Origin of the sequence: Desulfofundulus australicus DSM 11792 (assembly GCF_900129285.1) — a bacterium.
In the GTDB taxonomy this organism is placed as follows: Bacteria; Bacillota; Desulfotomaculia; order Desulfotomaculales; family Desulfovirgulaceae; genus Desulfofundulus; species Desulfofundulus australicus.
In genome coordinates, this window is record NZ_FQUW01000005.1 from 1 (window position 1) to 115,343 (window position 115,343).

The 115,343-nt window shown below is 54.5% G+C and carries 109 protein-coding genes, 2 pseudogenes and 4 riboswitches; of the genes and pseudogenes, 36 read left to right on the forward strand and 75 right to left on the reverse strand.

The annotated features are described in order from the left end of the window. Positions 1 to 465: 465 nt before the first annotated feature. From BUB44_RS00915 to BUB44_RS00965, 12 genes are all read left to right on the forward strand, one after another. Entirely contained in the window at positions 466 to 810 is a 345-nt protein-coding gene (locus BUB44_RS00915; RefSeq protein WP_073162505.1) for a hypothetical protein, read from the forward strand. A 128-nt stretch (positions 811 to 938) separates the two neighbouring features. Then, entirely contained in the window at positions 939 to 1,064 is a 126-nt protein-coding gene (locus BUB44_RS15935; protein WP_278247924.1) for a hypothetical protein, read from the forward strand. Between the two features lie 347 nt (positions 1,065 to 1,411). Continuing rightward, positions 1,412 to 2,077, forward strand: coding sequence for a hypothetical protein (locus BUB44_RS14940; RefSeq protein WP_083543019.1), 666 nt, complete (start codon positions 1,412 to 1,414; stop codon positions 2,075 to 2,077). Between the two features lie 409 nt (positions 2,078 to 2,486). Further along, positions 2,487 to 2,750 (forward strand): metal-sensitive transcriptional regulator, encoded by a 264-nt coding sequence (locus BUB44_RS00925; protein ID WP_114362040.1) that lies wholly within the window; start codon positions 2,487 to 2,489, stop codon positions 2,748 to 2,750. 330 nt (positions 2,751 to 3,080) lie between these two features. Beyond that, positions 3,081 to 5,639: a heavy metal translocating P-type ATPase gene (locus BUB44_RS00930; RefSeq protein WP_073162680.1), complete on the forward strand. Its 2,559-nt coding sequence runs from the start codon at positions 3,081 to 3,083 to the stop codon at positions 5,637 to 5,639. Positions 5,640 to 5,694: 55 nt separating this feature from the next. After that, the gene (locus BUB44_RS00935) at positions 5,695 to 5,898 is read left to right on the forward strand and encodes a hypothetical protein (protein WP_073162507.1); all 204 of its coding nucleotides are present in this window, start codon (positions 5,695 to 5,697) and stop codon (positions 5,896 to 5,898) included. Positions 5,899 to 5,916: 18 nt separating this feature from the next. Continuing rightward, positions 5,917 to 6,669 carry a heparan-alpha-glucosaminide N-acetyltransferase gene (locus tag BUB44_RS00940; RefSeq protein WP_073162509.1) on the forward strand — a complete coding sequence of 251 codons (753 nt, stop codon included), beginning with the start codon at positions 5,917 to 5,919 and terminating at the stop codon, positions 6,667 to 6,669. A 79-nt stretch (positions 6,670 to 6,748) separates the two neighbouring features. Beyond that, positions 6,749 to 6,812, forward strand: a riboswitch (Fluoride riboswitch). A gap of 60 nt (positions 6,813 to 6,872) precedes the next feature. After that, positions 6,873 to 8,045, forward strand: a complete 1,173-nt coding sequence (locus BUB44_RS00945; protein WP_073162511.1) for a cation:proton antiporter — start codon at positions 6,873 to 6,875, stop codon at positions 8,043 to 8,045. Positions 8,046 to 8,172: 127 nt separating this feature from the next. Then, positions 8,173 to 8,604: a universal stress protein gene (locus tag BUB44_RS00950; RefSeq protein ID WP_073162513.1), complete on the forward strand. Its 432-nt coding sequence runs from the start codon at positions 8,173 to 8,175 to the stop codon at positions 8,602 to 8,604. A 9-nt stretch (positions 8,605 to 8,613) separates the two neighbouring features. Continuing rightward, positions 8,614 to 8,675, forward strand: a riboswitch (Fluoride riboswitch). 82 nt (positions 8,676 to 8,757) lie between these two features. Then, complete coding sequence (locus BUB44_RS00955; RefSeq protein WP_073162515.1) at positions 8,758 to 10,530, forward strand: dynamin family protein; 1,773 nt, start codon at positions 8,758 to 8,760, stop codon at positions 10,528 to 10,530. Between the two features lie 298 nt (positions 10,531 to 10,828). Continuing rightward, complete coding sequence (locus BUB44_RS00960; RefSeq protein WP_242655781.1) at positions 10,829 to 12,013, forward strand: MFS transporter; 1,185 nt, start codon at positions 10,829 to 10,831, stop codon at positions 12,011 to 12,013. 158 nt (positions 12,014 to 12,171) lie between these two features. Continuing rightward, positions 12,172 to 13,308 (forward strand): AAA family ATPase, encoded by a 1,137-nt coding sequence (locus BUB44_RS00965; RefSeq protein WP_242655783.1) that lies wholly within the window; start codon positions 12,172 to 12,174, stop codon positions 13,306 to 13,308. A 24-nt stretch (positions 13,309 to 13,332) separates the two neighbouring features. Here BUB44_RS00965 and BUB44_RS16075 read toward each other — a convergent pair. The 17 genes and pseudogenes from BUB44_RS16075 to BUB44_RS01045 form a co-directional block, all read right to left on the reverse strand. Further along, positions 13,333 to 13,539, reverse strand: a pseudogene (locus BUB44_RS16075) ((2Fe-2S)-binding protein); the annotation flags it as partial. Positions 13,540 to 13,583: 44 nt separating this feature from the next. Next, positions 13,584 to 14,324, reverse strand: coding sequence for a hypothetical protein (locus BUB44_RS00970; RefSeq protein WP_073162518.1), 741 nt, complete (start codon positions 14,322 to 14,324; stop codon positions 13,584 to 13,586). 3 nt (positions 14,325 to 14,327) lie between these two features. Further along, positions 14,328 to 15,344, reverse strand: coding sequence for a flotillin-like protein FloA (floA, locus tag BUB44_RS00975; RefSeq protein WP_073162519.1), 1,017 nt, complete (start codon positions 15,342 to 15,344; stop codon positions 14,328 to 14,330). A gap of 84 nt (positions 15,345 to 15,428) precedes the next feature. After that, positions 15,429 to 15,929 carry an NfeD family protein gene (locus BUB44_RS00980; RefSeq protein WP_027355559.1) on the reverse strand — a complete coding sequence of 167 codons (501 nt, stop codon included), beginning with the start codon at positions 15,927 to 15,929 and terminating at the stop codon, positions 15,429 to 15,431. Between the two features lie 169 nt (positions 15,930 to 16,098). Then, complete coding sequence (gene rpsU, locus BUB44_RS00985) at positions 16,099 to 16,275, reverse strand: 30S ribosomal protein S21 (protein ID WP_013823688.1); 177 nt, start codon at positions 16,273 to 16,275, stop codon at positions 16,099 to 16,101. A gap of 221 nt (positions 16,276 to 16,496) precedes the next feature. Then, on the reverse strand, positions 16,497 to 16,841 hold the full coding sequence (locus tag BUB44_RS00990; RefSeq protein WP_027355560.1) for a histidine triad nucleotide-binding protein: 345 nt from the start codon (positions 16,839 to 16,841) through the stop codon (positions 16,497 to 16,499). A gap of 76 nt (positions 16,842 to 16,917) precedes the next feature. After that, a complete protein-coding gene (gene mtaB, locus BUB44_RS00995; protein ID WP_027355561.1) occupies positions 16,918 to 18,228 on the reverse strand; it encodes a tRNA (N(6)-L-threonylcarbamoyladenosine(37)-C(2))-methylthiotransferase MtaB in 1,311 nt (436 codons plus the stop codon). Positions 18,229 to 18,248: 20 nt separating this feature from the next. Beyond that, positions 18,249 to 19,004 carry a 16S rRNA (uracil(1498)-N(3))-methyltransferase gene (locus BUB44_RS01000; RefSeq protein WP_027355562.1) on the reverse strand — a complete coding sequence of 252 codons (756 nt, stop codon included), beginning with the start codon at positions 19,002 to 19,004 and terminating at the stop codon, positions 18,249 to 18,251. Further along, the gene (prmA, locus tag BUB44_RS01005; protein ID WP_027355563.1) at positions 18,992 to 19,918 is read right to left on the reverse strand and encodes a 50S ribosomal protein L11 methyltransferase; all 927 of its coding nucleotides are present in this window, start codon (positions 19,916 to 19,918) and stop codon (positions 18,992 to 18,994) included. Before prmA ends, BUB44_RS01000 begins: the two co-directional genes overlap by 13 nt. A gap of 16 nt (positions 19,919 to 19,934) precedes the next feature. Further along, on the reverse strand, positions 19,935 to 21,071 hold the full coding sequence (gene dnaJ / locus BUB44_RS01010) for a molecular chaperone DnaJ (protein ID WP_073162521.1): 1,137 nt from the start codon (positions 21,069 to 21,071) through the stop codon (positions 19,935 to 19,937). Positions 21,072 to 21,246: 175 nt separating this feature from the next. After that, positions 21,247 to 23,076, reverse strand: a complete 1,830-nt coding sequence (dnaK, locus tag BUB44_RS01015; RefSeq protein WP_073162523.1) for a molecular chaperone DnaK — start codon at positions 23,074 to 23,076, stop codon at positions 21,247 to 21,249. Positions 23,077 to 23,127: 51 nt separating this feature from the next. Beyond that, complete coding sequence (gene grpE / locus BUB44_RS01020; protein WP_073162524.1) at positions 23,128 to 23,793, reverse strand: nucleotide exchange factor GrpE; 666 nt, start codon at positions 23,791 to 23,793, stop codon at positions 23,128 to 23,130. A 20-nt stretch (positions 23,794 to 23,813) separates the two neighbouring features. Then, a complete protein-coding gene (locus BUB44_RS01025; protein WP_073162526.1) occupies positions 23,814 to 25,382 on the reverse strand; it encodes a TCP-1/cpn60 chaperonin family protein in 1,569 nt (522 codons plus the stop codon). A 14-nt stretch (positions 25,383 to 25,396) separates the two neighbouring features. Further along, positions 25,397 to 26,443, reverse strand: a complete 1,047-nt coding sequence (gene hrcA, locus BUB44_RS01030) for a heat-inducible transcriptional repressor HrcA (protein ID WP_027355567.1) — start codon at positions 26,441 to 26,443, stop codon at positions 25,397 to 25,399. An 83-nt stretch (positions 26,444 to 26,526) separates the two neighbouring features. Further along, positions 26,527 to 27,669: a radical SAM family heme chaperone HemW gene (hemW, locus tag BUB44_RS01035; RefSeq protein WP_073162527.1), complete on the reverse strand. Its 1,143-nt coding sequence runs from the start codon at positions 27,667 to 27,669 to the stop codon at positions 26,527 to 26,529. Between the two features lie 21 nt (positions 27,670 to 27,690). Further along, on the reverse strand, positions 27,691 to 29,493 hold the full coding sequence (gene lepA, locus BUB44_RS01040) for a translation elongation factor 4 (RefSeq protein ID WP_073162692.1): 1,803 nt from the start codon (positions 29,491 to 29,493) through the stop codon (positions 27,691 to 27,693). A gap of 82 nt (positions 29,494 to 29,575) precedes the next feature. After that, positions 29,576 to 29,779: a hypothetical protein gene (locus tag BUB44_RS01045; RefSeq protein WP_073162529.1), complete on the reverse strand. Its 204-nt coding sequence runs from the start codon at positions 29,777 to 29,779 to the stop codon at positions 29,576 to 29,578. Positions 29,780 to 30,019: 240 nt separating this feature from the next. Here BUB44_RS01045 and BUB44_RS01050 point away from each other — a divergent pair, with 240 nt between their 5' ends. Next, entirely contained in the window at positions 30,020 to 30,799 is a 780-nt protein-coding gene (locus BUB44_RS01050; RefSeq protein ID WP_073162530.1) for a tRNA (adenine-N1)-methyltransferase, read from the forward strand. 9 nt (positions 30,800 to 30,808) lie between these two features. Here the strand turns inward: BUB44_RS01050 and spoIIP are convergent, their stop codons facing one another. Then, positions 30,809 to 31,855 (reverse strand): stage II sporulation protein P, encoded by a 1,047-nt coding sequence (gene spoIIP / locus BUB44_RS01055; RefSeq protein ID WP_073162532.1) that lies wholly within the window; start codon positions 31,853 to 31,855, stop codon positions 30,809 to 30,811. 93 nt (positions 31,856 to 31,948) lie between these two features. Further along, positions 31,949 to 32,290 (reverse strand): phage holin family protein, encoded by a 342-nt coding sequence (locus BUB44_RS01060; protein ID WP_027355571.1) that lies wholly within the window; start codon positions 32,288 to 32,290, stop codon positions 31,949 to 31,951. A 121-nt stretch (positions 32,291 to 32,411) separates the two neighbouring features. On the opposite strand from BUB44_RS01060, the gene rpsT reads away from it, so the two are divergent. Then, positions 32,412 to 32,681, forward strand: coding sequence for a 30S ribosomal protein S20 (gene rpsT, locus BUB44_RS01065; RefSeq protein WP_073162694.1), 270 nt, complete (start codon positions 32,412 to 32,414; stop codon positions 32,679 to 32,681). 72 nt (positions 32,682 to 32,753) lie between these two features. Here the strand turns inward: rpsT and holA are convergent, their stop codons facing one another. From holA to moaA, 6 genes are read right to left on the reverse strand one after another with little or no spacing between them, the layout of a single operon-like run. Next, complete coding sequence (gene holA, locus BUB44_RS01070) at positions 32,754 to 33,794, reverse strand: DNA polymerase III subunit delta (RefSeq protein ID WP_073162534.1); 1,041 nt, start codon at positions 33,792 to 33,794, stop codon at positions 32,754 to 32,756. A 25-nt stretch (positions 33,795 to 33,819) separates the two neighbouring features. Beyond that, complete coding sequence (locus BUB44_RS01075) at positions 33,820 to 34,122, reverse strand: MTH1187 family thiamine-binding protein (protein WP_073162535.1); 303 nt, start codon at positions 34,120 to 34,122, stop codon at positions 33,820 to 33,822. Between the two features lie 20 nt (positions 34,123 to 34,142). Then, positions 34,143 to 34,637 (reverse strand): molybdopterin-guanine dinucleotide biosynthesis protein B, encoded by a 495-nt coding sequence (gene mobB / locus BUB44_RS01080; RefSeq protein ID WP_073162537.1) that lies wholly within the window; start codon positions 34,635 to 34,637, stop codon positions 34,143 to 34,145. Positions 34,638 to 34,642: 5 nt separating this feature from the next. Beyond that, entirely contained in the window at positions 34,643 to 35,098 is a 456-nt protein-coding gene (locus BUB44_RS01085) for an MOSC domain-containing protein (protein WP_073162539.1), read from the reverse strand. Further along, positions 35,089 to 35,586 carry a cyclic pyranopterin monophosphate synthase MoaC gene (gene moaC / locus BUB44_RS01090; protein ID WP_073162541.1) on the reverse strand — a complete coding sequence of 166 codons (498 nt, stop codon included), beginning with the start codon at positions 35,584 to 35,586 and terminating at the stop codon, positions 35,089 to 35,091. The genes BUB44_RS01085 and moaC overlap by 10 nt, the downstream gene beginning before the upstream one ends. 16 nt (positions 35,587 to 35,602) lie before the next feature. Beyond that, on the reverse strand, positions 35,603 to 36,583 hold the full coding sequence (moaA, locus tag BUB44_RS01095) for a GTP 3',8-cyclase MoaA (RefSeq protein WP_073162543.1): 981 nt from the start codon (positions 36,581 to 36,583) through the stop codon (positions 35,603 to 35,605). A 355-nt stretch (positions 36,584 to 36,938) separates the two neighbouring features. On the opposite strand from moaA, the gene BUB44_RS01100 reads away from it, so the two are divergent. The 7 genes from BUB44_RS01100 (at position 36,939) to BUB44_RS01130 (ending at position 43,794) form a co-directional block, all read left to right on the forward strand. Continuing rightward, positions 36,939 to 37,256, forward strand: a complete 318-nt coding sequence (locus BUB44_RS01100) for a (2Fe-2S)-binding protein (protein WP_027355579.1) — start codon at positions 36,939 to 36,941, stop codon at positions 37,254 to 37,256. Further along, the gene (locus BUB44_RS01105) at positions 37,240 to 38,331 is read left to right on the forward strand and encodes an NAD(P)/FAD-dependent oxidoreductase (RefSeq protein ID WP_073162544.1); all 1,092 of its coding nucleotides are present in this window, start codon (positions 37,240 to 37,242) and stop codon (positions 38,329 to 38,331) included. The genes BUB44_RS01100 and BUB44_RS01105 overlap by 17 nt, the downstream gene beginning before the upstream one ends. A gap of 18 nt (positions 38,332 to 38,349) precedes the next feature. Beyond that, positions 38,350 to 38,835, forward strand: a complete 486-nt coding sequence (locus BUB44_RS01110; protein ID WP_027355581.1) for a 4Fe-4S binding protein — start codon at positions 38,350 to 38,352, stop codon at positions 38,833 to 38,835. A 71-nt stretch (positions 38,836 to 38,906) separates the two neighbouring features. Continuing rightward, entirely contained in the window at positions 38,907 to 39,191 is a 285-nt protein-coding gene (locus tag BUB44_RS01115) for a (2Fe-2S)-binding protein (protein ID WP_027355582.1), read from the forward strand. Further along, complete coding sequence (locus tag BUB44_RS01120; RefSeq protein ID WP_027355583.1) at positions 39,178 to 40,320, forward strand: NAD(P)/FAD-dependent oxidoreductase; 1,143 nt, start codon at positions 39,178 to 39,180, stop codon at positions 40,318 to 40,320. The genes BUB44_RS01115 and BUB44_RS01120 overlap by 14 nt, the downstream gene beginning before the upstream one ends. A gap of 67 nt (positions 40,321 to 40,387) precedes the next feature. Next, positions 40,388 to 41,935 (forward strand): L-glutamate gamma-semialdehyde dehydrogenase, encoded by a 1,548-nt coding sequence (gene pruA, locus BUB44_RS01125; RefSeq protein WP_073162546.1) that lies wholly within the window; start codon positions 40,388 to 40,390, stop codon positions 41,933 to 41,935. A 38-nt stretch (positions 41,936 to 41,973) separates the two neighbouring features. Then, complete coding sequence (locus BUB44_RS01130) at positions 41,974 to 43,794, forward strand: sigma 54-interacting transcriptional regulator (RefSeq protein WP_073162548.1); 1,821 nt, start codon at positions 41,974 to 41,976, stop codon at positions 43,792 to 43,794. On the opposite strand, the gene BUB44_RS01135 is transcribed toward BUB44_RS01130, so the two are convergent. The 21 genes and pseudogenes from BUB44_RS01135 to BUB44_RS01240 form a co-directional block, all read right to left on the reverse strand. Continuing rightward, positions 43,791 to 45,407, reverse strand: a complete 1,617-nt coding sequence (locus BUB44_RS01135) for a sigma-54 interaction domain-containing protein (RefSeq protein WP_073162550.1) — start codon at positions 45,405 to 45,407, stop codon at positions 43,791 to 43,793. The two genes, BUB44_RS01130 and BUB44_RS01135, sit on opposite strands and share 4 nt — an antisense overlap. Positions 45,408 to 45,421: 14 nt before the next feature. Beyond that, positions 45,422 to 46,126: an ABC transporter ATP-binding protein gene (locus BUB44_RS01140; protein WP_027355587.1), complete on the reverse strand. Its 705-nt coding sequence runs from the start codon at positions 46,124 to 46,126 to the stop codon at positions 45,422 to 45,424. 2 nt (positions 46,127 to 46,128) lie between these two features. Then, a complete protein-coding gene (locus tag BUB44_RS01145) occupies positions 46,129 to 46,893 on the reverse strand; it encodes an ABC transporter ATP-binding protein (protein WP_073162552.1) in 765 nt (254 codons plus the stop codon). A 46-nt stretch (positions 46,894 to 46,939) separates the two neighbouring features. Further along, positions 46,940 to 47,824 carry a branched-chain amino acid ABC transporter permease gene (locus tag BUB44_RS01150; protein ID WP_027355589.1) on the reverse strand — a complete coding sequence of 295 codons (885 nt, stop codon included), beginning with the start codon at positions 47,822 to 47,824 and terminating at the stop codon, positions 46,940 to 46,942. A 3-nt stretch (positions 47,825 to 47,827) separates the two neighbouring features. Further along, the gene (locus BUB44_RS01155; protein WP_027355590.1) at positions 47,828 to 48,700 is read right to left on the reverse strand and encodes a branched-chain amino acid ABC transporter permease; all 873 of its coding nucleotides are present in this window, start codon (positions 48,698 to 48,700) and stop codon (positions 47,828 to 47,830) included. Between the two features lie 74 nt (positions 48,701 to 48,774). Then, positions 48,775 to 49,977 (reverse strand): ABC transporter substrate-binding protein, encoded by a 1,203-nt coding sequence (locus tag BUB44_RS01160; protein WP_073162553.1) that lies wholly within the window; start codon positions 49,975 to 49,977, stop codon positions 48,775 to 48,777. Between the two features lie 432 nt (positions 49,978 to 50,409). Continuing rightward, complete coding sequence (locus BUB44_RS01165; protein WP_073162555.1) at positions 50,410 to 51,324, reverse strand: NAD(P)/FAD-dependent oxidoreductase; 915 nt, start codon at positions 51,322 to 51,324, stop codon at positions 50,410 to 50,412. 52 nt (positions 51,325 to 51,376) lie between these two features. After that, entirely contained in the window at positions 51,377 to 52,852 is a 1,476-nt protein-coding gene (locus BUB44_RS01170) for a methyl-accepting chemotaxis protein (protein WP_165610984.1), read from the reverse strand. A gap of 203 nt (positions 52,853 to 53,055) precedes the next feature. Beyond that, entirely contained in the window at positions 53,056 to 53,919 is an 864-nt protein-coding gene (locus BUB44_RS01175) for a carbon-nitrogen hydrolase family protein (RefSeq protein ID WP_073162560.1), read from the reverse strand. Between the two features lie 95 nt (positions 53,920 to 54,014). Beyond that, positions 54,015 to 54,992 (reverse strand): GTPase, encoded by a 978-nt coding sequence (locus BUB44_RS01180; protein ID WP_073162561.1) that lies wholly within the window; start codon positions 54,990 to 54,992, stop codon positions 54,015 to 54,017. A gap of 125 nt (positions 54,993 to 55,117) precedes the next feature. Further along, entirely contained in the window at positions 55,118 to 55,765 is a 648-nt protein-coding gene (locus BUB44_RS01185) for a lactate utilization protein (protein WP_073162563.1), read from the reverse strand. A 97-nt stretch (positions 55,766 to 55,862) separates the two neighbouring features. Further along, a complete protein-coding gene (locus BUB44_RS01190; RefSeq protein WP_073162566.1) occupies positions 55,863 to 56,258 on the reverse strand; it encodes a DUF1284 domain-containing protein in 396 nt (131 codons plus the stop codon). A 180-nt stretch (positions 56,259 to 56,438) separates the two neighbouring features. Further along, positions 56,439 to 56,762 carry a hypothetical protein gene (locus BUB44_RS01195; protein WP_242655785.1) on the reverse strand — a complete coding sequence of 108 codons (324 nt, stop codon included), beginning with the start codon at positions 56,760 to 56,762 and terminating at the stop codon, positions 56,439 to 56,441. A gap of 126 nt (positions 56,763 to 56,888) precedes the next feature. After that, positions 56,889 to 56,987: riboswitch (cyclic di-GMP riboswitch) on the reverse strand. Positions 56,988 to 57,161: 174 nt separating this feature from the next. Further along, complete coding sequence (locus BUB44_RS01200) at positions 57,162 to 58,130, reverse strand: NAD(P)H-dependent flavin oxidoreductase (RefSeq protein WP_027355598.1); 969 nt, start codon at positions 58,128 to 58,130, stop codon at positions 57,162 to 57,164. Positions 58,131 to 58,135: 5 nt separating this feature from the next. Further along, positions 58,136 to 58,870, reverse strand: a complete 735-nt coding sequence (locus BUB44_RS01205; RefSeq protein ID WP_073162568.1) for an enoyl-CoA hydratase/isomerase family protein — start codon at positions 58,868 to 58,870, stop codon at positions 58,136 to 58,138. Between the two features lie 250 nt (positions 58,871 to 59,120). After that, entirely contained in the window at positions 59,121 to 60,563 is a 1,443-nt protein-coding gene (locus BUB44_RS01210) for an amino acid permease (protein ID WP_073162570.1), read from the reverse strand. Between the two features lie 190 nt (positions 60,564 to 60,753). After that, positions 60,754 to 62,325 (reverse strand): methyl-accepting chemotaxis protein, encoded by a 1,572-nt coding sequence (locus tag BUB44_RS01215; RefSeq protein WP_073162572.1) that lies wholly within the window; start codon positions 62,323 to 62,325, stop codon positions 60,754 to 60,756. Further along, positions 62,313 to 63,443 (reverse strand): annotated as a pseudogene (locus BUB44_RS15675) (diguanylate cyclase). Before BUB44_RS15675 ends, BUB44_RS01215 begins: the two are co-directional and overlap by 13 nt. A 14-nt stretch (positions 63,444 to 63,457) precedes the next feature. Further along, entirely contained in the window at positions 63,458 to 64,396 is a 939-nt protein-coding gene (locus BUB44_RS01230; protein ID WP_034634198.1) for a PAS domain-containing protein, read from the reverse strand. A 294-nt stretch (positions 64,397 to 64,690) separates the two neighbouring features. Beyond that, entirely contained in the window at positions 64,691 to 64,855 is a 165-nt protein-coding gene (locus tag BUB44_RS01235; protein ID WP_242655786.1) for an MBL fold metallo-hydrolase, read from the reverse strand. A 70-nt stretch (positions 64,856 to 64,925) separates the two neighbouring features. Further along, positions 64,926 to 67,367, reverse strand: coding sequence for a DNA internalization-related competence protein ComEC/Rec2 (locus tag BUB44_RS01240; RefSeq protein ID WP_073162576.1), 2,442 nt, complete (start codon positions 67,365 to 67,367; stop codon positions 64,926 to 64,928). A 213-nt stretch (positions 67,368 to 67,580) separates the two neighbouring features. Between BUB44_RS01240 and BUB44_RS01245 the strand changes: the two genes are divergently transcribed. After that, positions 67,581 to 67,823, forward strand: coding sequence for an alpha/beta-type small acid-soluble spore protein (locus tag BUB44_RS01245; RefSeq protein WP_027355600.1), 243 nt, complete (start codon positions 67,581 to 67,583; stop codon positions 67,821 to 67,823). Positions 67,824 to 67,987: 164 nt separating this feature from the next. Here BUB44_RS01245 and BUB44_RS15940 read toward each other — a convergent pair whose 3' ends face one another. Then, positions 67,988 to 68,701: a lytic transglycosylase domain-containing protein gene (locus BUB44_RS15940; protein ID WP_278247925.1), complete on the reverse strand. Its 714-nt coding sequence runs from the start codon at positions 68,699 to 68,701 to the stop codon at positions 67,988 to 67,990. Between the two features lie 84 nt (positions 68,702 to 68,785). Beyond that, positions 68,786 to 69,448, reverse strand: a complete 663-nt coding sequence (locus tag BUB44_RS01255; RefSeq protein ID WP_073162578.1) for a ComEA family DNA-binding protein — start codon at positions 69,446 to 69,448, stop codon at positions 68,786 to 68,788. Between the two features lie 259 nt (positions 69,449 to 69,707). Here BUB44_RS01255 and BUB44_RS01260 point away from each other — a divergent pair, with 259 nt between their 5' ends. Genes BUB44_RS01260 through BUB44_RS01270 form a run of 3 tightly spaced genes read left to right on the forward strand, consistent with a single transcriptional unit; the run spans position 69,708 to position 72,525 of the window. Then, positions 69,708 to 70,760 carry an ABC transporter substrate-binding protein gene (locus BUB44_RS01260; RefSeq protein ID WP_073162580.1) on the forward strand — a complete coding sequence of 351 codons (1,053 nt, stop codon included), beginning with the start codon at positions 69,708 to 69,710 and terminating at the stop codon, positions 70,758 to 70,760. 1 nt (position 70,761) lies between these two features. Continuing rightward, complete coding sequence (locus tag BUB44_RS01265; protein WP_073162582.1) at positions 70,762 to 71,655, forward strand: quaternary amine ABC transporter ATP-binding protein; 894 nt, start codon at positions 70,762 to 70,764, stop codon at positions 71,653 to 71,655. 15 nt (positions 71,656 to 71,670) lie between these two features. Continuing rightward, the gene (locus tag BUB44_RS01270; RefSeq protein WP_073162583.1) at positions 71,671 to 72,525 is read left to right on the forward strand and encodes an ABC transporter permease; all 855 of its coding nucleotides are present in this window, start codon (positions 71,671 to 71,673) and stop codon (positions 72,523 to 72,525) included. A 30-nt stretch (positions 72,526 to 72,555) separates the two neighbouring features. Here the strand turns inward: BUB44_RS01270 and BUB44_RS01275 are convergent, their stop codons facing one another. Then, positions 72,556 to 73,221, reverse strand: coding sequence for a DUF421 domain-containing protein (locus BUB44_RS01275; protein ID WP_027355604.1), 666 nt, complete (start codon positions 73,219 to 73,221; stop codon positions 72,556 to 72,558). A 63-nt stretch (positions 73,222 to 73,284) separates the two neighbouring features. Continuing rightward, the gene (locus BUB44_RS01280) at positions 73,285 to 73,785 is read right to left on the reverse strand and encodes a hypothetical protein (protein WP_157832940.1); all 501 of its coding nucleotides are present in this window, start codon (positions 73,783 to 73,785) and stop codon (positions 73,285 to 73,287) included. A 359-nt stretch (positions 73,786 to 74,144) separates the two neighbouring features. Here BUB44_RS01280 and BUB44_RS01285 point away from each other — a divergent pair, with 359 nt between their 5' ends. Both BUB44_RS01285 and BUB44_RS15290 read left to right on the forward strand, forming a co-directional pair. Continuing rightward, the gene (locus BUB44_RS01285) at positions 74,145 to 75,017 is read left to right on the forward strand and encodes an HpcH/HpaI aldolase/citrate lyase family protein (RefSeq protein ID WP_027355606.1); all 873 of its coding nucleotides are present in this window, start codon (positions 74,145 to 74,147) and stop codon (positions 75,015 to 75,017) included. A 47-nt stretch (positions 75,018 to 75,064) separates the two neighbouring features. Beyond that, the gene (locus tag BUB44_RS15290) at positions 75,065 to 75,229 is read left to right on the forward strand and encodes a hypothetical protein (protein ID WP_157832941.1); all 165 of its coding nucleotides are present in this window, start codon (positions 75,065 to 75,067) and stop codon (positions 75,227 to 75,229) included. On the opposite strand, the gene BUB44_RS01290 is transcribed toward BUB44_RS15290, so the two are convergent. From BUB44_RS01290 to BUB44_RS01315, 6 genes are all read right to left on the reverse strand, one after another. Next, positions 75,226 to 77,106, reverse strand: coding sequence for a methyl-accepting chemotaxis protein (locus BUB44_RS01290; protein WP_073162585.1), 1,881 nt, complete (start codon positions 77,104 to 77,106; stop codon positions 75,226 to 75,228). The two genes, BUB44_RS15290 and BUB44_RS01290, sit on opposite strands and share 4 nt — an antisense overlap. An 82-nt stretch (positions 77,107 to 77,188) precedes the next feature. Further along, positions 77,189 to 79,987, reverse strand: a complete 2,799-nt coding sequence (locus BUB44_RS01295) for an NAD(P)-binding protein (protein ID WP_027355608.1) — start codon at positions 79,985 to 79,987, stop codon at positions 77,189 to 77,191. Between the two features lie 23 nt (positions 79,988 to 80,010). Beyond that, on the reverse strand, positions 80,011 to 80,514 hold the full coding sequence (locus BUB44_RS01300; RefSeq protein ID WP_073162587.1) for a 4Fe-4S dicluster domain-containing protein: 504 nt from the start codon (positions 80,512 to 80,514) through the stop codon (positions 80,011 to 80,013). A gap of 36 nt (positions 80,515 to 80,550) precedes the next feature. Beyond that, a complete protein-coding gene (locus BUB44_RS01305; RefSeq protein WP_073162589.1) occupies positions 80,551 to 82,635 on the reverse strand; it encodes a molybdopterin-dependent oxidoreductase in 2,085 nt (694 codons plus the stop codon). Between the two features lie 70 nt (positions 82,636 to 82,705). After that, positions 82,706 to 83,251 carry a hypothetical protein gene (locus tag BUB44_RS01310; RefSeq protein WP_073162590.1) on the reverse strand — a complete coding sequence of 182 codons (546 nt, stop codon included), beginning with the start codon at positions 83,249 to 83,251 and terminating at the stop codon, positions 82,706 to 82,708. 87 nt (positions 83,252 to 83,338) lie between these two features. Continuing rightward, positions 83,339 to 84,538, reverse strand: coding sequence for a sulfite exporter TauE/SafE family protein (locus BUB44_RS01315; protein ID WP_073162592.1), 1,200 nt, complete (start codon positions 84,536 to 84,538; stop codon positions 83,339 to 83,341). Between the two features lie 527 nt (positions 84,539 to 85,065). Between BUB44_RS01315 and BUB44_RS01320 the strand changes: the two genes are divergently transcribed. Both BUB44_RS01320 and BUB44_RS01325 read left to right on the forward strand, forming a co-directional pair. Continuing rightward, positions 85,066 to 85,734 (forward strand): Crp/Fnr family transcriptional regulator, encoded by a 669-nt coding sequence (locus tag BUB44_RS01320; protein WP_027355613.1) that lies wholly within the window; start codon positions 85,066 to 85,068, stop codon positions 85,732 to 85,734. 239 nt (positions 85,735 to 85,973) lie between these two features. Continuing rightward, on the forward strand, positions 85,974 to 86,495 hold the full coding sequence (locus BUB44_RS01325) for a 4Fe-4S dicluster domain-containing protein (RefSeq protein ID WP_073162594.1): 522 nt from the start codon (positions 85,974 to 85,976) through the stop codon (positions 86,493 to 86,495). Positions 86,496 to 86,503: 8 nt separating this feature from the next. Here BUB44_RS01325 and BUB44_RS01330 read toward each other — a convergent pair whose 3' ends face one another. Both BUB44_RS01330 and BUB44_RS01335 read right to left on the reverse strand, forming a co-directional pair. Continuing rightward, positions 86,504 to 87,025, reverse strand: coding sequence for a nitroreductase family protein (locus tag BUB44_RS01330; protein ID WP_027355615.1), 522 nt, complete (start codon positions 87,023 to 87,025; stop codon positions 86,504 to 86,506). 99 nt (positions 87,026 to 87,124) lie between these two features. Next, positions 87,125 to 87,559, reverse strand: a complete 435-nt coding sequence (locus BUB44_RS01335) for a universal stress protein (RefSeq protein ID WP_027355616.1) — start codon at positions 87,557 to 87,559, stop codon at positions 87,125 to 87,127. A 173-nt stretch (positions 87,560 to 87,732) separates the two neighbouring features. After that, a riboswitch (cyclic di-GMP riboswitch) is annotated at positions 87,733 to 87,822 on the forward strand. Positions 87,823 to 87,974: 152 nt separating this feature from the next. Here BUB44_RS01335 and BUB44_RS01340 point away from each other — a divergent pair. From BUB44_RS01340 to BUB44_RS01360, 5 genes are all read left to right on the forward strand, one after another. Then, positions 87,975 to 89,372, forward strand: coding sequence for an ArsB/NhaD family transporter (locus BUB44_RS01340; RefSeq protein ID WP_114362038.1), 1,398 nt, complete (start codon positions 87,975 to 87,977; stop codon positions 89,370 to 89,372). A gap of 143 nt (positions 89,373 to 89,515) precedes the next feature. Beyond that, positions 89,516 to 90,190, forward strand: a complete 675-nt coding sequence (gene deoC / locus BUB44_RS01345) for a deoxyribose-phosphate aldolase (RefSeq protein ID WP_073162596.1) — start codon at positions 89,516 to 89,518, stop codon at positions 90,188 to 90,190. A gap of 110 nt (positions 90,191 to 90,300) precedes the next feature. Next, positions 90,301 to 91,509, forward strand: a complete 1,209-nt coding sequence (locus BUB44_RS01350) for a glycosyltransferase (protein ID WP_073162598.1) — start codon at positions 90,301 to 90,303, stop codon at positions 91,507 to 91,509. A gap of 117 nt (positions 91,510 to 91,626) precedes the next feature. After that, positions 91,627 to 91,920 carry an ACT domain-containing protein gene (locus tag BUB44_RS01355; protein ID WP_027355620.1) on the forward strand — a complete coding sequence of 98 codons (294 nt, stop codon included), beginning with the start codon at positions 91,627 to 91,629 and terminating at the stop codon, positions 91,918 to 91,920. 29 nt (positions 91,921 to 91,949) lie between these two features. Then, complete coding sequence (locus BUB44_RS01360) at positions 91,950 to 93,308, forward strand: PFL family protein (RefSeq protein ID WP_073162600.1); 1,359 nt, start codon at positions 91,950 to 91,952, stop codon at positions 93,306 to 93,308. 64 nt (positions 93,309 to 93,372) lie between these two features. Here BUB44_RS01360 and BUB44_RS01365 read toward each other — a convergent pair whose 3' ends face one another. The 12 genes from BUB44_RS01365 to BUB44_RS01420 all read right to left on the reverse strand — a co-directional run bounded on the left by BUB44_RS01365 (position 93,373) and on the right by BUB44_RS01420 (position 108,516). After that, the gene (locus BUB44_RS01365; protein ID WP_083543025.1) at positions 93,373 to 94,782 is read right to left on the reverse strand and encodes an ammonia-forming cytochrome c nitrite reductase subunit c552; all 1,410 of its coding nucleotides are present in this window, start codon (positions 94,780 to 94,782) and stop codon (positions 93,373 to 93,375) included. A 99-nt stretch (positions 94,783 to 94,881) separates the two neighbouring features. Next, the gene (nrfH, locus tag BUB44_RS01370; RefSeq protein WP_073162702.1) at positions 94,882 to 95,523 is read right to left on the reverse strand and encodes a cytochrome c nitrite reductase small subunit; all 642 of its coding nucleotides are present in this window, start codon (positions 95,521 to 95,523) and stop codon (positions 94,882 to 94,884) included. A 97-nt stretch (positions 95,524 to 95,620) separates the two neighbouring features. Next, the gene (gene ccsB, locus BUB44_RS01375) at positions 95,621 to 96,436 is read right to left on the reverse strand and encodes a c-type cytochrome biogenesis protein CcsB (RefSeq protein WP_073162604.1); all 816 of its coding nucleotides are present in this window, start codon (positions 96,434 to 96,436) and stop codon (positions 95,621 to 95,623) included. A gap of 14 nt (positions 96,437 to 96,450) precedes the next feature. Continuing rightward, positions 96,451 to 97,746: a cytochrome c biogenesis ResB family protein gene (locus BUB44_RS01380; protein ID WP_073162605.1), complete on the reverse strand. Its 1,296-nt coding sequence runs from the start codon at positions 97,744 to 97,746 to the stop codon at positions 96,451 to 96,453. A gap of 206 nt (positions 97,747 to 97,952) precedes the next feature. Continuing rightward, positions 97,953 to 98,627, reverse strand: coding sequence for a response regulator transcription factor (locus BUB44_RS01385; protein WP_073162607.1), 675 nt, complete (start codon positions 98,625 to 98,627; stop codon positions 97,953 to 97,955). 109 nt (positions 98,628 to 98,736) lie between these two features. After that, positions 98,737 to 100,389 (reverse strand): ATP-binding protein, encoded by a 1,653-nt coding sequence (locus tag BUB44_RS01390; RefSeq protein WP_073162609.1) that lies wholly within the window; start codon positions 100,387 to 100,389, stop codon positions 98,737 to 98,739. Between the two features lie 15 nt (positions 100,390 to 100,404). After that, positions 100,405 to 100,971, reverse strand: coding sequence for a CBS domain-containing protein (locus tag BUB44_RS01395; RefSeq protein ID WP_073162611.1), 567 nt, complete (start codon positions 100,969 to 100,971; stop codon positions 100,405 to 100,407). A gap of 36 nt (positions 100,972 to 101,007) precedes the next feature. After that, positions 101,008 to 101,586: an HPP family protein gene (locus BUB44_RS01400; RefSeq protein WP_423219776.1), complete on the reverse strand. Its 579-nt coding sequence runs from the start codon at positions 101,584 to 101,586 to the stop codon at positions 101,008 to 101,010. Between the two features lie 394 nt (positions 101,587 to 101,980). Beyond that, the gene (locus BUB44_RS01405; protein ID WP_073162613.1) at positions 101,981 to 105,115 is read right to left on the reverse strand and encodes an efflux RND transporter permease subunit; all 3,135 of its coding nucleotides are present in this window, start codon (positions 105,113 to 105,115) and stop codon (positions 101,981 to 101,983) included. Beyond that, positions 105,112 to 106,335 (reverse strand): efflux RND transporter periplasmic adaptor subunit, encoded by a 1,224-nt coding sequence (locus BUB44_RS01410; RefSeq protein ID WP_073162614.1) that lies wholly within the window; start codon positions 106,333 to 106,335, stop codon positions 105,112 to 105,114. Before BUB44_RS01410 ends, BUB44_RS01405 begins: the two co-directional genes overlap by 4 nt. Positions 106,336 to 106,456: 121 nt before the next feature. Then, positions 106,457 to 107,050: a TetR/AcrR family transcriptional regulator gene (locus tag BUB44_RS01415; protein WP_073162616.1), complete on the reverse strand. Its 594-nt coding sequence runs from the start codon at positions 107,048 to 107,050 to the stop codon at positions 106,457 to 106,459. Between the two features lie 236 nt (positions 107,051 to 107,286). After that, a complete protein-coding gene (locus BUB44_RS01420; RefSeq protein ID WP_207545607.1) occupies positions 107,287 to 108,516 on the reverse strand; it encodes a 4Fe-4S binding protein in 1,230 nt (409 codons plus the stop codon). 127 nt (positions 108,517 to 108,643) lie between these two features. On the opposite strand from BUB44_RS01420, the gene BUB44_RS01425 reads away from it, so the two are divergent. Both BUB44_RS01425 and BUB44_RS01430 read left to right on the forward strand, forming a co-directional pair. After that, positions 108,644 to 109,735, forward strand: a complete 1,092-nt coding sequence (locus tag BUB44_RS01425; protein ID WP_073162617.1) for a DUF2225 domain-containing protein — start codon at positions 108,644 to 108,646, stop codon at positions 109,733 to 109,735. A gap of 138 nt (positions 109,736 to 109,873) precedes the next feature. After that, positions 109,874 to 112,045 carry a cell division FtsA domain-containing protein gene (locus BUB44_RS01430; RefSeq protein ID WP_073162619.1) on the forward strand — a complete coding sequence of 724 codons (2,172 nt, stop codon included), beginning with the start codon at positions 109,874 to 109,876 and terminating at the stop codon, positions 112,043 to 112,045. Here BUB44_RS01430 and BUB44_RS01435 read toward each other — a convergent pair. Genes BUB44_RS01435 through BUB44_RS01455 form a run of 5 tightly spaced genes read right to left on the reverse strand, consistent with a single transcriptional unit; the run spans position 112,013 to position 115,196 of the window. Then, on the reverse strand, positions 112,013 to 112,879 hold the full coding sequence (locus BUB44_RS01435; RefSeq protein WP_165610985.1) for a methyl-accepting chemotaxis protein: 867 nt from the start codon (positions 112,877 to 112,879) through the stop codon (positions 112,013 to 112,015). The two genes, BUB44_RS01430 and BUB44_RS01435, sit on opposite strands and share 33 nt — an antisense overlap. A 14-nt stretch (positions 112,880 to 112,893) precedes the next feature. Beyond that, a complete protein-coding gene (locus tag BUB44_RS01440) occupies positions 112,894 to 113,223 on the reverse strand; it encodes a hypothetical protein (RefSeq protein WP_073162623.1) in 330 nt (109 codons plus the stop codon). Positions 113,224 to 113,234: 11 nt separating this feature from the next. Continuing rightward, entirely contained in the window at positions 113,235 to 114,017 is a 783-nt protein-coding gene (locus BUB44_RS15945; RefSeq protein ID WP_278247926.1) for a globin-coupled sensor protein, read from the reverse strand. Next, complete coding sequence (locus BUB44_RS01450) at positions 114,018 to 114,470, reverse strand: hypothetical protein (protein WP_073162625.1); 453 nt, start codon at positions 114,468 to 114,470, stop codon at positions 114,018 to 114,020. A gap of 3 nt (positions 114,471 to 114,473) precedes the next feature. After that, entirely contained in the window at positions 114,474 to 115,196 is a 723-nt protein-coding gene (locus tag BUB44_RS01455; RefSeq protein ID WP_027355630.1) for an NAD(P)/FAD-dependent oxidoreductase, read from the reverse strand. Between the last annotated feature and the right edge of the window lie 147 nt (positions 115,197 to 115,343).

A 115,343-nucleotide genomic window follows, 5' to 3' on the forward strand; every position in this document is an offset into this window, starting at 1 on the left:
CCTGATAATTCCAATGTAGCAGAAAATCAGGCTGTTGTAATCACTTCTTTCTATTTTCATGATTGGTTGTGCCTTCAAGGCATGGCCGGTTAGCATGAGACCTCACACTCCTTTTTGGGGTGTTTTGGCGCGCGAGGTCTCATTTCTTTTTCAAGGGGCTGATCCCCTTCTGGTGCCTACTGAAATTTTACACGGCCCAAAGGTATCCACAAAAAATTTTACCTTTACTAAACCTGTGGCAACCTTCTTGTAGCTTAGTAGTAAGTTTTTCATAAGTTAAAATTTTTATTATCTTAGAATTTAATGAATATTTACAAATTATATTTATTGACAGATATTTCATTTTTATGTACTATTTCCATAGTATGATGAAGAGGGTAAAGTTTACATGCAGCCACATTGCTCACCAATATCGGACCTTACCGTTGGCCGCCATTCTGCTCCGGCCAATGCTCGGATGTGGAATTGGCCCCCAGGCTGATGAGCGAAGCATGTAAGGAACATGAAAGGCTTTATGGTTTCCGCCCGAAGTATTACTTAATGGACGCTGGCTATGACTCCGGGGACATGTATAATGCCCTGGACCTGAAAGGCCAGATAATCATAAAACTGAATAAGCGAAATCAAAAGGAACCGCCCCAGGGATTCAATGAAAAATTTTTACCCCTGTGCCCGGCAAGTCAGCCCATGGTTTACTGGGGTTCAGACAAAAAGCACATGGCCATAAAGTTCCGCTGTCCCAAAGCTGCCGGTCGACAGGTGGAGTGTGAGGGCCAGTGCTGGTGCCTAACCCTTATGGGCTGGCGGTAAGGTTTTGCGTAACCGATAACCCCCGCTTGCTTTCCTGCCCTCACCGGGGCAGCGAAAACTGGCAGAGGCTTTACAGCCAGCGAACCTCTATCGAGCGCTGATTTGCGCTGTTAAAAGAACACCTGTATATGGACAAAATGAACCGGCGGGGAATCGATAATGCTTTTACAGATGTGATGCTCTGCTTGATCACCTTCCTTGCCGGTACACTGGCACAACTGAAAATCGAGCAGCAAACCTGCAAGGCTGCTTAATTCCTGTTAGTTAAGAGAGCGCCAGAAAATGAAACCAGATTTTGAAAGGGGTGATCTGTCCTTTTTTAGCTGCCTTTTATTGTCAGATTAAGTTGTTGACCATTTGAAACCCATAGTTCAGGGGTGATTTCCCATTTTTGCTCCTCAGAAGTTATTTCTTACCAGCTCGGAATTTGAATTTTATAGGTTACACTAGTAATTGATATTAATTAAACAATGCAATCAATTCGATATTTGGGGAGGTGATCAAAAGCTAACTCCATAAAGAGATAGACTATATCATCTTCGACATCAAGAATTACACCAACATAAAATTTGGTTAACTTTTTTATTAGGAGGAGATTCTTATGTTTAGAAAAATCTCGCTTATTTTAGCGATTATAACTTCTGTGTTTATGTTTTGCGGTTACGCTTTTGCGTCAGAAAGTGCACCATTTAAATCGATTACTTTATCTCCCGGCGAATATGAATCAAAAATCATTGAGGATAAAGGTATTCAAGAGATTACTATAAAAAACGGAAAGAAATTTTTGGAAAAAACCGGCTATGATATTCCCCATAATTGCAAAGATGTTGAAGTAATTATCCAGAAACCACTTAATGACAAAAAGACTAATAATACAATTATATCAGATACAACTGCTCAAGCTACCGGTTATACAATTATACCGTATGGTTATACCGAACAAGTTGATTATGGTAACCTACTTGGTAAAACAGCAGGAAGCACTGGTACATTAACATTATCAATATCAAAAACTATAAGTGCAAAATATTCATGCACCGTTTCAGTCTCGGCACAAGTAATAAGTTCAGCGGTGGGTTTTGACGTTACGAGTTCATATACTGTAACGAATAGTTGTAGTGCTGATACTAATGGACGATATACTGAAATTAGAGGCTATCCAATATATGGCATAACTGATTATGAGGTATATTATAACGGAGTTTACAAAGGCTACGGCTGGGCGGCTAAGCCAATAGGCGTCTTGTTTGTTGTGGTACGTTACTAACTATATAAATAACCGGCACCTTATGCCAGGGGTGCCGGTTTTATGTTTACCTGGGTAATGGGCGCCAATTTGGTTATTAAAGTCCACCGTAGTCGCCAGCAGCACTAGTTTGTTAGTCAAAGACAAGGGTGCCCACCACGAGGTGGGGCCCTAAGGAAGTCAGAGGCAAAGCCACGGGTCGATAAACAAGAACCCCATATGTGCTCTATACTCTCGAAAGTGTAGTTTTTTCCGGTTTACGGCGTCTTGCTACTAACACGGAAGCACCATTATCACCACCAACCTGGAGTTTACCAAGCGCAAACCGAGCGCACTAAAAAATCCTTCTTGACACCAACCCTCCCTTCCTGATATATTTTTTATAGGATACCCCAGTAGGGTAGATAGTGAGTGATCTGGTTTGTCCTATGTGGAAAGAAACAAGGAAGACCTCTTAAGCCGCCTCAAAAAAATTGAGGGGCAGATTCGCGGCATTCAAAAGATGATTGAGGAAGACCGCTACTGTGTGGATATCCTCCTGCAAATCAGTGCCACCCGGGCGGCACTGCAAAAGGTGGCCCTCTCCCTTCTGCGGAGTCACACCCGGGGTTGCGTGGCCCGGGCCATCCGCCAGAACCGGGGTGACGAGGTCATCGATGAGCTCATGCAGGTACTGGATCAGTTCACCAGATAACCGGCGTCCAGCGCCGGGCAGGAAAGGAGGGTCAACCCGCGTGCTGAGAAAACGTTACATGCTGCGTCCCGTAGCTCATTGTAAAGGCGGCTGCTGAATACAGTCCCGGGCAAGACGGTAAACTGCCCGCGTAAAAGCCCGCAGGGAAAAAACTGCGGGTTTCTTAATTTAAAAGTGAGGGCGCGGGACATTCTAAAGAAAAATAAATATTGACTTTAAATAATATTGACTTTTTCCAAAGGACAGGGTTAAGATTAAGTAAATACCCTACAGGGGTACAGTAGAAGAAAACGGGAGAGGCTGCCGGTGCCGGTTAAGGAGGAAAAAATTATGAAACAAATCAGCATTCCCGTGGAAGGGATGACCTGCGCCGCCTGCGTGGCTAGGGTGGAACGGGCCTTGAAAAACACCCCCGGGGTAGCTGACACAGCGGTTAACCTGGTCACCGGGAAGGTCAGTATAACATATGACCCGCAAAAGGTATCCGTGGAACAGCTGGTCAAGACCATCCGGGAACTGGGCTACCAGGTACCTACCGGGGAAATACACCTGACCGTAAGGGGCATGAGCTGCGCGGCCTGTGTGGCCCGGGTGGAACGGGCAGTTTCCGGGCTGCCCGGGGTATTAAATGTAGCCGTTAGCCTTCCCGCGGAATACGCCCGGGTAACCTTTTACCCGGGAACGGTAACACCCGCCCAGATTAGGGAAGCAATCGCCGGTCTGGGCTACGAGGTGGCCGAGAAAGCCACGGGACAGGAAGCCCTGGATCGGGAAAGGCAGGCCCGCCGGCAGGAAATCCATCGCCAGGCCCGGAACATGTGGGTTGCCTGGCCCCTATCCCTCCTGGTAATGCTGGGCATGTTCCGGGACGTGTGGATTCTCCCCCGTTTTGTACCCGAGTTTATGGGCAATACCCTCTTCTTGTGGGCGCTGACCACCCCGGTGGTTTTCATCGCCGGCTGGCAGTTCTTCGTGCACAGCTTCAACGGCCTAAAGAAGGGCGCCACCGATATGAACCTTCTCTATGCCACGGGAATAGGAGCTGCTTATATCATCGCCACCATTAACACTTTCTGGCCCGGGGCCGGCTTTGGGGGCAAAGGGGCCACCTTTTTTGAATCGGCCGCCCTGTTAACCGCCTTTATCGTCCTGGGCCGCTACCTGGAAGCCCTCACCCGGGGGCGTGTCTCCGAAGCCATTCGGAAGCTGCTGAACCTGCAGCCCAAAACCGCCCGGGTGATCCGGGAAGGCCGGGAGATGGAAATTGCCGCCCTTGATGTGGTACCCGGCGATGTGGTTGTGGTACGCCCCGGGGAAAGTATCCCGGTGGACGGAAGGGTAATTGAAGGGCATTCGGCGGTGGACGAGTCCATGATCACCGGGGAAAGCATCCCGGTGGAGAAAAAGCCGGGTGACGAAGTAATTGGAGCCACCATCAACAAAACCGGTACCTTTAAATTTGAGGCCACCAGGGTTGGGCGGGATACAGCCCTGGCCCGGATCATCCGCCTGGTGGAAGATGCCCAGGCCACCAGGGCCCCCGTGCAAAGGCTGGCCGATCTGGTGGCCGGGCACTTCATTGCCGGAGTCCATGTGCTGGCGCTGGTCGTTTTCCTCTTCTGGTTTTTCTACGGTTACCATGCCTTTTTCCGGCCGGACAGCCACTTTATCCTGTCACCATACAGCCTGGCTCAAGTGGGGGTTTTCGGCTTTGCCCTGCTTCTGAGCGTAACCACCCTGGTCATCTCCTGCCCCTGCGCCCTGGGACTGGCCACCCCCAGTGCCATGATGGCCGGAACGGGAAAGGGGGCGGAAAACGGCATCCTCTTTAAAGGAGCCGATGCCGTGGAAGCTACAGCCGCCCTGCAGGCGGTGCTGTTTGATAAAACGGGCACCATTACCCGGGGCGAACCCTCCCTCACCAACGTCGTCCCTGCTCCGGGTTTTTCCCAAGAGGAGCTGCTGCGCCTGGCTGCTGCGGCGGAAAAAAATTCCGAGCACCCCCTGGGTGAAGCCATTGTCCGGGGAGCGGAAAAGGCCGGCGTAGCCGTTGAAGAAGCGGAGGAATTCGAAGCCATCCCCGGCCATGGCATCAAGGCCCGCTACCAGGGCCGCACGATATTGCTGGGCAACCGCCGGCTGATGGAAAGGGAAGGAGTGTCCATTGAAACCCTCCTGCCCTCTGTGAAATCCCTGGAGCAGGATGGTAAAACCGCCATGTTCCTGGCGGTGGACGGGCAGGCGGCCGGGGTAATTGCAGTGGCCGATACGATAAAAGAGCATGTGCCCCAGGCCATTGCCCGGCTGAAAAAAATGGGCATGCAGGTGATCATGATCACGGGGGACAACCGCCGCACCGCCGAAGCCATCGCTCGCCAGGCCGGCATTGAAAGCGTGCTGGCGGAAGTGCTGCCCCAGGACAAAGCGGAAGAAGTGCGCAGGCTGCAGGCCCGCGGCCTGCGGGTAGCCATGGTGGGAGACGGCATCAACGACGCCCCGGCCCTGGCGGCCGCCGATGTGGGCATGGCCATTGGTACCGGTACGGACATCGCCAAGGAGACGGGTGAGGTAATCCTGATCAAGGCAGATCTGCGGGACGTGGTTTCGGCCATTGAAATAGCCCGGGCGACAATGCGCAAGGTGCGGCAAAACCTGGCCTGGGCCTTTGTCTACAACAGCCTGGGCATTCCCATAGCCGCCGGCCTTCTCTACCCATCTACCGGGCTGATTGTAAGCCCGGAGCTGGCCGCCTTCTTCATGGCCATGAGTTCGGTTTCGGTAACCCTGAACACCCTGCTCCTAAAACGTTTTGTCCCCTCCATGAAGAGGGGACAAAGGAAAACACGGGGGGAGGCGGCACAACCATTACCCGGCCCGGCGCTACGGTAACGGCAAAACATGGGGGTTTAACACTTGAACCGGAACCGGAAAGGAGATGAAGATAATGAATAACCCCGCCCGCACGAGCGTCTTGATCTACACGGGCATTTCCCTGGCCGCCGCCCTTCTCTTTCTTCTGGCCACCTATGCCACGGGGATTTCCTACCCGGCCGTAGCCCGTATCGGGGGCGCCGTATGGGTTTTTATCCTGAGCATGATTATCACCATGCCCGTGGTTATTTCAAATGTGAATAAAAGGCACACTTAAACGGGAGGTATTATTAACATGCCCGCCACCGGCGCCGGTCCCGTTACTCTTAAGATTATTAAAGAAAAAACCACTACGAATCGCATCTGGGAAATCGACCTTTTCCGGGGAGTAGCCATCCTGCTAATGGTAACCTTCCATTTTCTTTACGACCTGGCGGAATTTTTTCACCTCCCTCTGGACTACCAGCAGGGGCTGATCTACTACACCGGAAAAGGAGCGGTCATCCTCTTCATCCTCGTTGCCGGAATAAGCTCTTTGTTCACTGCCAGCAACCTGCGGCGGGGGGTAAAAATCTTCCTCTGGGGCTTCGTCATTTACCTCGTGGTCGAAACAGTTATCCCCGGGAGCAACATCATTTTCGGCATCCTGCAATTCCTGGGGACAAGCATGATCCTGGCCCCCCTTTTCATGGGGCTGCCTTCACCGGTTTTAACGGTCCTGGGCGCCCTCATCCTGCTGGCCGGACGCTATACCGGCACCCTTACCTGGCCCCATAACTGGCTGGCCTGGCTGGGGCTGGTGAGGGGGGACTTCTTTTCCGTGGACTACTACCCCCTTTGCCCCTGGCTGGGAGTGTTCCTGTGGGGCATGTCCCTGGGAAAGACGTTTTACTCCTCCAGGCAAAGCCTTTTTCCCCACTCTCTCCTGCCCTTCCACCCGCTGGGCCGGTCCTTACAATTCCTGGGCCGGCATTCGCTGACCATCTACCTGGTACACCAGCCGGTGATTTTATTACTCCTGTACCTGTTTTTCCTGGCTGTAAAATAGTAGAGTGATCCTGTATCCGTATCAAGTAGTTTCTTATTGACACCTTCTGGCTGAACATGCTAATATAATTGTCAGACACAACACACCGGGCGATGGAGCTCGCCTTTAAGCGCCTCTTTCGGGCTAATAGCTCCTACCAGAGTCCAGTGGGATTCCGGTAGGAGCTTTTTTAATGCACTTTTCGAGAAAAGGAGGTATTTTCTTTGAACACGTGGCTTGAGGCGGCCACCTGGATTGGGCTGGCTCTGGCCGCCGGGTTGATTTCTGTACGCACCGGCATATCGGTGGCCATGGTGGAAATCATGGTGGGGGTAATTGGCGGCAATTACCTGGGACTGGAGGTAAATACCTGGGTTAACTTCCTGGCGGGATTGGGTGCCATCGTCCTCACCTTTCTGGCCGGAGCCGAAGTGGATCCGGCGGTGCTGAAAAGCAAGTTCAAGGAAAGCGTTTCCCTGGGTGTGGTAGGCTTTCTTTTTCCCTTCCTGGGGGCTTTTGCCTATGCCTACTACGTGGCCGGGTGGGACCTGCAGGCGGCGCAGATTGCCGGCATCGCCCTTTCCACCACTTCCGTGGCCATAGTGTACGCGGTCATGGTGGAAACGCGCCTGAACGAAACGGAACTGGGGCAAATCATCCTGGCCGCCTGTTTCATTAACGACCTGGGCACGGTGCTGGCCCTGGGTATACTCTTTGCCAACTATGACTACTGGATGCTCATCTTTATTGCGGCCACCGCGATTGTGCTGTTCTTAATGCCCAAAATCACACCCGCCTTTCAGGAGAGGTTCGGCCGCCAGGTAAGCCAGATTGAGGTAAAATACGTGCTTTTTGCCCTGCTGTTGCTGGGCGGGCTGGCCGGCAAGGCCAACAGCGAAGCCGTCTTGCCGGCCTACCTGCTGGGCCTGGCCCTGGCGGGTTTCTTTCAGAGGGAAAAAGAACTTTTGCAGCGCATGCGGGCCGCTGCCTTTGCCTTCCTCACCCCATTCTACTTCCTGAAAGCAGGTCTGTATGTTTCCCTGCCCGCCGTCGTAGGTTCCTTTGGGTTAATCTTGATCCTGCTGATGGTAAAAATGGTAAGCAAATTTGTTGGAATATGGCCCCTGACCAGGCTGTTCCGTTATAAGCACCGGGAAGGCATGTACACCACATTGCTCATGTGTACCGGCCTGACCTTTGGCACCATCTCGGCACTTTTCGGGTTAAGCCATCACTACATCGACCAGCAGCAGTACACCATACTGGTAACGGTAGTGATAGCCAGCGGGGTGATTCCCACCATTATCGCCCAGGCTTTCTTCCGGCCCCGGGTGGAGGCGGCCGAAGCCGGCGATGTAGTTTCCATCTCCGAACGTCGCCCGGTACCGGAGGAGTGAGGACTGTTTTTAGAATCCCCCGAGACACGTTTTCTGGAAGTCCCTGCCGAAAAAGAGGAGTTACTAGCGACTAAGATTATGAAAGCAATTTACCCGAAGGACGGGAGACTAACGAAAGGGTGAGATTATGTACCGCAAGATCATGGTGGCCTATGATGGTTCTCCCCACTCCAACAAGGCCCTGTCTGTAGGAATGGAGCTGGCCCGTTGCTGCGGGTGCGAGCTGCACGCGGTTGCCGTGGTAAACCTGCCGGACTATGCGGGCACCGTAGCAGAAGTAGACGACATGGTGACCAGGGCACGGGAATTTTACGAAAAGAAGCTGGGAGATGCAGTTTCCCGAGCGGCCGGTAAAAACGTAAAGCTGACCACGCACCTGATCTTCGGCCACGTGGGGGAAACCATCGTCCGTTTTGCCAGGGAGAACAACTTTGATCTGATCGTAGTGGGGACCCACGGCTGGAGCGCCATCAAAGAACTGGTCATGGGCAGCGTTTCTTCCTACGTAATCCATCACGCAGCGTGTGATGTGCTGGTGGCAAAAGGCAGGGAAGATTAATCCAAGAAACTGCTCCATGGCGATGGAGCTCGCCTGGAATGCCCGGAAAGGCTGATGGCTCCTACCAAAATCCAGTAAGGTGATGGTAGGAGTTTTTGTTCATTTTCCGGCATACTGCTCCCTTAAACACGGAAGCAAAGAGGTGATTGGTTGATGCTGGAACATTTTCGTGAGCAAAAAACACTGCTCACCAATGCAGTCGAACAATTGATCACTCTGGCTGAGGCCGGGGGAAACCGCTTTGCGGTGGACCTGCTCACCGAAAGCTTGGCCCGGGTTGCCTCAGAGACATTCACCCTGGTGGTGATGGGTGAGTTTAAGCGGGGCAAGTCGACCCTGATCAATGCCCTTGTGGGAACGCGCATCCTGCCTACCGCCATCGTACCTCTTACAGCGATCCCCACCTTTATACGCCATGGCCCGGAACCGCAGGCAACGGTCGTGTTCCTGGACGGACGAAGCGTAAAAGTACCCGTTGGAGCTATCGTGCAGTACGTAACGGAAAAAGAAAACCCCCGTAACATTAAAAAAGTGCGCGAAGTGGAGGTTATCTATCCCGCCCCTTTCCTGGCTGAAGGAATTATCCTGGTGGATACTCCCGGGGTGGGTTCGGCCTACACCCATAATACCGAAGCAGCTTACGGCTACCTGCCCCGGGCCGACGCGGCACTCTTTGTTATTTCGGTAGATGCACCGCTGGGCAAGGGAGAACTGGATTACCTGCGCGACGTCCGGCACCACGTGCATAAGCTCATATTTGTGCTCAACAAAATTGACATTGTCAGTCCGCATGACCTGGCGGAAGCTTTGGACTTCACCCGCAGGATGCTGCAGGAACAACTTCAGACTCAGGATATATTACTGGTCCCGCTTTCAGCCCGCCTGGCCCTGGAAGGAAAGGAGCAGAATGATGCAGAACGGCTGAAAACAAGCCGGATGACGGAACTGGAGAACCTGATAAACGATCTGATCAGGCGCCAGAAGGGAGCGCTCATTATTTCAGCCACGGCCTCGCGGGCGCTGCGCATCCTGAACGAACTGGAGCTGGGCCTGGAGCTCTGGCGCCGCGGTATGGAAGATTCCCTGGAAGAGCTGGAGAGGAAGATTGCCGCCTTTGAAGCGGAACTGGCCCATCTGGAGCAGGAACGGGAAGACAGCATCTACTTGCTTTACCGGGAGGTGGATAAGCTGGCCGCCAGGGTGGCGGAAGATATGGAAGCTTTTGAACACCGCGTGTTTCCTCAACTGGCCGGACAACTGGAGGATTTTATTGAGGATAATTACCCCAGGCATTCGGTGAAAGAAACTGCCGGCCTGGCCCAGGATTACATCAAGAAGATCATCCTGGGCGTGCTGGAAGAACAAAGGGAACGCGAAAAAGAAATAATGCAGCAGGAATTCGCCCGGGTGGCCCGGCGTTTCTTCAAGCGCATCGAAGATATAGTAGACCGCTTAATGGCTGCCTCGGCAGAAATTTTCCAGGTAGAAGTACATAAAACGGCTTATAAAGACTATATTCTGGGCGATCGCTATTTCTACTTCCACTTTTACGAACACCCCACCTTTATTCCCGCTTTTGAAGAATTGACCGTAGCATCTCTTTTACCAAAGGCATTGCTTAAAAAACACATCCTCACCAAAACCCGTGCCAGTTTGGCGGAGCTTTTGAACCGCAACTGCGGTAGAGTGCGGGCCGACCTGGTGGAGAGTTTAAAGGAAAAAGTACGCCAGGTGGCAGGTGAGCTGAGGTTACGCTCGGACGCCGTTGCCTTCAGCCTTAAAAACGCTTTGCAAAAAGCCCTTGAGGAAAAGAAAGCCAGTGTCGCCGAACAAGAAAAATCCCGTGCCAAATGCGAAGAGGAAAAACAAAAGCTCTCTATTTTAAGACAAAATCTAGAAGGCCTTTTGAAACTGGAAAATGATTGAAGAAGGCCCGGTTAGGAACGCGGGAGATCACCGGCTGTTTCCGGCCCGATTGCCGGGCAATGGCTTCGGGGCCTTACTTCTTGCTGGCGTGTTGATTCTGGAAACCCTTTCTCACGCTAAGCGCCGCGGCGCACGGAACAGGGCAGAGTTAGCTATTAGCGGTAACCTGGTATCGATAAGCTTCACCTTTCCACCTGAATGTATAAAGTGGTTGATTTAATTTTTCCCCGCCTGGATACCATTCAAGTTACAGATGGCTGTACCTACTGGAAGAGCAAACAGGAAAGGAGGACCTCTGATGGAACCTCATGGAGAAAAGAAAATGAATCACACCACCCGGAGAGCATTTAAATTTATCATCCTGCTGGGAATCGTTAGCCTCTTTTCAGACATGACCTATGAAGGTGCCCGCAGCATTACCGGTCCTTTCCTGGCAGTGCTGGGAGCTACCGGGACAATCGTTGGTTTCGTTGCCGGATTGGGAGAACTGCTGGGTTACGGTGTGCGGCTGTTTTCCGGTTATATAAGCGATCGTACGGGGAAATACTGGCCGATTACAATTCTGGGGTATTTTTTAAACCTCCTGGCGGTTCCTTTTCTGGCCCTGGCAGGCAACTGGCCAGTGGCAGCAGGTTTAATGATTACAGAAAGAGTGGGGAAGGCCATCCGCACTCCCGCCCGTGATGCCATGCTTTCTTACGCCACTTCGGAAGTTGGGAGAGGACGGGGATTTGGCCTTCACGAAGCTCTGGATCAAATTGGCGCCATTACCGGTCCTTTAATTGTAGCCCTGGTGTTATACTTTTTAAAAGGCAATTATAAAGCAGGATTTGCCGTTTTACTGGTGCCGGCTTCCGTAGCGCTAATAATCCTCATCGCTGCCAGGATTTTATATCCGGTCCCCCGAGAGCTGGAAGCAGCTCCAATCATGGTGGAAGGGAAAGGTTTGCCGTCAAAATTCTGGCTCTACCTGGCAGCCGTCGCCCTCATAGCGGCCGGCTATGTTGATTATCCTTTAATTGCCTTCCACCTGGGTAAGACTTCTCTGATTTCGCCCGCATGGCTTCCAGTACTTTATGCCATAGCAATGGCAGCCGATGCCCTGGCAGCTTTAATTTTTGGATACTTGTTTGACCGTACCGGAATCAATATTCTGGTCATAGCTGTACTGGTTTCATCCTCATTTGCACCCTTAGTGTTTTTGGGGGACTTTATAACAGTTGTAACAGGGATGGTAATCTGGGGCATTGGTATGGGAGCACAGGAATCGGTTTTAAGGGCAGCCATTGCCGGTATGATCCCCCCCGATAAGCGCGGGACTGCCTACGGGGTGTTCAATACCGGGTACGGCCTGTTCTGGTTCCTGGGCAGCGCCCTGATGGGGATTTTGTATGACCTGTCGGTAGGGTATGTGGTGGCATTTTCGGTGATAGTTCAGCTGCTGGCAGTATCAATGATGCTTTGGGTGGCGAAACGCAACTGATATTACCCTGATTTGAGGGTAACAGTTAATTTACGTATCGACATTCACGCCTCTTCGTTAAGTTTTTGCCGGGTTGACGGCCCGGCAGGCCGGCAATTTGACATATTACCTTACATGTAATATAATATTACATAGAAAGTAATATCTGTAATAGAGGTGTGCAACTTTTGCCCGGCAAATTATTTCCCGTCGGTGGTCCTGTTTCAGAAAAAGACATCGTGGACAGAGAGGATTTTATCACTTCCCTTCAAATCAGGCTGGGTGACGGACAGAGTGTGATGCTGGCCGGCCCCCGCAGAATAGGAAAAACTTCCATTGCTTACGAAGTTTTGAGACGATTGAAAGAGCAGGGTTTTTACACAGCTTCTGTAGACTTTTTCCGCCTTTCAAACAAACGAGAATTCGCTGTTTCTCTGATCAACGCCTGCCTGGAAAACAGAACGGGAATCCGCAAAACGCTGGATGTCCTGAAAGATCGTGCCAAAGCTATCGCCGGTATGGCGAAGTTGACAATTAAGCTTGAAGACCTGGAATTCGGTTTTGGTTTCCTCCACGGCGAGCCAGATGAAAACGCACTGCTGGATTACGCGCTGGATTTGCCGGAAATTCTTGCAACCCGCGATGGAAGAAATATGGTGGTCCTGTTTGACGAGTTCCAGGACGCTTCCCGCGTGGTCAGCCAGGAAGAAATCTATAAAAAAATGCGGTCACATTTCCAAAATCATAAGAACGTATCTTATCTTTTTCTTGGTTCCAAAGAAGGTATAATGAAAGCCCTGTTCAGCAACCGGAAAGAAGCCTTCTACCGCTTCGCCGTGATCCTTCCTATCCCTCCTATTCCCGAAGATTCATGGGTGACATATATCACCCGAAAATTTGCCGAACAAAATATTGAAGTGGATAGTGAAATTACCAGGGGAATTTTGCAAAAAACCGGCGGCCACCCCCAGGACACCATGCTCGTTTGTTCGGAAATTTACTACGCCCTCCTTGAAGCAGGAAAAAATACCGTAACTCCAAAGTTTGTTCAGCTGGGATACGACCGGGCTTTATTGATCCTGGCCCAAATTTACGACGAAATACTGGATGAGCTCAGCCAAAAATCTCATGTCCGCGAGGTGTTGAAGCGTATTGCCGCGGGAAACAGGGTGTATAGCCGGAAAGCCAATCCCAACGAAATCAAAAGAGCCCTGGATTACCTGATGGCCAAAGCAATCATCGAAAAAGACGGGCGCGGATCATATAGATTTGTTGAACCGATGTTTCAGGAATACATCCTGGGCGAACACCGGTAGAAAACCAGACCCCGTGCAATCACCGATTGCACCGCTGCCGTCGAAATAAGCTACGGGGCATTCCGGCGAGGTGCATAAATGGTAGGAATCTCCTGTTATCCGGGACAGTTTTTCATCGGCCACCAGACTGGATACAGTGATTACGCTTACAGGCAAGCCGGTGGTTCCGCAACGGGGGCAGGGTTTTCCCGGGCGGGCGGATAAACCGACCCCACAGATGTGGTTTTGCATAAGACGCACCCCCCCAATTGTAGCTTGATTTCGCCATAATGTTCCTACGACAGCCCTCTCCTTCTCCGGGCCCGCCGGCCACCCCGGGAATTCAGCACTTCGGAGAGGATTACCGCAGCGGCCAGGTTGCGTCTCGAAAGCAGGGGACATTGCACCGGCCGGGAGCAGGTTTCCCGGGTTTCCGGAAAAACCTGGTCCGCACCTTCAATTCCGGGAACGTCCCGTACGGGACGTTCCCGGCGGGCCTCACGCTTCGTTTCAGCCGTCCGTTCCCGTTCCGGTTTATGTTCTAAAGCGGGGTCAGGGCAGCACTCCTGTTGCTCCCGCCGGGACACACCGGCAGGTGCTTTGCGCACCCTTTCCCCGCCGGGCACCTGATCTTGCAGATCCCTTTCCCGTCTGTGCCAGGGGCGGGGAAACGGTCCTTCCTCCTGCCGGTTCCACGGGCCGGGGAGGGGAACATCCTCCGGAGCGGTTTCCCGGCGGTCCCACGGACCTGGCAGGGGTAAATCAGTCTCTTCCGGCCCGCGGCCCCAGGGCCCGGGCAAAGGCAGATCCTCCCCTTCCCTTCGACGGCTCCAGGGTCCCGGTAAAGGCAAATCTTCCTCCTCCCCGTAATTCCCCGGTTCCTTCATGGAATCATCCTGCTGTTTTTCACGTGCCTTTTGTTCTGGAAAAGGGGGTATAGAGCCCCCGGGATAACGCCGGCCGGACCTGCCGCGATCCCTGGCAAAGAGTGTCCAGAAAACAAACAGAAGAAAGGCCCAGAAAATAAGCGCTTCCATGGATTAGCGTTCCTTTCCTTTCCTGGAGGATTCACCGGGCTCACCGGGCTCGCCGCCCATCCTGGCCAGACCCTCGCGCATACGGGTATCGGCCAGCAGATTCTGCATGTTATAATAATCCATCACACCCAGTTTGCCCTGACGCAACGCCTCGGCCATAGCCCGGGGCACTTCCGCTTCCGCTTCCACCACCCGGGCGCGCATTTCCTCCACCATGGCCCGCATCTCCTGCTCTTTGGCCACGGCCATGGCCCGCCGCTCTTCCGCTTTGGCCTGGGCAATGCGCTTGTCTGCTTCTGCCTGGTCGATTTGCAACTGGGCGCCGATGTTCCGCCCCACGTCCACGTCGGCAATGTCAATGGAAAGGATTTCGAAAGCCGTCCCGGCATCCAGGCCCTTTTCCAGCACGGTGCGGGAAATGGAATCGGGATTTTCCAGCACGTGCTTGTGGCTTTCCGCACTGCCCACTGTGGTCACCACGCCCTCGCCGACCCGGGCCAGGATGGTTTCCTCACCGGCACCACCCACCAGGCGGTCGATATTGGCCCGCACCGTAACCCGGGCGATAACCTTGACCTCAATACCGTCCTTGGCCACGGCGGATACCATGGGAGTTTGTATCACCTTGGGATTGACGCTCATCTGCACCGCTTCCAGGACATTGCGCCCGGCCAGGTCGATGGCCGCAGCCCGCTCAAAAGTGAGGGGAATGTCGGCCCGCTCGGCGGCAATGAGGGCATCCACCACCCGGTCCACATTACCCCCGGCCAGGTAATGGGCCTCCAGCTGGTTGACGGTCACATTGAGGCCAGCCTTGTCGGCCTTGATCAACGGGCCGACAATTTTTGCCGGCGGTACCCGCCGCAGGCGCATACCCACCAGGGTAATAATGCCGATTTTCACCCCTGCGGCCAGAGCGGAAATCCACAGCCCCACGGGGATGAAACTGAAAACCACCGTTATGCCTATTAAGAGAAGTAATAAAAAGATAATTGTGGAAAGTCCCAGCAAACTAAACATCAGGCACCTCCAAAATATAAAGTAGTTAAAAATATTTGCCCTTAGCAGAGTGGTTCTACTGGAAACCTGCCATATTCAGCACGGTTAACAGTAGTCTACCCGGCGTACCACCACCCGGTTTCCTTCCACCTGCACCACCTGCACTTTCGTTCCGGCCGGGATGTATTCCCCGCTGGTAACGACATCCAGCCGCCGACCGGCAATCTCCGCCGTCCCCGCAGGCCTCAAGGGAGTTAAGGCCACCCCCGCCTGGTGTACCAGTTGAACCAGCTCTTCCTGCCCGGCCGTATAACCCTTATCCTTCTCCTGCCTGGTGTTTAAAGTTAAACGTTGCCAGAAATTTAACCGGGACAGGAATTTGAGCCCCAGGAAAAATACCACTATGGTGAGGGCCAGGGCCACCACCAGTGCAGCCGTGGCCTGGGTAAAGTCCACGGCCAGCAGCAATACCCCCCAGGCCAGGAGAATTATCCCGGCCACTCCCGCCACACCGAAACCCGGAAACACGAAAATTTCCAGCACCAGGGCAATTATCCCCAGTAAAAATGCCAGCACCGACAACCAGGTAAAAAATTGACCGGACATTATTTATGGATCACCCCATCCGTCAGGGCGCCGGGGTAGATCCACGGCGCGGGTACCAAACTGTTAAAGGTGTAAAATTACCCGGCGCTCTTTACTACAGCACCGGGCTTCTCCTGCCGATGTTATACGTGCGTGTAAATTTTCCTAGTTACCGGCCCGGCCAGATAAATTAACGGTACTTGCGCCTTCTGGCCGCTTCGGATTTTTTCTTCCGCCGCACACTGGGTTTTTCGTAATGCTCATGTCGCCTGGCTTCCGCTAGGACGCCAGCTTTCTGACAGGAACGCTTGAAACGACGGAGGGCACTATCCAGAGTTTCATTTTTACCGACACGAACTTCCGGCACTGCTCTTTTCCCTCCCTCCGCCAGGCTGTTAGGCTGTTCATAAGACTGAAAAAACCCCCAACCTGAAATTGCAAAATACCATGTCATTATAGACTGATTCCCACCATTAAGTCAACCGGGTTAGAACCCCGTGTTGTCCCCACTTTCCGGTTATCCCGTACCCTTGCTCCTGCTCGCTCCGGCAAGCTTTGCAGGTCAAAATCGCCCCGGGCCCTGAACGCTTAACCCGGCGGCCACTGCAGGGTCCTGCCCCCCAGCAGGTGATAATGAATATGGAAAACCAGCTGCCCGGCATCTTCCTTGCAGTTGCTGACCAGGCGAAAACCTTTTTCTTCCAGGTTTAACTGCCGGGCAACCCGGCCTGCTACCAGCTGCACATGCCCGATCAGGGAAACGTCATCTTCTGTCAGATCAAAGAAGGTAGGTATGTGTTTTTTGGGAATGAGCAAGAGGTGGACAGGAGCCGCCGGCTGGATATCTTTAAAAACCATTACCTGCTCATCTTCATAAACAATCTCGGCCGGGACTTCCTTGCGCACAATCCTGCAGAAAATGCAATCCTGCACCGTACCACCTCCCTCCCGTAAAAAGTGGCGCAATAACCTATTCAACATCTAAAGTTATTAATCCTGCAGGTAAGGCTTAAATTATCCATCCTTTCAGGTCCGGGCCCCGGGCTTCCGCCACCTTAACCGTTACCAGCTGACCCACAACGTCTTCCCGGGAAGGGAAGCTAACCCGCAGGTAGTTATCGGTCAACCCGGTGTAAAAGCCCTGCATCCCCGGCAGCTCTTCTTCCACCAGTACCTTAACCTCACGGCCGATATGGCTGGCGGCAAAAGAACAGGCCAGCTCTTCCCCCAGGGCAATCAGGCGCCGGCTTCGCGCCTCTTTTACCGGAGCACTTACCTGGTCGGGAAATGATGCTGCAGCCGTACCCCGGCGGGGTGAATACTTGAAGACATGCAACCGGGCGAAAGCCATTTCCCGCACAAAATTAAAGGTATTTTCAAACTGGCTATCGGTTTCCCCGGGAAAGCCAACGATGATATCCGTGGTAATCGCTACTCCCGGTAGTCTCTCCCTCACCTTCTGCACCAGTTCCCGAAACCAGCCTGTGGTGTAGTGACGGCGCATACGGGCCAGGACTGTATCATCACCGCTCTGCAAAGGAATATGGAGGTGGCGGCAAATATTGGGACTGGTAGCCATAACATCCACCAGTTTATCCGTTATATCCATCGGTTCCACGGAACTGAGGCGCAGGCGTAACAGCCCCGGTATCAATGCCAGCTGTTCCATTAAACCGGCCAGGTCAAGGCTGCCGGGTTTATCCTGACCGTAAGCGCCGGTATGAATACCGGTGAGCACCAGCTCCTTAAAACCCCCGGCCACCAGTTCCCTGGCTTCGGCCAGCACCTTTTCCGGATCCCGGCTGCGCAACGGCCCCCGGGCATAGGGAATGATGCAGTAAGCACAATAGTTATTGCATCCTTCCTGAATCTTCAAGAAAGCCCTGACCCGGGACGGCAGGGCCGGCACGGGCGGGTCCTCAAAATCTACATCCTGAAAGACATCTCGCACCACGGCCCCGGGCTGCCGCTCACCTTCGAGCAGTTCCTCTACCAGATCCACAATGCGGAACTTATCCCGGGTTCCAACCACCAGGTCCACGCCGGGAATGGACAGCACCTCTTCTGGCGAAATCTGGGCATAACAGCCGGTTACCACCAGGCGGGCCCGGGGGTTTCTGCGCGCAGCCCTCCGGATAAGCTGCCTTGACTTGCGATCTCCCAGATGGGTAACCGTACAGGTGTTGATAATATAAATATCCGCCGGTTCATTAAAATCCACCACTTTATAACCCCGTTCCCGGAAAAGGGTGGCCAGGGCTGAGGATTCGTATTGATTGACCTTGCATCCCAGCGTGGTTACAGCTACCGTCCTGGTCATGGCCGTTCACCTCCGGATTGTTACCCGTCTCCACCCAGATCTCCCAGTTCATAGAGGATCATGGTCAGCGCGGCCAGCCCCGCTGTCTCCGTGCGCAGGATTCGTGGACCCAGGGATACGGAGTAAACACCTTTTTCCCTGGCCATGGCAACTTCCTCCATAGCAAACCCGCCTTCTGGCCCGATAAAAATAAACACCTCTTCGCAGGTTCGCCCCCTGAGGACGGCCTTTAAAGATCGTTCCCTTTCTTCCTCCCAGGGCATCAACGCCAGTGCACCCGGTGGGATGAGGTTGAGCGCTTCCGGCAAATCCATTATTCCGGCAACCCGGGGTACGGTGGCCCGGCGGGACTGTTTGGCAGCTTCCAGGGCTATTCGCTGCCAGCGCCGCTGGCGGTCACGGGCTTTGTCCGGCGCAAGCCGGACCACGGAGCGGGTGCAGGCCAGGGGAATTATACAGGACACACCCAGTTCGGTGCTCTTCTGTATAATTATGTCCATTTTATCGCCCTTGGAAAGCCCCTGTATCAGCGTTACCCTTAAAGGAGCTTCTCCCCCGGGAATAAAATGCTCCAGGATTTCTCCTTCGACCACACCACGATCAGAACCGGTCAATCTTACCCGGTAACCGTTGCCCTGCCCATCCATAACTGTAATCACATCTCCCGGCACAAGGCGCAGTACCCGGGAAATATGCACCACATCGGAACCGGTGATGATCACCCGCCTGCCGGTAATCTGCTCCGGAGAAACAAAGAAATAACCTATGGCCGGCACCCCCCGCGGGCGACCAGTGCGTACCATTCACCGCGGCAACGACGGTCTACGATTTTAAATCCATGGTTTTCCAGTGCCCCGACCACATCCCGTTCCCGCCCCCTGATAATGCCCGAAGCAATAAATAGCCCCTCCGGCTTCAAAATCCCGACTGCCTGCGGGATCAGGCGAATAATTACGTCAGCCACGATGTTGGCCACCACCACATCGGCGGTAATGGCCACCCCGTCCAGCAGGTTGTTGCATAAAACTTCAACTTTATCCTGTACCCGGTTCAATTTCACATTATCCCGGGCGGCCGATACAGCCACCGGATCATTATCTATAGCCACCACCCTGCGCGCTCCCAGCAGGGCAGCTGCTATGGTCAGAACACCCGATCCGGTACCCACATCCACCACCACTTCTCCACCGGATAAAATATCTTCCATCAGGGTAAGACAGAGCTGTGTAGTGGGATGGGTACCACTACCAAAGGCCATCCCCGGATCCATTTCAATTACCACCTGTCCCGGGAGTGCCGGATATTCTTCCCAGGCCGGTTTTATCACCAGTCTTCTTCCCACAGGCACAGGTTTATAGTAATCCCTCCAGGCCCGGGCCCAATCTTCTTCCATGACTCTCCTGGTCCTGATGTTAAAGACATCCTCACCGGCCAGGGCAAATAGCCGCCTCTTCAGGGTAGCAACACGCACATCAAGATTTTCATCAACCGGCAGGTAAGCCTTCACCACGGGTTCCCGGGGAAGAGAGGAAGGATCCAGGGCCACCTCGTCTTCTGCCCCCTGCAGGTATAAAGAAAAGAGGGCGGGGTCCTCGATGGCCACCCCGCCGGTACCCAGCTCGATGAATATATTGCTTACTGCCTCAACCCACTCGCCGGGAGTGGTAACGGCAATTTCCAGCCACTCCAAACACACCGGCCCCCCATCATCCCATAAAAGCATCTCTAACTTTATCAAAGAAACCTTTTTCCACCCCGGCCGGATTTTCACCGCTCAACCGGGCAAACTGGCGCAAAAGCTTTTTCTGTTCCTCACTCAACCTGGTGGGGACCATCACCTTAACCCGCACCAGCTGGTCACCACGCCCATAACCGCCCAAATCCGGGATGCCCTTGCCCCTCAGGCGGAAAACAGTGCCGTGTTGCGTACCTTCGGGAATACGTATGGTTGCCTTGCCTTCAAGGGTGGGCACTTCCACCACATCACCCAAAGCAGCCTGGGCAAAGGAAATGGGCAACTCCATAAGCACGTCATTGCCTTCACGCTTAAAGATCTTGTGGGGCCGGACGTGAATGTAGACATAGAGATCACCCGGCGGCCCACCCCTCAGACCGGCCTCTCCTTCACCGGCCACCCGCAACCTTGTCCCATCATCCACACCGGCAGGAATCTTGATGTGAATGGTGCGGGTGCGGTGAACCTGCCCGCTCCCATGACAGTTGGCGCAGGGTTTTTCAATTATGCGACCTGCACCCCGGCAGCGATCACAGGTGCGGGACTGGAAAATGCGCCCGAAGGGAGTGCTCTGGGCAAACTGCACCTGGCCGGTCCCTCCACACACCGGGCAGGTTACCGGGCGCGTTCCAGGAGCAGCCCCGGTACCGTTGCAGGTGCTGCATGGCTCCATACGGGGTACCCGGATATCTTTCTCCAGCCCAAAAGCAGCTTCTTTGAAGGAGAGTTCCAGATCCACCCGGATATCTGCTCCTTTTTCGGGGCCGCGCCTGTGCCGGGTAGACCCGCCAAAGAACATATCGAATATATCTCCCAGGCCCCCGAAATCGGTACCAAACCCTCCAAAACCACCAAATCCCTCGAACCCGCCAAACCCCTGGTTACCGGTGGCGGCATGGCCAAAGCGGTCATACTGAGCCCGTTTTTCCGGATCACTCAGGACTTCATAGGCTTCAGTTATTTCCTTAAACTTGGCCTCCGCATCCTTATCGTTGGGATTGGCGTCGGGGTGGTACTGCCGGGCCAGCTTGCGGTAAGCTTTTTTGATTTCCTCCTGCGTGGCGTCCCGGGACACCCCCAGGATTTCATAGTAGTCGCGCTTTGCCATGGCGTTACCACCACCTGAACGTACCTTTATACTCGTTTAAATAAAACTCCCGGTAACAATGCAAACCTGGCCGGCAGTCGTCTCAGGACCACCGGCCAGAAAACACCTGCAGGACAATTAACGACGCTAAAGCACATCCGGGAGTATTATACAACATTTTAATGGCTGCTGCCAATTACTTCTGATCATCTTTAATTTCGTAATCCGCATCCACCACTTTTTCACTACCGGAACCAGCAGCACCACTGCTACCGCCTGCCTGCGCCTGCTGGGCCTGCTGCTGGTAAAGCTGGGCCGAAAGTTCATACAGGGGTTTGGTCAATTCCTCGATGCGGGACTTGATCAGCTGCGTATCCTTGCCGCCCAGGGCTTCTCTAAGCCTTTCCACGGCTTTTTTGACTTCTTCCACCCTGGCTTTATCGGCTTTATCGCCCAGGTCTCTGATGGTTTTTTCAGCCTGGTAGATCATGCTATCGGCCTGGTTGCGCAGTTCGGCTTCTTCTTTCCGCTTGCGGTCTTCCTCGGCATATTTTTCTGCCTCTTTAACCATGCGCTGGATTTCTTCCTCCGAAAGCCGTGAAGTACCGCTGATGGTAATGCTCTGGGCTTTGCCAGTTGCCAGATCCTTGGCGGAAACATTTACAATACCGTTTACGTCTATATCAAATTTTACTTCAATCTGCGGTACTCCCCGGGGTGCCGGAGGTATTCCGGTAAGGGTAAACCGACCCAGGGTCTTGTTGTCAGCGGCCATGGGGCGTTCACCCTGGAGCACATGGATTTCCACCGTAGTCTGCCCGTCAGCAGCGGTGGTAAAAATCTGGCTTTTGGAAGTGGGAATAGTGGTATTCCGTTCAATGATCTTGGTAAACACACCCCCCAGGGTCTCAATACCCAGGGAAAGTGGTGTCACGTCCAGGAGCAAAACGTCTTTAACCTCGCCGGCCAGCACTGCTGCCTGGATGGCTGCCCCGATGGCCACGCACTCATCCGGGTTAATTCCTTTATATGGCTCTTTGCCCAGGAACTTGCGTATGGCCTCCTGAACAGCCGGAATACGGGTGGAACCCCCTACCAGAATTACCTTGTGGATATCCTTAGGTTCCAGCCCCGCATCGGCCAGGGCCTGCCGCGTTGGGCCCATGGTCATTTCCACCAGGTCGGCGGTTAACTCCTCAAATTTGGCCCGGGTGAGGGTTACATCCAGATGCTTGGGGCCGCTGGCATCGGCAGAAATAAAGGGGAGGTTGATGTTGGTCGTGGTAACACTGCTCAGCTCTATCTTGGCCTTTTCTGCAGCTTCCTTCAACCGCTGCATGGCCATGCGGTCATTGCGCAGGTCAATGCCTGTCTCTTTCTTAAACTGCTCTATGAGCCAGTCCATTATCCTCTGGTCGAAGTCATCACCGCCCAGGCGGTTGTTACCGCTGGTGGCCTTGACCTCAAAAACGCCGTCCCCCAGCTCCAGTATGGATACGTCGAAGGTACCTCCACCCAGGTCGAATACCAGGATGGTCTGATCCTCTTCCTTATCCAAACCGTAGGCCAGGGAAGCGGCGGTAGGTTCGTTGATTATGCGCAGGACTTCCAGGCCGGCAATTCTACCGGCATCCTTGGTAGCCTGCCGCTGGGAATCGGTAAAATAAGCAGGTACGGTGATAACTGCCTTTTCCACCTTTTCCCCCAGATAGGCCTCGGCATCGGCTTTTAATTTCTGTAAAATCATGGCCGAGATTTCCTCGGGAGTGTATTCCTTATCGTCAATTTTTACCCGGTAGTTGGTACCCATATGCCGCTTAATAGACCTGATAGTACGTTCCGGGTTGCTCACCGCCTGGCGCTTGGCCAGCTGGCCGACCAGGCGTTCACCCGTTTTGGTAAAGCCCACCACAGAGGGAGTTATGCGCTCCCCCTCCGCATTGGGAATAACTATTACCTCGCCACCTTCCATAACGGCCATACAGGAGTTGGTTGTTCCAAGGTCAATACCTATAACTTTCCCCATTTATCACGACCTCCTTAACAGATACTGCTGGTCTGTTTGTTCCCGTTATCCTCATTGGTTGTTTTCCTGTTTTGATACCGCGCGGGCTACCTTGACCAGGGCCGGCCGCAACAGCCGGTCCTTAAAATAATAGCCCCGGCGCAATTCCTCGATTACCGTATTGTCCGGGTAAGAATCGGTCTCTTCCTGCATGATTGCTTCATGCCTGGCAGGATCAAAGGGTTCATTTACAGCCGGAACCGGAGAAAGCCCCTCCCTGGTGAGTACATCCATGAGCTGGCGGTAAATCATCTCCACCCCCGCCACCACCTGGGCCGGATCATCCTCTTTAGCTGCCAGTGCCCGCTCAAAGTTATCCACGACGGGCAAAAGCTCGGCTACCAGGGACTGCGAGGCATACTTAAACCATTCCTCCCGCTCCCTGTTCATGCGGCGCCGGTAGTTTTCAAAGTCGGCCTGCATCCTTGCCAGCCTCTGAAAGTAATCCTGGGCCAGGGCTGTCTGCTCGGCCAGGCGCCGCTCCAGTTCCTGTACATCCACCTCTTCCTGCCCCTGTTCTCCCGCTGTCTCCTCCCCTTCTGTTTCCGGCAAATCAACCTGGCCAGGAGAAGAACCCTGAACCGCACTGCCGGGCTCACCGGCAGCACCGGGAGAACCGGCTTCATTATTATGTTCTGTATTTTCAGCCTCTCCCTGAGGGATTTTTTTCTCTTCCATCTCCGCACACCTCACAAGCCTTATATATCCGTCGCCTGCCTGGGACCTGCCTCTTTGTCCTCCCGCTTCTTGATAATGGTATCTATCCGCAAAATAGCTTCGGCAATTTCCCCCGCTGCTTTAAAGGCATAAGTCTTCACCAGGACGGGATCCACCACACCCAGTTCATACATATCCGCCACCTGGCCCGTATCGCAATCCACGGCCAGGGCCTCATTTCCCGTCTCTACCTGGGCAGCCATGACATCGCCAACCTTTTCCAGCGGGTTAAAGCCGGCATTGGCCACAATCTGGGCCAGCGGGCGTTTCAGAGCTTCTATGACGCAGTCCACTCCGTAGGCCGTCATGCCGCGCATGGAGGCCCGGGTTTTCTCCACCTCCCTGGCTACGGCCAGCTCAATGGCCCCACCGCCGGGAACAACCCCTCCCCTCACGGCAGCCTGGACGGCGGAGGCTGCATCCCTGGCAATGCGCTCCCTTTCCCCCACCACTTCCGCAGTGGCGGCACCTACCAGCACCGTAGCCATGGGCCTGCCGCCACCTTCCTGGATCCAGACCTGCTCCAGCTTTTCATCATGAAAAACCCGGCGGCAGCGGCCGAGATAGTGTTTAATCTGCTCCAGATCCTTTTTCAGGCCGGTACGTTTGATCATCCGGGCCCCGGTGTGTTCAGCCACCCGGCGAAGTTCCTTGTTGGCCACCCTCTGCACAACCATAATCCCGGCATCGGTAAGCATTTCTTCAGCCAGATCATGAACGCCCCGGTCAACCAGCACCAGGCCCACCTTAAGGTCAATAATCTTTTGTATGTTATCCCGAAACTGGTTCTGCAATTCCATATACCTGGCAAAACCGGCTTCGGTAGCCAGAGCTTCCTCCTCGATCTCCTCCGGCTCCAGGGCATCATCGATAACCAGCACCTGCGCATCTGCGAGTTCGCGGGGCATCTGGCGGTTCATGGGTTCCTTATCCACAATTACGCCCATAAAAACCTGGTTATCTGCCCCTTCCTGAGCCATCACCGTATCCGCAAAGCGAAAAGAACGGTCCAGAAGCTTTTCCCGCCCGATCATCCTGGCCGCCTGTACCACCAGATCGGCAATATCTTCATGCCCTCTCCCGGCCACCAGGGCAACTTGATAAATTAAAGGATCGTTCAAATCTTCCACCGGCCGGGCCTTTTGCTTCATGATTTCCAGGCCGCGTTTAACTCCTGCCCGGATACCTTCAATAACCCGGGCCACAGGCACCCCCCGGGCCACCTGCTCCACCCCGGTGCCGACCATGGCCCCGGCCATGACGGTAGCGGTAGTGGTGCCATCACCAATTTCCTCCTGCTGGGCCCTGGCAACGTTGATCACCATCCGGGCCGCCGGATGGTTGGCCTCCATCATGGTAAGGATGGTAACACCGTCATTGGTGATGACTACTTCCCCAAATTTATCCACCAGCATGGTATCCAGGCCCTTTGGACCCAGGGTGCCCTCTACGGCGGAAGCAATGGCCCGAACGGCATTGGCATTGGTGACCAGGGCCGCCATTCGCTCATCCACTTCCGCACCCGTGCTGGCCTGCTGTTTGAGACTCAAAACCCTGTTCCTCCTTATTTATCCCAACCACCCAGGAGATTTTCCAGGGCGCGGGACAGGTTTTTGGTTAAATGCTCCACCACGGTGACCACCCTGGCATAATCCATGCGGGTTGGCCCGAGAACACCTATGGTCCCAACCGGCTTCCCTTTCAGGCGGTAGGTGGCCACCACCATACTGCAATTGCTCATCTGCCGGCAGCGAATTTCCCGCCCGATGCGCACGGTAACGCCTTCCCTGCCCACATCATCTGCCAGCAAATTGCACAGGAGGCTTTCCTGTTCCAGCAGGCTGAGCAGGGTTTTTACTTTCTCCACATTACGGAACTCGGGCTGGTTTAAGATATTGAGAATCCCACCGAGATATATTCTTTCCTCCGGCAGCCTGGTCAGACTATCCTGTAAAAGCTCCATGACCATTTCTATAATCTTCCTGTGCTTAATCAGCTCCAGGTAAATTTCTTTGACCAGAGTAAGCTTTATGCTATCCATGGTACGGCCCTGGAGTTTGGCATTGAGTACCGTGGAGATGGTCTCAAGGTCCTCGGCGGTTATCCCGCGGGGAATTTCCATAATCCGGTGGTGTACGATACCGCTATCCATGATCGCCACCAGCATGGCCTGTTCGGAACCCAGTTGAACCAGGCGGATATATTTAAATCTGCTGGTACCGATTTTGGGCGGCATTACCATGGCAGCATACTGGGTTAACTGGGATAGCAACTGACCTGTCCGCTGGATTACCTCTCCCACATCACGGACTTTTTGATGGTAGCTTTCCCGGATCAGTCCTTCTTCCTCGGGGGTTAGCTCCTGCCGTTTCATTAAATAATCCACGTAATACCTGTAGCCCAGCTCTGAAGGGATCCGGCCGGCAGAGGTATGGGGTTGTTCGATATAACCCATATCCTCAAGATCAGCCATCTCATTACGAATGGTAGCCGGGCTGATCCCCAAACGGTACTTCCGGGCAATTGTGCGTGAACCCACCGGTTCAGCGGTAGCAATGTAATCGGTGATAATGGCCAGAAGGATATCCTGCTTGCGGGCATCCATTCTCACCCTTAACACCCCCTTTGTTAGCACTCGATCGCATTGAGTGCTAAACCCTGTTAAGTTTAACATAGCACCCGGCTGAACATTTGTCAAGGCAGCACAAATTCCTGGAAAACCAGGTTGGCCAGGGGTAAGCCCCGCGGAGTTAACCTCAAATGCCCGGAACAAACTTCCAGGAGTCCCGCTTCCTTTAACTTCAGGATTTGATCCCCAAATACCTCTTCAATATTTTTCCCAAAACGGGCTCTAAATTTTTCCAGGTCCAGCCCCTCCCTGAGGCGAAGAGCTAAAAACACTGTTTCCGACATCATTAGAGGAAGGGATAATTTCTCGCGGCCGGCCACCGGCAATTTTCCTGAGGAAAGAGTCGCCCGGTATTCCTCCAGGGAAGAGGTATTGTAAAAGCGCTCCCCCCGCAGGCAGGAATGGGCTGCCGGGCCCAGGCCGAGATATGGTTCATACTGCCAGTAGGATAGATTATGCCGGCAACGGTAACCGGGACGGGCAAAATTGGAGATCTCATAATGCTCGTAACCCCGGGCCGTAAGAAAATTTATCACCTCCCGGTACATGGCCAGTTCCGTTTCCTCGTCACAGCAGGGGATACTGCCACTGGCCACCGCCCGGGCCAGGGGTGTTCCTTCTTCAAGCTGCAGCGCATAGGCCGAAATGTGCTCGGGCTCCAGGATAAGTATTTCTTCCAGGCACTTTCTCCAATCCGCCAGGCTCTGACCGGGAAGGGCAAAAATGAGATCCAGGTTGAGATTGCCAAAACCGGCCCGGCGGGCCAGCCTTACCGCCTCCACAGCCTGGGAAAAACTATGGACCCGCCCCAGCAACTTCAAAAGGTGTTCCGAACACGCCTGCACCCCGAGGGAAAGGCGGTTGACCCCGGCCGCATACAGGGCTTTTAATCCGGACAGGTCCACTGTTCCGGGGTTGGCTTCCACAGTTACCTCCACCCCGGAAGACCAGTGGAAATAACGGCGGCAGCCTTCCAGTATGGCCACCAGCTCCCCCTGCGGCAGGCAGGTGGGTGTACCGCCACCGATGAAAATGGTTTTGAGAACCCTCTCCTGCGGCGACAGGTGTTCATGATAAAGGGCCATTTCCCGTAAAAGAGCGACCCGGTACCGGCGGGCGGCTTCCGGGTCATAAACATAGGAAACAAAATCACAGTAACGGCATTTACGCAGGCAAAAGGGAACATGAATATACAGGCTGATGGCCACAGGCTCACTCCCCGGGTTACTTCATTTATCTTCTATGCTCAACACAGCCATAAAGGCCTCTTGAGGAATTTCCACGCTGCCTACCTGTTTCATTCGTTTTTTGCCTTCCTTTTGTTTTTCCAGGAGCTTGCGCTTACGGGTAACGTCACCGCCGTAACATTTAGCCAGCACATCCTTGCGCCTGGCCTTGATGGTCTCACGGGCAATTACACGGCTACCGATAGCTGCCTGAACGGGTACATCAAACAACTGCCGGGGAATCAAGCTGCGCAGCTTTTCAACCAGCTGCCGTCCACGGTGATAGGCCTTGTCCCGGTGAACAATACAGGTCAGCGCATCCACCGGCTCACCATTGATCAAAATATCCAGCTTTACCAGATCGCTTTCCCTGTAACCCGCCAGTTCATAATCCAGGGAAGCATAACCCCGGGTACGGGATTTCAGCTGGTCAAAAAAATCAAAAATAACCTCGGCCAGGGGCAGGTCGTAAACGAGCATGACCCGGTTTTCCCCCAGGTACTCCATGGTTTTAAAAGTACCCCGGCGTTCCTGGGCCAGGTCCATTACCGATCCCACATACTCTTTAGGCACCATGATGGTGGCAGTAACAAATGGTTCCTCCATCCGGGCCAACTTCCCCGCTGGCGGAATTCTGGTCGGGTTGTCGATGTAAAGCTCTTCCCCCGAAGTGGTAACAACCCTGTAGACCACGTTGGGTGCGGTGGTAATTAAATTCAGGCCGTATTCCCGCTCCAGCCGCTCCTGGATAATTTCCATGTGCAGCAATCCCAGGAAGCCGCAGCGAAAACCAAAACCCAGGGCCTCGGAGGTTTCCGGCTCATAAACCAGGGAGGCATCGTTCAACTTCAATTTTTCCAGGGCGTCCCGCAGAGCACCGTAATCCACCGCATCCACGGGATAAAGGCCGCAATAAACCATGGGCGTCACTTTGCGGTAACCGGGCAAGGGCTTTTCCGCCGGACGGGCAGCATCGGTGATGGTGTCACCCACCCGGGTGTCCCTTACATTTTTTATACCCGCAGCCACATATCCCACCTGACCGGCATCCAGCCGTCCCGTGGGAGTCATGGCCGGCCTGAAGATACCCACCTCGCTGACCTCAAATTCCTTTCCGGTGGACATCATTTTTATGTGCATGCCCTCTTCCAGGTGGCCATCCACCACACGCACATAGGCAATAACCCCTTTATAGGGGTCATAATGGGAATCAAAAATAAGAGCTTTTAAAGGAGCAGCGGGGTTACCCCTGGGAGGTGGGATACGCTGCACGATGGCCTCCAAAAGCTCCTTTACTCCGGTCCCAAACTTGGCTGAAACCAAAATGGCCCCGGAAGCATCCAGCCCGATCACATCTTCGATTTCCTGTTTCACCCGCTCGGGATCAGCCGCAGGCAGGTCAATTTTATTAATCACCGGGATAATTTCCAGATCGTTTTCAATGGCCAGGTACACGTTGGCCAGGGTTTGGGCCTCGATTCCCTGGGCCGCATCCACCACCAGCAGCGCTCCCTCGCAGGCCGCCAGGCTGCGGGAAACTTCATAACTAAAGTCCACATGCCCGGGAGTATCGATCAAGTTCAACTGGTATTCAATCCCGTCTTCGGCCTGGTAAGCCAGCCGCACTGCCTGCAGCTTAATGGTAATGCCCCTCTCCCGTTCCAGATCCATCTGGTCCAGAACCTGGTCGGTCATCTCCCGCGGGCTGAGGGCTCCCGTGTATTCTAAAAGCCTGTCGGCCAGGGTGGACTTACCGTGATCAATGTGGGCAATGATGCAAAAATTACGGATGCGTTCTCTCCCCATGCCCGCAATCACCATCCTCAAATCTCTCAGAGACATATTATAACATCAATCATCGGAGGTGAAAAGAATTCTTATTCCGGACTTACCACTTGAAGTCCGGAGTATACCGGGCAGCCAGTTCTACCAGCTCCTGCAGGTGGTCACCAAATGCCCTGGCCAGTTGCTCCAGCCGGAGGGGGCCCGGGGGTAGAAGAAACTGGTTATACCCTGCCAGCACCACCTCCAGGCCGAAAACCACCAGGCCCAGGAAAATTCCCAGAACAACAACCGTCCTCCACCAGCTCATACTCCTGATCTCACTCCCTGTGTTCCATTATTGAGCATTTAATTTACTTTTTATACAGGGAAGGTTGCCGGCCGGCCAGGTTGGTGGAAGCTGACAGGGTTTTCCAAATCCGGCAGAACGGCCGGTAAGGAAGAAGACCTTTTCTGCAGGTATTATAATGGTAAAATATAATGTAAATGCTTAAAGAGGAAATGCGGGCCTTTACGCCAGAAAGAGATATCTGCTGGAAGGAGTGTTACCATGCCGCTTGCAGAAGGAGAACTGGTTGTCTTTGCCGACGAACGTTTTCAATTATTACAGCGCCTTACCCCGGGGAAACGCCTGAATACCTACTGGGGTTACATTGATCATGATGAAGTTCTGGGCCTGGAACCGGGCAGTATGGTCAGGACTTCCGGAGGGAAAAAACTCTACGTATTTTACCCAACTGTTTCCAATTACATACTAAAAATGCCGCGCAAGAGCGGCATCATATACCCCAAAGACCTGGGTATCATCATGGTCTGGACGGATATAGGGCCTGGAGATCGGGTGCTTCTGGGAGGGGTCGGAAGCGGAGCGCTGCTGATAGCAGTGTTGAGGCAGGTGGGAACGGCCGGCAAAGTAGTAGCTTATGATCTCCGCCAGGACATGCTTGACTGTGCCACGGAAAACATAAAAACATATTTCGGCACCGTACCCTCCCATCTCGAACTCAAGCTGGGGGATATTTACGAAGCTACCGGGGAAACGGGCTATAACCGGCTACTCCTGGACGTACCGGAACCGTGGAAGGCTGTCAGGATTGCGGACAGCGCCCTGGTTCCCGGCGGCATTCTGTGTTCCTACCTGCCTTCCATTGTTCAGGCCCGTACCCTTACCACCGTCCTGCAAAAATCGGGTTCCTTTGGTTTAATTGAGACCCTGGAAGTAATGCTCCGGCAATGGCACGTGGAAGGCCGTGCGGTCAGGCCCCAGCACCGCATGGTAGGCCACACCGGATTTCTCACCTTCGCACGCAAACTGAGCGGCGGAGAGTAAAGAGCCCTCTTACTGCTCACCCGGTTGAGCAGCCCCGTTTTTCACCAGTTTTTGCACCTCTTCCCCCAAAACTTCGGCAAACAACCGGGCCGAGGCCACTGCTTCCGCAGTGGTGTTGTTGGTACTCCCAATTTCCACCAGCAGCGCCCGGGGATGAAGAAACTGGTTATATCGCCCCTCTTTAACCCGTACCCCCTGGCACAAGCCGGGGTATTTTTTATTCAGGGCCGCAGCCAGTTGCCTGGCAAACTGTTCATTCTGCCGCCAGCCGGGGAAGGGCGCCCTGGCGTCGGAACCGACGACAAACAGGATGGGCGCCACTTCCTTTCCCTGAACCCTTACCAGGCAGTCCCGGCGGGGCTTACCGGCATCCCGGTGTATATCCAGGAGCACTTCCAGCTGGGGTTCTTCCTGCAGCACCTCCCGCACCGTTTTTTCGGACTCCATATATGATAAGTTATACTTCTGGTCGTGAATTTTTTTTATGTGCAGGGTCGGCAGGCCATATCTTTTTTCCAGCTCCTGGCGTATAACTTCTCCCACCTGCACCACACTCCCCTCTTTCCCATCCAGCCTGGCCACACCATCCGTCAGGCTGTAACATTCTCCGGTATGGGTGTGGTAAATGGCCACCAGATATTTTCCGGAAGAGTTTAAAGGTACACCGGCTGCCTGTTCTGAAGCAGGTTCCGGCGGATTAACCCTTCCTTCCTGCTTTACCTGCAGATAAGCCAGCAGGGAAAGCTGGGAACGAAGCATGTCCCGGGAATCTTTCCAGGGAAGGACGGTATCTCCGCCCATCACCGACCACCAGCCGGATAGCGGACCCGAAAAATCCTTCCCTTCTTCCCCACCGGCAGTGTGCAGAGGGAGAGCGGCCCGCAGGATTAACCGCGGATCCCGGGGAAATAATACCTGTCCCCCTGAGCGGAAAAACAATAATCCTATCCCTGTAATCAGAGCAAAGAAGATCAAAATAATACCGGCCAAAAACAGAATGCTAAAGAGCCTGCCCCATAACCAGCGGTGCCGGTAGCTGTAGAGAACAGGATACACAAAAATCCCCTCCCGGATAAGCCTGTACCATTTTATGTCCGGAAGGGGGTCTTTATGAAAAATACCTTCAGAGCATTGAAGTGCCCGGCCGCTTTATCGCAAAACCGTGGGCACCACCGCATCGATAAGTCCGATAATAAAGGCAGCAATCAACGCACCCAGCAAATTAACGCTAAGCAGGTTGGGGATGATAAACTGGGCCACGTAGATTACCACTGCTGCCGTTATAAATCCCACAATTCCGCGGCTTTGGGGTGAAACCCGGTCACCCAGCAGGGCCTCTACAATGTAGCCCAGCACGGCAATAACCACCGCAGCAATCAGCGCCCCCACAAATCCTCCGCGCACCACAAAACCCGGGGACAGCCAGCTCACCACTATGAGCACCAGCGCGGAGACGATAAATCTTACAATTACACCCAGCCACTGCGTCATGGTAATCACCTCCTTTTCCTGCTCCATAGCTTTAACAAAAAAACGACAGGCTATACCAGTTACCCTTGCAATTTTTATGAGCCCGTGGTAAAATGGGGGCTGTTGGGAGGTGACTGAAGAGGTGCCCAATACAAAGTCGGCTTTAAAGAGAATGAGAGTTATCCGCAAGCGCACCCTCCGGAACAGGCAGCTGAAATCGGCCCTGCGTACCACCATTAAAAAATTTGAGCGCGCTCTCGCGGCCGGTGCCAGTGTGGAGGAAACCAGGGAACTTTTACGCCGTGCGCTGAGGGCCATTGACAAGGCGGTAACAAAGGGTATCCTACATAAAAATACTGCTGCCCGTAAAAAATCCCGCCTGGCCAAGCGTTTCAACCGGCTGGTAAGCTAGGTGTGTTTACTTTTAAGCACGCATAAAAAAACCACCCCGGCATGGAGCGGTGGTTTTTTAATTTTATATTTTTTATTCCCCTGCCCCCATCTCCAGCAGGAACATTTCTATGGCCGGGTAAAAATCCACCCTGCCTTTTTTTACCGCCCGGTCCAGATCTAAAAGCTTCTCCAGCACTTGCACAACCTGTTTCCTGGAAAAGTTTTTGGATTGAGCCAGGAGCTTTTGGGCGACAAAAGGAGGCAACCCCAGTTTTGCCGCCAGTTCCCGGGAAGACCGGCTAGAGACTTTTAATTCCAGAACCTGCAGGATAAGCCGGAACTGGCGCGCTATCATGGCCAGGATCACCGGACCCGGCTGGCCCTGCTGCATCAGCTTACGGATGCCCCCCAGCGCCGCTCCAACCCGCCTTCCGCCAATGGCATCGACAACGTTAAAAATATTCTCCTCCAGGAGAGGAACGGTGAGCTCATAGATGTCCTCCTCCAGAATAGTTTCCCTGGAACCGGTATAGGAAATTAACTTGGCCATTTCCTGGCTTAAAACCGAAAGGCCGGGCCCCATCCTCTCAACCAGCAAACTGGCAGCAGCTGGAGTAATAGTCTTACGGGCCAGGCGCGCCTGCTTTTCCAGCCAGCGGACCAGTTCCCCTTTTTTTAAATAGGTAAATTCCACTGCCCGGCCGGTACTTTTAAGGGACCTGAAAAAAGGCCCCTTTTTATCTACCGGTTGGGTAGTGGTAAATATCAGGCAGGTAGTGGAAACGGGTTTCTGCAGGTATGCCAGCAAGGGGTTACCCGCAGCCCGGGAAGATCCTCCTTCCTTCCTGCTGCTGGAAGGAGAACCGGTAAAAAATGGGGCATGGCGGACCACCACCAGGCGCCACCCGGCCATAAAAGGTGGTGTTTGCGCCCGCATTACAATATCCTCCGCGGAAACCTCTTCGCCATCCATTATATCAAGATTGAATTCCCCCGCTGGAGGTTTCACTAACTTTTCCCGGAATCTCTGCACAGCTTTTTCATGTAAATATGACTCCTGACCGTAAAATAAATAAACCGGTGCAATATCCTCCCTCTCCAGATCCCCGATTAAATCCAGGTAATATTTCAACCCCACCCCTCCGGCTAACTTAACTTCATTTAATTTTTTCTTCCACCGCCGCCACTTTACCTGCCATGGTCAGCTCTTTATCCCGCCGGTCGTCAATGCGAATTGTAGTTACCACCCGGGTAACTTCCCGGCCAAATGGCACTTCATGCATCCGGCGAATCACCGCCAGCAGGACATCCAGATCTCCTTCGATAATAGTCCCCATGGGGGTGAGCTGATAACGGATATGCTTTTCATCTTTTAAAACCTCCAGGCACCGGGCGACATAAGCGCTCAAGCTGGTATCGCCGGTACCGACGGGAACGATGCTTACTTCCACCACGGCCATAATTATCACCCTTCCCAAGGTTAGTTCAGACCCAGGAAATCAACAATAAAATCCGCCACCATCCCCACATCTTCTCTACCAAAACAGGGAAGTTCATCCTGAGCGGTACCATCACCAACCAGGGCAATTAACCGGTCTTTTCTCCCCACCCGGGCAGCAGTTTCACCGGGTGGACACACCTCGATCTGGGGCCAGTCGCCCTTCTTATAACCTTCAGCGAGAACAATATCCACCGGACCAAGCAGCGGAACTATCTCCTGCAGAGATAGTTCCTCCTCCACCTGGCGGATGAGGGCAAATTTCCGGGGAGAGGAAATACATACCGACCGGGCACCGGCCCGGGCATGGCGCCAGGTATCCTTGCCCGGCTTATCCATTTCAAAATCACCGTGGTGGTGCTTGATGGTTCCCACCCGGAAACCGCGCCGCTCAAGCTCCCCAATCAGCTTTTCCAGAAAGGTAGTTTTACCCGTACCGGAACTCCCAACAATGCATATTCCAGGGGGAACGGACATGCCCTTCACCTTCCGCAGTTGCTCCCCGGTTTGAGAACCTCTATCCGGTCCCCCACCTTTACCGGGCCACCGGAGAGGATGCGTACAAAAATACCCTCCCGGGGCATTATACAATCACCGGTCAGCCGGCGAATCTCGCAGGCCGAATGACACTCCTTACCGATCTGGGTTACTTCTCCAACGGCCTGGGGACCGATGGCCAGGAGGGTACCTACGGGCAGGCTGGCCAGGTCTATCCCCTCAGTGGTAATATTTTCGGCAAAATCCCCGGGCCTGACATCCAGGCCCCGCCGGCGCATTTTCTCTATGCTTTCCATCGCCAGGAGGCTGACCTGGCGATGCCAGGGGCCGGCATGGGCATCCCCTTCCAGGCCGTGGCCGGCCACCAGCATTCCTGAACCAACATTCTTCTTACGCGTTCCTTTTTCCGAACTGGTGCATACTGCCACAATTACTCCCATTTTTCTTCCCCTTCCCGCCAGAATTCACCGCTTTTACCGCCACTTTTACTGATCAGGCGGATGTTCTGAATAACCATGGACCGGTCCACGGCTTTGCACATGTCATAGATGGTTAAAGCAGCCACACTTACGGCTGTAAGCGCCTCCATTTCCGCCCCGGTCTTACCCACAGTCCGCACCCGGGCCTGGATTTCCACCCGGGCGGGAGGCTGGAGGCGAAAATCAACAGCTACGCTGGTCAAAGAAATAAGATGGGTTAGCGGTATGAGTTCCTGCGTCTTTTTCGCAGCCATGATCCCGGCCAGCCGGGCCACCCCCAGGACATCCCCTTTAGCCGCAGTGCCTCCGGCAATGATATTTAAAGTTTCCGGGCTCATGATTACTTCTCCCCGGGCTACAGCCTCCCGGATGGAATCGTCCTTCTTGCTTATATCCACCATACGGGCCCGGCCCCGGGAGTCAAAGTGGCTCAAACATATGTCCCCCATGACTTACAACCAGCTCCTATCCACCAATTTGAGACATGTTTTTCCTGGTGCGAAAATTTTCCTGACCCAGCCTGTGCCAGCCGGGCTTGTCCTGAATGGCCCGGGCTATCAGCCCGGCCAGTTCATCCCGGGTAGCACCCCGGCGCAGGGGGCCTTTGAGATCAATTTCATGTTCAGAAAACAGGCAGGGCCTCAACGCACCGGTGGCAGTCAGGCGCAGGCGGTTGCAGCGACCGCAAAAGTGATCGCTCACCGCACTGATAAACCCGATGGTGCCCGGCGCACCCGGCAGGCGGTAATAACGCGCCGGGCCGCTGCCTGCCAGCTTGCGTACTTCCTGCAACTGGCCCAGCTCCTTTTCAATCAGGCTTCTGATTTCAGCGGCAGGAACATAACCCTCCCTGGAATAACCGGCTGCTGTTCCAAAGGGCATCAATTCTATAAAGCGCACGTGCAGGGGGTGTTTTATCGAAAGCCGGGCCAGGTCGCATATTTCATCATCATTAAAGCCGCGCACAACCACGGCATTCAGCTTCACCGGATGAAGCCCGATTTCCAGGGACTTCTCAATTCCCCGCCACACCGCCTCCAGTGAGCCTCCCCGGGTAATAAAATTGAAGCGCTCGGGTTTCAACGTATCCAGGCTGATATTAACCCGGCAAAGACCTGCAGCTTTCAACTGTCCGGCCTTTCCGGCAAGCAGGATACCATTGGTGGTAAGGGCTATATCATCAATTTCCGGTATACCGGCCAGTTTCCGCACAAGTTCCGTTATCCCGCGGCGCACCAGAGGCTCCCCTCCGGTAAGGCGCACCTTTTTAACTCCTACTTCAGTTGCCGCCTCAACTACCCGGGTAATTTCCTCCAGGCTTAGAATTTCCCTCCGGGGCACAACAGATACACCCTGGGGGGGCATACAGTAACGGCAACGAAGGTTGCAGCGGTCGGTAACGGAAACCCGCAGGTAGTTTATCTCTCTTTGGTAGCGATCTTCCATCGATAGTGCACCTTCTTCCGGTAATGGGCAGCTAAGATATTATTCTCGACAAAACTCTGCTTTCCTGCCCTGATTATTTAATGTTGCTGATTTTCGTAATTGATCTCGCGCTGCACCCAATACAAACCGGCCGGCCAAGCTCTGCCTGCCATCCATGTGTCCAGCTGCAAATGTACATTTGTCTAAACATATTGTTTAATTAATTAGACATAGCAAACATTATCATCAATCTTCTCCGGCTATCAAGGGGGTATTGAAACCAGCCATACCTGGTATTTATTTTGCGTTAGAAACCTGCAGACAAAATTACCGTCAAGGTTCAGGGAACCTTCGCAAATTGAAATGGGGGTCTGGTATGCGTATAGAACAGCATCCGATTCTGGAATTTAAACGGGGCAAGAAAGTAAAGTTTACCTTTGATGGTCAAGAGTATGAAGGTTACGAAGGAGAAACCATCGCCGCAGCCCTGCACGCAGCCGGCATCAGGATCATGCGGGAAAGCCCTGTACTCCACCGCCCCCGGGGACTTTTCTGTGCCATAGGTAATTGTTCCTCCTGTCTCATGACGGTAAATGGGGAGCCCAACGTGCGCATATGCGTGGAAAAGCTGCGCCCGGGCATGGTTGTGGAAAGCCAGAAAGGAAAGGGAGTAATCTATGCGCCAGGAAATTAGTTTTGTTGAGATTGCGGTTATTGGCGGCGGACCTGCCGGGCTTTGCGCCGCCCTGGAGGCAGCAAATGCCGGTGCCCGGGTAACCCTCCTGGACCGCCAGGACCGGCTCGGAGGCCAGCTGATCAAGCAAACCCACCGCTTCTTCGGTTCACAAAGCCACAGGGCCTCGGAGCGAGGGATCAACATCGCCGCTGAACTTACCGGCCAGGTAATGTCCCATCCCCACATTGAAGCTCTGACCGGTGCCACCGTTTTTGGTTTTTATGAAGATGGAGTTCTGGGAGTGGAACGGGAAGGGAAGATCTTTTTTATAAAACCCGCCCGGGTAATAGTAGCCACGGGAGCAGCAGAAAAAACCCTGGCCTTTCCCAACAATGACCTGCCGGGTATTTACGGTGCCGGTGCGGTCCAGACGCTGGTCAACGTTTACGGCGTCCTGCCCGGCAAGAGGGTCCTTATGGTGGGTGCCGGTAACATCGGAGTTATTGTCACCTACCAGCTGCTGCAGGCCGGCATGGAGGTAGCCGCCATAGTGGAGGCTGCACCGAAAATCGGCGCCTACTGGGTTCATGCGGCCAAAGTACGGCGGGCGGGAGTACCCATCTATACCAGCCATACCATCGGGAGAGCCTGCGGGACGCGGCAGGTGGAAGGTGCTGTCATCTGGCAGATTGATGAACAGGGGCAGCCTGTACCTGGAACGGAAAAAGACCTTGTTGTGGATACCATTTGCCTTTCCGTAGGCCTGTCCCCTCTGGTGGAACTGCTGGCCCAGGCCGGGTGCAGGCTGGTTTACGTCCCCCAGCTGGGAGGACACGTGCCGCTCCGCGATGCCAGCCTGCAAACCACTGTACCGGGAGTATATGTGGCCGGCGATGCAGCAGGTGTTGAGGAGGCCTCGGCAGCAATGATGGAAGGTGCCCTGGCCGGACTGCACGCCGCATACAGCCTGGGCTACAACCAGACAGGATATGAGGCCCGGCGCGCAGAGTTACAGCAGCAACTGGACAGCCTGCGTTCAGGTCCCGTAGGCGAAAAGATCCGCAGCGGGCTGAGCAGAGCAATGATAGGTTAGGTACTGGAGGTGAAGACCGTGCTGGCCGTCGATGGCGTCCCCACACCGGAGGACCTGGCCCAAAAGATACCCCCGCCGGAACGGCTGGCCAGGAGACCGGTGGTTATAGCGGAATGTTTCCAACCCATTCCCTGCGATCCCTGCAGCCATGCCTGTCCCCGGCAGGCCATTGGCCCCTTTAAGGATATTAACGAAATACCGCAGGTAGATTATGAGAAATGTAACGGCTGTGGTCAATGTATCACCCGCTGCCCCGGACTGGCCCTGTTTGTCGTAGATCTGACCTACGGCGAAAATGAAGCTCTGATCAAATTGCCTTACGAATTCCTCCCTCTCCCCGAAGAAGGCCAGGAAGTGGCCGGAGTGAACCGGGCGGGAGAAAAAGTATGCCGGGCACGGGTGGTTAAAGTAGTAAAGACGGAAAAGATGGATAAAACCGCAGTTATCTGGCTGGCCGTACCCAAAGATCTGGCCATGGAAGTACGGCACTTCGCCATCAAATAAACCTTTTTCAGGACTCGTTATATTTCTGCCTGGCGACAGGCCTCGATTTTTACATTCCAGGAGTGAAAATTATGGAAGATAAGACGATTATCTGCCGCTGCGAAGATGTAACTCTGGAAGAGATCCGCAAAGCCATTGCCGAAGGGGCCCGCACCCTGGATGAAATAAAACGGCTCAAGCGCTGTGGTATGGGGCCATGTCAGGGGCGTACCTGCCGGCCTCTGATTGCCGGTGAAATAGCCCGGATGACCGGGCAGAATCCGGCTGAACTGGCCCTGCCCACATTCCGTCCCCCGGTTGTACCCTTAAAACTGGGCACCCTAGCCCGGGGAGGTGTCCCGGATGAACAGGCATGAAGTAATTATCATTGGCGGTGGAGTTACCGGCTGTTCCATTGCCTATCATCTGGCAGAACGGGGGATGCGGGACGTGGCAGTACTTGAGCGGGCCTACCTCACCTCCGGCGCCACGGGACGCTGCGGTGCCGGTTTTCGCCATCAGTGGGGTACCAAAACCAACTGCCTTTTAGCCAAGTACGCCATCGCCAGGCTGGAGCACCTGGCTGAAGAGCTGGACTACCCCGAAGGGATTGAAATCAAACAGGAGGGTTATCTGCTCCTGGCCTATACCCCCAAAATGGAAGAACAGTTTAAGAAAAACCTGGCCCTGCAGAAAAGCCTGGGCATCGATGCCCGCTGGGTAACGCCCCGGGAAGCCCGGGAAATAGTACCCTTTTTAAATACCGAGGGTCTCCTGGGAGCCACCTTCTGCCCCAAAGATGGTCATGCCAACCCCTTCAAGGTAACCGATGCTTACGCCCGGGCGGCCAGACGCCTGGGAGTGAAAATACACACTTATACGGAAGTCCGGGATATTAAAATTGAAGGTTCTTTGAAAACGGTTATCACCAACCGGGGAACCTTCCAGGCTCCGGTGGTAGTAAATGCCGCGGGCGGTCATGCGGCTGAAATTGGCCGCATGGTGGGGGTGGATCTGCCCATAGTGCCGGAAAGACACCAGATCCTGGTAACTGAACCGGTGGAACAAGTCCTGGGGCCCATGGTCATGAGTTTTTACCACAACCTTTACTGCCAGCAGACGCCCCACGGCAGCTTTATTATGGGCCTGGGAGACCCCAACGAACCCAAGGAATACAACGTCCGTTCCAGCTGGCAGTTTCTTACCCAAATGGCCCGGAAAGCGGTCTGGCTGCTACCCGTACTGAAAAACGTACGGGTGGTCAGACAATGGGCCGGCGTCTACGATATGAGCCCCGACCGGCAGCCGGTGCTGGGCGAGGTACCCGGAGTACCGGGATTTTACGTTGCCGCAGGCTTTTCCGGCCATGGTTTCATGATTGCTCCCATGACCGGCCAGTTGATGGCGGAAGTTATCCTGGGTCTGCCCACCACTTTACCCGTAGACATGTTCAGCCTGTCCCGTTTTACCACCGGTGAGCTTTTCGTGGAACCGTCAGTGGTTTGATTGACCAGGTAACCGGAAAATCCCATCCCGTCAAACTTACTTTAAAGAATTTTAAGGAGTGAAAAAAATGCTCAAACCTTTTTCCAACGAGCCTTTAACCGATTTTACCCGGGAAGAGAACCGTAGCAAAATGAAGGAAGCCCTGCAGAAAGTCAGAAACAGCCTGGGCAGGGAATATCCTCTAATTATTGGAGGGGAGCAAATTTATACGGAAGAAAAAATAATATCATATAACCCCTCCCGCCACAGCGAGGTCGTGGGAAAGGTATCGCGGGCTGACAGGGCACTGGCTCAGCGGGCAGTAGAAACAGCCGCAGAAACTTTCCTGAGCTGGCGGCAGGTCCCTCCCGAAGCCAGGGCACGTTACCTCTTCAAAGCCGCAGCTATTATGCGTAAAAGAAAACATGAGCTTTCAGCCTGGATGGTGCTGGAAGCAGGCAAAAACTGGGTGGAGGCTGATGCCGATACCGCCGAGGCCATTGATTTCCTGGAGTTTTACGGCCGGGAAATGATCCGCCTGGCCCAACCCCAGCCGGTTACCCCCTACCCCGGTGAAGAAAATACCCTGGAATATTTGCCTTTAGGCGTGGGAGTCATCATCCCGCCCTGGAATTTCCCCCTGGCTATTCTTACCGGCACCACGGTAGGGCCGGTGGTGGCGGGGAACACGGTGGTTTTAAAGCCGGCCAGCAATACTCCGGTAATTGCCTATAAGTTTATGGAGATCATGCAGGAAGCCGGACTGCCCCCCGGAGTAATTAATTTCCTGCCCGGCAGCGGCAGTGAAATCGGTGACTTCCTGGTAGGACATCCCCTGATTCATTTCATCAATTTCACCGGTTCAAAAGATGTGGGCCTGCACATTAACAGCCTAGCCGCTCAAATTGCCCCCGGCCAGAAATGGATCAAGAGAGTAGCGGCCGAAATGGGCGGCAAAGATGCTATTATTATAGATGAGGACTGCGACCTGGATGATGCTGTGGCCGGCGTAATTACCTCGGCCTACGGTTTTTCCGGCCAGAAATGTTCCGCCTGTTCCCGGCTCATTGTGGTGGGCGATGCCTACCGGCCTGTGCTGGATAAACTGGCCGAAAAGGTAGCTCAACTAAAAACAGGGCCTGCCGAAGATTACGGTACAGATGTGGGCCCGGTTATTGACGAAGCCTCATTTAACAAAATCATGAGTTACATCCGGATTGGTCGTGAAGAAGGCCACCTGCTCACCGGCGGGCAGGGAGACAGCAGCGTGGGTTACTTTATTCAGCCGACGGTATTTGCCGGCGTAGCACCCCACGCCCGCATCGCCCAGGAAGAAATATTCGGGCCGGTGCTGGCGGTTATCCAGGCCAGAACCTTTGATGAAGCCATCGCCATTGCCAATGACACTGAATACGGCCTGACCGGAGGAGTGTATTCCCGCAACCGGGCTCACCTGGAAAAAGCCCGCCGGGAGTTTCATGTGGGCAACCTGTACTTCAACCGCAAGTGCACGGGCGCACTGGTGGGAGTACAGCCCTTCGGCGGATTCAAAATGTCCGGTACCAATTCCAAGGCCGGCGGGAGGGACTACCTGAAATTATTCATGCAGGCCAAGTCCATTTCCGAGCGTTTTTAATCCGGCTACCATATTATAGCAAATGGATGTGAGAACCCGTGTCCAGGCTGGATCAGGTAAAAGAAGACTGCCAGCGGGTTGCCGAAGCCATTGCCGCCGCCCTGGGGGTCGAGGTCGAGGTAATCGACCTCGACCTGGTGCGGGTGGCCGGCACGGGCAAGGTGCGCAACGACGTGGGCTCCCGCCTCCTGCGGGGGCTGGTCAACAAGCACGTGCTCAGGACCAGCCAGCCCATTTTTATCAAAGAAGCGGGATATCACCCCATCTGCATGTCCTGCCCGCTCACGGGAAGCTGTTTTTATAAAGCATCCATCGTTTACCCCATCATTGCCGGGCAAACTGTCATCGGCACCATCAGCCTCATTGCCTTCAGCGAGGAACAGAAAATCACCCTCTGCTCCCGTACCGAATCGCTGATGGAATTCATTGGTCGCATGGCCGACCTGGTGGCGGCCAAAGTGCTGGAAATCGAAGCTTTGAGAGAAAAAATGATCATGGCCAGCCAGGTAAACGCGGTCATGGACGCGGTGGATGAAGGGGTCATCGCCATCAACAGCGACGGGATAGTGACCCACTTCAACCTCTCGGCAGAGCGGATGTTTAATATTCCCAGAAAGGAGATTCTCCACCAGCCCCTGGAGAATTACCTGGCGGGCCTGCCTCTCCTTTCGGCCCTGCGCCAGCCCGGAGGGTTTACCTCCCGGGAATGCTTCGTCCAGGCCAGGGGGCAGCGGCTGCACCTCCTGGTCACGGCCCGGCCCATCATGGGCAGCGACGGCCGGCCCGTGGGAGTGGTGGCCTCGGCCCGGGACTTCAAGGAGACGCAAAAACTGGCCTACGAAATCATGAGCGCCCAGAAAGTCTTCACCTTTGACGATATCATCGGGGAAAGCCGGGCCATAAAAGAGCTGAAAGCCAGGGCGGCCAAAATTGCCGGCAGCCACTCCACCGTCCTGATCACCGGGGAGAGCGGGACGGGGAAGGAAATTTTCGCCCGGGCCATCCATGCCGCCAGCCCGCGGAGAAACAAGCCCTTTGTGGCCATCAACTGCGGAGCCATACCCGAAACCCTGCTGGAAAGCGAACTATTCGGCTATGAAGAAGGAGCCTTCACCGGCGCCCGTAAAGGGGGTAAACCGGGCAAGTTTGAACTGGCCAATCACGGGACCATTTTCCTGGACGAAATCGGGAACATGTCCCTCTACCTGCAGGCCAAGCTGCTGCGGGTGTTGCAGGAGCGCCAGGTGGAACGCGTTGGCGGCAGCAGGCTGATCCCGGTGGATATTCGTATCATTGCTGCCACCAACAGCAACCTGGAAGAAATGATTGCCCGGGGCCGTTTCCGGGAAGATCTTTATTACCGGTTGAGCGTTATCCCCCTCTACATTCCCCCGCTGCGGGAAAGGCCGGAGGATATCAAGCTGCTCCTGGAATACTACCGGGAGCACTATAACAACCTCCTGGGCAAGAAAATCCGGGGCTACACTCCCCGGGCGGAAAAGGCCTGCCTGGCCTACAGCTGGCCGGGAAATGTGCGGGAACTGATCAACGCTGTGGAATATGCCGTGAACCTGGAGGAGGGGGAGCTGATTGATCTGGGCAGCCTGCCCCGCCCCGTGCAGGAAGGCAGCAGCCGTATGACCGCGGTTCCCACCCGGGAAGGCCGCTGGCTCACCCTGGAACAGATGGAAAGGGAGGCCATCATCGGTGCCCTGAATCATTTCGGCTGGAACGAGAAGGGCAAAATTAAAGCCGCCCGGGCCCTGGGTATCAGCCGGGCGACCATTTACCGCAAAATTGCCAAGTACAACCTCTTTTCCTCTTCACCCCGAAAAGAAACTTTTACGCGGGATCATTAGTGCTTGGGCAGGGATTTCTTGGTGCCTAAAATTCCCAGCCGGTTCATTTTATAATACAGGGTACTCCTGGGTAGTCCCAGCAGGCGGGCGGTGACGGTCCTGTTCCCCCCCGCCTCTTTCAGTGCTTTGAGAATAATTTCCTTCTCGGTTTCCCTGGCGGCAACGTTCAGATCGGGAGGGAATTCCCGGGCAGCAGCACCAAAGCCCAGCGCATGCTCCCGCAGGTACTTGGGAAGATCCTTCTCCGTAATTACCTCACCTTCAGCCAGCACCACCATCCGCTCCACTGTATTTTTCAGTTCCCGGACATTGCCGGGCCACGAATAGGAAAGTAATGCTGCCACCACTCCCGGCTCCACTTTGCTTATTTCCTTGCCATAGAGCTGGCAGTACTCCTGCAGGAAGCGGTAAAGCAACTCGGGAATATCGGAACGCCTCTCCCTTAAAGGGGGCATCTCAATGCTGATTACATTCAGCCGGTAATACAGATCCTCCCTGAATTCGCCGCTGGAAACCATCTCCTCCAGGTGGCGGTTGGTGGCTGCTATAATGCGGATATTTACACTAACGGGCCGGGAACCCCCCACACGGTAGAATACCCTTTCCTGCAGTACGCGTAAAAGTTTGACCTGCAGATTGAGGGGCAGCTCACCGATTTCATCCAGAAAAACTGTTCCCTCATTGGCCATTTCCAGCAATCCTGGCTTTCCGCGGGGTCCCGCCCCGGTAAAGGCACCCTGTTCGTACCCGAAAATTTCGCTTTCAAAGAGTTCCGCCGGTATGGCACCGCAATTGACCACTACGAAGGGCTTACCTGCCCTGTCGCTGGCTTCGTGAATGGCCCGGGCCAGGATCTCTTTTCCCGTACCGCTTTCCCCCCGGATCAGCACGGTGGCGTCAGTAGGGGCGGCCCGCCGGGCCACATCCACCATAGCCTTCAAGCGGGGATGATGACCGTAGAGCTTGGTAAAGGGATCTACCCGTTTAATCTCGTTTTTCTGGATGGCTTCTTTCAGGCACTTCACCTGGTAGCTGGCCCGGGACAGGGCGCGGTTGAGCTGGATTACTTCTGTGACATCCTTTTCCGCTGAAACGCCGCCGATCACCCTTCCATCACGCCTGATGGGTACCGAGTTAATCAAAACATGGGTATCCTGCCGGGGCTGGTGATATTCCGCATATACTTCCCGGTCTTCACGGCACACCCTGGTAACCACCAGATTGGTAAAAAAATCGTGTATGGAACGCCCCAGAATATCCTGGCCCTTGATGCCGTACAGTAATTCGGCCTTGCGGTTCCAACCGGTAACGTTTTCCTGGTTATCGATCATGCAGATAACATCATCGGTAACTCCCAGCACCGCGGTAAGGGCCGCCTCGGTTTCCCGCACGAAATCCACCAGCCGTTCAACAACCCTTTCCATAATCAGCAGCCCTGTGACCGCCCCGCTGGAATCCATTACAGCTATATTTTTCTCCCGCAGGATAGGGATGATACTTAAAATATGCTGGTCCAGGATCTCTTCCCCCTGGGGGATAAAATCGGTCAGGTCATCCTCCGAACCCGGCTCGACCAGAAAATCCCGCACCAGCAGCCTCTTCTCCAGGTACATAGTTCTTCTCCCCATCATTCCCCCAGATAGGCTCTCCTGACTTCTGGCTTTTGTGCAAGCTCTGAAGCCGGGCCTTCCAGGGTTATTTCCCCAGTTTGCAGGACGTAGGCCCTGTGGGCAATGGAGAGGGCCATGTGGGCATTTTGCTCCACCAGCAAAATGGTTGTACCCGCTTTATTAATCTCCTGAATAATGGAAAACACTTCCCGTACCAATAAAGGTGCCAGTCCCATGGAAGGCTCATCCAGCAGTAAAAGCTCCGGCCGCGACATCAGGGCGCGTCCCATGGCCAGCATCTGCTGTTCCCCACCGCTCAATGTCCCGGCCAGCTGGTATTTACGCTCGGCCAGGCGGGGGAAACGCTCAAAAACCCGCTCCAGCCCCGCTTTCAGCTCGGAACGACTGCGTAGCACATAGCCCCCCATCTCCAGGTTTTCCAGCACCGTCATGCGGCTGAAAACCCGCCTGCCCTCGGGAACCTGGGTAAGCCCCAGTTCCACAATCTTATATGGAGGCAACCTGGTAATATCCTGGCCTTTATAAAAAATCTGGCCCTTTTTAGCCCGCAGGAGGCCTGAAATGGTACGCAGGGTGGTGGTCTTTCCTGCCCCGTTGGCACCAATCAGCGCCACGATCTCCCCTTTTCCCACAGTAAAAGATATGTTCCTTAAGGCCTCAATTACGCCGTAAGCAACGCTGACCTCCTTGACTTCCAGCACCTTTACACATCCTTCCCCAGGTAAGCCTCGATTACCGCCGGATCCTGCTGCACTTCGGCGGGAGTACCATCGGCTATCTTTTTACCGTAATCCAGTACGGCCACCCTGTCGGCCAGGCTCATGACGAACTTCATATCATGCTCTACCAGGAAAATGGTAATTCCCATTTCCCGAATGCGCCGGACCATCTCAGCCAGGGTCTGTTTTTCCTGCGGGTTCATCCCGGCTGCCGGCTCATCCAGAAGAATTATCCTGGGATCGGTAGCCAGGGCGCGGGCAATTTCCAGCCGCCTTTGCTCACCGTAGGAAAGATTCCTGGCCAGCTCTTCTTCCTTGCCGCCCAAACCCATAAATTCAAGCAACTCCCGCGCCCGTGCAGTAATACCCGCTTCTTCCGCCCGCACACGGCCAAAAGGTAACAGGGCTCCCCATATACCTGCCCTACCCCGGCAATGCCTGCCAATTTGCACATTTTCCAAAACTGTCAGATTGCCGAAAAGACGAATGTTCTGGAAGGTACGGGCAATACCCCGGGCGGTTATGATATGAGGGGGCAGGCCGTTAATTTTTTTTCCGTAAAAGTATATTTCTCCTCCGGTGGGACGGTAAATGCCGGTGACCAGGTTGAATATGGTACTTTTCCCTGCCCCGTTGGGTCCGATCAGGGCCCGGATTTCCCCCTCCTCTATGGTCATGTTCACGTCGTCAACGGCACAAAGGCCCCCAAACCGGATACTCAAACCTTTTAACTCCAGTATTGCTGCCATATATCCTCCCGCCATAGGTCGAACGCACTGTTCGACTTTACTTTTCTTAACCACTTATAGCTGCCGCTTTTTGCTTCCTGCGCCGTAACAGGCGGCGGAAATTAACACCACCCAGCAGGCCATTGGGCCGGAAGATCATCATCAATACCAGAAGCAAGCCATAAATCATCATCCGGTACTCCTGGACGAAACGGAGGAACTCGGGAGCCAGGGTCAGTACGGTTGTACCAACTATGGTACCGGGAATACTTCCCAGCCCGCCCAGGACCACAAAGTTCAAAATTTCAAAGGACTTCAAAAAACCAAAGTCGTTGGGATTCAAATACTGCAGCAGGTGGGCGTAAAAACCCCCGCTGATCCCGGCCAGAAAACAGCCGATACCAAAAGCCTGAATCTTATACCACATGGTATTTATACCCATCGCCCCAGCAGCAATTTCATCCTCCCGGATGGCTCTCAATGCCCGGCCAAAACGGGAATTCTCCAGCAGAACCATGGCCACCACGGCCAGGATAACAAAAACGGTCACATTTATTAAGTTGGAGGCACGGGGAATGGCTGCCAGTCCAATGGCTCCCCCGGTTATTTTCATGTTCGTAAAAGCTACCCGCACAATCTCCCCAAAGCCCAGGGTGGCAATACCCAGGTAGTCACCCGTAAGCTTGAGGACAGGAATCCCCAGCAATACGCCAAACAAAGCCGCCATCAAGCCGCCCAGGATCAGGCTGGCCAGGAAAGGCATATGAAAATCTCTGGTCAGGATTGCCGCCGTATAAGCACCAATACTCAGAAAAGCGGCATGCCCGAAGGTAAGCTGTCCGCATACACCGGTAATCAGGTTCAGACCTAAAGCCGCAATGATATATATCCCCACCAGCATAAGCACCTGCTGGTAATAAGGGTCAATCACACTGGCTAACCACTGGGCCATACACTACACCTTCCTCTGGATGGGCCGCCCCAGTAAACCGGTGGGTCTGACCAGCAAAATGATAATCAGCAGGGTAAAAGCAATGGCATCCTTATAGGTGGAAAAACCTGCGGCCACACCAAAAACCTCGGCCAGGCCCAGGAGCAGGCCGCCCAGCATGGCCCCGGGAATATTACCGATTCCTCCAAGAACTGCCGCAACGAAAGCTTTTAAACCGGCAGTCACACCCATATAAGGTGATACGGAGTTGAAATAAATCCCAACCAGCACCCCCCCTGCCGCCGCCAGCGCGGAGCCAATGGCAAAGGTAAAGGAAATAACCCGGTTGATGTTGATGCCCATCAGGCTGGCCGTATCATAATCCTCAGATGCCGCCCGCATGGCTTTTCCGATTTTGGTATATTTAATAATAATTTGCAGCCCTACCATGAGAACCAAGGATACCAGCAAAATAACCAGTTGAATGCTGGAAAACTCCAGTTCTCCCACCCGCAGGGTTACATTTTTCAAGACAGTGGGAAAACCGGTAGGCTGGGGGCCCTTGAGAACAGTCATAAAGGTCTCCAGGAAAATGGACACCCCGATAGTGGTAATTAGGAGATTCAGGCGGGGGGCACGGCGCAACGGACGGTAGGCTACCCGCTCAATGGTCACCCCCAGAATCACACAGGCGAGCATAGCCGTGGCCAGGGTGAGGAAAAAATTCTGGTGGAAAATGGCTACCGCCGCCACCCCGATAAAGGCACCGATCATATAAATGTCGCCATGGGCAAAGTTAATTAACTGGATAATCCCGTATACCATGGTGTAACCCAGGGCAATCAAGGCATAGGTGGCCCCCAGGGTCAGGCCGTTAATAATCTGTTGCAGTAACATGGCTACCTCCAAAGATAAATTCCTGGTGGAACCGGAAAGGTTCATCCGGTTCCACCGGAAACTAAAAGCAAAAATCAGGCTTTCGGCGCCTCGGTGGGCAGAGCCGTCTTAATGCTAAACTGCTGGTTCTTAACCTCCAGCAGGTATACCGGGCTCTTCACGGGCTCCCGGTTGGGCAGGAAGGTCAGCGTTCCGGAAACACCCGGGTAGTCTTTGGTTTTAGCCAGGGCATCCTTAAACTTGGACGGATCGGTGCTATTGGCTTCCTTCATGGCCTTGGCCAGCAGCATTACCGCATCATAACCCTGGGCGGAGAACATATCGGGCAGCTTGTTATCATTGGCCGCCTGGTATTTCTTGATAAACTCCTTGGTCTGGGGAGCAGCATTTTCAGGATCGGCGGCAAAACCGGTATATACCATGCTGCCCTCAACCGCATCACCGCCCAGCTTCCAGAGCACCGGCGAAAGCAGGCCGTCGCCACCGGCCATCTTCAGATCCAGTCCCTGCTTGCGCACTTCTTTCATAAACAGGCCACCCTCGGTATAGTAGCCGGTAAAAATAATGCCGTCGGGTTTGGCCTGCTTGATCCGGGTCACCTGCGCGCTGAAATCCTGGTCCCCATCCTGAATGCTTTCCCGGTCAACTATCTGGGCATTATTTGCGGCCAGGGCCGCTTCAAAAATTTTGGTCAGGCCCACACTGTAGTCATTGTTGGTAGAAGTAACGATGGCCACTTTCTTCCAACCCAGTTCATTAACCAGATATTTGGTTACCGCCGGAGCAGCCACCGCATCCAGAAGGGTATCCCGGAAAATATAATCTCCAAATTCAACCACACCCGGTCCTACCGCACCGGCAGAGAGAAGGACCACTTTATTCTGCTGGCAAATGGGAGCCGCCAATTTGGTCTTGCCGGTGGTGGGATCGCCTACAATGGCCACCACCCGGTCCTTGCTGATCATCTTCTGTACCACGGAAGCTGCCTCGGTTTGCTTGCTGCCGTGGTCTGACTCCACAATTTCAATCTTTTTACCCAGCACGCCGCCCGCTTTATTCAAGTCTTCAGCGGCCATTTTCATGCCTTTTAAGGTCTCTATGCCGTAACTGGCCTCATTCCCCGTTAAAGCGCCCATGAATCCAATTTTAATGGTATCACCCTGCGCCCCTTCACTGCTGCTCCCACCAGGGGCACCGGCATTGCCACCACAGCCAGCTACCAGCACAACCACCAGCAATACACTAAGCAGTACCAGAGATAACCTGTATTTTCTCACTGTCCTCCTCCTTTTCCATACATCACCTTAAACCCTGCCCGCCGTCGATTTTTCAACCAGTTCACCTTCTTTAACTTAAAGCTTTCACCTCCTTGTTTTCTGAAAAGTTACTTGTATGAAATTATTTCGACTTTTACCATCTAAAATCCTTTCAAAAAATCGACAAAAAGAAAAATTTTATTGTTGCTATTTTTGGACACCGGGTTGTTACCAAAAAAAAAAGATCCCTCCTGGTCATCAGGCTTTCCGGATCCCCCTTGATTCTGGCTGAACGGCATCAGCCAGCCTGTGCCAACAATTTTCACCTTTTTCCCCATTTTACACTTGTCAAAAGCCGGGTGTCAATATTTTTATGATCCGGTTAGATTTGATCAGTTTCTTAAACAATCAGAACAAAAATCAAAGCCTTCAATCGCTCCCGGGTTGCAGGTTTCACTGCTTATGCTCCAGCAAATAGCGGTAAGCTCCCAGGGCAGCCTTGGCCCCTTCCCCGGCTGCAACAATTATTTGCTTTTCGGGGATGCTGGTTACATCCCCGGCTGCATAGACGCCGGGTACGGAAGTGCTGCAATCGCAGTCAACCCTGATCTCCCCCTTTTCGTTCAGCTCCAGCAACTCCCCAACAAAGTTCGTGTTGGGTACGGTACCAATTTCAATAAACACCCCCTGCACATCGAGCTTCATCTCTTTTTTCCGGCCATCCAGGGAGCGCAGTATGATACCCGTTACCCTCTCACTTCCTTCAATGCGTACCGTTTCGTACCCCACCAGCCTGGTTAAATTGGTGGCATTTTTTACTTTGTCGATGATAACGGGATCAGCCGTCCATTCTTCCAGGGAGATTATATAAACCCGGCGGGCAATCTTGATTAAATCGTAAGCTGCCGTCAGGGCCGAATTACCTCCACCCACAACCGACACATCCATGTCGGCAAAAAGGGGAGCATCACAAACGGCACAATAACTTACCCCGCGGCCCGTTAACTCTTTTTCCCCGGGCGCATTTAATCTCCGGGGAGACTTTCCGGAACCCACAATTACGGTACGGGACTGAAAAACATCCCCGCCGGCAGTACGGATGGAAAAGTGCCCGTTTTCACGGGATAATTTAATAACCTCAGCTTCCAACCTCTCCACAGGGTACCGGGCCACATGCTCTTCAAACCTGGAAAGCAGCTCGGCACCGGTAATGTACTGGAACCCGATATAGTTTTCCACTCCCGACGCCCAGGCCATCTGACCCCCGTAATGCTTTCCCACCAGGAGAGTGGACAGTTTTTTACGGGCAGCATAGACCGCTGCAGTCAACCCTGCCGGTCCCATTCCGATAATGATCAGGTCGTACACCCAAAACCCCCCTTCACTATTATCATGTCCCGGCAGGCCAAAACCATACAAACTAAACTTTATAACTGGCGGCAATCTCTTTTAATTCGGCAGAAATACGGGCCAGTTCCTGGGCGGCTGTAGCCAGTTCCTGAATCGTACCGGTAACCTGCTGGCTGGATGCCGCCAGGCCACGCGTACCCCCGGCAGCCTCCTCCATCTGCCCGGCCACCTCGGCAACCATTTCCTGGGCCTGAATTATTTGAGCTGTAATCTCCCCCAGCACCTCCCCTACATGGGTGAACATGGAAACTCCTTCGGCTATTTCCTTTCCCCCCTGCTCCATGGCCTGCACCACCCGGTCTATACCTTCCTGAATTTGCTGGATAATTTCAGCAATTTCCCCCGCAGCCCGGGCCGACCCCTCGGCCAGCTGGCGTACCTCCTCGGCCACCACGGCAAAACCCCGTCCGTGCTCCCCGGCCCGTGCCGCTTCAATAGCCGCGTTCAAAGCCAGCAGGTTGGTCTGCCCGGCAATACCGCTGATCATCTCCAGGATACGTCCTATCTCCCGGGAATGCTGCCCCAGCTCCCGAATATGCTCTCCAGTAATTTTGGAAGCCTGGTAGATGGCATTCATTTTAGCTACGGCCTCCTGAACCACCCGGTTGCCCTCCCGGGCCTGGCGTTCCACCCGGGCGGATATATCCTTCGCCCGGGTGGATAACTCGGCCCCCTGCTCCACAGAAGCGGCTACCCGGGCGGAGCTGGCTGCCATCTCCTCCGCCGCCGCGCTTACTTCTTCACCACCGGCAGCCATCCGGTCGCTGTGCTCTGCTAAAATATGGGCATGCCGGGCAACCTTTTGCAAAAGCGTCCGCAACCCGGCCGCCATATTGTTAAAGGCTGCGGCCAGGCGGGCCAGTTCATCACGGCCGGTCACTGGAATCTGGCGGGTCAAGTCACCGGCAGCCATCTCACCAGCCAGACCAGTCAGCATCTGCACCGGCCTGGTAACACTTCTGGAAACCAGAAAACTTACCACCAGCCCGAGCAAAAAGGCAGCTGCACCCAAAACGGTGGATATCTGAACCATCCTGGTGGTAAAAATGGAAGTTTTGTCCCTGACTGTCTGCATATCCTTTTCTACAATGGAGACATATTGATCGGCACTTGTCAGCAATATAAGAACCACGCTCTCCGCAATATCACTGTTTACCTTTGCTGCATTTTCCAGCTCTCCGGCATTAACCAGGGGAGCCACATCATTTCCAACCAGTTCCACATAACGTTCATTTAAACTTTTAAGCTGCTTCATTTCACTGGCGTGACCCGACTCTACGGCGACTGGTTCTAATTCCTGGAGCAGGTTGCGTGCCAAACCGGCATATTTCTGGTACTCCTCAAAATAGCGTGCATCCCCGGTCTGCACATAGTCTTTAACCGCTGTTATCTGCCGGGTTAAATAAAGCTGCAACTGCCGTGTGGAAATTACCTGCTGAACGTGGTCCTGCAATTCACTTAAAGCCCAGGCTACCTGCCTGCTCATCCAAAAATTAACCCCGAACAACGTCGCTGCAAAAAATAAGACAACTGCAAAACCGAGAATGATGCGTGACCTTATACTTTTAACCATCCTGTTGCTCTCCCCCCGCAAACTGCATGGTAACTTCTCTTAAAAAGTTTCGGCATATTACAGCCAAATCTTTTGGGCCTACTAAATAAAGTAATGCGGAGGGAAACTTGTTGAATTTATTGCTCCCCACCGTAATATTTTGGGCAAATACTTTCCCTTTTTGACCTTATATCCTCAAGATAGGGCCATCTCCGGCGCACCCTTTCCACCCGGGACAGATCCAGCTCAAAAGAATATATCCCCGGTTCACGGCCACAGGACAGCAGGTCATACCCGTCGGGATAAGCCACAAAACTCTCCCCCAGCACCTCACGCCCGTCGGGATAGCTGGTGGCGGTATTATTGGCCATGGCTACAAAAACGGTATTCTCGCAGGCCCGGGTCAGGCCCACGCTCTTCCACAGGGACATCCGGGCGGCCGGAATATTGGCCGTGTTCAAGATTATCAGCGCTCCCCTCAAGGCCAGGTTACGTACTATTTCCGGGTACATGATATCCACACATACCACGGCACCGAGAGGTATGTCCCGGTGCCGAATCAGGGGCAGGGCGCTGCCCGGCCGCACATGGTTCCTTTCGCCAATAGCCCGGGAAGGAAAGTGTTTTTCATAAAAAACAGGGGCGGGCAATTCACCGCCCACGATCATGCCCCGGGAAAAAATACCTCCTTCCGCCTTTACATACTGGGCCCCGGACACAAGCAAAGGACCGGGGGCTGAACCGTCCACAACCTGCCCTCCCTTCGGGGCTCCCTGCCCGGCCCTGTTCCGGGAAAGGAAAGCCTTCCGGTATAATTCAAAAACTATTTCCCGGTATTCACCCCAGTCGACCACCACCGCCCCCAGCCAGTCTTCCGGTAAGAGAACCACATCTGCGTCCCCGTCAATTTTGCCCAGAAACCCGTGCATTTGAGAAATATTCTGCTCGAGGTTTGCCCTGTCCCTGGGAAATTGAACTATGACCAGCTTTAAACAGGACATCATCTTCCCCCCTGCCGGAATTCCCTATGTAATGCCTGACCCTTATAAGCGTCCTTTTTCCCGGGCGATCCGGGCAAACTGCTCCCTCATTACTTTTAAACCAGCAGCTCCACAATGTCCCTGTCGTGCAGGATATATTCTTTGGGTACATTCTGCCCGGGAAAACGGGCCGAACCCCAGATACGGGCCCCGCGCAGGGTCTTTAAGAAATCTTTATGAATACTTTCTGCTAAATCTAAAACGGTGCTGCCGCGGGGCAAAATGAAGGGACGGGTCAGATCCGGAGCTTTACCCGGAGCCCTGGTAAAAACACGAATGACCTCCAGCACTGCAAACAACCTGGTTTTAAGCTGCTCCAGGTTGAGACCTGTTGCGGCAGAAACCGGCATAACCTCCAGATCGGCGGGTAGTAATTCACGCAAAAGCATAAGATTTTCCTTCCCCTGGGGCAGTTCGGCTTTATTAGCCGCGATGATCAGGCGGTGCGGCGGTATGGCCCTGACCCCCGGGGGAATATCGTCGCGGATAATCTTGCGTTCGTTTAACAGCCGCAGGGAATTTTCCAGCTGTTCCAGGCAGTCACCGGCACAACTATCAATCACCAGCAGCAGGGCATCGGCGTTACGCAGCAAACCGGCCAGCCCCGGGGGGAATCCCTCGGCGGTAAGGGGCGGGGTGTCAACCAGCTGGATATAAATTTCCTCGTATGGCATCATACCGCTAAAAGGCAGGGTCGTGGTAAACGGGTAGTCCGCCACCTTTACTTTGGCCCTGGTCAAAGCCCCAACCAGGGCTGATTTGCCGCTGTTGGGATAACCTACCAGGGCCACCTGTCCGGCTCCCTGTTTTTCAACATGAAAGGGATCGTGCCTCCCGGCACTGGTTTTCTTCTGCCCCTCCTCCCGCAGGCGGGCGAGCCGGCGTTTTAGATCGGCCTGAAGTTTTTCTGTACCCTTGTGCTTGGGAATTACAGCCAGCATTTCCTCCAGGGCGGCAATTTTTTCCTCTATGGTAGTGGCGTTACGGAAAGCTTCTTCGGCAGCATGATACTGGGGAGTCAGGTTGGCAGGCACTGACCATCCCCCCTTTGCAACATTAAGCTTTGCCTTTAGTTTAGCATGAAATATACCCTGCTAAAAAGACCCGTAATGGTGGAGTTCCCAAAGCAAAAGGGCAGGTGCAACATCCCTCACCTGCCTTAAAGCCCCAGATCCTCGTTAACCACCAGCACATGCAGGTCCGTTAATCTGGGCTTTTTCTCAATTACCGTCATTACGCGGCAAATACGGTCGGGTGAATTGCAGTCCTGACAAAAACCTGTTTTCGCACAGGGAGTGTTCTTTTTCAAACGCATGGCATTGGGGGGAGCAGCAAATCTCTTTATTCGTTTTACCGCTTCCTCCAAATCTTCAACGATTTTATTTCGCCCGGCCACCACAATAACTTTTTTAGGCCCAAAAAACATTGCTCCCACCCTGTTACCCGTCATGTCAATATTCACCAGCCAGCCGGACAGGGTAAGGGCGTTGGTACCCGAAAGAAACAGGTCGCTGGTTAACTGGCGGCGCATAATTTGCAGGCTTTCCTCGGCACTAAGGCCGGGCTTCCCGTGAATGAGCAATTCTTTCCCCATCCCTGCCAGCTTGTCCAAAACCCCCAGCTCGGTTATGGTCATGGAACCACCCAGGCCGATGGTCCGGGCATCCCGGGCTTCCTGCAAAATATAGCCGGCCGCCTCCTCCCTGGTGGGGCAGAAAACAGCCGTAAAACCGTTCTTATTTAAAGCCTGTACCGCCTTCTGACACCTTTGTTCGTAATTCCAGTTAACCATCTCTGTTACTTTCATAGCCACAACCCCTTTCCGATAATTTAAAAAGTCTATAAATAAAATATATCATTAACTTTAGGCCCGGAGTTGACCAATAACCCCGTACCTTTTGAGCTCAAACCAATCCCCAGTTCTTCTTTTTTTCAATGCAAACTTCTTCCCACCCGCAACCCTTACAGAAGGAGGCCAGCCACTCCCGGGAGACAGCCATAACCCTGGCTTTTATATCCTGCCAGCGTACCTTCGACCCGGTTTCAACACCGAGGTACCCCATTGCCTGAGCGTCCATCTGCCTTATTTCCGCATCTGCTCCGGGCCAGGAAACGCACTCTTTATCCCGGAGCGTCGGGCAGGAACGACAAATATCGTCCGGGCCACCCACCACCAGTATTTCTTCGCCCCCTTCAGCCCTCATTAAAACCCCTTCCAGATTTTCCACAAATCTCTTATCATATCCTTCTCCACGATAAAATTGAAGGCAAATCAGGTGGTGTCCCCTTAAGGAAATCACGGCAAACGCTTCCCTTCTAACTGGCTTTTTTATCCACTAAAGCTTGATGGTATTACCTTAAAAACCCTTTAAGGGATTTCCGGAAAGAAGCCGTTCCCTACGATGTGTTTTCTCCGGACCCCGGCAAATATCCTGCATCACCGGGTAATTAAACGGCCAGTGCTAACTGTAAACCTCCGGCTATTTTCTCTCCGCAACCCTGTATTTCCTGTTCCACTCCGACACGCATAATACACTGCAAAATTTCCGGTTTTCTTTTTCGGTGAAAAAATCCGCGCCACAGTAGAGGCATTTACATTGTCTTAAAGGCTTTTTCTTTTCCGGTGGCACAAAACTTCCATACAGGTATTCCCGGAAGGAATGAATGAAAGCGCCCACGTCCACCGGCCCGTATTCATTGGCCCGGACGAGACAGCGCAGAAATAGACCGGCCAGCTGCCGCTCACGCTCGCTCAAATTAAACCCCACCGCAGGCCACCCCACCTTTAAAACCAAACGCTTCACCTGTCCTCTCTGCGAACAGTTTTTGTAAACTGTTTTTGCCCTGCGACAGTGTCCCCCACCCTTTCATGCTTTAAAGTAAAAAAGCCGCAGGGAGACAGGCACATGCTTTCCTGCGGCACTTTTCTCCCTTGCAACCCAGCCGTCATAGTCCCCGGGAGATACCACGGAAACCTTAGACCTGTGGCTTTGCGTCCCCGGCTTTCACCAGGTTTGCCCGCTGGGAGTGGCTTAATTTCTACTTATGTTGTGCTTATTTTTATTAAATCAACAAAACTTTTCCCTGTCAAGAAAATTTAGTCGAATTATACAGCTTTTGTATCCCGGGTCTTCTAATAACAAGAGATATAAATAAAAGAGAGCATGTTAAACAATTTAACAAATTTGATTAGATTATGAACATTACTTCAGCATCCCCTGGAGCCGGGCCAGTATTTCTTCGGCCCCGCTGACCAGTTCTTCAATTACTTCTTTAACCGGTTTGATTTCATAAACCAGCCCCACACACTGGCCCATGGCAAATGTCCCTCCCTCGAGATCACCCTCAAACAATGCGCGGCGGCCCACCTGACCGCTGATTATGGTGAGCAATTCCTCCAGGGTTGCTCCACGGGCCTCCATCTCCAGAACCTTTTCCGCAGCAGAATTCTTTATTACCCGGGCAGCATTCCGGATGGAACGCTGGATGATGACCGTATCCGTTTCCCGGGCTTTCACCATCCACTCTTTTAAATTGGTATGGGCCAGGGATTCTGTGGTGGCCACAAACCTGGTACCCATAACCACCCCCTCGGCACCCAGCGCCAGGGCAGCCACAAAACCGCGGGCGTCGGCTATACCGCCGCCGGCAACAACCGGTATGGATACGCTATCAACCGTCCTGGGCGTTAAAACCATGGTGGTTACGTCATCCATGCCGGGATGACCGCCGCATTCAAATCCCACGATGGTAACCGCATCTGCCCCCACCCGCTCGGCCTTTTGAGCATAGCGGACAGCCGGCACCTTGTGGATCAACTTAATTCCCGCCTGTTTCAAGTAGGGAACATATTCCTCCGGACTGCGCCCGGAGGTTTCCACCACGGGCACCTTTTCCTCAATCACAGCCTCAAAATAAGCGGCCGTCTTATCCCGGGGCCCAACTTCGGGCAGCATGGAAATATTAACTCCAAACGGCTTGTCGGTTAAAGCCCTTACCTTGCGGATTTCTTCCACCAGGGCTTCCTTGGTAGGGTGCGTGGCTGCTGTAATAATTCCCAGCCCGCCGGCATTGGAAACGGCAGCTGCAAATTCGGCCCTGGAAAGCCACTGCATACCCCCCTGAATAATCGGATACTTGATTCCCAGCAGCTCTGTAATTCTGGTCCGCATTATCTCTACCTCCCATCAAAGGTCAATCTGACGGCTTCCATAAAATCCACCGCATCATGTTGCACCGCAGTGCAAAAGTCGGTATCCAGGTGACGGTACAGCATTTCCCTGGTCATGCGTATGGCATGTTCCTTTTTAGAAGCCAGATCCCTGGCCAGCTCCATGGCCGCCGGCATCAGCTGATCATCAGGGACCACCCGGGACACCAGGCCCATTTCCAGCGCTTCCCGGGCAGTAATGGTGCGGGCGGTCAGGCAGAGGTCCATGGCCCTGCCCAGGCCCACGATCCTGGGCAGCATGTAGGGGCTGGCAAACTCCGGAACAACTCCCAGCTGGGTAAAACGGAAACATATGGTGGCGCTTTCAGCAGCCATCCTTATGTCGCACATCAGGGTAATGGTTGCCCCCAGGCCTACTGCCGCACCATTGATGGCGGCAATGATTGGTTTTTTGAATTCACGCATCAGAGTAATTTCCTGGCCGGCTCCTCCCCGGGAGAGGGAAGCCTCAAAACTGGCAACCCCCCCGCTAAAAGACTTTAAGTCCGTCCCTGAACTGAAGGCGGGGGGAGCACCGGTGAGGATAACCACGCGGATGGAATCGTCTTCGTTAACAGCTCGCATAACCTTCAGATACTCATCATGCATTTGCCGGTTCCAGGCGTTGCGCACTTCCGGCCGGTTCATGGTCAGTACCAGAATCGAGTCCCTGACATCATAAAGGAAACATTCCAGGTTCAATATCCGCACCCCTTTCCACGAGCTTACTGCCGCCAGGTTCTTGTTGCAAGAACCATACCGATTCATCGGGCGTACGGAACCATATTCCCCGGTCTACTCCATACATCTATAAATTATCCCGGCCTAAAAAATCGGGAGGTGGACCGTAAACCCACCTCCCGTTACTCAGCTGCATCATGCCTCCCTGCATCACCCAAACATCAGAAGCATCCCATACCTGCCCGGGCTAAAATTAGGCCGATGCATGATGTTATACCTGCGGGGTCACCCTGCGCCGCCTGATGAAAAGGAAAAATATCATGGTATACACAAGTGACAGAACAACCCCGCTTACCATCCCGGGAATCTGGCTGCGGGAAAGAGGAATCGAGGCCAGCACAACCAGTAAAAGCAAAAGGGACATCAGGGGCAAATAAGGATAACCGGGCAGGACAAAAGGCCCCCCCGGGCGCGGCAGCTTCCGGCGAAAGCTGAGATATGTTACTGTTATTACCACCCAGTTGAAGAGGGAAATAAAACTGCTGGCACTGGCCACATAAAGAAATACCTTCTGCGGAAGCAGATAAGCCAGGATGACAGCAATGCTTAAAAATATGCCGCTGGCCGCCAGCGCCCTGGTGGGAACACCCCGGCGGTTTGTCTTTAATAAAAACCGGGGAGCCTCATCCCGCTCAGCCAGAGATTTTAGCATCCGGGTAACCCCAAACATGGTGGTGTTCATGCTGGAAAGTACAGCCGTTATAATAACAGCGTTTAATAGATGACTGCCAAAAGGAATGTGCAACTTTTCAAGAACCACGACAAAGGGACTGGAATTGACCGGAACAGTAAACCAGGGCAATAGTCCAACCAGCAGGAAAACAGCACCGGTATTTAAAAAGGTTACGGCCAGCCCGGTACCCACAACGGCCCTGGGTATGGTACGCCTGGGATTGGTAGCCTGTGCCGCCGTCATACAAACCACCTGAATACCCGAATAGGCAAAAACAACCAGCAAAAGGGAAGCCAGAACCCCTTTTAAGCCATGGGGGAAGAACCCTCCATGGGCAAAATAATTTGTAGCTCCAGCAGGCTCCAAACCCGGCCACAGCCCGGTTAATACGGCCAGCCCGGCCAGGATAAACACCAGCAGGGCCAGTATTTTTACGCCCGAAAACAACCCTTCAATGCTGGTGAACCTGCCAATGTCCAGCAGGTTAGTGGTAATGATCAACAGGGAAAATAACAGGCTGAAAAGCCAGAGCGGCCAGCCGGGCAGCCACCAGTGCATCAACAGTGCGGAAGCCGTGACCTCTGTTGCCATACCCAGCACGCCCGCAGACCAGTACATCCACCCGGTGACAAATCCCATTAAAGGACCCAGAAAGCGGTTGGCGTAATCACTAAAAGCCCCTGTGGATGGGCAGGCAGACTCCATCTCGGCCAGGTAAAGCATAACCGGTATAACTATAATAGCGCCGGCCAGGTAGGATATGATAGCCGCCGGTCCGGCAATGCGTATGGGAATCCCGCTGGCCACAAAGATACCTGCTCCAATAACACCGGACAGGCCAATCATGATGATGCCCGCAGTACCTATTTCCCTTGCGGGCATTACCAGCCGAACGGCCCCCGAACGCGGAGCCAGTTCCAGAGATGCCTCTTCATTTACCCGAATCCTGGAATCTTCTTGCCGCGATTTTTGAACAGCCACAAAAATTTTCACCTGCTTCTTTTTATCTTTATTTTAACCGCACAGCATCGTGGCTATCAGTGGCCATCATTTAACCCTAAAAAGCAAAAACCCGTGGGATTCTGAACATTTCCCGCGGGCTGTCGGCAAAAGGTGAACGGAAGTCTGGAAGATGAAAATTAAACCAGATGATAGCCACCATCTACTCTCCTCAGGCCAGGCGGAAAACACTCACCCCGGCGTTCAGGTTCTCCGCCCGCCTGGCCAGTTCCTGCGCCAGCTGTGACGATTGCTGGACGGCATGTTCAATGTCCTGGGTGGCACCGCTTAACTGCTGGCTGCTCTTGCTGAACTGTTCGACAACCTGGGCCACCTCACGAATAGACTGCAGAACCTCGGCGACCCGGGTCAGGATCTCGTGCAACTTCTTTCCAGTGTCCTCTACCGATTCCACACCCCGCTCCATGGCTGCGGAGGATTCCTCCACTGCCTTCACCGCCTGACGGGTATCCTGCTGGATGGACTTGACCAGCTGTTCTATTTCCCCGGCCGCCCTGGCACTGCTCTCGGCCAGTTTTCTCACTTCTTCGGCCACCACAGCAAAACCGCGCCCGTGCTCGCCGGCCCTGGCTGCCTCGATGGCGGCGTTCAGCGCCAGCAGATTGGTCTGGTCGGCAATGCCGGCAATGGTCTCGGTGATGCTGCCGATTTGTGCCGAACGTTCGCTGAGCACCTGCATCAGCCTGCCGTTTTGCTGGACGATACGGGCAATTTCCCCCATTCGTACCGTGGCCGCTTCCACAGCTTTGATACCCTCTTTAGCCGCATCCTCTACCTGGCCCGAAGTCCTGGCCACCTGTTCGCTGCTGGCAGCAGCCTCCTGGGCACCCGCGGAAATCTGGGCAGCCGTAGCGGCCGTGTTCTGGGTGACCGCTTGCAACTGTTCGGTACTGGCAGCCAGTTGCTGGCTTTGAGCGGCCAGTTCGGTGGCCGTTTCGGTTACCTTACCCACCAGGGTACGGAGTTGCTCGATCATCCGGTTAAAGGCAGCAGCCAGTTCACCTATCTCATCGCTGCGCCGGATTTCTACCCTGCCGGTCAGTTCTCCCGCAGCGGCAGCCGCAGCGGCGGAGGCCAGCGTGGCGGCCGCCCGCGCCACCCGGCTGGCCAGCCAGAGACAAAGGCCTGCCCCCACCACCAGACCGGCCAGAGTAAGACCTATGGCCGCAGCCCGGGCGGGTTTAACCCTGGCCATAACCCGTTCCTGCAGGGAGGCAATTTCATTGCCCCGCTTGCTCTGGTAATTCTCGATTGTTTGGAACATTTCGTCGGCCAGGTCCTTTCCCCGGCCCGCGGCTGCTTTCAGTGCCGCTTCACGGTTCCCCGAGCGGGCCGGGACCATCACCTGGTCACGCACAAAATCGTCGTAACGCCTGCTGGCTTCGATCATCTGCCGCACCAGGACTCTGTTTTCCTCGCGGCGGGTAATGCTTAAAAGGTACTCCAGGGTTTTGGCCTGCTCGGCCGTAGCAGCCTCCCACTGGCTGTAATAGTCGGGAATGCCATAGAGGAGATATCCGCGGGCATAGTTGCTTTTCTGATAGCCCAGCTCGGAAGCCTTAAAAGCCAGCTGAATCCTTTCGTTGACCGTCTTCACCTCATCCAGGTCGGCCAGGCTCCGGTCTACCAGATATATGACCAGACTACAGACCAGTAAAGCAAAAAGAGCAGCCACGGCAAAGCCGCTTAAAAACTGTGCCCGGAGTCCTTTCAGCTTGAACAAATGTCATCCCTCCGTTCCTGCTTATTTTCCGGCGATGAAGCCCCGGACCGGCTCTCCTCCAGTGCTCCTTCTTCTACTGCGCGGACAAATCTTTGAACCACTTCCGGGTCGAACTGGGATCCTTCATTGCAGCGCAGTTCCCGAAGAGCAGCGGGGATGGAAAGTGCCCGGCGGTAGGGCCGGTCCACCGTCATGGCGTCAAAGGCGTCGGCCACGCTAACAATGCGGGCAAAAAGAGGTATTTTCTCACCTTTTAAGCCTGCGGGGTAACCTCCGCCGTCATAACGTTCGTGATGATGCAGCACGATCTCGATCACCGGCCGGGGAAGAGAAAAAGGTGACAGCACTCCCTCCCCGTACTGCGGGTGCTTTTTCACCTCCTCCCACTCCTCCGGATCCAGGGGCCCTTATTTGGTGAGTATTTGCGGGGGAACGCATACCTTGCCGATGTCGTGAAGCACGGCTCCCATGCACAACATCCGCATTTCATCGGGAGAAAGACCCACTTCCCGGGCAATTAACCGCGTATATCTGTTAACCCTCTCGGAGTGGTTGTAAGTATACTGATCCCGCATGTGCAAAAACAGAAGGTTTGTGCGCACAGCGACCAGAAGGGCCTCCCTCTGTTCCGCCCGCACGGTTTCTTTCAATTCGGAGAGCGCACTGTGGTAGAGCTCCACCCGGTTGCGTGTACCCAGCTTTGCCACATAGAGGGCCTCGTCCGCGCCCTTAACCAGCAGGCTTGCCGAGCTCACCCCTGCACAGGTGGTGTCGGCTACCCCGATGGATACGGTCAGGCAGTGCCCGGGCAGTACCTCCCTCCCCGGGAAGGGGTGGGCTTCAATTTGCTTCCGCAGCCTTTCGGCAATTTGAAAGGCACTTACCCCGTCGGTATTGGGGAGTACCACGGCAAACTCGTCACCGCCGTACCTGGCCACCAGGTCCTCTGAGCGCACGTTCTTCTCCAGCAGCCGGGCAAATTCACGCAGGAGCCCGTCACCGGCAAGGTGGCCCAGGGTGTCGTTGTATATCTTGAAGTAATCCAGGTCGAGCATGATGAGGGCAAGGGGCTGTTGTTCACGCAGCGCTTTTGCCACCAGAACTTCCAGATGTTCCATCAGCGCCCTGTGGTTTAAAAGCCCGGGAGCCCATCACGCCTGGCCAGCTCCTTCAAGGCGGCTTTTTCCTCCTCCGCCCTCTGCTGTGCGAGCCACTGGGCCGTGATGTCCCTCAACACGGCCACGCCGCCCCGCACCCGGTCATCCCGCTCTTTCAAGAGAATCACGTCCACGGAGAAACATTTCGTACACCCGTCGGGGGTCTGCCACAAGACTTCCCGCCCGGTCACTTCTTCACCTCTTTCGATGCGGCGGGCCAGGAGCGCTCCCGTCGGTCCTGCAGCTTCCAGGGGACGCCCCGCCAGCTCTCCGGGGGTCTTACCCGCCAGACCGGCAAAAACCGGGTTGGCCAGAGCTATCCTGCCGCGGCGGTCACCAACCAGCACGCCGTTGCGGGTACATCTGACCACCAGGCGGTTCACCTCGCTCTGGCGTAAAAGCCAGACCCAGAACAAAACCATTATAATTACACTCACTAAAAACGCACTTCCACTGGTAGCTGCCACAACCCTGAAGAGGCGCTGGAAATCCCTATTGGACAGCAAAATTTCTTCCTTCAACCTGCTGCGCTGATAATTGTCATTTTCCAGGGCTAAATCCTCGAGCTCGGCACGGAACGCGGCACGCTCTTCTGGAGGCCGGGAAAGAAAAAGATCAACGGCTGCAGCAAGATCCCGGGAGAGTTGCTGGCCCTGGCGTGTGCGGGTCAGCCCGGCCAGGCGCCGGGCATAAGACCGCATCAGCTCCTGATCCGACTGTGACAGTGTTCTGCGGGAAGTGAGTTCCACCAGCCGGGACGACAGGATCAGCTTCTCCATCCTCTCGCTAAAAGCCCGCTCCGTCTGCCGGAAAGCCAGGTGGAGGTAGACCAGCTGAAAAAAGCAAATGGCAAACAACACCATGACGACCCCGGCGAGCACGCTCAGTCTTTGAAGCCTTTCTTTTGAAGTCATCGGCCTTTCCCTCCCCGCAGCCGTTTCCTTATAAAGCAGTGCTTATTACAGAGACCAGAAGATGATCGACTACAGGCTGAACAGTAGGAACGATATAATTTTTACTTGTGAATGTTTACACCTTCACATATATGTTTAACGTTACTCATTAGAATATATAAAAAATTATAGCGATTAATTACAACTCATCAGCAGGCAGCATCCACCTCCAGGCTCTTTTACCTTATTGGACATCGACAACACTTTTCCTGCCGTGGATAAAAATATAAAATAAAAAATAATAACTTGCTGCGGTCAGCACAATATTTTTCCCTTCCACTCCGGGAACTCAAGCTCATGGGCCACCACTTCGGCCCGTAATTTCTCTTTAAGATAAGCCAGCCCTCCCGTATGGTCGATGTGACCGTGCGTCGCTATAAGATATTTCACTGTAAAGGGGTCGAAGGCAAGCTTCTTCAAATTGCCGATCAGGTCGGGGGCACTGGGCCCCAGCCCGGCATCAATTATGGCCAGCTTACAAAATTATTAATTATGCCGCCTGGCGCTGGCGGCCCGTCCGGACAAAGATACGTTTGCCGTCCGTGCGGAGAATAACCGCCCCATCCAGGTCGGTGCGGTAAACCTTAACCGGCAGCCGGGCCAGGTGTTCGAGGGTTTCCGGGGCGGGATGCCCGAAATTGTTGTGCCGCCCCACGGATATCACCGCCACCTCCGGGCGCGCCCTCTCCAGGAAAGTGGAAAGCTGGTAGCTGCTGCCGTGATGGGGTATTTTGAGCACGCTGCACCCCGGATCAACCCCTCTGTTTACCAACGCTTGCTGGGCTTCCACCTCCATATCCCCGGTAAGCAGCAGCACTTTTTCTCCGTACTGGACCCGCAGTACCACCGAAGCATTGTTGAGATCGGATCGGGTGCCGGTGAGCAGCGGGCGGGGAGGCCCCAGCACCCGTACCTCCAGGGCCGGGTCCAGGTGCAGGCGGTCTCCGGCCGCCACCGCTTTTACCGGCACGCCCCGGGCGGCCAGCCCGGCAATAGTTGCCTTGTAGGCTAAAGGAACTCCGTCATTATTCTGCTGGCGGGAAGATGCAGGATGATTCCCCGTCCCGCCCACCGGTGACACCAGGACCAGATCCACCGGAAAGGCTTCAACCACCGCCTTCATTCCCCCGGCATGATCTTCGTGGGGATGGGTGAGCACCAGCACGTCCAGGTGCCTGACGCCCAGCCGGCGCAGGTAGGGTACCACCACCTTTTCCCCCGCCCCTTCCCCCGTTTCCAGTTCCCCCGGCCAGCCCCCGGTATCCACCAGCATGTTCTTGCCGCCGGGAGTCTGGACGAGAATACTGTCCCCCTGGCCCACATCGATGAAATGGACCACCAGTTGTTTTTCCCCGGGACTATTAAAGAGAAAAATAGATATCAAAAGTCCTCCGCCCATGAAAACCACCGGCAATAAGCGGTGATGGCGGCTGAAAAATTGGCGCAAAGCGGCCCGGCCCTCGTTTGAGACAAGCAAAACTCCCAAAAACAAAAGGGGATACCAGGCCACCACCAGGAAAAAAGGCGGCGTGGGAACGTAGATTACCGAACCGGGCAGGGCCCGGCAGAGGGATACCAGCTTTATAAACAGGTCCAGGAGCAAAGAGGTGCTGATGTTAATGAAGCCGGCCAGGGCGGGAACAACCAGGCCAAGAAGGGAAGAGGCCGTGCCCAGGGCGAGAATCAATCCGGTAAGGGGCACTGCTGCCAGGTTGGCCAGTAAGGATACCGGGGAAACCAGGTTATAGTACCGGGCAATCAGGGGCAGGGTGGCCAGCTGGGCGGCCAGGGAAACCCAGAGGGCCGCCCTTAACCACGTATGCCGGATGACATTTTTTAATAGCCCGTCCAGCACCGGTCCCAGGTAGAGGATGCCCCAGGTGGCAGCGAAGGAAAGCTGGAACCCTATGTCATAGAGGGAGAGGGGCCTGACGATCAGGCTGACCAGTGCTGCCGCAGCCAGGGTGGTGGGCCAGTCCCGGGAACGGCCCAGGTGGTGGGCCCATAGAAACATAAGGGCCATGATAGTAGAGCGGGTTACCGCCGGGCCCAGGCCGCATAAGATGGCGTACAGGAGCAGGGCAACACTAACAAGGGGGGCGGTGAGGTTAAAGGGCACGCGCACCAGCCTGACCAGGGACAGTGCCCCGGCCAGAACAAGACCCACATGCAGCCCGCTGACGCTCAGGATGTGCACCACACCGGACTCGCTGAAAAGCTGCCACGTCTTGCGATCTATCTGCCCCTGGCTGCCAAAAACGATGCCGTTTATAAGGGCGGCCTTTTCCGAAGGCAGGGTTGCCTGGCTCACCGCCAGGAGTTTTTCCTTCAACCGCAGGATTCCCCGCACAACCGGGTTCCCGCGGGTACCGTTTTTCTGTATGGAAGCCGGGTCGCGTACAATGAGAATTGCCCCGACACCCCGGCGGGCCAGGTAGGCACGGTAATCAAATTCTCCCGGGTTACCTGCATCCGGCGGGCGAACCAGCAGGCCATGCAGGCGCAGGTAATCCCCGTAGGAATAAACGGGACCGGGAGCGTCAGCCCGCACCAGAACCGGCGTCTGCAGTTCCAGGGTTTCCCGCCCCATAGATATTCTGCGGGCTTCCAGCCAGTAGTAAACCCGGTCCGGGCGGATATCAGCCTCCCGGCTGACCACGCCCTCCAGAGTTACCCAGTGCCCGGTATATTCATCAAGGACAGGGCTGACCCTGCCTTTTTCCACCGTGGCCAGAGTGAAACCAAGGGCCAGAAACAGGGCCAGCATGATCCACCGGTTAAAAGACCAGTGAAAAAAATACCCCACCACGGCCGCCAGCAAAAGGATAAGACAAAGCGAAAAGGCCGCACCCGGGTGGCACTCCCGGGCTTCCGCCAGAGAAATACCGGCTGCAAAAGCGAGGGTTAAAAAAACCAGGGGCCTGGAAACCAATGATCACACCTCTAAAAAACGGGCATTACTCTTATAAACTGTTCTCTGCTACCACCTCATTTCCTGTCGTCATATGCATCATCTTTCAGTTGGGAAATCTATTTTTCACAGGGTAAAAACGTTGAAAAATTTTATGGCATTACCAGCAGATAAAAATTTTTTCTTGTATATAACCGGACCGCTGAAGCATTCTAATTCTGAGGTGATTATTATATGGGACACAAGAAGGATAACGATAAACTGCGTACAGAAAGGCAACTGGACAGGCTTAAGTGGGAAACGGCCAAGGAACTGGGGCTGGAAGATGATCTGGCCAATGCCGGGGATGAATTAACCGTACGGGAAGCGGGCAAAATAGGCGGCAATATGGTTCGCAAGCTGGTAAAAGCAGGGGAGGAAGCGCTGGCTGAAGAAGGTGACCGCAAGGCTCTCTTAAATTTAAAGGATGACTTTTAGTTGATAAGGGTAGGGCTTCATACCAAAGCCCTACCCTGCTTTTTTACCCTTCAATCCGGGGTAACCGTTAGGTGTCAAAAAGGCAGCAAAGAATAACAAACCGGCCAGAACAAGTACAGCCCCCGTGTAAAACATCATCGAGTATATTGATAATATTGATAAGCTCAAACCAGGAACTCGTATCTTGCAGCAGCAACCCGCTGGAGGTACTGTTGCGTTTCGCGGTATGGAGGTATGCCGCCATAACGCTGCACCGCTCCCGGACCGGCATTATAAGCGGCCAGGGCCAGCTCAACATTCCCGTTAAACTTCTCCAGCAAGGATTTCAAATAGCGCGCCCCACCCTCTAAATTCTCCCCGGGGTCCAGGGGATTGCGCACCCCCATGGCTGCTGCCGTGGCCGGCATAAGCTGCATCAACCCTACCGCACCGGCCGGGGAAACGGCATGGGGATTGAAGCCCGATTCCACCCTGGCCACCGCCTTGAGCAGGGCCGGTTCAAGGCCATATTTTGCCGCCACCCGGTCGAACAGGGCATCATACCTACCGGCCCCGGACGGTCGCTCGTTGCTGCTGGCAGCAGCCGGTTTTTGCTCCCTGTTTCCCTCCCCGGACAGCAATAAGCTCAAAGCTGTCCATAGAGGTAAGATTCCCCCGTTCCCTGCCCCAAGCAGTAAAAAGAAAAGCGTTATTGATAGGGGGGAAATATCACCAGCAACCTGTTTTCCCTCACCGGTCTTTTCATTTTTCAAAGACGATTCCAGAGCAGAGGCCAGCATGAAGGCAAAGGCTTGATCCGGGGCAGCGGAAATCCCGCCGGGCATATTGTTCTGCAGGCTAGCATGATCAGGAATAAGACTTGCCACGGGAACGAACACAAAAATTCCCTCCTGAAAAACCAGATCAACGAAAACAGTTAATATGGTTAATTGGGATACCGTCGAAAAACCGGAAGCTAATATCTAATAAACCGTTATGTAATCCTTCAGCTGTTCATACCTTTTTTCTCCAATGCCCGATACATTTTTAATGTCTTCGGGCACTTTAAAGGGGCCGCTGGTTTCCCGGTACTGGATGATGCGCTGGGCCAGGGAGGGCCCGATCCCGGGCAGGGTTTCCAGCTCCTCCTGGCTGGCCGTATTGATATTTACCAGTGAGCCGCCGCTCCCGGAAACCCGCGGGTCAACTACCGGCCGGGCAAAGGGGTTTCCGGACGGAGTAGCACTTACAGGAGCGGGGCGGGACAGGCCCTGCCCGGGCATAACAACGGCATCGTTACCCGCTTGTTTTAACGGCACAACAATTTTTTGACCATCCGTTAAAGGAGCAGCCAGGTTTAAAATATCCAGGTCCGCCTCGGGAAGAGCAACGGCCATTTTAATGGCGTCCTGCACCCTGGCGCCGGGTGACAGGCGGTATACTCCCGGCTTTTCCACGGCACCGGCAACATGGACAAGCATCTCCCCTTCCCCCGCTGGATTTTCCCGGGACTCCGGCTGTTCCAGCACCGGTTTCTCAAGACTCGAACCCTGCTGCCACAAGGCGTAGCGGTATCCCCCACCAAAAATCAGTACGGCGGCAATGATCAGGATTATCAACTGATGTCGCCTGGAAATTTCAAACACCGCCCTTGCCCCCGCTTTTTCATTTTTATCCGGTAATTTCTACTTCTCCAGACAGATTCCTTTTAAAATGGGTTAATTTTTTGAATGATTAATTGACATGTAATAAATTTTTTAGTAAGATTTTAACAGACAACTTGTCCACAGAATGTATTATGTCAGTGATGAAAAGTTTCCTGATCCTTAAACCACCTCTCCTTTACCATCCCTGCTGCTATCAATACACCAGTATTTCAATCAAATAAAGATTGGAGGGTCGCTCATGTGGAAAAAGAAAAACCCCCGCTATTTCCGGCACCGTTTTATTACTTTAACTTCACTCCTCTTAATTGTTATTCTGCTTGCGGCGGGGTGCGGCGCTTCCGGCAACCAGAGCACAACTGGGGAAAACAAGCCTGAAATCGTTTTTGGAGACTTCAGCTGGGACAGCGTGCAGATTCATAACCGCATCGCCGCTTTTATCATTGAGCACGGTTACGGTTACCCGGTCAACTATATGTTCGGGGAAACCATACCCATTCTTCAGGGGCTGGAAAAAGGAAGTGTAGATGTAACCATGGAGATATGGGTCGACAATGTTCGCGAAGCGTATCAGAAAGCGCTGGATTCCGGCGCCGTTAAAGAACTGGGGACAAATTTCCCCGATGCCCCCCAGGGATGGTACGTACCGACATATGTGATTAAAGGAGATCCGGCACGCGGAATTAAGCCGCTGGCTCCGGAGCTCAAGTCGGTAGAAGACCTGCCCAGGTACTGGGAGTTATTTAAGGACCCGGAACAGCCGGAAAAAGGCCGGTTTTACAACAGCCCACCGGGATGGGTGGTCACGGACATAAACACGCAAAAGCTGAAGACCTACGGGCTTGACAGGTATTTCAACAACTTTATTACCGGCTCCGATACGGCACTGGCCACTTCCATTGTCACGGCCTATGAACAGGGAAAACCCTGGCTTGGTTATTACTGGGAACCCACATGGATCATGGGCAAGCTGGACATGACCATGCTGGAAGAGCCGCCCTACAGTTATGAAAGGTGGAATTCCGATCGCGGTTGTGCCTTCCCTTCGTGCAGGGTCACGGTGGCCATAAACAGCAGCCTGGAAAAAACCGCACCTGAAGTGGTTGAATTTCTTAAAAACTACCGCACCACTCTTGAACAAACCAACGAAGCCCTGGCTTACATGCATGATCATGGCGATGATGCGAAGGCAGCCGCTATCTGGTTCCTCAAACAATACCCGGAGCACTGGAAACAATGGGTCCCCCAAGACGTTGCCGACCGCGTCTCCAGAGCCTTGAATGAGGTGAAATAGCATGAGTTCCGGTACAGATATCCTTCTTGAAGTGGAACACTTGTGGAAAATATACGGTCCCCATGAAAGGAACATAGACCTGACCAAACCCTTTTCCCTGGAAGAAGCAATAGCAAAAGGAGCGGTGGCGGCAGTCTGTGATATTTCGTTTAAGGTCGCCCAGGGTGAAGTTTTTGTGATTATGGGGCTATCCGGAAGCGGCAAGTCCACCTTAATTCGCTGCCTGTTGAGACTGATCGAACCAACCGCGGGGAAGATCAGAGTTGGGGGCGAAGAAGTGACATCCATGGATGAACACCAGCTGAACCGGTTCCGGCGGACACGCGTGGCCATGGTTTTTCAGCATTACGGATTACTGCCCCACCGCACAGTGCTGGAAAACGTCGCCTTCGGGTTGAAGCTGCGCGGCGTCGGCCGTGAAGAACGGGAATCGGCAGCCAGAGAAGCCATCAGGCAGGTGGGGCTGGAAGGCTGGGAAACACGTTACCCCGCCGCCCTCTCCGGCGGCATGCAGCAGCGGGTGGGTATTGCCCGGGCACTGGTTCAAAACCCCGAGTTGCTGTTAATGGACGAACCCTTCAGCGGCCTTGATCCTCTCATCCGCAGGGAGATGCAGGATGAACTGCTCCGCCTCCAGAAAGAACTTCGCAAAACAATTGTATTTGTAACCCATGATCTTAATGAGGCCCTCCGGATGGGAGACCGGATGGCGGTGATGCAGCAGGGCACCTTTGTCCAGGTCGGCAGGCCGCAGGAGATAATCATGCACCCGGCAAACGATTACGTGCGCCGCTTTGTCCAGGACGAACGACGGTTCATGCTTATGTCTGGCACTGCTGACAAGCGTGTTGAAAAGCTTGCCCACACGGCAGGACGGAAATTCATCGCCGGCTAAGGGAGGTGATAGAGCTTGTTCCCCGCCAGTTTACAATTTCATATCGCTCCTTACATAGACGCCTTTGTAAAATGGATCACCGTCCAGTGGGGAACCTTCTTTTCCTCGCTGAGCAACATCATCCTGAAAACTTTACTCCAGATCCAGGCCATTTTACTATTCATCCCCTGGTGGTTCTGGATTGCCCTGGTTGCAGGTATCTGCTGGTATCAGGGACGCAAGCTGCTGAACACCGCCGGCCTGCTTATCCTGCTGCTCAGCATCGGGGTATTTGGCCTCTGGGAAGCTGCCATGGAAACGCTTGCCATTGTAATTACTTCCGTCATAATCTCGTTAGTCCTGGGTATCCCGCTGGGCATTATCATGGCTGAATCCAGGCGGGTGAACTCCATTACAACCCCTCTTCTGGACGCCATGCAGACCATGCCCAGCTTTGTCTACCTGATCCCGGCCATGATGCTTTTCAGCCTGGGCAAGGTACCAGCAGTGATCGCTACCGTTATTTACGCTGCCCCGCCGGTAGTACGGCTCACCAGTTTGGGTATCCGCCAGGTCTCGGAAACCATACTGGAAGCGGCAAGGGCGTTTGGCGCCACCTCCTGGCAGTTGATGTACGAAGTGAAACTGCCCCTGGCGATGCCCTCAATCCTCGCCGGGGTTAACCAGACAACGATGATGGCACTGGCCATGGTGGTCATTGCCAGCATGATCGGGGCCGGAGGGGTCGGCGAACACGTGCTGCTGGCAATCAACCGGGTTGCCGTGGGTAAGGGATTTGAAGCCGGACTGGCAATAGTGGCCATGGCAATTGTTATCGACCGGCTGACCCAGGGTTTTGCCCGCCGCTGGCAGCCGCCGCATGCCGGATAAGTGCACCCCGCCCGGAACCCGCCGCCGGCATCAACCTTCATTAATAAACAGCCGGCCATCGGTGCCCAGGGTAACCAGAAACACCTGTTCCGGCTTCAAACCGTACGCGGCCAGGCGCTCCTTCAGCCAGGTTTCATCGAGGCCGACCACGCGCAGGTTTTCCCTCAATACCTGCCCGTCCATAACCAGGATGGTGGGCAAACCTTCGTAACCGGTAGACAGGCCCAGGTCTTCGGGAGTAACGGGACGCTTCTGGGATTTGGGGAGCACGCTCAACCTGCCCGACGTCTCCAGAACGCCGAATTCCACGTCTTCGACATTAAAGATACCCTTCTCCCTGAGCTGGGCCAGAAGGTCGTTCAAATTGTAACGCGCCCGGCGCAACTCTTCCTTGACTATGCGCCCGTTCCTGATTACCACCTGGGGTTCACCGTCCAGCAACCGGCGCAAGAAAGGACTGTGCAGGGCCAGGTAGCTTAAAACAACCTCCAGAACACCCAGGGTAACCAGGGGAATAATCCCCTTCCACAGGGGAAAAGCGGTGGACTCCATGGGAATAGCCGCCAGCTCAGCGACGATGATGGCCACCACGAAATCAAAGGGTGAAAGCTGCCCTATTTCCCGCTTTCCCATCAGGCGCACTACCAGCAGAACAACAAAATAAATCAGTACCGTACGGTAAACGGAAACAAGCATAAACCCGGCCTCCCTGCTCCAGTAGTTTGACCCCGGGAAAGGCCGGGTTATTCTTTTCGCAATTTAATGGAGCTGTCCGGGATCCACGCACCCGGCCAGAATTTCCTGGAGTTTTTCTAGCTTCTCGCCGGGATGGGACCCCTGCAGGGGAGGTAATATCTGGGCTACCTGCCTGATTAGCTCGTCAAAACCGCGATAGGCCTGGCGGATAACCAGGGATTTAGCCGGAGAAATCTCCGTTTGTTGACCCACCAGTTCCCAATCGGTAATTACGGTCAGGTCTTTATGCCGCACGGCAGGCAGGATGCCCCACATTTCCGGGGTAAAACCAATGGCCACTTCGTTTCCCCCATCCCAGTTCAAATCCAGGGTCACCAGGTAGTTCTGGGCATCAAGGGGTACCAGCTGCCATCCAAACCGGTAAGGAACATTTTCCCCCCGGTGGAAGCGCTGGAACAGCGGCTCAAGCTCATCTTCCAGCGCCGATACCATCACAATCATCCCGTGTTCCGACTCGCCTATAAAATCCGGCAGGGCAATCTCCCGCAAAACCCACACCTCCATCCACCCGCCACTGCAAATCATGCGGCAGGTTATCAGCTATTCCGAAAGGAAATAACCTTCTGCCGACGAACTTAATTCCATAATACCCCGGTCATAAACGGGGAAGCAACCTCTTCCGGGACATCGCTTAACAACCCGGGCTGGTAGTTATCCCGTAATTATAAAAGAAATTCTCTGAAAAGTACATATACTGCCGGTGCTCCGCAGAAGCAGATGCAGCAGCTTGCTTTGATATCCAATCCATGCCACTGATATTCCCTCAAACAAGTCCGAGATAATTTTACTTACCCGAACCGTACCGTGTCAAAAGATTGTGTCCAATGCTCCGGTAATAATTTATAAAGGATGGTGTATTTTCAATGTTTCCGCTGCGCACTCTTCTTTTTACTCCCGGCGACGACCCCAGGAAGGGAGAAAAGGCTTTTGCAGCCGGTGCCGACGCAGTTATTATCGACCTGGAGGACGCTGTGGCAGAAACCCGTAAGGAACAGGCACGCCAGCTGGCAGTTCAACTCTTAAGCGTTCCCCGCCCCATTCCCGCTTTTGTCCGCATTAACGGCGTGACCTCACCCCATATCCTGCGCGATCTGCAGGCCGTGGTTGGCTTACCCGTAGCAGGGCTGATGTTGGCCAAGGCTGAATCCGGGGAAGATGTAGGCCGGGTAGACTGGTTGCTGTCTTTGCTGGAACAGCAAAATGGTCTGCCTCCCGGCCAGATCAAACTAATTCCCTTTATTGAAAGTGCCCGGGGCATTGCCCGGGCCGGGGAAATTGCCGCCGCCCCCCGGGTAATCTGCCTGGCCTTTGGAGGCAATGACTATACCATGGATATCGGGGTACCTTATTCCCGGGAAGGGGAGGAGTTATTTTTCGCCCGCAACCAGCTGGTGGTAGCTTCCCGGACAGCGGGTATCGCCCCACCCCTGGACACCGTAAATCCCGACTTCAAAGATATCTCCTTCCTGATGGAAGACGCCCGCCGCGCCCGCAGGCTGGGTTTTCAGGGCAAGCTGGTTATCCACCCCGCCCAGGTATCACCGGTAAACGAAATCTTTACTCCCAGCGACGAGGAAATCGCGTGGGCCCAAAAAGTAGTTGCTGCCTTTACCCGTGCCCGGGCCGCGGGCAGCGGTGTCATTCAGGTTGAAGGGAAAATGGTGGAGCTGCCCATTGTGCGCCGGGCAGAACAGCTGCTGGCTGCAGCCCGGCGCCTGAATAAAATTAATGAATAAAGGGCGGAACCGGAAGGAGAATATATTATGAAGGGGTGGAATGCCCAATGAAAGCCAGGAAGAAAACACCTCCGGTTCCTATGAAAAAAGAACCCCGGTTTGCTCCGGGAAATGAAGATCTTTTAGAACAACCGGCTACTGAAGAAGAAAAGAAACGGGGCGAATTTACCAGGGTGACAACCCTATCTTACGATGAAGTCGACCCGGGTTAATACAACTTGAAGCGGCGAACGCGGGAGTCCAGTTCCGCGGCCAGGGAAGATAGTTCCTCAGCTGCCCGGGCTATCCGCTCCACTGCGCCCGACTGCTCGCTGGCTGCGGCCGCCACTTCCTGGCTGGCCGCGCTAACTTCCCCGGAAGCACCGGCCACCCGCTCCACCTGCCGGACAATGTTTTCAACCTGCTGAACAATGGACATGAAGTGCTTCCCTGTTTCAGCGGCCAGCCGGGCGCCCTCGCCCATGCTCTGCACGCTCTTCTCCACATTGCTGACCCCGCGGGCCGTTTCCCGCTGTACCTCTTCAATAAAAACTCCTATCTCGGTAACCGCGCGGGCTGATTGTTCGGCCAGCCTGCGTATTTCATCGGCCACCACGGAAAAGCCTTTACCATGCTCCCCGGCCCGGGCTGCCTCAATGGAAGCGTTTAAAGCCAGCAGGTTGGTCTGGTCGGCAATATCGGCGATCAATTCCACTATCCGTCCTATCTCCCTGGAACGACGGCCCAGATCATGAATAACGGTAGATAGTTCGCTGATCTGGTTCTGGTTGATTTCCATCTGGGAGCGCAACCGTTCCATGGCCTCTTCACCTGCCCGGGCCGACCGGGAAGCGTGGTGGACGTTCTTCTCCAAATCCTCCACTCCTTCATTTAACTGGCCGGCCACCCGGGCCAGGTTATCGGCAATACCCGCCGTCTCCTGGGCACCCGCAGAGACCTGCTGCATGGAAAGGGAAAGCTCCTGCCCGGATGCCGAAAGCCGGCTGGCAGTGTCAAGGGCCTGGCCAACCAGGGAGCGGATATTTTCAATCATGCTACAAAAGCTTTGTGTCAGCCGCCCCACCTCATCCCGGGAAGAGCAGTCCGGGGAAACTGTAAGATCACCCTCACCCGCACGGACCATTTCACCTGCCAGTACGGTAATGGGATTTAACGAGCGCTGAAGGAGCAGGTATGTAACGGCAAGTATCAGGACACCGATAATCGAGAATATGAGAAGCTGGTTATACAGGGTGGCGTTCAGCCTGGCAAGCACGTCGGCCCTGTTTATTATTATCTTGGCATAGGCAACGGTAGCTCCGGAATAATCCTTTAAAGGAAGCAACTGCACCGCCTGGCGGCCGCCGTTTATGTATGTCACCTGCATTTTCCCCTGTTCCAGGCAGGTTTTAATTAAACTTTCCTCAACGGGATATGTATCTTTCTCCTCCGTGGCGGCCAGGAGGTTGCTTTTATCCACCAGTGATATACCCCTGTCCCCGCGCCGGTAAACAAAAAATTCCGTACCCAGCTTTGCCTTCCATTTGTCCAGCAGGGCCTGGTTAAAGCCCTGGCCGTACTCGGCGCTGCCCACATGCTGTCCCCGGTAAAATACCGGCACCACCACCCGGAAACCATAACCTCCCCGCCCTTCTTCCAGACCGGCCACCACCTCTTTACTCCGGTTGGCTTCTACTACCGTGGCCCGGAAGGATGAAAGATCATCGCCAAATTTTTCGGGCATATGCAGGCGCAGAAAAGCTGTGGCCGGCGGGAGGTGAAACTGGAACTGATCGATTCCTTCCGCCTTAACTTTTTCCCAGATGGGAGAGGTGAGGGCGGCCAGCCTGTCCCTGTCCCTGGCCGCAAACGCCTCCTGTACCTGGGGGTTATTGACCACACTTTCAATCCCCAGTCGAATACGCCGGGTGGTTTCGGCCAGATCATTTTCCACAAAAGCCTGAATGGACTGAATATGTTGCTTTTCCTGCTGGACAATCATATTTTTTGCCTGGGTATAACTATAAAAAGCCAGCAACCCGAAACCCAGGGCCGGCAACACCAGCATGGGTATTAAAATGCGGGTCTTGATGCTGTTAAATAATACCATACCATCGCCTCACTCAATCAATACAATTCAAGGAAAATAGGGATCACCCGGAGCACATGCAAGCGCTCCGGGTGAAGTCTTATCAGGCCGTTTTCTCTTCTGCGGAAACAGTCTCCTCATGTCCGGTGCCTATTTCAACGGCCAAACTGGCTACCCGTCCCACCTGCCGGACAACATTTTCCACATGCTGCACAATAATATTAAATTGCTGCCTGGTTTCCAGGGTAAAAACCAGATTTTCCCCGGCGGCGGAATTGCCGTTTCCGGCCACAGGAGATGTCTCCTGCTTTACTTTTTGAATGAAAATACCTATTTCCGTCGCCACGCGGGCAGACCGGGAAGCCAGTTCCTGGATCTCACCCATCAAAGCGGCAACTTCCCTTCCCTGGCCGCCAATTCTGACCGCCTCAAGGGAAGCGTTGAGGGCCAGCAGGTTCATCTGTTCAGCTATACCGGTAATCATATTGAGAACCCGGCCCGCTTCCAGGGTGGAACGCTCCGGCGCATGGATGACAGTCGATAATTCGCCCACCAGCTCGTGAATTTTCTGCACCTGGGGCCGTATACTCTCCATGACCTCCCGCTCTTCCCGGAAAACCCGGAAACGTCCGGAAATATCTTTTTCCAGTTCCGGGATTACCGGTACCGGAGCTTCCCGCTCCACCGCCCTGGAAAGCAATTCTGTCCAATCGGCAGGCGGGAAGCCCATGCCGTGGATTTGATCGACCCATTCCCGTCGCAGACAGGCAGGACATATTTCGGCAGCCTCATGAAGGTGCCCGGGATAACCTTTTAAGCGCTCCCGTATGAAGTCCAGGTGCCTGGATGAAGCGAAGGATTGCCCGCATATACGGCAGGTTATCAATTCCACACGGTTCATCAAACTACCGCACATGCGAATTTCCCTGAACCCGCCCTCGTCTTTCAGGGTAATGGCCCCGGTCGGGCAATTTACGGAACAGCTGCCGCACCCGATGCATCTGGCAGCCGGGCGCTCAAAATCCGTTAACTGTCCTTCACCGCCTTCAACATAACCCAGTTGAATGGCCTCCGCCCCCACCTTACGGCAGGTATCGGCACATTTACCGCAGGCAATGCAGAGGTCGCACCGCAGACACCTGGCCGCTTCCAGAGCCGCGGTCTCAGGCTCAAGGCCTTTCATCACTTCTTCAAACGTCTCCTGTTTTTCAGGTAAATACTGGTTATCAAAGGTGTGCGCCCGTGAGCAACTCTTTTCCCGGGCGGTCGTCTGCATGAGGACGGCCACTTTTCTTTTTACCGGGTACTTGATGGCCGCGGAAGGCTTTTCGCCGCGCAAATAAGCGTCTATAGCTGCTGCCGCCCGCTTGCCGGCAGCAATGGCCTTGATAGCGCTGGCAGGGCCCGTAACCGCGTCACCGCCGGCAAAAACTCCCGGAAGGGAAGTTTCCATGGTATCCGGGTTAACAACTATGCGGTCGCGGGATACCTGCACCTGCACCGGGTCCGCTCCTCCGGAAAGAAAAGAGAGATCCGGCTTCTGGCCCACAGCAAAAATTACCATGTCAGCTTCCAGTTTGAACTCCGAATTTTTCACCGGCACCGGCCAGCGCCGGCCCGTAGCGTCGGGCTCGCTGAGCATATTCCGGATACATTCAATATACTGGAGGCGGCGACCACTGCCTCCCAGGCCGGTGGGGGAAATGAGATAATCCAGGATAATCCCTTCCCTTTCAGCGGCCTCAATTTCCTCATCCAGGGCCGGCATTTCCTGGCGGGAGCGACGATAAATAATCCTTACCTCATGGGCACCCAAACGGCGGGCCACGCGGGCCGCGTCAATGGCCACATTGCCGCCGCCAACCACAACCACTTTTTTGCCGCCGACTTCCACTGCGGGACGGCCGCTTCCCTCAAGCAGGCTCTGATTTACCAGCCTGAGAAAGGTTACCCCATCCATAACCCCGTCATACAAGTTATGGTTTGGCATGGGGATGGAACCTTTCCAGGCCCCGGTACCCAGGAATACCGCCGCATATTCTTCCAGCAACCGGGCAATGCCGTTTTCACCATTAACCGGACTGTTTAACCTTATCTCCACCCCCAGGGCCTGGATGCGGGCTATTTCATCGCGGAGAACATCCCGGGGGAGCCGGTACGGGGGAATGCCGTAAGCCAGCATTCCCCCCGGCTCGGGCATGGCCTCGAAAATGGTTACGGAATAACCTCTCCTGGCCAGGAAGTAAGCGCAGGAAAGCCCGGCGGGACCGGATCCCACCACCGCTACTTTTTTGCCGGACTTCCTGACAGGCCTTGGTGAGAAAAGGTTTATCTTATTCCTTAATTCCCTTACCCGGTCGTAGGCCAGCCTTTTCAAAGCACAAATTGATACGGGAGCGTCAACCTCACCCCTGCGGCAGGCGCGTTCACAGGGATGCTCGCAGATGCGTCCCAGAACACCGGGCAGGGGAACATCCTCAAGTATAAGCTGCAATGCCTCGGCATACCTGCCCTCGCCAACCAGGGCAACATAATTGGGGATATCAATGCCCGCCGGGCAGGTAGCCTGGCAGGGTGCAAGCACCAGCTGGGAACATTCGGAAGCGGGACAGACCCGGTTTTCAATGTGTACAACAAAATCGTCCCTGTTTTCCCGCAAGATGGCCATTACTTCCGGTGCCACGCGTTTCCCCTGGCCACAGTGGCAGGAAAGGTGCAGCCTGTTGATCAGGGTCAGCAAGCCCTCCAGATCGCCCAGGCGGGCCCTGCCGCTCCTGATGGCGGACAGCAGCTTTAATGCTCTGTTCAGATTGGAGCGGCACTGGCCGCAAAGTCTTTCCATGTCCAGATAAGATTTTACAATTTCCTCCGCTTTCCTGACACTACAGGAAACCTTGACCATATATATCTGCTCCTTTATCTACTCTACCCCACAGCAGTAATCTGATGGACATGGCGGACCCTTTTTACATCCGGCATCCGCTCGGCAGGACCGAAAAGAAGGCACCCGGTGGGACAGGCGGTAACACAAGCCGGTTTGAGGCCGGCATCAATGCGGTCCATACAGTAATCGCACTTCACGGCCTTCCCCTTCCTGGCATCCCACTGGGGAGCACCCCAGGGGCAGGCCATGATGCAGCTCTTGCAGCCCACACAGAGTTCCTGAACGATAAAAACAATCCCATCTTTGGGCCTCTTCTGTACTGCCCCGGTGGGACAGGCCGGTACGCACCAGGGCTCCTCACAGTGAAAACAGGGCATGAAAATGCTGGTTGCCTGGGGCCGGCTGCCTGCCTGGACAGGGCCTACCACCACTATCTGGTTCGGCCTGGGTCCCGGATCCAAACCTTTATTAACCTTGCACTGCACTTCACAGCTGCGGCAGGAAATACATTTTTTTTCATCCTGGTACAGGTAATATTTGCTCATCGATTGACCCCCTAGACAAATCATTTACCTCTCTAATCATTTAATTGGCCTGACGGTTACGTAAATACCCTGTAAAGCCGGGCTGCCGCCCACCATATCGGTGATGTTTTCCTGCAGCAGAGCATCCATGGCCCCTTTGCCGTAGCACCTGGACTGCACAGGTACCTTGTGGCCAAAACCGTGCAGCATAAAGACCGCTTCGGGATGGATGAGGTCCGTGACAAAGGCACGGATAGTGTCCCGGCCCCGGGAAGAGATAACTTCTACCATCTGGCCGTTTTTTATGCCCAGTTTTGCCGCCTGGCGCGTATTGATCCAGAGGACATTTTCGGGGACCAGTTCATTTAAAAGAGGGTTATTCTGCGTCGACACATGGGTGTGGGCCGCAGCTCTGCCGATCATCAGGCGGAAATATCCTTCCGGGGGCGCCGGTACGGGCTCATATGCCGGGAAGGATGGGAAACCGTTTTTCTCCAGCAGGCTGGACACAAATTCAATTTTCCCCGACGGAGTCTTCAGCTTAATCCCGTCCTTACGGTCCCAGTAAATGGGCTCATCGCTGAGGGAAACATAGCCCTTTTCGTCAAAGTCGCTGATGCTGATACCGGTTCCCTGCAACTGGTAAGCCCACAGTTCTTCCAGGGTATGATAGGGGAAATACTGGCCGATACCCAGGCGGTCAGCCAGGGATTTCATAATTTCCCAGCCCGGCTTGGTATCATAGCGCGGGGATACAGCGGGCCTGCGCATGTAGAGGGCCGGTTTCAAACCATTGGCCTCCTGGATGGAGTCTCCCCTTTCCAGATAGGTGGATTCGGGTAGAACCACATCGGAATACCAGGCTATTTCGCTGAACTGAATATCTATGGTCACCAACAGGTCGAGATTTTCCAGGGCTCGCCTGGTGTATTCGTAGTCCGGAATGGAAAGCAGCGGGTTAAAGCGCCAGACAAGCAGCGCCTTAACCGGATATGGATCTTCTTCCAGAATAGCCTTAGGCAGCATCTGGACCACGCCGTGGGCCGGATCGGGCAGTGGCAGCCTGGATGTGCCCACACCATCGCATCTTTCCTCGGTTACTTTGGGCAGCTCCTGGTCTGTTAATTTGTTAAGCGGCTTCCTGCCTGCATCCTTGGCGCCCTTCTTGAAAAAGATTCCTCCCGGAGCTTCTATGCTGCCCATAAGGGCGTTCAGCATGATAATGGATCTTCTGAAATATATCTCGTTAAGGTAATGAGAACACCGGTAGCCGTAATGGAAGATCACCGACGGTTTGGCCTCGCTGACCTCCCTGGCCAGAGAAACTATTTCGTAAGCAGGAATGCCGGTTTCTTTTTCCGCCCATTCAGGAGTATAGGGTTCCACGAATTGCTGCAGTTCCTTCAACCCGAGCACCCAGCGGTTCACAAATTCCTTGTCGTACAGCCCTTCCTTTAATATGACGTGCATCAAAGCGTAGTTCAGGGCCAGATCCGTTCCGGGCCGGATCATCAGGTATTTATGGGCTTTAGTAGCCGTTACGGTAACCCGCGGGTCGATGTAAGTCAGCCTGGTCCCCTTTTCCAGGGCCTGCATCAACTGCTTGACTGCCTTGAGTTCCAGTGATTCAAAGATATTGCGACCGTAAAGAACTATATGTTTGGTCTTGCCCCAGTCTACCCCCACCTGGCCGTCGGTATAACCGGTCAGGGTCCGGAAAGCGGTATTCAGAGAGCCCTTGCAGCAGGAATCATGGGTGAAATAGTTGGGAGATCCCAGGGCCTTTAAAAATGTTTTGCTGATATGGGAGTTAAGCTGTGCCCTTTCAGTCAGGGCGATGGCTCGCCCGCCATATTTTTCTTTCACCTCGGCCAGTTTTGCCGCCACGTAATCCAGCGCTTCCTCCCAGGATGCTTCCCGCCACTGACCGGAACCCCTGGGGCCGGTGCGGATCAGGGGCCTTTTCAATCTCTCATCATCGTTTAAAAGCCTTACCCCCGCCGCCCCCTTGGGGCAGATGCTCCCTTCAATACCGGCAACGTGAGGGTTACCTTCAATCAACTTAACGTCATCATTTTCTACCATTACCTTGATGGGACACCTTACCGTGCACATAAAACAGATGCTGTAGACACTTTCCATAAGGGAAGCCTCCACTTTAATAGTTTAATGTAAAAATTTAAATTATAAGTAAGTTTACGGGTTTACTTTATCAAGTAATGTTAGGGGCGGAACTTTTCTCATATTCCATCAGCATCCGGTGAATATTCCGGAAGTAGGGAAGCCGGTTTTTTACCCTTCCGAAAAACATGCGGGCCAGGATGTAACAAATTATAAAGGTAAAAACGTAATTTACAGCCAGGCCGGTAAAGGGGATGGGAAACTCAATGCCGGTAAAACGCAGCTGCATCCAGGCCAGGGCAAAGAAAGCCGGCCACAGGGCGGCTGCCGAAAGACCAACCATGTTAAAGAAAACCCGGCCAAAGGTATCGTTGGCTTCCTTGTTGCAGGCATCGTAACTTCTCTTATCCCCCAGCTTTAAGGCCAGCATGGTCAGCTGTTGCAGGTTAGCCAGCCGGATATTCAGCCGGTCCAGGTGGTTTTTGTTCACCAGGAAGACCAGGGATATGGTAAATTCACCAACGACCACCGCCAGGAGCGCCAGCAGGAAGGTGCCCAGGAAATAATCGATAACCGGGTGGCCGCAGATTTTGTATAACAAGATCAATACTTTATCCACCAGTTCCCAAAGGCCCATAATCAAGCCCCCGTTTAAAACAGTTAGTGGCTCCAGGTTCCCCGGGGAAAAACCGGGGAACCTGGTCCGGGTACCAGCAGGTGAGTCTTACATCGGAACCCAGGCAGTCCCGAAGAATCCCTTGCTGAAGTAGCCGAGTCCCACATACAGGGCGAGGAGAACAAATATTCTCTTCAGCCAGATATCCGGGATATACTTCTGGGTGCGCGGACCGATCATGGAACCGATAAATACGCCGATCAATTCCACGCCGATCATGCCCCAGTCCATGGCGGCACCGGCCACGGTGATATAGGTGGTGATACTGGTCAGCATGCTCACCAGCACGGCCATGGCCGAAGTCCCGGCCACCACGAACATGGGCAGGCCCACGATACTGGTCAGGTAGGGTACATATAAGAAACCGCCGCCCACGCCCAGGAAGGCTGAAATAGCCGCAATTACCACGCCGCCCACAAAAGCCCAGATGGGATTGAACTTAAATTCCACGCCGAAGAAGGTGAACTTCGATTCAGTAAGTCCCCACTGGGTAACTCTGATCCCCTGGGATGCTTCGTCCTTCTTTTCCTTAATACTTTGCTCAAAAGCCTTGGCCGCTTCTTTGGCCGCCTTCTTGCTGGCCTGCCCCCGGGGGGTCGTCTCATACAACAGGACACCGCCCACCACGAAGACAAACAGCCCGAACCAGCCCTGATACTGGCTGAAGCTGACCTTGCCGCCGGTCAGGGCAGGAATGGCCACAGCGCCCACAATGGAACCCAACCCCAGAGCCAGGCCCAGGGGCCAGGCCAGACGCTTGGCCCTCAGGTAGTTAATGGTGCTCAGCAGGGATGACAAACCAACCAGAAACTGGTTGGAGGTGCGGATGCTGTCTGTTAGTAGCTTGTTAACCTGGGGCGCGGTGTTCTTAAAGGTCTTGATATAGTCACCCAAACCGTAAACGGTCATATGACCTACCCCGGCCATGATGCCGCCAAAGGCGCCCACAGTGGAGAAGATCCAGCCCACCCAGATGGCCCACAGGATGGCCACCAGGTAATTAATCTGGGGCGCTCCGGGGATGCCGAAAGCCCCCCTGGGTGCATTGGGGTCAATCTCCCCTTTGCCCGTACCCACCGGGGCATTGGCTATGGCTTCCCCCAGTTTTCCCTTCAAGCCAAGGTCGCTTCCCACCAGCTGTGGCTGGGAACCCTGTTGTGCTCCCACTCCGCTGGCACCTAAAACCAGAATTGCCAGCATCAGCAGCAGGGTAACCAGGGCAATTTTATGGACAATTCCCTTTTTCATTTAATCCTCCCCCAAAATCAAGAGATGAATTTAAAATACCCTTAATAAGTTCATCATACATCCTTACTGGTGGTAAAAAAGCAAATCAACCGGTTTATAAAATACAGCCCCAAAATGTTCAGCCTAACTTGATGCCCACCTCCTCATTATAAATTCAAACAACTCACCTCCTCAAACAACCGTGTTGGGATTATACATAATTAAATATAATCGACATAATAAAAAGCCAATGTCGGATAGATGACATAATTAAAGTCATCCTGCAGACACCCCCGGTGTCATTCTATTGACATATTGCGATAATATTTTCATATTGTTTTGTATCGCCCAATTCTATCCTGCTCTGGCTGCTATTTACCAGCATAATTAAACCCATTCTTACATCAACCATTGACAGGGATAAATAAATAGAAATATAATAAATGATAAACGTATTAACTTTTCTTATAAATAGTTGTTAAAAAAACCAAGAATTTTCTAGAAAGTTTTAAGTGGAGAAAAACCCTTTTTACAGGGGGGACAGGGATATGCCACTGCAACACGTGGAAATTGCGGCCTTAAATGAGGTGGAAAAGGCGATTATACGCCAGGCGGGATTTACGGTGCATTACCCCAAGGGACACGTTATTTTTGCCGCCGGCGATCCTGCCGATAGAGTTTACCTGGTGGAAAGCGGATGGGTAAAAATCTATCGCTTGAACGCCGATGGTCGCCGTGTTACCGTGGGCAGCATACGCAGCCCGGGAGAATTGATGGGCTTGGCCGAAGCGCTATGGGGAGGAGAACGCACCTGCTTTGCCGGGGCCATCAGTAACGTCAGCCTGGTGGTCTTACGCAAGAATAAATTTGAAGAACTGATGGGGGCCCACCCTTTCCTGGCCATAAAAGTGGCCAAGTTGCTGGGTGTTCGCATGCGGGAAGCAGAACAGATTATTCATGAAATGGTCTGCTGGCAGGCTCCCGGACGCCTGGCCCTGACTCTCTTAAAAATGGGTGAGCGCTGCGGTGTGGAAACCAAAAACGGCATCAAGCTGGGCGTCCAGCTTACCCACGAAGAGCTGGCCAATATGGTGGGCACTTCCAGGCAGACAGTAACCACCCTTTTGAATACCTTCAAACAGGAAAAAAGCATCGTCTATGAAGGAAGGACCATCAGCATTGTCAATCCGGACAAGCTGGCCCGATGGATAATGTAAAATAATGATTGTCAAGAATTTTAAAACCCGTCTGGGGGTTTATTTTTTTTGCCTTTTCAGCTATATCCATCAAAACTTTGAAATTTATTTTTAATTAAATTAAATAATGCTTCCAAGAAGGTTTTCTAATACAACATATCGAACTATAGTTAAATTAAGATATGGGCTGCAGCCGGTATGCAGCGTTTACCACTACCCCGGTCAACAGGAACAGGCAAAAAAAAGAAAGGAGCATAATGATGAGCAATTACTCCCTCTTCCAGGACGAAAAAAAATGCATTTCCTGCCGCAGCTGCGAGGTGCAGTGCAAGATTAATAAGGGGCTCGCCACAGGACCCAGGCCTGGAAAAATTATTACGGCGGGTCCTGCCACCAGAAACGGCCGGATCATGGCAAAGTACGTTTTTACAACCTGCCGCCATTGTGAGGACCCTTTCTGCGTCCAGGCCTGCCCGGTGGGGGCCGTTCAGAAACGCCCCAGCGACGGTATCGTATTTATCGACCAGGAACTATGTGTGGGCTGCCAGAGTTGCATCATGGCCTGCCCCTGGGGCGCCCCCCAATGGGACGAAGAAAAAGGGGTGGTTGTAAAATGTGATTACTGCAAGGATCGCCTTGACGCCGGTCTCGAACCGGCCTGCGTTACCGCCTGTCCCACCGGCAGCCTCATTTTTATTTCCACGGAAAATATACCGTCCATCAAAAGAGAGCGGATCATCCGCAGGAGGATGAATGGCAGGGCGGTTAATGCCATCTGGTAATATATCTACTAAATATAACTAACAATATCTTCTAGTTCCCTTCTCTTTGGCCGGCGGGCCGGATCATCGGCCGGGTAACCCACGGGGATAATGGCCACCGGTCTGAACTGCGGGGGAATCTCCAGGCATTCCCTCACCTGGTCCTCGTTAAAAGCTCCCACCCAGCAGGTTCCCAGGCCCAGGGCGCTAGCGGTAAGCAGGATATTCTGGATGGCGGCAGCCGTGTCCTGAATACAGTAAAGCTTACGCCCCCGTTCACCGTAAACCCGGGCCGAACGTTCCGGCTCGGCACAAACCACGATCACCACGGGAACCTGGGTAATGAAGCGCTGGTTTAAAGCTGCCCGGGCCAGAGCTTCTTTCTTTTCCTGCCGGGTAACCACGTAAAAAAACCAGGGTTGCAGGTTACCCGCCGACGGGGCCCAGCGGGCCGCCTCCAGGAGCTGATCCAGCAATGCCTCCGGCAACGGATCCGGCCGGTAATGGCGGACGGAGTAACGACCCCTCACCAGGGAAAGTATCGTGGACATGAATTCCCCTCCTCAAGGGATGGCGATAAAGTTTTAATTATAATTATATACGTTTGTGCGTAAATCCACACACTTACCGGATGAATCTATACCCTGCTCTTACCTGACCACCATTACCGGGCAGGGGGCCAGATGCAGCACCTTGTGGCTTACGCTGCCCAGAAACAGCGACTTGAGATCACCAAAGCCACGGCTGCCAATGATAATGAGATCAAAACACCCTTCCGCAGCCAGGCGGCAGATAGCCTCGGCTGCATCTCCCCGCTCCACTGCTTTGTTTACGGTCAGGCCTTCTGCCTGAAATATTTCTTCTACGGCGGCAAAGACCTTTTCCGCCCGGGCCTCTATTTCCTGATCCAGTTCTTTTTGCTGCAACCAGGTGCACGACCCCGGCTCGGGAAAAATTTTATAACAGGAAGGCCCCACATATAATGCTGTTACCGAAACTCCGGGATTAAGTTTGCTCAAACGCAAAGCCGTCCTGGCTGCACGCAGTGAATTCTCCGAACCATCCACGGCCAGAAGTATTTTCATACTGGCCTTAACCTCCCCAAGCAATCCTTATTTGCACGATCTTCTACATTCCCGGAGAAAAACCTGCATTTATAAAAAATATAATTAAAACCAATTATACCTCTATTGTCTAAACGAGGGATTTGTACTATAATTAACTATGCCTAATAGTCAAATTAAATAAATTCTGGTACTTTCGGGTTGGGCAAACCGGGTGAAAGCCCGGGACGCTAAAGCCATGGGTCTAAGGTCCTTTCCAGGACTATGATCGCCAGGCTGCAACGGTACCGACTGCCGGGGGGGGTAGTCACTTGACTACCCCCCTTTAATTTTGCCTGAAATTAGTCACATCCTTGTATTCAACGGAGGTGGTTTCCTTAAACGTAGTAAGACCGGACGATTGTCGAAACAATATGAAAGAAAGGAGATGGGAAATTTGACCCTTCAAACGCAAGTTATTTTAGCTACGTCCGTCTTTTTACTTACCTATGCTATAATTATTTCGGAAAAGATTCACCGTACCGTGGCTGCTTTTTGCGGTGCGGCGATAGTCATACTGGCCGGCATTATTACCCCGGAACTGGCCGTCCACTACATCGATTGGAACACCATCGGCCTTTTAACGGGCATGATGATCATCGTGGGTGTTACCCGTGAAACGGGGGTCTTTGAGTACCTGGCCATCAAGGCGGCCAAAATGGCCCGGGGGGAGCCCCTGCGCATCCTGGCCGCCCTTGCCCTGGTCACGGCCACACTTTCAGCCCTGCTGGACAATGTGACCACGGTACTGCTCATCGTGCCCGTTACATTTGCCATCGCCCACAAACTAAAGGTAAGCCCCCTGCCCTTCTTAATTTCTGAAATTATTGCTTCCAACATTGGGGGAACGGCAACCCTGATCGGAGACCCGCCCAACATCATGATTGGCAGCGCCGTAGGGCTCGGCTTTATGGATTTTGTGATTAACCTTACCCCGGTGGTGGTTGTAATTTATGTCGTGACCATCTCCATCCTGCGCCTCATTTACCGCCGGGACCTGGTTACAAACCCTGAGAATCAAAAAAGTATCCTGGAGCTTAATGAATGGGACGAAATTAAAGACGCCGCGCTGCTGAAACCCTGCCTCTGGGTTTTGGGTTTAACCATTGCCGGGTTTGCCCTGCACCAGTTCCTGCACCTGGAGAGCTCGGTGATCGCCATGGCCGGGGCGGCCCTGTTGCTGGTAATCACCCGTTCCGACCCGGAACATGCCCTGCACGCCGTAGAATGGCCGGTTATCTTCTTCTTTATCGGCCTGTTTGCCCTGGTGGGAGCGCTGGAAGAAGTAGGGGTCATTGAAACCATCGCCCATTTTGCCCTGGAGGTTACCGGGGGAGAACTCCTGCCGGCGGGCCTTTTGATTGTTTGGCTTTCGGCCCTGGCCTCGGCCTTTGTGGACAACATCCCCTTTGTGGCGACCATGATTCCTTTAATTCAGGACATGGGCCGCCTGGGAGGCATAGAAAACCTCAATTTCCTGTGGTGGTCCCTTTCCCTGGGAGCCTGCCTGGGCGGCAACGGTACCATCATCGGTGCTTCGGCCAATGTGGTGGTGGTGGGCATGGCTGAAAAGAGGGGTACGCCCATCAGCTTCCTGGGTTTCTTTAAAGTAGCTTTTCCCCTCATGATCCTTTCCATTGTCATTGCCACAGCATACCTGGTGGCCTGGCTGAAATTTCCTACTCTGCCGGTGCTGATCGCCACCCTGTCAGTGGGGGTGGCCCTGAACCTGCTTTCAAACCTGCTGGAAAGGCAGTTCAAAACAAAAACCACAGCAGTATCGGGCAACCGGTAAACCGCCGGCACTAGAAACCTGGCAGGCGGCGTTCGTCCATAAAGAGCGGTATTGCCGGCCTGCAAGCGGGAAGCGGCCAATGCCGCCCTTTTTTATTTGACATTACCCTGATATTTATTTTAAATTCTAAAGGGGTGTTGCCATTGACCAGAGATCAGCTGGCGGCTATGATTGATCATACCCTGCTCAAGCCCACGGCCACTACCCGGGACATCCGGCAGCTCTGCGTGGAAGCAATGAACGAAGGTTTCGCTGCCGTATGTGTTAATCCCGTCCATGTAGAATGTGCCGCAAAAATGCTTGCCGGTTCCGGCGTGGCGGTATGCACGGTGATTGGCTTTCCCCTGGGGGCAACCACGCCATCCGTAAAAAAGAAAGAGGCTGAAGAGGCCATAAATAACGGGGCCAGGGAAGTGGACATGGTCATAAATATCGGCGCTTTGAAGGAAGGAAACCACGACCTGGTCGTGGCCGATATCCGGGGAGTGGTGGAGGCAGTGACCGCCCTTTTGCCCGGTGGGCTGGTCAAGGTAATCATTGAAACGGGATATCTAGACCGTGAAGAAAAAATTACCGCCTGCCGGCTGGCGTGGCAGGCAGGCGCCCATTTTGTGAAGACCAGCACCGGTTTTGGTCCCGCCGGAGCTACCGTGGACGACGTCGAGCTCCTGCGGAAAAACCTCCCCCCGGAAATGGGCGTGAAAGCATCGGGGGGCATTCGTACCACCGGACAGGCCCTGGCTCTGATTGCAGCCGGAGCCACCAGGCTGGGTACAAGCGCCGGCCCGGCCCTGCTGACCGGCCTGCAGAACGATTAAGAGCACCCGGAGTCAATTTAACACCGTGAAAAGGAGAAAAATATACACCGGATGAATATACTAAGGGTTCAGGAAGGACTTCAAATGAGATGCGGGGGAATTAGGTAAATATGACCAGGATAATGGATTATCAGGTTGTTGCCGGTGAGCAACTTATCGAAGAAATCTATGAACTGGCCCGGCGGCTCGCAGGTTGCAGGGTTCAGCACATCAATTCTACCCTTACCGGCGGCGGGGTGGCCGAAATTTTGAAACGCCTCGTACCCATGATGCAGGAAGCAGGCCTGGAGGTACGCTGGGACGTCATTAAGGGAGATGAAGATTTTTTCCGGGTAACCAAAACCTTCCATAATGCTTTTCACGGGGTACCTGTTGACGTAACTCCTCCCATGCTGGATGTCTACCGCCGGATATCACGGGAAAATTACGACCTGGTAGATCCCCGGGCGGACTTTATCATTCTCCATGACCAGCAGCCCCTGGGGCTGGCTGAAATCCGTCCCGGCCATCCCGGCCGCTGGTTGTGGTACTGCCACATTGACCCGGTGGACGTAAGCAGGGAAGTGTGGGATTTTTTAAGCCCCTGGGCCAGGCTTTGCGACGCCTCCATTTACCACATCCCTGCCTATGCCAGGAACCTGGGCCACCGCCAGTACATTATGCCCCCGGCCATCGACCCCCTGGCGGAAAAAAACCGGGAGGTAACTCCTTCTGAGATTGCCGCAGTAATAGAGCGGCTGAATATACCTCTGGATTTACCCCTGGTGGTGCAAATTTCCCGGTTTGACCGCCTCAAAGACCCGCTGGGAGTTGTGCAGACCTTCCGTCTTATCCGGCAGGAAGTACCCTGCCGCCTGGTGCTGGCAGGGGGCGGGGCCACCGATGATCCTGAAGGCATCCAGGTTCTCCAGGAATTGCGGGAAGAAGCTGCCCACGACCCGGATATCATAATTCTGGAGCTTCCTCCCACCAGCGATCTGGAGATCAATGTCCTGCAGCGGGTTGCGGCGGTGGTGGTCCAGAAATCGGTACGGGAGGGCTTCGGTTTGACCGTAACCGAAGCCATGTGGAAATCACGCCCTGTCGTGGCTTCCCCCGTTGGCGGTATTACGGTGCAGATAATAAACGGGCTAACCGGGCTGGCCGCAGCCAGCACCGAAGAAATGGCCCGGGCAGTGGTTAGAATCCTGCGCGATCCCTCCCTGGCAGAAAAGCTGGGGCAAAATGCCAGGGAACATGTGAAGAAGAATTTCATCCTGCCCATCTATTTCAAACGGTGGCTGGAAATACTCGTGACCGAAAAGGGTTATCCGGTATGATGCCGGCCTCCCGGGCCTTTTCTCTTTGGTAAAGAAAAGGTACAATAGCTGGCCAATGGTAAAAACTTTTAAAGCCAAACAGTCATCTGACGAGCCCACAGAAAGGAAGTAGTCCATATGTACGTACAGGAGCCAAAGAAAAACCGGATTATCGTCACCGTCCTGGGGCCCGACCGGGTGGGCATTATCGCCGGGGTGGCCCAGGTGCTGGCCGAAAACAATATCAATATCCTGGACATCAGCCAGACCATCCTGCAGGAATTCCTGGCCATGATCATGATTGCCGATATGGAAAAAAGTTATATTGACCTGGCCACTTTAAAAGAGCGCCTGGCGGCAAAAGGTTCCGAACTGGGAGTGCAAATCGACGCCCAGCATGAGGACGCCTTCCGCTTTATGCACAGGATTTAGTGAATAAGAAACGAAGGAGAAATAATGCCATGCTTACCCTGGCAGAAATTATGGAAACTATCAAGATGGTCCAGGAAGAAAACCTGGACATTCGCACCATTACCATGGGCATCAGCCTGAGAAACTGCGCGGACCCGGATCCCAGGACGGCATGCCGTAAAATCTATAATAAGATCACCCGCCTGGCCAGCAGGCTGGTTGCGGTAGGAGAAGAAATCAGCCGGGAATACGGCATTCCCATCGTGCATAAACGGATCTCCGTCACCCCCATTTCCCTGATTGCCGAATGCAGCCATCAAGAAGATTACGTGGAATACGCCCTTACCCTGGATGCCGCCGCGGCCGCCGTAGGGGTAAACTTTATCGGCGGCTTTTCAGCCCTGGTACACAAAGGCTTTACCGGCGGCGACCGGGTACTGATCAACTCCATCCCCGCCGCCCTGGCCGGCACCGAAAGGGTCTGCGCCTCGGTAAATGTAGCTACCACCGGGGCGGGTATAAATATGGATGCCGTTTACCTGATGGGCCGGGTGATTAAAGAAACCGCCGCGCGGACAGCGGAACAGGGTGGTTTGGGCTGCGCCAAACTGGTGGTTTTCAGCAACGTCCCCGAGGACAATCCCTTTATGGCCGGAGCTTTTCATGGAATCGGGGAGCCCGAATGCACCATCAACGTAGGGGTATCCGGACCGGGAGTGGTTAAAAACGCCGTCGCCCGGGTGGGCAACGCGGATTTCGGAACACTGGCGGAAACGGTGAAAAAGACGGCCTTTAAAATTACCCGCATGGGGGAACTGGTTGGCCGGCTGGCAGCAGAACGGCTGGGTGTACCTTTTGGCATTGTAGACCTGTCCCTGGCCCCCACCCCGGCAGTGGGAGACAGCGTGGCGGAAATCCTGGAAGCCATGGGCCTGGAACGCTGCGGCACCCACGGCACCACCGCCGCCCTGGCCCTGTTAAACGATGCCGTTAAAAAAGGAGGGGCTATGGCCTCCTCTTACGTGGGCGGATTGTCGGGAGCCTTTATCCCGGTCAGCGAAGACGCGGGGATGATCCGGGCCGTGGAGGAGGGTGCCCTTTCCCTGGACAAGCTGGAGGCCATGACCTGCGTTTGTTCGGTAGGCCTGGACATGATTGCCGTTCCCGGGGATACCAGTGCGGAAACCATCGCCGCCATTATTGCCGACGAGGTGGCCATTGGTGTGATCAACAATAAAACCACCGCGGTCCGCATCATTCCGGCCCCGGGGAAAAAGGTGGGGGATAAAGTTACCTTTGGCGGGCTTTTGGGAGAAGCGCCGGTAATGGCGGTGCACCCCTATTCCGCGGACAACTTTGTGCGCCGGGGAGGCCGCATCCCTGCCCCCATCCAGAGCCTGACCAATTAAGTCGCAAAACCCCGAACCGGGATGCTGCATAAAGAAATAAGCTCCCCCGTAATGGGGGAGCTGCTTATTTCGTCCCGTCAAAGGTAAATTCCAGGTTTTGTTCCGGCCTGTAGGGAACCTCCTTGGTACCCCGCTTAGCGTACCTTGATAACTCCAGGTCAAATTTATCCGGCACTTCCACCCCCGCTTTCACCAGGGCTTCCCGGGCTTTCATCAGGGCCTGGTCGGCGTAGTAAAGACCGTCGCCCAGGACGCGCAGGGCTTCTTCCGGGTTATGGAAGCCCATGCTGTTTTCGGCGCCTATAAAGGTCACCCGGTAGTAGGCCTTTTCATAAAACCGCTTGGCCTGGTCCAGGAGCTGCCGGTCCACACCGGAAGTTTTATTGGCCAGTTCTATGGCCCTGGCCGCCTGGGCGGCAGCATTGCCGGCCCGGGTATACAAGTTGTTTACCCTGTCCTGAATCAATATTACCTGCTCCCGCAGCCACTGCGGATCCTGGTTATGGCACTGGGTGCAGGCCCTCATATTATCCTTCAGCGGGCTCTGCACGTGGTGGGAAGAAATCTTGCTGTTGCCTACCCGCTCGTAGGGCATGTGACAATCGGCGCAGGCCACCCCTGCCCGCCAGTGCACGCTGCCGTTGGAATAAAGTTCAAACTCGGGGTGGCGGATGTGCCCCAGCTTGATGCCGGTGGGGTTATTCTTCCATTCCAAATTGGCCGGGTCGGATTTAATAACACTTTCAATATCTTCAATGGTGATCTTGCCCCATTCAGACTCCTGCCAGGGTAGGAAGAGGCCCGTGGATTTCATGTTCTTATCTTTGGGAATGACATAGGTGTTGTGGCACTGGGCGCAAACCAGGGTGCGCTTTTCCTGCCTGGTCAAGCTCGCCGGATCTTTCCCCAGGGCCTTTAATGCATCATCCATAAACCAGCGGCTTAACTTCAAATCCATACTGGCCGGGTCATGGCAATCGATGCAGGACAACCCCAGCTCCGCATGATTTTCCGGGATCATGGCGTGCACCCGGTCATAAGGCTCCTGGAAGTAAGCCAGGCCCATTTGCTCCTTCAATTGCGGCGCATAGGGGGACTTGCAGGAAAGGCATACCCCCCCTGCCTTGCGCCGGGACGGATCCACATCCAGCTGGTCCTTGAGCATGTAGACGTGGCCCCGGGGTTCGTTAAATTCCACCCCCATGCCCCAGCCGTCCAGCAATACCAGCTGGAACGGATATTCACTTAATTTATCCCTGGGCTCCGAGCCCTTATACTTGCTCTCGCCCTGGCCCCCTTCCTTCGTCATCATGAAACTGTCATATTCCAGGGGATAAACCTTTCCCCACACGGCAGGATCTACTTCCCCGGGAGGAATGGAAGCAGTTTTGACCTTTTCCGCCCTGGGCGGGGCACATCCGGCCAGCAACAGCAGGATCAATACCGGTAACCAGGCCCACCAGGTTTTTTTCAAAAATATCTCCCCCTTTCGCAACCAGCAAACCCGGTTTTAATTTGCAGGCATGAGAGGCGTCATCTTCCAGCTGTGTTCGACAGCACATGCCCGGTTTTATCAGGATGGCCGGTTGATTAACAACCGGGTTCCCTGCCCGTGGGGCACCGAACGATGGCATTCCCAGCAATCCCTGTCCTCCTGGTCGAGTACATTTTCCATCAAATCACCATGGCAGCGCAGGCAGTTTTCCCGCACTATCCTGCCTCCCCGGTTGCTGAGGTGAATGGGGTCCGGCACCTGATTGGTATAAAAGAGATAAAAGTCCCGGGTGCCGTCGATACCCTTCCCCACCAGCTTGGCCGCCAGGTTCTGGTGGGGAACATGGCAATCACTGCAGGACGCCCACTGGCGGTGGGATGAATGATACCAGGTTTCATACTGGGGTTCCATTACATGACAGCTGATGCAAAATTCCGGACGGTCGGTATAAGATATGACAGCCTTTGTACCGGCAGTCAGGATCACCACCATCACCAGCAGGCCGATCAGGAGGGACCATATGCGGCGGCGCAGGCGGTAAACGGCACCTTTCCAGGGTGGAGAGTTCTGCCGGCGGCCACCGGCTCCGGTATCCCCACCACTTGCCCCTGGCTGCGAGATATCACCGGCACCGGATGGCGGTATCCCTCCCGGTTCAGACTTATTCCGGGTGTCACCGTTACCGGAGCTTTTTCCCCCATTCACGGCATCTTTCCACATTGTTCCCACCCCCCTTCCCCCGGAAACCACCCGCCGGACGGCAGCCGGCCGGGAAAATATTTGCACAATGGCCCTTCCATGATATCCCGGAGAGTCCTCAGACGTAGCTGTGCTGGCCGGCCATTAAAAAGGTAACGCCCACAAAAGTAAACATGACCACGATAAAACCGGCCACCGCCAGGTAGGCTGCCGGCCGGCCCTGCCAGCCCAGAACAAACCGGGCGTGAAGGTAGGCGGCGTATACCAGCCAGGTTATCAGGGACCAGGTTTCCTTGGGGTCCCAGCTCCAGTAAGCACCCCAGGCATACTGGGCCCAGATGGCTCCGGTGATAATCAACAATGTTTGGAAAGGCAACCCGACAACCACTGCCCGGTATATCAGCCGGTCCAGGAACTCCCGATCCGGCAGGTGCCGGCGCAGGCCGGCAAGCAGGGGAGAATCCCCGCTGGCAATGAGGTAAAGCACCGCCCCGGCAAAGGAGAGGGCAAAAGCACTGTAGGCTACAATGGCTGTCAGAACATGATAGGTCAGCCATTTGCTGCGCAGGGCCGGCATCAGGTCGCCGGTCTCCCGGGGCAGCAGGGATATCAGGGCAATCACCAGGAAGCCTATCAGGGCCGCAAACACCCCCAGCCCTCTAACTCTTATTTTCAATTGCAGCAGCAGGTAACCCAGCATGATCCCCCAGGCAAAGCACAACCCGTACTCGTAAAGGTTGGCCAGGGGCAGCCTGCCGGTAACGGCAATCCGGGCACCCAGGGCAGCGGTATTGCTCAACAAGCCCAGCCAGGCCAAAGCCGTAGCCCAGCGGGCAGCGGCGGGCCTGTCCGTCCAGAAGTCGGCCAGATAAAGAACTGCTGCCCCCAGGTAGGCTCCGAAGGTAACTTTAAAGGCTAGCATTTCAAACTCCATCCTTTCACCCCCTTTCACCAGCCCAGGTAAGCTTCCATCTCCCGGATCATTTTTTCAAACTCCTCCCGGTCCAGGGCACGGGTATGAAGGGAGGTCACGCCCCCCATAACCAGGGTCAGAAGCCCGTCTGCCTCTTCCAGGCGCAGCCAGTACCGCCTGTGCCGCACAAGCAGAGTCAGGAAGAAGAAGAGGCTCACCAGGACAAAACTGGCAAACACAAGGGGTATACTGGGGTCGTATTTTACCAGCAGCACCGAAAAGGGGCTGGTTCCAACCAGATGCAGGGTTCCGGAATTCCCGGGCAGGGTGAGGCTCTCCCCTGTGGTAAGGGTACCTGCACTTACCTGCTGGTGTCCCTGGTAAAGAGCATAATCCACCCTGCCGTTTTCACTCCAGGAACCGAACCACACACCATACTGTTCCAGGCCGGGCAGCCTGTAAAAACGGTTGGGGAAAAGAACCGCCGGCCGGGGCGCTTCCCGGGCTCCATCGGCAAGCTCAACTTTTAAAGCCTGCCCATAAGAATACTGGTACAAGTGATAGCCGCGATAATTAAGGGGGCGGTTGACCATGACTTCCCCCCGCTGCACCTCCCGGCCATTGTTTATGATGGTCACCCTGCTCACCCAGTTGTCAATGGCCCCGCTAGCATCGTAAAGGGTGGTAAAGTCATCCAGCCTGATGGTAAAGCGGTCCACTCCGGTAGACTGGTGGGAACCCGTGACCACTTCCGCCTGCTCGCCCACGGGAAGGACCACTCGGGTTTCCGACCGGGCCACTCCCCCCCAGGCAAAGCCGGCCACCACTAACACCAGGGAGATGTGCAGCCCGAAGCTGAACCAGGGGCCCGCACTTCCCCGGCTGGCGTAGAGCCAGGTGGTGGCACCTTCATGAAATTTGCGTATGGAAAAACGGCGCCGGCGGAAAAAATCCGCCAGAAGATCTTCTACCGGTTTATCCCCGGCCCGCAGGGTGAAGCGGTGAACCAGGGGTAACTGTTCAAGGTTGCTTTTTTTGATCTGCTGCGGGGAAGGAAAAGTAGTTAATTTTAACATGCGCAGCCGGTTGATTGAACAGGCGAGAAGATTCACGCATAAAAGGGCAAAAAGCAGACGAAACAGGAAGGAACGGTATATATTATCCAGGCCCAGCACCTGCACCAGCCAGGCCATTTTCCCGTATCCCTGACCCGCACCGGGAACAAGGGTGGCCACAGCCAGGGCTGCGGAAAGGATGCAGAGTAAAATTAGACCAAAACGCATGGAAGTTAACAGGCGCCAGGTGCGCTTGATGAAATTAAGCTCTGCCACGGGCATTCACCTTTTTGTGAAGATAATAATTTTCGTGTTTGCTGGAAAAGGTTTTTTCCAGAACCAATCAGGCAAGTGCTTGTGAGTACCTTTACATTAAGTTAACACAAACTTATTAATACATAAAAAACAATTTATTAATGAATTCTTAAAATAAGTTAAGCTAAAAGTAGCTTATCCGTAAGGCTTCATCTGCAAAACCAGCATCAATCGGCTACAAACTTATAGCCTACCCCCCAGATGGTTTTCAGGTACCGGGGCTTGCGGGGATCGGCCTCGATTTTTTCCCTCAGCCGGCGCATGAACACGGTGACCGTGCTCAAGTCGCTTAACGCGTCGTTGCCCCAAACATGGGCAAAGATCTGCTCCCTGGTAAATACCCGCCCGGGGTGGCGGGCCAGAAACCACAGGAGGTTAAACTCCTTTGGCGTGAGTTCCACCTCTCTCCCTTCTACCCACACCCGGCGCTGTGAGGCATCAATATGCAGGCCCGCCGTTTCCACCCTGTCCACCCGGACCTGGCGGCTGCGGCGCAACAGCGCCTTAACCCGCAAAGCCAGCTCCACCGGGCTGAAGGGCTTGGTCAGGTAATCATCGGCACCGCAATTGAATCCCACGCTCTTGTCCACAATATCCCCCTTGGCGGAAAGGATCAGGATGGGAACGTCACTGGCCTCGCGCCAGCGGCGGCAGAGCTCAAATCCGTCTATACCCGGCAGCATAATATCCAGGATGACCAGATCCGGCCGCCGGCGGGCGAAGAGCTCCTCCGCCATTATCCCGTCGGCAGCATAATCCACCACCAGCCCCTCCCGTTCCAGGGTCTGCTCCACCACCCGCTTGATGCTGATTTCGTCATCCACCAGCAGGATGCGGGTCATAGTTCTCCCTCCTAACATAATCACACACTTATAATATCCAGGAAGCCACTTCGTAAGTGCCGGGCTGGAGGGCCAGATTCGGAACAGCCCTGATAAGGACAACCGCCACCTACGGCACCTGCGTTACGGGCAGGTATATGTTAAAGGTACTGCCCTCTCCCGGCTTGCTGGCGGCACTGATGTACCCCCCGTGCAGTTCCACCAGTTCCCTGGCCAGGGACAGTCCCAGGCCGGAACCACCGTATTTATGTGTCCTGGAATTGGCGGCCTGGTAAAATGGTTCAAAAATACGGTCCAGCTCTTCCGGCTCTATTCCCGTCCCGCTATCGGTTACCCGGATGAATACCTCTTTCCGTTCGGGGTCGAATCCGGCACGCATCTCCACCCGCCCGCCGGGAGGGGTGAATTTCACCGCATTATGGGCCAGGTTCAAGATGGCCCGGCGGATTTTTTCCCCGTCTATCTCCATCAGGGGTACATCGGGCTCCACTTCCCAGTACCAGTCCAGGCCTTTTTCTTCCCTCAACGGACCCAGGGTTTTATCAACGGATTCAAAAATATCCGCCAGATCCACCAGTTCCCGCTGCAGGTGAAAACGGCCGGCTTCAATTTTGGCCAGATCCAGGAGGTCCTCGATCAATGCCAGCAGGCGCCGGGCGCTGGCTTTAATTTCCTGTAAATTCTGTCTTTGTCGTATATTTTCCTCTTTTACCTCCTGCAGCAGTAATTCACTGAAGGCAATTATGGACGTAAGGGGCGTACGCATTTCGTGACTCATCCCGGCCAGGAAGCGAGATTTCATTTCGCTGGCCCGGGATAACTCCTGGTTGGCTTTCTCCAATTCCTGCCGCTGCCGTTCCAGGAGTTCATTGGCCGCCTGCAGCTGGGCCGTACGCTCCTGCACTTTTTGCTCCAGGCCGGTATACAGGTCGTGTAACTGCCGGGCCATCCATTGAAACCGGGCGGCCAGCTGGCCGATCTCTGCACTACTATCCAACCTGGGAAAAGACAGATCCAGTTCCCCTTCCCCCAGGCGCACCGCAGCCCGGCACAGCAGGTTCAACGGGGCGCTGACCAGACGGTGGATTAATAAATAAACCACGCCAAGGATGACCAGCAGTAGAATAAAAAAGAAGGCCAGGTGACGTAAGAGGTTTTGCTGCACGGCGGCAAGCAAATTTTTCACCGGCACCACCAGGCTGATGGCCCCTCCCAGATCGCCCACCCGGTAACCTTCCTTCGGGTAACCTGTTATGTCCGGCCGTCCCGCCGGTTCCCCGTGGCACTGCAGGCAGTATTCCTCCACCCGCAAAGGTACCATATACCGGAAAACCTTTTCTCCGTTCTGCTCATCAAAACCGTAAAACTCGGTCATGGAAGGGTTTTGGGCCAGGGCTTGCAGTCCCTTTCTTTCAAAGGCATCGGGAGCATTCCCGGGATTGCGGGGATTGAGGCGGGTCTGTTTAATGTGGTAACCGGTGGATTGGTTGAATATCTCCCCCACACCCCGCCCCACCGCCGCCGGGTTGAGGCCTTTAAATTCAAAATGGCCCCGGGAATCGTAATTGATCCGGTCCTGATTACGGGCGATAAACTCCCTGGTGGCCAGAAGCTGGCCGGTAATCACCCGGGACTTTTCCTTTAACTCCTGCAGGATCTGATTTTTCTGCTCGTAATAATCCAGCCCGAGATTCACCCCGGTAATCACGAGCAGGACCAGGGTAATCCGGGCCATGAACTTGCGGCTCAAAGTGCCCCGCATAGCATCCCACCTGTATCATCTCAGGAAATAAAGGATATCCTTGCGAGCAACAATGCCTGCCAGGCGGTTATCCCCATCCACCACGGGAATTCTCCCGTAACCGTATTTGATGATTAATCGAATGGCCTTTTGAATGGGATCATTAGGGTAGACGGTGGTTACCTTTCTCACCATTATCTCCCCGATGGTATGACCGGTTCTGGGTGCTTTCTTGCGGCCCAGCAGTTGCCGGAGTGTGCCGCCGACAGGCACTGCTGAAAATTGGAAAATAAGATCCGATTCCGTAACAATCCCCACCAGTTTATTCTCCCGGTCAACAACAGGGAGACAATGAATATTCTTTTCCAGTAAAATACGAGCCGCCTCTTCAATGGTGGTATCGGGCGTACAGGTAATCACCGGTACAGTCATTATTTCCCCGATCCACTGTTTGCCTTCAAAGGTACTTTGACGTTTTTCCGCCTGGTCCAGGGTCAAATCGACAATAGTCAGCAAATCCTCCGGAGTTATATCCATCACCTTCCCCGTTTGCTGCAGGGCGGCTTCCACATCCTCCAGAATAACAGCCGGCCTGTTGCTCATTTCTGCAACCCCTTCCATTTATACCTGGTTCACTAATTAAAGCCAGTATCTCGGGTATTTTCTTTCCGGCAGCAGGTTGTTGGTGATCAGCCCCACCAGTACCAGTATGGCGGCGCCCAGGGCCACGGGCGTGAGTATGTACATGGGGGAAGCCTTGGCCAGCACTGCTCCCAGGGCGGTGGCGCCGCCCGGCGGGTGGGCGGTTCTGGTAATAAGCATCAGCAGTACCGCCAGGGAGGCGGCCAGCGCCGCGGACCACCAGGTGAGACCGCAGAGGGCGTAAACCGTTACACCGCATACGGCCGAGATAACATGCCCGCCAATAACGTTCCGGGGCTGGGCCAGAGGGGCATCGGGCAAACCATAGATCAGCAGGGCCGACGCCCCGAAGGAGGGCACAATCAGGGGCATATGGTAAACCAGGGACAGGGCGGCCACCACCCCGATACCGGAAAAGGCACCAAACCAGGAAACGAGAAGCTCTTTCCATGAAGGGGCGGATTGGGGAACGGTACGCCTGCCGCCGCGCATTTTGCGCAAATAAACAACTATATATGGCAACTCCACATCCCGTTTTTCCATGCCGGGTGAAGGGTACGAACTTATACTCACCATAACCAGCTCCCAGGTTTAAAGTAATGATTACATTTCTAGTTTACCACACCGCTTGACCGGAACAATGATCTACATCACTGTTAAATAATGACTGGCCCAACCTACCCGCATCCTGATGCTACAAACCCGGCCCCGTTCCCGGAACGAGATAGTAAGGCAACGCAATAGCTCCTTTTCTTTTAGACCTTCACCCGTTACGGTAACCCATGAGCCACATCCGCACCAAAAAGTTTGATCTCCATTATGTATTATCTTCTCCTTTCCCCCTTTTCTTTTACTTTTTCTAACCCTAACATTTTTCTTCCCACCGGGCATTGATCCAGATCATAGCTTCATTATGATTTGTTCCACAACGAACCGGGAATTGCACATGCGTCATCGCTTACCGGCAGGCTCAACAGGCACCGGTCTTTAAATTTTTACCTTTAACTGCCGCTTTAATTTTTATATTTTCCACCAGATCATCAAACAGCGAGTACACCACCGGTATGACCACCATGGTCAGCAAAGTGGCCACCAGCATTCCCCCGATAACGGTTATAGCCAGGGGAGAAAACCTTTCCGAACCCAGCGCCCATTCCAGGGCCAGGGGAAGCATCCCCACCACGCAGGACAGGGCGGTCATCATGATGGGCCGGAAGCGCACCTGCACCGCCTCCACGATGGCTTCATCCCTGGTCGTGCCCGCCTCCCGGGCGCGGATGATGAACTCCACCAGCACAATGCTGTTGCGCACCACCGTACCCACAAGCAGAATCAGTCCCAGTATGGCCGGCAAAGAAACGCTCTTGCCGCTCAGCAGCAGGGCCAGGGCTACCCCGAAGAGCACTAAAGGAATGCTCATCATAATGGTTACCGGGTGAATGAAGGACCTGAACTGGGCCACCAGCAGCAAATACACCGTCACCACGGCCAGAAGCAGGGCACGCTTTAAATCCCCGGCGGACTCCTGCAGGTCCGCCTTTTCACCGGTTACTTCCAGCCTGTAGCCCTCGGGAAGTTTCACCTCCCGGAGTGCCTTTTCCACATCGGCAATCACGTGGCTGAAGGGCCGCCCCTCAGTATAACCCAGAATATCAATGGAGGGCAGGAGATTTTCCCGGGTAACCACGCTGGCCGCCTGGTTGATCTCCACATGTACCAGCTCCCGCAGCGGCACCTGCACGCCCAGGGGAGAGGTGACGGTGACGGCCAGCATGCTTTCCAGGGAACCCCGGTCCTCGGGCCGGTAGCGTACCACTATGTCGGTATCCTTGCGGCTTTCCACCTCCAGGGAAGACGCCCTCATTCCCTCCAGGGCGGCATAAACCTGCCGGGCTATTTTTTCCGGGGTAAGGCCCAGGGCCGCCGCCCGGGTTTCGTCCACCACCATGTTTACCTCCGGCGTGTTTAACGACCAGCTCCGGTAGAGGTTGACCGCACCGGGTACGGTTTTTAACTGCGCAAGCACCTCACCGGCCAGGTAATCCAGCACCCGCACATCATCCCCGGTGATGCGTATGTCTATGGGCGCGGCCGTGCTGCTTTTAGCCGTACCGCCGACTTCCTTCACCACAAAGGTTTCAATGTCGGGAATGCGGGCCATTTCCCGGCGCAGCCGTTTTTCGATTTGCCAGATGGTTTCCTTCCTTTCCTTCCGGGAGGTAAGGGTTACGGTGATTTCCGCCTGGGTTACCCCCAGGGCGCCGGTACCGCCCATGTAATGCGACCCCGGTTCATAACCGATGCGGCTGCTGTAGGCGATTACCGCCGGCTCCCTGTCCAGTAATTCCTCTACCCGCGCCACCACTCCGATCGTCTTCTCCAGGGAACTGGCGGGGGAGGTTTGCAAACTGATCAAAAGCGACCCGGCGTCCATCCTGGGCAGCACTTCCATACCGATCAGGCCCAGGAGTTTGATACTCAGCAAAATTAGCCCCAGGGACAGGAGCAGGGTCATCTTTCGCCTTTTCAAGGCCCTGACGACCAGCAGGGCGTAGGAGTCTTTCAGGCGGTTCATGGCTTTCGTAAAAGGAGCAATTGCCGCGTTTAACGCCCTTTCAGCCGCCGCCCAGCGCCTGCCGCCCAGCATAACTGTGAGCAGGGGGATAATGGTCAGGGAAACCAGTAAAGAACAGCTGATGGCGTAAATGAGCGTTTTGGCCAGGGGGCTGAACATTTGACCCACGAACCCGCCTACAAACAAAAGGGGAATCAGCACCGCCACAATGGTGGCCGTACCGGCCACCGCGGGCAGCATGATCTCGCTTGCACCGTCAATGGCCGCGGTGCGGATGTCCTTCCCGAGTTCATGGTGATGGCGCATGATATTTTCCACCACAATAATGGAGTCATCCACCACAATGCCTACGCTCAAAATGAGGGCGGAAAGGGTGATAATGTTCAGCGACAGGCCGGAGGCCTTCATAAGGACAATGGCTCCCAGCAGGGACAGGGGCATGGAAAAGGCAACGATGATTGATTCATTCAAGCTGATGAGGAATAGCAAAATAATGGCCGTGGTGAAGATGAGGGCATCCCTGACGCTGGCGGTCATGTTCTCCACCACCTGCAGGGTGAAAATGGAATCATCATCAGCTACGGCAAACTTTATTTCGGGAAATTGCCTTTCCAGTTCAGCCAGCTTTTCTTTTACCCTCTCAACCACTTCAACCGTGTTGGCCTCACGCTTTTTGATGATCTGAACGGCCAGGGAATTCTTGCCGTTAAAGTTATAGCTGCTGCGTTGTTCCTGGCTGGAATCTTCAATCCGGGCCACGTCTTTCAAGTATATGTTGTGGCCGCCGCGGTTTTCGAGGAGGATGTTGGCCAGCTCCCCGGGATGCAGGCGCTCCTGCGTGACCCTGATTAAGTATTCCTGCTCCCGCTGGGTAACCCGCCCGGCGGGCAGGCTGATATTTCCCCCTCCGATGGCCGCAGCCACCCGGTCGAGGGAAATATTAAGAGCCTCCAAACGGTGCCGGTCCACGTAAACATTAACCTGCCGCCGGTGGCCGCCCAGCACGTCCACGGCCCCCACCCCGTCCACCAGCTGCACTGCGTTTTTAATTTCGTTATCAGCCAGCGTACGCAAGGCTACCAGATCCAGGCTATCGCTGCTTAAGGCCAGGGTGAGCACCGGCTTATCCTGGGAGCTGAACTTGAGCACCTGCGGTTCCTGAATGCCTGCGGGCAGGCTTCCCTTTATCCGGCTGATGGCATTTTGCACGTCCACCGCCGCCTGGTCCAGGTCTTTTTCGTAGTTGAACTCCACCCTGACCACGGAAAGTCCATCCTGGGAAGACGAGGAGATCTTCTTAACTCCCTCGATAGTAGCCAGTTCTTCCTCCAGCGGTTTGCTCACTTCCCTGGCCACATCCGAGGCGGCAACCCCGGGGTATACCGTGATCACGTTCACCATGGGAGGAGACGTATCGGGAAACAGCTCCAGTTTAATTACGTTTTTTGCGTAGAGGCCGAAAAACACTATGGCCAGGACCAGGGCAAACACCGTATATTTGTGCTTGATGGCAAAGGCGGGCCAGTTCATGACTTTCTCCTTTCCTGGTACACAAGTACTTCTTTCCCGTCATAAAGCCTGGTCAAGTCGGACACCACCACCGGCTCGCCGGGCTTAAGGTCTCCTTTTACTTCATAGTGCGTTTCGTTCTTTAACCCCGGAGTTACCGGCACCTGTACCGCCCTGCCGTTTCTGACGGCGAACACCCAGGCCCTGCCCTGTTCCGTTTTCACCGCCCGGCGGGGGACCAGCAGGGCCCGCTCGCTTTGGCCGACTACAAAGGAAACCTCCACGCTCATCCCCGGCCTGACTCCGGGAGAAGAAACCGGCACCTCCACGATGGTGCTGCGGGTGAGGGGGTCTTCTGCCGGGTAAATCCGGGAAACCTGCGAGGCGGTTTCCCGCCCCCCGGGATAGCGCAGCGTTGCTTTTTGCCCTACTTTTAAAAAGGGCAGGTCTGCCTCGGCCACCTTAACCCGCGCAACCATTTTTCCAGTATCGTCCAGGGTAAGAATTGGTTTACCCGGCACGGCCAGATCACCGGGATAGTTATGTACGGCTGTAACCACACCGTTAAAAGGCGCCTTGATGGTTGCATCCTGACAGGCTGACCTGGCCAGGGCCAGCCCGGCTTCGGCCTGGGCCAGCTGGGCCCTGGCCGCCCTGACCTGGGCGGGAGCGGTGCGTTCCGCCGATTCCTTCGCCTGCTGGTAGGGGAGTTCGTACTGGTTTTCAAAAACGGACGGGGCTATAGCTCCGGCGGCCAGCAACTCCTGCCCGCGTTTGTAATTGGCCGCGGCCTTTTCCAGGTTGGTCCGGCTGACGGAAAGGGCGCCCTCGGCCTGTTCCAGAACCGCTCTGGCCTGGTCCACCGCCGCTGCCGCCTGGTTTAAGCGCTCTTTTAATTCTTCATCGTTTAAAACTACCAGAACCTGGCCCCTGGTCACCCGGTCTCCTTCTTTAACCGTAAGCGTTCGAATTTCCGCCATTACTTTGGAAGCCAGGGACGCCCGGTGGGCGGATTCAATGGTCCCCGTATAGCTCAGGCTCTCCGTGATGGTACCGGCGGTAACCGGCACCGTCTCCACCGGCACGCCCGCCGCCTGTGCCGGTGGCGGCAGCTGGCGCAGGGCCATAATCTTTGTGCCTACCACCAGGCCAAGGGCTGCCAGGATAACAACCAGCAGAACCGCTTTGACCTGTCTTTTAACGGTAGAAAAGATCTTTAGAAAGTTCAGCGGAAGATTCACGGCTTAAGCCCCCTTAACTCACGCTTAACGTGTACAGCGATTACCCATCATCATCCCTGGATCGCCTCAGCTTTTTAGCAACAAAAGGCAAGCAAGTAATCACTTACTTAATGACATAAAATTAATTTTGCAATATTGAGGATAAAAAACGCAAAATCTGCCTTTGTGCTCCAGCAAGGGATTCCTGACACCCCGTTAAAGACCAGCGCAGGAGATTTACCTGCACCAGGCCCAGGTAGGTGGCAGCCACCATGGATACATCCAGATCGGGGCGGAATTGTTTCTTCTCCCTACCCTCCCGGATAATAGCTTCGATGAGCTCCATGTATTCACCAATGGTCTCGGACATCAACTGGCGCAGATTTTCGTCATGCTGATGCACCTGCTCCGAAAAAATAATTTTGGGAATACCTTTGTTTTGTTCAAACAGCTCCAGGTGAAAAAGCAAAATATCACCGAGCTTTTCCAGGGGTTCACCTCCCCCGGCAACCCTGGCCCGGCTCCAGCCCAGGAGGGTGTCCCGTATATAACGTACGGTGGCCAGCAGTATTTCATTTTTACTGGCAAAATGGCGGAAAATGGTTCCCTCGGCAATGCCCACTTCCCGGGCAATTTCGGCAGTGGTCAACCCGGAAATGCCCCTTTCGGCAACAATCTTCAATGTGGCCCGGACGATTTGCTGCTGCCTGATCTGCGTATCGTATCGCTGCGCCATGAAAATTTGCCTCCTGAACAATTATACTCCATTATATTAAGTGATTACTCACTTGTAAACTAACATACCCGGTATAGTTTGTCAAGGATGCCAGGGACTTAATCCAGTTCCTCCTTCATTTCAACCTCGAAACTATAACCCCTTACCGTTGAACATTCTGGTAGAAAACGTCGGTTTGAAAAAGAGACGATTGAAATTCATCTACCGAACACGGTAAAGAAATCGGGTACGTTAACTTATTTTCCCGGATGGGAAAAGTACTGGCTGTATGGAATCAATGCGCTGTAGTCGGCCGGAGTAAGAATGGTTTGCCAGTGCCCAGTGAGCCGGGCCAGCAGGATGAAGCCAAAGAAAACGGCCAGCAATGCCCCGCCGAAAATCCAGGGGTTGATACGGCCCCGGCCTGCCGGTCCGGCCACCGTTAAAGCACCCCGGCAGGGGCAGTTTTCCACACAGCGCAGGCAGGCGGTGCATTCAGGTGACCAAATCCGCTGTGAATGTGAAACTTTCAGGTATGAAGGACAGACCCGGTCGCAACTTCGGCAGCCGCTGCACAGACCGGTATGGCGGGTAATCTTTAAAGGGCTGAAGATGCTGACAATACCCAGCATCGCCCCGTAAGGACAAAGATAACGGCACCAGAAATGGCGGTAAATTACTGATAGCACGGCCAGCGCCAGCAGGGTAACCAGGGCCGTGGGGCTCAAATGCAGGAAAAACTGTAGCATTTTTACATCGGAAATGCGGTAATAAGGCGTGTTCAAAAAGGCCCCGACATCATCCACAGACATAAGGAAAAATATGGCCAGCACAAAAAAGGCCAGCAGTACATATTTCAGGGAACGCAGGGGCAGGTCCAGCCAACGGGGCATCACGGGGCGCTTGGGTCCAAAAAGCCTTTCCCCCAGCCGGTCGAGACCTTCCGAGATGGCCCCCACCGGGCAGATCCAGCTGCAAAAACCCTTTTTGAAAAGCAGGGAAACCAGTAGTACAGCCAGCAGGATGCTTAAGGCTGCCGGGTGGACGGGGTCGTAAATCCCGGTGGCCAGCCAATAGCGCAGGGCCATCAGGGCCCCAATGGGTAAAAACCCTTCCACCGCCGGGGGACGTGCCGTCAAAGGGGCGCTCCCGCCGGCCTCAAAATGCTGCACGAAAAGATAAAAGCGCCACCCCAGGTAGAGCAGGTAAAAGCCGAAAAGAACCTGGAAGGCGTTGCGGGTATAAAGCAGATAGCCTTTGACAGCAGGCGCCTGCAGTTCCCCTGCTTCCACCCGCTGTCCGGGAGGAACCGGTATCTTTGTGACCTGGCCGCAGGCGGTGTTCCCCATGGTTACTCCCACCTTTTCCTTAAAAATTGCTGCCTGCCCGCCATTATACCCCGCCCTTTGCCCGCTGGCAGTGAGCAATATCACAATTTCACTATGCCCGCAGGCAAAAACAGCCGCAACAAATAACTCATACCCCAAGGCAGGATCCATTTCTGAACAGGTAGAATAACTAAACATGACAGCCTTATGGCAAATCTTTACATCGTTAACACCCTAACCGTGGTCTTTTCGCGTTTATGATGAATTTGGAAAGGAATGTTTACTGGTGCCAGATTACACCGGATCGAAAATAATTCACTCCCTGGCGCCGGGTGAGTTTCTTTTTCGCCGGGGCGAACATAAAAGGGAAATGTATGTAGTATTACAGGGCAAGATCGAGCTCAGCAAAGTTACCGGCGGTCAAAGGAAAGTGCTGGCCCTTGTGGGACCGGGAGAATTTATCGGCCAGAGCTCCCTGCTGGAAGGTTTATCGCGGCAAAGCGATGCCCGGGCGGTAGAAGATTCCCTGGTACTGGTGATTAATGAGGAAAATCTGGAACAGGTAATCAAGATGCACCCGCAACTGGCCGCAAAAATCATGCGGGCGCCAAGGGATAAACCACCCGCTCAAAAAGAAACTCTCCGCACAGGATCAGAACACCCCTTTCTTTACCAGTCAGAGGTTAAATGCCCGGTGTGCAGCACCACCTTTACGGTGCTGAAAGTATTTGAACACAAATTATCCGTCACCGGCCAGGATAGCGATTTCCGCCAGCGTTACCGCGATTTTGAACCGCTTTTGTACAGCGTCTGGGTTTGCCCGGGCTGCTTTTACGCCAACCAGCGCACCGATTTTCCAAATCTTTCTGCCAGGCAAAAAAAGCTGCTTCAGGACGGGAAGGCAGAAAGGCAAAAAGCTTTTTCCGGAACGATGGCCACCCCAGGAACACTGGAATTTGCCCTGCAGGCACACCGGCTGGCCCTGTTCAACTCAGAACAGATGGCCGCGGAACCGGACAAAATAGCCCGCCTGTGGTTGCACCTGGCCTGGCTGTATGAGGACGGAGAACAGAAAGAAGCTGCGTTAGACGCCCGGGCCCGGGCATTGGAATACTTCCGGCAGGCTTACTTTAACAGTTCCCGGACACTGTCCACCAAACAGGAACAGCAGCTGGCCTACCTCATCGGCGAACTGCACTTCAGACTGGGTCAGTATGCCAGAGCACTGGATTTCTTTCGCCGGGCGGTAGTCGTGCGTGGGGGCAGCGCCGCCCTGAACGAGCAGGCCCGGGACAGGATTGCCTTAACCAGGAAACTGGCTAAATCAACCAGCCAACCTGCCGCCGGTTCATCCGGCGTGGAGGAAACCGGTCTTTAACGGGTACTGTCGCAAAACCAAAGACGGTGCAGGCGGCGGTCGTCCCTTAAGGAGCGACCCAGCACTCACTGGTACAACTCCTTCATTGACACAGTCATTGAGCATTATGTAAATAACATAACTTCGAAGGCATTTCCAATGAACGGGAAGGTATCAGGTATGGCTTTAAAAGCATCTCCTGAAAACACCATCTTTGCCCTGGACATCGGCACCCGCACGGTAATCGGGCTGGTGGCCATCCCCGAGGACGGCCGGCTCAGGCTGGTGGCGCAGCGGCTGGTGGAGCACCAGCGGCGAACCATGCTGGACGGCCAGATTCACGATATCCCCGGAGTCGCCCGGGCAGTAAAAACAGTGAAGGAAGAGCTGGAAGGGGAACTGGGTTTTCCCCTGCGCCAGGTGGCCATTGCCGCCGCGGGGCGCTCCCTGATCACCCGCTCCTGCCATATTGAGCAGGAGACCGGCGGTCGGGAAATCGGCTGGCCGGAAGTAAACGCCCTGGAGCTGGCGGCCATCCAGCAGGCTCACCGGGAACTGGAGGCAGACCCGAACCTGCACGCCGGGGAGTTCGCCTGCGTGGGCTACAGTATCCTTTCCTACTACCTGGATGGTTACCCCATCTCCAGCCTGATCGGTCACCGTGGTAAAACCATTGGTGCCGATGTGCTGGCCACCTTCCTGCCTGACTCGGTGGTCAACAGCCTCTATGCCGTGCTCCAGCGGGTGGAACTGGAGCCTTTAAGCCTTACCCTGGAACCCATTGCCGCCATCGAAGCGGCTATTCCCGAAAACTACCGCCTGTTAAACCTGGCCCTGGTGGATATTGGAGCCGGAACCTCCGACATCGCCATCACCAGGGACGGCGCTATCGCCGCCTACGGCATGGTCCCCGTAGCCGGAGACGAAATCACCGAAGAAATTGTCCAGAGCTGCCTGGTGGACTTCGATACCGCCGAACGCATGAAAAGGGAACTGGTCCGGGGCGGTGACATCCACTATACGGACATTGTGGGCCTGGAAAGCACCATTTCCTGCCAGGAGCTGCTGGACCGGATTGACCCGGCCTTAGAACGGCTGGCCCGGGAAATCAGCGCCCAGATCCTGGCCCAGAACGGGGGGCGTCCGCCGCGCTCGGTCTTTTGCGTGGGCGGCGGCAGCCAGGTTCCCGGCCTGACGGAAAAGATCGCCCGGGAGCTGGAGCTGGATAAAAAAAGGGTGGTCCTGCGGAACCGGCGCAGCATAGGTCAGGTGCTGGCAGTGGAAGGGGAGGACCGGATCCCCGGGCCGGAGGGGGTGACGGTGGCGGGCATAGCCCTGGTTGCTTTACGCAAACTGGGTCATGATTTCATCCACATCATGGTGAACGGAGTGGAGCACCGGCTCTTCAATGCCCGGGAATTTACCGTGGGTAATGTGCTGGCCCTCACCGGTTTCAATCCCCGCCTGCTCATCGGGCACAACGGAAAAAACCTGGCCTTTACCTTGAACGGCAGGCGCCAGGTCATTTTTGGCGGGCTCTCCCGGCCGGCCAGGATACTGGTAAACGACCGCGAAGCCAACATGCAGACCCGGGTGTCCCACGGGGACCGGATTGTGGTTCATCCGGCCGTAAACGGCGCGGACGCCCGGGCCACAGCGGGCGACCTCCTGCCACCCGGGGAAACCATCACCGTATACGTCAGCGACAGGCCGGTAAAAATGGCCGCCTGCTGCCTTATCAACGGACAGGCCGCCGAACCATCCCGGGAAATCCCCCCGGACAGTGAGGTGGAAATCTGCGCCGCAAAACCCCTCGGGGAGTGGCTGGCGGAGGAACTGGGCGTCCCCGCGGCGGAGCTGGGGAGATATGAGGTGCTGGTAAACGGCCGGGCTGTTTCCCCTGATTACCGGCTGCACGATGGGGACAGGGTGAACTGCCGTCACCGGGAGGAGGACCGCCGCCGACCGCCGGCTGACCCGGCAACGTTTAAGCCGGGGCCAGAGGCCCCGGCTGCTGGAGAATCCCGGAATAACCAGGATGCCGCAGAGACATTAGCCACGGATCCGGAAACAACGGGGGAAATATCCGGTCCGGCACCCGCCCGCGGCATCACCGTGATGGTAAACGGCAGAGCCGTCACCCTCACGGGGCGTTCCAGCTATATTTTCATCGATATCTTCAACTACATAGACCTGGATCTCGAGGGGCTCAAACCGCCCGTCTGCCTGACCCTCAACGGAAAAGAAGCATCTTTTACCGACGAGCTGCACGATGGGGATATCATTGAAATCGGCACTTCAAACCGTAAAGCGGGCAGCCATGGCCTTTAGCTTCTCAGCCATGCCGGAAAGGGTGGCGATGCTGCTGGCAGTTTCCTGCAGCAGGGCGCTCTGTTCCTCGGTGGAGGCGGCAATGTTCTGCACCGCTTCCGCCACCTGCCGGGAGGCTGCCGCCACATCGGCCACCTGGGAATCCACTTCCTGCACCGCACCCAGAATATCCTTAAATGTCGAGCCGGCCTCCTCAACCACCGCCAGCCCCCGGTCCGCCTCCCGGGCCGACCCTTCCATCATGGACGTAACCTCGTGGATCTCATCCCGGATGGTGGTAACCAGATTGCCTATTTCTTCTGCCGAGGAAGCCGATCTTTCCGCCAGCTTCCGCACCTCATCGGCCACCACGGCAAAACCCCGGCCGTGCTCCCCAGCCCGGGCAGCTTCAATGGCCGCATTCAGGGCCAGCAGGTTGGTCTGGTCGGCAATGTTCCGGATGATGTCCAGTATTTCTCCAATCTGCTCGGACATGCGGGCAAAACGCTCCACCCGCTCCACCGCCTGGCGGGTAATATCGTGCATGGCCCGGATCTGGCGGCTGACCTCATCCATCTTCCGGCCGCCGTCTTTGGCCAGGGAAGCGGCCCGGCGGGCCGTTTGGGCCACCGTTTCCGCCCGCCCGGCCACTTCCTCCACGCTGGCGGAAATCTGAACTGCCGCGCTGGCCGTTTCCGTGGCCCCCTGGGAGATCTGCTCCGTGGCGCCGGAAAGCTGCTCGGCCAGTTCCGACGCCTGCCGGGCCTCTTCCGCCAGTTCACCGATCAGCCCGGCCAGGTTCTTCCGCATCTGCTCAAAAGAGCCGATTAATTGCCCGATTTCGTCTTTTTTCACCATGCCACCCCGCCTTATAATTCCCGGCTGCAAAAAAGGTCGCCCCCGTCTTTCAAATCACCGCTGGCCACCCGTTCAGCCATCCCGGCCAGGTTTTTTAAAGGAATGGCCAGCACAAAACGAGCCAGCAGGTAGTTGATCTCTCCGACGATCAGCCCCGCCAGTACACAGGCTCCAAAAAACGACGGCCGGAATACCACTCCGGAGGGTAATCCCAGGGCTACCACAAAGAAAGGGAAAACCGCCCCGATAAGCAATCCCATCACTATCATGGAAAGAAACAACACCCGGAACAAACTGCCCCTGGCGGCCAGGCGGCACAACACCTCATTTTGCAATCCCATGGCAAGCCCCCCTATAGATTATCATCGTTGATCTTCTGCATCTTCATAATAGCTTCACTGTTCTTCTGGATCATCCCGGCAATTTCTTTGGCGGAATTTGCCGACTGCTGGGCCAGCTTGCGCACCGCCTGGGCCACCACGGTGAAGGTGCGGCCGTGCTCCCCGGCCCGCGCGGCCTCAATGGCCGCATTCAAAGCCAGGAGGTTGGTTTCATCGGCTATATGGGAAATGACTCCCGCCACCTTGCCCACGTCCTGCTGCATTTGCATCAATTGTTCCAGTTGCTGGATGATATAGTTTTCGATTGCCAACTGCATGTCCAGGTTGATCCTCCTGGCAAAAGCATTGAAAGCGCGCTGGACGGCGGCCATATCATCTCCATGATGTTCAATTAAAATGCGCTGGATCTCCTGGCAGTACATCTGATAGGCCCCCAAATACCAGCGGGGGGAAAGGCCGATGTCAAGGTGCTTGCGCCCGATATACAGGCGTTGCTTGAAATACTGCTCGTCCAAAACCGGTGAAGTCAGGCTGATAAAATACTGCTTCTGGGTTTCCTTAAGCCTGTTTACATTGCTGTGCCTCTCGATAATTTTTTTGAGCTGGGGAAACTGCAAAATGTGCCCGTAAAAATAATCCACCACGCGGTCGGCTTCTTTCACAAACAAATCCCGGTACCGGGCCATAATCTCCAGGTCTTCCAGTGAAATGGCCAGGTATTGGACCTGAGTCTGGCGTGATTTTTCATGATCGACCATTACCTTCATAGTCTCTTCCTCGCTTTTAGGTAACATTTAGGTCCTGCCCTTTTGCAGTTCCCGGGCTAAAAGGGCGGCCAACTGGGGGTGCTGCTCCTTGATCCGGGCCAGGTAAAGGAAGACGCTGCCCGGGTAGTCGATGGTTTCCTGCAGCAGGGCGCTTTCCAGGGCTGAACGCACCAGGGCAATAACGCAGTCGGGGGAATGGTTGTCGCGACACTGCCGGCACTGGCGGCAGGTCTCGGCAATGGCCCCGGCCACCTGTTCCGGGTAGTAGGGCTTAAAATCCTGAGCGGGAAGAAGCCTGGAGGCTCCGGGAATATCCAGGAGCTTCTTCTGTGCAGCAAAGCTTAATACTTTGCGGGCAAACCCCACCAGGCACTGGGACGGATTGCAACCGGGGGAATTATACAGGTCACAGCCCTGGCAGATACGGTCAAGCTGTGTTTCCAAAGCCGCCAGGTTTATTTCTTCCACCTTAACCGCCATCTTTTAATTGCCACCTCCCCCACCCTGCAAAAACCTGGCAAATTCAGACGCCTCCTCTTCCGGTGCCGCCAGCAGCTCCGCGGGAGGCTGGAACTGGTTTTCTCCAACCCGGGCCAGGGTTTGACAGAGGCGCTCATGGGGCTGGGCCAGGTTACGGTAGCGTTCCAGCACAAAATCCAGCAATTGCATTACCTGCCCGGCCGTGACTTTGCGGGCAAGGGGAACACCGTGGACCGGCTTGACCGTACTTCCCCGCCCGCCGATGAAAACGTCAAACCGGTTCTGACCCGAAGCCCGGGCCCCAAAATCGGCACACTGGGGTTCCGTACAGCCCCGGGGGCACCCCGCCACGGCAATTTTAAAATCCTTGGGCACTTCCTGCCCCACGCATTTCTCCTGAATCGCAATCCCCAGACCAAGGGCATCGGCAATGGCCCGCGGGCAAAGATCCTGGTTTCCCGGGCAGGCTTTCACCGGCCGCACCACCTTGCCGAAGGGGGCCACCTTCAAACCCAGCGGCTCCAGGGCGGCCACCAGCTTCTCCACATTTTCCTCCGGCAGCAGAACCACCACCGTCTGGCGGGCGGTCATCTTCAGCCGGAACACATTATTTTCCCGGGCTGCCTGGCCCAGGCCAGCCCATTGTTCCGGAGTCATCACGCCGCAAGCGGCCATGATGTCCACCGCGATCAAACCGTTTCTCTGCTTGAAATACCCTTCACCCATTGGGGGAACACAACCTCCTTTTTATCAATTGATTGGATGGAATACTGCTGTCATACCCGCCACAACCTGCTCCTTTTTGTCCAGCGGGTACCTGATTAATGATATTTGCCAGAGCCAGGAATATTCCTTCCTAGAAATAATATTTTT

Coding starts and splice junctions, on each gene's coding strand:
- BUB44_RS01335 (WP_027355616.1), bottom strand. CDS start 87,559: ATGAAAATACTTCTGGCCGTGGATGGTTCGGAGAATTCACTGCGTGCA.
- BUB44_RS00970 (WP_073162518.1), bottom strand. CDS start 14,324: ATGGAAGCGCTTATTTTCTGGGCCTTTCTTCTGTTTGTTTTCTGGACA.
- BUB44_RS01430 (WP_073162619.1), top strand. CDS start 109,874: ATGAACGGGAAGGTATCAGGTATGGCTTTAAAAGCATCTCCTGAAAAC.
- BUB44_RS01280 (WP_157832940.1), bottom strand. CDS start 73,785: ATGGAGGTGTGGGTTTTGCGGGAGATTGCCCTGCCGGATTTTATAGGC.
- BUB44_RS01285 (WP_027355606.1), top strand. CDS start 74,145: ATGTTTCCGCTGCGCACTCTTCTTTTTACTCCCGGCGACGACCCCAGG.
- moaC (WP_073162541.1), bottom strand. CDS start 35,586: ATGGGGGACATATGTTTGAGCCACTTTGACTCCCGGGGCCGGGCCCGT.
- BUB44_RS01045 (WP_073162529.1), bottom strand. CDS start 29,779: ATGAGCTGGTGGAGGACGGTTGTTGTTCTGGGAATTTTCCTGGGCCTG.
- BUB44_RS01385 (WP_073162607.1), bottom strand. CDS start 98,627: ATGACCCGCATCCTGCTGGTGGATGACGAAATCAGCATCAAGCGGGTG.
- BUB44_RS01400 (WP_423219776.1), bottom strand. CDS start 101,586: ATGGTGAGTATAAGTTCGTACCCTTCACCCGGCATGGAAAAACGGGAT.
- BUB44_RS01245 (WP_027355600.1), top strand. CDS start 67,581: ATGGGACACAAGAAGGATAACGATAAACTGCGTACAGAAAGGCAACTG.
- mtaB (WP_027355561.1), bottom strand. CDS start 18,228: ATGACCAGGACGGTAGCTGTAACCACGCTGGGATGCAAGGTCAATCAA.
- BUB44_RS00960 (WP_242655781.1), top strand. CDS start 10,829: ATGGAACCTCATGGAGAAAAGAAAATGAATCACACCACCCGGAGAGCA.
- BUB44_RS01115 (WP_027355582.1), top strand. CDS start 38,907: ATGGAAGATAAGACGATTATCTGCCGCTGCGAAGATGTAACTCTGGAA.
- BUB44_RS01305 (WP_073162589.1), bottom strand. CDS start 82,635: ATGGAAAGTGTCTACAGCATCTGTTTTATGTGCACGGTAAGGTGTCCC.
- BUB44_RS01300 (WP_073162587.1), bottom strand. CDS start 80,514: ATGAGCAAATATTACCTGTACCAGGATGAAAAAAAATGTATTTCCTGC.
- BUB44_RS01360 (WP_073162600.1), top strand. CDS start 91,950: ATGCTTACCCTGGCAGAAATTATGGAAACTATCAAGATGGTCCAGGAA.
- BUB44_RS01295 (WP_027355608.1), bottom strand. CDS start 79,987: ATGGTCAAGGTTTCCTGTAGTGTCAGGAAAGCGGAGGAAATTGTAAAA.
- ccsB (WP_073162604.1), bottom strand. CDS start 96,436: ATGGAGTTTGAAATGCTAGCCTTTAAAGTTACCTTCGGAGCCTACCTG.
- BUB44_RS01100 (WP_027355579.1), top strand. CDS start 36,939: ATGCGTATAGAACAGCATCCGATTCTGGAATTTAAACGGGGCAAGAAA.
- BUB44_RS01355 (WP_027355620.1), top strand. CDS start 91,627: ATGTACGTACAGGAGCCAAAGAAAAACCGGATTATCGTCACCGTCCTG.
- BUB44_RS01310 (WP_073162590.1), bottom strand. CDS start 83,251: ATGGGCCTTTGGGAACTGGTGGATAAAGTATTGATCTTGTTATACAAA.
- BUB44_RS14940 (WP_083543019.1), top strand. CDS start 1,412: ATGTTTAGAAAAATCTCGCTTATTTTAGCGATTATAACTTCTGTGTTT.
- BUB44_RS01230 (WP_034634198.1), bottom strand. CDS start 64,396: ATGACTTCAAAAGAAAGGCTTCAAAGACTGAGCGTGCTCGCCGGGGTC.
- BUB44_RS00940 (WP_073162509.1), top strand. CDS start 5,917: ATGCCCGCCACCGGCGCCGGTCCCGTTACTCTTAAGATTATTAAAGAA.
- BUB44_RS01170 (WP_165610984.1), bottom strand. CDS start 52,852: ATGAGCAGGCAGGTAGCCTGGGCTTTAAGTGAATTGCAGGACCACGTT.
- BUB44_RS01050 (WP_073162530.1), top strand. CDS start 30,020: ATGCCGCTTGCAGAAGGAGAACTGGTTGTCTTTGCCGACGAACGTTTT.
- BUB44_RS01415 (WP_073162616.1), bottom strand. CDS start 107,050: ATGGCGCAGCGATACGATACGCAGATCAGGCAGCAGCAAATCGTCCGG.
- BUB44_RS15290 (WP_157832941.1), top strand. CDS start 75,065: ATGAAAGCCAGGAAGAAAACACCTCCGGTTCCTATGAAAAAAGAACCC.
- BUB44_RS01200 (WP_027355598.1), bottom strand. CDS start 58,130: ATGCGGACCAGAATTACAGAGCTGCTGGGAATCAAGTATCCGATTATT.
- BUB44_RS00950 (WP_073162513.1), top strand. CDS start 8,173: ATGTACCGCAAGATCATGGTGGCCTATGATGGTTCTCCCCACTCCAAC.
- BUB44_RS01120 (WP_027355583.1), top strand. CDS start 39,178: ATGAACAGGCATGAAGTAATTATCATTGGCGGTGGAGTTACCGGCTGT.
- mobB (WP_073162537.1), bottom strand. CDS start 34,637: ATGTCCGTTCCCCCTGGAATATGCATTGTTGGGAGTTCCGGTACGGGT.
- BUB44_RS01450 (WP_073162625.1), bottom strand. CDS start 114,470: ATGGCGGTTAAGGTGGAAGAAATAAACCTGGCGGCTTTGGAAACACAG.
- BUB44_RS01135 (WP_073162550.1), bottom strand. CDS start 45,407: ATGTACCTGGAGAAGAGGCTGCTGGTGCGGGATTTTCTGGTCGAGCCG.
- BUB44_RS00930 (WP_073162680.1), top strand. CDS start 3,081: ATGAAACAAATCAGCATTCCCGTGGAAGGGATGACCTGCGCCGCCTGC.
- BUB44_RS01175 (WP_073162560.1), bottom strand. CDS start 53,919: ATGTCCTGTTTAAAGCTGGTCATAGTTCAATTTCCCAGGGACAGGGCA.
- dnaK (WP_073162523.1), bottom strand. CDS start 23,076: ATGGGGAAAGTTATAGGTATTGACCTTGGAACAACCAACTCCTGTATG.
- BUB44_RS00980 (WP_027355559.1), bottom strand. CDS start 15,929: ATGTCCGGTCAATTTTTTACCTGGTTGTCGGTGCTGGCATTTTTACTG.
- BUB44_RS01075 (WP_073162535.1), bottom strand. CDS start 34,122: ATGGCCGTGGTGGAAGTAAGCATCGTTCCCGTCGGTACCGGCGATACC.
- pruA (WP_073162546.1), top strand. CDS start 40,388: ATGCTCAAACCTTTTTCCAACGAGCCTTTAACCGATTTTACCCGGGAA.
- BUB44_RS01150 (WP_027355589.1), bottom strand. CDS start 47,824: ATGGCCCAGTGGTTAGCCAGTGTGATTGACCCTTATTACCAGCAGGTG.
- BUB44_RS01155 (WP_027355590.1), bottom strand. CDS start 48,700: ATGTTACTGCAACAGATTATTAACGGCCTGACCCTGGGGGCCACCTAT.
- BUB44_RS01395 (WP_073162611.1), bottom strand. CDS start 100,971: ATGAGCAACAGGCCGGCTGTTATTCTGGAGGATGTGGAAGCCGCCCTG.
- BUB44_RS01105 (WP_073162544.1), top strand. CDS start 37,240: ATGCGCCAGGAAATTAGTTTTGTTGAGATTGCGGTTATTGGCGGCGGA.
- BUB44_RS01265 (WP_073162582.1), top strand. CDS start 70,762: ATGAGTTCCGGTACAGATATCCTTCTTGAAGTGGAACACTTGTGGAAA.
- BUB44_RS01275 (WP_027355604.1), bottom strand. CDS start 73,221: ATGCTTGTTTCCGTTTACCGTACGGTACTGATTTATTTTGTTGTTCTG.
- BUB44_RS01085 (WP_073162539.1), bottom strand. CDS start 35,098: ATGGGAGTAATTGTGGCAGTATGCACCAGTTCGGAAAAAGGAACGCGT.
- BUB44_RS01350 (WP_073162598.1), top strand. CDS start 90,301: ATGACCAGGATAATGGATTATCAGGTTGTTGCCGGTGAGCAACTTATC.
- BUB44_RS01405 (WP_073162613.1), bottom strand. CDS start 105,115: ATGAACTGGCCCGCCTTTGCCATCAAGCACAAATATACGGTGTTTGCC.
- nrfH (WP_073162702.1), bottom strand. CDS start 95,523: ATGTGGAAAGATGCCGTGAATGGGGGAAAAAGCTCCGGTAACGGTGAC.
- BUB44_RS01060 (WP_027355571.1), bottom strand. CDS start 32,290: ATGACGCAGTGGCTGGGTGTAATTGTAAGATTTATCGTCTCCGCGCTG.
- dnaJ (WP_073162521.1), bottom strand. CDS start 21,071: ATGGCAAAGCGCGACTACTATGAAATCCTGGGGGTGTCCCGGGACGCC.
- BUB44_RS00955 (WP_073162515.1), top strand. CDS start 8,758: ATGCTGGAACATTTTCGTGAGCAAAAAACACTGCTCACCAATGCAGTC.
- BUB44_RS01290 (WP_073162585.1), bottom strand. CDS start 77,106: ATGGTATTATTTAACAGCATCAAGACCCGCATTTTAATACCCATGCTG.
- BUB44_RS01455 (WP_027355630.1), bottom strand. CDS start 115,196: ATGGGTGAAGGGTATTTCAAGCAGAGAAACGGTTTGATCGCGGTGGAC.
- moaA (WP_073162543.1), bottom strand. CDS start 36,583: ATGGAAGATCGCTACCAAAGAGAGATAAACTACCTGCGGGTTTCCGTT.
- BUB44_RS01330 (WP_027355615.1), bottom strand. CDS start 87,025: ATGTCCACGATACTTTCCCTGGTGAGGGGTCGTTACTCCGTCCGCCAT.
- BUB44_RS15945 (WP_278247926.1), bottom strand. CDS start 114,017: ATGTTACCTAAAAGCGAGGAAGAGACTATGAAGGTAATGGTCGATCAT.
- BUB44_RS01325 (WP_073162594.1), top strand. CDS start 85,974: ATGAGCAATTACTCCCTCTTCCAGGACGAAAAAAAATGCATTTCCTGC.
- BUB44_RS01145 (WP_073162552.1), bottom strand. CDS start 46,893: ATGGCAGCAATACTGGAGTTAAAAGGTTTGAGTATCCGGTTTGGGGGC.
- floA (WP_073162519.1), bottom strand. CDS start 15,344: ATGTTTAGTTTGCTGGGACTTTCCACAATTATCTTTTTATTACTTCTC.
- grpE (WP_073162524.1), bottom strand. CDS start 23,793: ATGGAAGAGAAAAAAATCCCTCAGGGAGAGGCTGAAAATACAGAACAT.
- BUB44_RS15935 (WP_278247924.1), top strand. CDS start 939: ATGGACAAAATGAACCGGCGGGGAATCGATAATGCTTTTACAGATGTG.
- BUB44_RS01320 (WP_027355613.1), top strand. CDS start 85,066: ATGCCACTGCAACACGTGGAAATTGCGGCCTTAAATGAGGTGGAAAAG.
- BUB44_RS01260 (WP_073162580.1), top strand. CDS start 69,708: ATGTGGAAAAAGAAAAACCCCCGCTATTTCCGGCACCGTTTTATTACT.
- BUB44_RS01185 (WP_073162563.1), bottom strand. CDS start 55,765: ATGAAAGTAACAGAGATGGTTAACTGGAATTACGAACAAAGGTGTCAG.
- BUB44_RS01440 (WP_073162623.1), bottom strand. CDS start 113,223: ATGGGATTGCAAAATGAGGTGTTGTGCCGCCTGGCCGCCAGGGGCAGT.
- lepA (WP_073162692.1), bottom strand. CDS start 29,493: ATGGGGAGAGAACGCATCCGTAATTTTTGCATCATTGCCCACATTGAT.
- BUB44_RS00935 (WP_073162507.1), top strand. CDS start 5,695: ATGAATAACCCCGCCCGCACGAGCGTCTTGATCTACACGGGCATTTCC.
- BUB44_RS01390 (WP_073162609.1), bottom strand. CDS start 100,389: ATGCGGGGCACTTTGAGCCGCAAGTTCATGGCCCGGATTACCCTGGTC.
- BUB44_RS01315 (WP_073162592.1), bottom strand. CDS start 84,538: ATGAAAAAGGGAATTGTCCATAAAATTGCCCTGGTTACCCTGCTGCTG.